The sequence below is a fragment of the Oerskovia flava genome (assembly GCF_026163685.1).
Taxonomy (GTDB): Bacteria; Actinomycetota; Actinomycetes; order Actinomycetales; family Cellulomonadaceae; genus Oerskovia_A; species Oerskovia_A flava.
In genome coordinates this window covers 57,672-171,374 of the sequence record NZ_JAOXSR010000001.1, presented here as the reverse complement: position 1 = coordinate 171,374, position 113,703 = coordinate 57,672, and the positions used below count along the sequence as shown (strand labels likewise).

Annotated in this window: 99 protein-coding genes, 1 tRNA gene and 3 riboswitches (2 of these 103 running past the window's edge); of the genes, 44 read left to right on the top strand and 56 right to left on the bottom strand. The window is 73.8% G+C overall.

The annotated features are described in order from the left end of the window. On the top strand, positions 1-785 hold the 3' portion of the coding sequence (locus OHL10_RS00745; RefSeq protein ID WP_265520238.1) for a DUF2599 domain-containing protein. The gene continues 28 nt to the left of window position 1, outside the view; the window shows 785 of its 813 coding nt (coding positions 29-813); the start codon falls outside the window, past its left edge; it ends in the stop codon at positions 783-785. Here the strand turns inward: OHL10_RS00745 and OHL10_RS00740 are convergent. The 4 genes from OHL10_RS00740 to OHL10_RS00725 all read right to left on the bottom strand — a co-directional run bounded on the left by OHL10_RS00740 (position 683) and on the right by OHL10_RS00725 (position 7,941). After that, complete coding sequence (locus tag OHL10_RS00740; protein WP_265520237.1) at positions 683-2,296, bottom strand: flavin-containing monooxygenase; 1,614 nt, start codon at positions 2,294-2,296, stop codon at positions 683-685. The two genes, OHL10_RS00745 and OHL10_RS00740, sit on opposite strands and share 103 nt — an antisense overlap. Continuing rightward, positions 2,293-4,758, bottom strand: a complete 2,466-nt coding sequence (gene cofG, locus OHL10_RS00735; protein WP_265520236.1) for a 7,8-didemethyl-8-hydroxy-5-deazariboflavin synthase CofG — start codon at positions 4,756-4,758, stop codon at positions 2,293-2,295. The genes OHL10_RS00740 and cofG overlap by 4 nt, the downstream gene beginning before the upstream one ends. A 295-nt stretch (positions 4,759-5,053) precedes the next feature. Further along, the gene (locus OHL10_RS00730) at positions 5,054-7,210 is read right to left on the bottom strand and encodes an acyl-CoA dehydrogenase family protein (RefSeq protein WP_265520235.1); all 2,157 of its coding nucleotides are present in this window, start codon (positions 7,208-7,210) and stop codon (positions 5,054-5,056) included. After that, positions 7,207-7,941: a TetR/AcrR family transcriptional regulator gene (locus tag OHL10_RS00725; protein ID WP_265520234.1), complete on the bottom strand. Its 735-nt coding sequence runs from the start codon at positions 7,939-7,941 to the stop codon at positions 7,207-7,209. Before OHL10_RS00725 ends, OHL10_RS00730 begins: the two co-directional genes overlap by 4 nt. Positions 7,942-8,119: 178 nt before the next feature. Between OHL10_RS00725 and OHL10_RS00720 the strand changes: the two genes are divergently transcribed. Genes OHL10_RS00720 through OHL10_RS00710 form a run of 3 tightly spaced genes read left to right on the top strand, consistent with a single transcriptional unit; the run spans position 8,120 to position 11,789 of the window. Then, positions 8,120-9,475: an acetyl-CoA C-acetyltransferase gene (locus OHL10_RS00720; protein WP_265520233.1), complete on the top strand. Its 1,356-nt coding sequence runs from the start codon at positions 8,120-8,122 to the stop codon at positions 9,473-9,475. Positions 9,476-9,495: 20 nt separating this feature from the next. Further along, a complete protein-coding gene (locus OHL10_RS00715) occupies positions 9,496-10,845 on the top strand; it encodes a 3-oxoacyl-ACP reductase (RefSeq protein WP_265520232.1) in 1,350 nt (449 codons plus the stop codon). Next, positions 10,842-11,789 (top strand): MaoC/PaaZ C-terminal domain-containing protein, encoded by a 948-nt coding sequence (locus OHL10_RS00710; protein ID WP_265520231.1) that lies wholly within the window; start codon positions 10,842-10,844, stop codon positions 11,787-11,789. Before OHL10_RS00715 ends, OHL10_RS00710 begins: the two co-directional genes overlap by 4 nt. On the opposite strand, the gene OHL10_RS00705 is transcribed toward OHL10_RS00710, so the two are convergent. The 3 genes from OHL10_RS00705 to OHL10_RS00695 form a co-directional block, all read right to left on the bottom strand. After that, positions 11,784-12,380 (bottom strand): hypothetical protein, encoded by a 597-nt coding sequence (locus OHL10_RS00705; RefSeq protein ID WP_265520230.1) that lies wholly within the window; start codon positions 12,378-12,380, stop codon positions 11,784-11,786. The two genes, OHL10_RS00710 and OHL10_RS00705, sit on opposite strands and share 6 nt — an antisense overlap. A 68-nt stretch (positions 12,381-12,448) precedes the next feature. Further along, positions 12,449-13,036, bottom strand: a complete 588-nt coding sequence (locus OHL10_RS00700; protein ID WP_265520229.1) for a GNAT family N-acetyltransferase — start codon at positions 13,034-13,036, stop codon at positions 12,449-12,451. A gap of 29 nt (positions 13,037-13,065) precedes the next feature. Beyond that, on the bottom strand, positions 13,066-13,557 hold the full coding sequence (locus OHL10_RS00695) for a hypothetical protein (protein WP_265520228.1): 492 nt from the start codon (positions 13,555-13,557) through the stop codon (positions 13,066-13,068). Positions 13,558-13,779: 222 nt separating this feature from the next. On the opposite strand from OHL10_RS00695, the gene OHL10_RS00690 reads away from it, so the two are divergent. Continuing rightward, positions 13,780-13,953 (top strand): CsbD family protein, encoded by a 174-nt coding sequence (locus tag OHL10_RS00690; protein WP_265520227.1) that lies wholly within the window; start codon positions 13,780-13,782, stop codon positions 13,951-13,953. An 83-nt stretch (positions 13,954-14,036) separates the two neighbouring features. On the opposite strand, the gene OHL10_RS00685 is transcribed toward OHL10_RS00690, so the two are convergent. After that, the gene (locus OHL10_RS00685) at positions 14,037-15,461 is read right to left on the bottom strand and encodes an aminotransferase class V-fold PLP-dependent enzyme (protein WP_425498901.1); all 1,425 of its coding nucleotides are present in this window, start codon (positions 15,459-15,461) and stop codon (positions 14,037-14,039) included. A 33-nt stretch (positions 15,462-15,494) separates the two neighbouring features. Then, positions 15,495-15,610: riboswitch (SAM riboswitch) on the bottom strand. An 86-nt stretch (positions 15,611-15,696) separates the two neighbouring features. Further along, positions 15,697-15,807: riboswitch (SAM riboswitch) on the top strand. A gap of 4 nt (positions 15,808-15,811) precedes the next feature. Here OHL10_RS00685 and OHL10_RS00680 point away from each other — a divergent pair. The 10 genes from OHL10_RS00680 to OHL10_RS00635 all read left to right on the top strand — a co-directional run bounded on the left by OHL10_RS00680 (position 15,812) and on the right by OHL10_RS00635 (position 30,739). Beyond that, a complete protein-coding gene (locus OHL10_RS00680; protein WP_265520226.1) occupies positions 15,812-16,255 on the top strand; it encodes a rhodanese-like domain-containing protein in 444 nt (147 codons plus the stop codon). After that, positions 16,252-17,484, top strand: coding sequence for an O-succinylhomoserine sulfhydrylase (locus OHL10_RS00675; protein WP_265520225.1), 1,233 nt, complete (start codon positions 16,252-16,254; stop codon positions 17,482-17,484). The genes OHL10_RS00680 and OHL10_RS00675 overlap by 4 nt, the downstream gene beginning before the upstream one ends. A gap of 47 nt (positions 17,485-17,531) precedes the next feature. Next, entirely contained in the window at positions 17,532-18,260 is a 729-nt protein-coding gene (locus OHL10_RS00670; RefSeq protein WP_265520224.1) for a class I SAM-dependent methyltransferase, read from the top strand. 159 nt (positions 18,261-18,419) lie between these two features. Then, positions 18,420-21,821 carry an exodeoxyribonuclease V subunit gamma gene (gene recC / locus OHL10_RS00665; protein ID WP_265520976.1) on the top strand — a complete coding sequence of 1,134 codons (3,402 nt, stop codon included), beginning with the start codon at positions 18,420-18,422 and terminating at the stop codon, positions 21,819-21,821. Further along, entirely contained in the window at positions 21,818-25,276 is a 3,459-nt protein-coding gene (locus tag OHL10_RS00660) for a UvrD-helicase domain-containing protein (RefSeq protein WP_265520223.1), read from the top strand. The genes recC and OHL10_RS00660 overlap by 4 nt, the downstream gene beginning before the upstream one ends. Further along, positions 25,273-27,291 carry an exodeoxyribonuclease V subunit alpha gene (gene recD / locus OHL10_RS00655; RefSeq protein ID WP_265520222.1) on the top strand — a complete coding sequence of 673 codons (2,019 nt, stop codon included), beginning with the start codon at positions 25,273-25,275 and terminating at the stop codon, positions 27,289-27,291. The genes OHL10_RS00660 and recD overlap by 4 nt, the downstream gene beginning before the upstream one ends. A gap of 42 nt (positions 27,292-27,333) precedes the next feature. Further along, positions 27,334-28,392: an LLM class flavin-dependent oxidoreductase gene (locus OHL10_RS00650; protein WP_265520221.1), complete on the top strand. Its 1,059-nt coding sequence runs from the start codon at positions 27,334-27,336 to the stop codon at positions 28,390-28,392. Positions 28,393-28,402: 10 nt separating this feature from the next. Beyond that, positions 28,403-28,903: a DUF7832 domain-containing protein gene (locus OHL10_RS00645; RefSeq protein ID WP_265520220.1), complete on the top strand. Its 501-nt coding sequence runs from the start codon at positions 28,403-28,405 to the stop codon at positions 28,901-28,903. Between the two features lie 26 nt (positions 28,904-28,929). Further along, positions 28,930-29,754: an MBL fold metallo-hydrolase gene (locus OHL10_RS00640; protein ID WP_265520219.1), complete on the top strand. Its 825-nt coding sequence runs from the start codon at positions 28,930-28,932 to the stop codon at positions 29,752-29,754. A gap of 61 nt (positions 29,755-29,815) precedes the next feature. Beyond that, entirely contained in the window at positions 29,816-30,739 is a 924-nt protein-coding gene (locus tag OHL10_RS00635) for an LLM class flavin-dependent oxidoreductase (RefSeq protein ID WP_265520218.1), read from the top strand. Positions 30,740-30,806: 67 nt separating this feature from the next. Here OHL10_RS00635 and OHL10_RS00630 read toward each other — a convergent pair whose 3' ends face one another. Genes OHL10_RS00630 through purS form a run of 5 tightly spaced genes read right to left on the bottom strand, consistent with a single transcriptional unit; the run spans position 30,807 to position 33,915 of the window. Continuing rightward, positions 30,807-31,538 carry a M23 family metallopeptidase gene (locus tag OHL10_RS00630; protein WP_265520217.1) on the bottom strand — a complete coding sequence of 244 codons (732 nt, stop codon included), beginning with the start codon at positions 31,536-31,538 and terminating at the stop codon, positions 30,807-30,809. 20 nt (positions 31,539-31,558) lie between these two features. After that, positions 31,559-31,843 (bottom strand): hypothetical protein, encoded by a 285-nt coding sequence (locus tag OHL10_RS00625; protein ID WP_265520216.1) that lies wholly within the window; start codon positions 31,841-31,843, stop codon positions 31,559-31,561. Positions 31,844-31,889: 46 nt separating this feature from the next. After that, complete coding sequence (locus tag OHL10_RS00620; protein WP_265520215.1) at positions 31,890-32,891, bottom strand: GNAT family N-acetyltransferase; 1,002 nt, start codon at positions 32,889-32,891, stop codon at positions 31,890-31,892. After that, positions 32,888-33,628 (bottom strand): phosphoribosylformylglycinamidine synthase subunit PurQ, encoded by a 741-nt coding sequence (gene purQ, locus OHL10_RS00615; protein ID WP_265520214.1) that lies wholly within the window; start codon positions 33,626-33,628, stop codon positions 32,888-32,890. The genes OHL10_RS00620 and purQ overlap by 4 nt, the downstream gene beginning before the upstream one ends. Continuing rightward, positions 33,628-33,915, bottom strand: coding sequence for a phosphoribosylformylglycinamidine synthase subunit PurS (gene purS / locus OHL10_RS00610; RefSeq protein ID WP_265520213.1), 288 nt, complete (start codon positions 33,913-33,915; stop codon positions 33,628-33,630). The genes purQ and purS overlap by 1 nt, the downstream gene beginning before the upstream one ends. Before the next feature lie 222 nt (positions 33,916-34,137). On the opposite strand from purS, the gene OHL10_RS00605 reads away from it, so the two are divergent. Next, positions 34,138-34,491: an HNH endonuclease signature motif containing protein gene (locus OHL10_RS00605; RefSeq protein ID WP_265520212.1), complete on the top strand. Its 354-nt coding sequence runs from the start codon at positions 34,138-34,140 to the stop codon at positions 34,489-34,491. Here OHL10_RS00605 and OHL10_RS00600 read toward each other — a convergent pair. Continuing rightward, positions 34,446-35,423: a phosphoribosylaminoimidazolesuccinocarboxamide synthase gene (locus OHL10_RS00600; protein WP_425498899.1), complete on the bottom strand. Its 978-nt coding sequence runs from the start codon at positions 35,421-35,423 to the stop codon at positions 34,446-34,448. The genes OHL10_RS00605 and OHL10_RS00600 overlap by 46 nt on opposite strands. On the opposite strand from OHL10_RS00600, the gene OHL10_RS00595 reads away from it, so the two are divergent. Continuing rightward, positions 35,422-36,945, top strand: a complete 1,524-nt coding sequence (locus tag OHL10_RS00595; protein WP_265520210.1) for an AAA family ATPase — start codon at positions 35,422-35,424, stop codon at positions 36,943-36,945. The two genes, OHL10_RS00600 and OHL10_RS00595, sit on opposite strands and share 2 nt — an antisense overlap. 11 nt (positions 36,946-36,956) lie before the next feature. Here OHL10_RS00595 and purD read toward each other — a convergent pair whose 3' ends face one another. From purD to OHL10_RS00580, 3 genes are all read right to left on the bottom strand, one after another. Beyond that, positions 36,957-38,270 (bottom strand): phosphoribosylamine--glycine ligase, encoded by a 1,314-nt coding sequence (gene purD / locus OHL10_RS00590; protein WP_265520209.1) that lies wholly within the window; start codon positions 38,268-38,270, stop codon positions 36,957-36,959. 90 nt (positions 38,271-38,360) lie between these two features. Next, a complete protein-coding gene (locus OHL10_RS00585) occupies positions 38,361-39,647 on the bottom strand; it encodes an adenylosuccinate synthase (protein ID WP_265520208.1) in 1,287 nt (428 codons plus the stop codon). 207 nt (positions 39,648-39,854) lie between these two features. Then, complete coding sequence (locus OHL10_RS00580) at positions 39,855-40,301, bottom strand: DUF3151 domain-containing protein (RefSeq protein ID WP_425498898.1); 447 nt, start codon at positions 40,299-40,301, stop codon at positions 39,855-39,857. A gap of 101 nt (positions 40,302-40,402) precedes the next feature. Here OHL10_RS00580 and OHL10_RS00575 point away from each other — a divergent pair, with 101 nt between their 5' ends. After that, positions 40,403-40,765 carry an STAS domain-containing protein gene (locus OHL10_RS00575; protein WP_265520206.1) on the top strand — a complete coding sequence of 121 codons (363 nt, stop codon included), beginning with the start codon at positions 40,403-40,405 and terminating at the stop codon, positions 40,763-40,765. Positions 40,766-40,799: 34 nt separating this feature from the next. Here the strand turns inward: OHL10_RS00575 and OHL10_RS00570 are convergent, their stop codons facing one another. Continuing rightward, entirely contained in the window at positions 40,800-43,142 is a 2,343-nt protein-coding gene (locus OHL10_RS00570; RefSeq protein WP_265520975.1) for a SpoIIE family protein phosphatase, read from the bottom strand. 216 nt (positions 43,143-43,358) lie between these two features. Between OHL10_RS00570 and OHL10_RS00565 the strand changes: the two genes are divergently transcribed. Next, complete coding sequence (locus OHL10_RS00565; protein WP_322645505.1) at positions 43,359-43,832, top strand: STAS domain-containing protein; 474 nt, start codon at positions 43,359-43,361, stop codon at positions 43,830-43,832. A gap of 88 nt (positions 43,833-43,920) precedes the next feature. On the opposite strand, the gene fbaA is transcribed toward OHL10_RS00565, so the two are convergent. The 4 genes from fbaA to OHL10_RS00545 form a co-directional block, all read right to left on the bottom strand. Next, positions 43,921-44,943 carry a class II fructose-bisphosphate aldolase gene (gene fbaA, locus OHL10_RS00560; protein WP_265520205.1) on the bottom strand — a complete coding sequence of 341 codons (1,023 nt, stop codon included), beginning with the start codon at positions 44,941-44,943 and terminating at the stop codon, positions 43,921-43,923. A 162-nt stretch (positions 44,944-45,105) separates the two neighbouring features. Further along, on the bottom strand, positions 45,106-45,765 hold the full coding sequence (locus OHL10_RS00555; RefSeq protein WP_265520204.1) for a TrmH family RNA methyltransferase: 660 nt from the start codon (positions 45,763-45,765) through the stop codon (positions 45,106-45,108). Then, a complete protein-coding gene (locus OHL10_RS00550) occupies positions 45,749-46,729 on the bottom strand; it encodes a DUF368 domain-containing protein (protein WP_265520203.1) in 981 nt (326 codons plus the stop codon). The genes OHL10_RS00555 and OHL10_RS00550 overlap by 17 nt, the downstream gene beginning before the upstream one ends. 46 nt (positions 46,730-46,775) lie before the next feature. After that, the gene (locus tag OHL10_RS00545) at positions 46,776-47,078 is read right to left on the bottom strand and encodes a ribbon-helix-helix domain-containing protein (protein WP_265520202.1); all 303 of its coding nucleotides are present in this window, start codon (positions 47,076-47,078) and stop codon (positions 46,776-46,778) included. 180 nt (positions 47,079-47,258) lie between these two features. Here OHL10_RS00545 and OHL10_RS00540 point away from each other — a divergent pair, with 180 nt between their 5' ends. Further along, the gene (locus OHL10_RS00540) at positions 47,259-47,999 is read left to right on the top strand and encodes an HAD-IIA family hydrolase (protein WP_265520973.1); all 741 of its coding nucleotides are present in this window, start codon (positions 47,259-47,261) and stop codon (positions 47,997-47,999) included. Here OHL10_RS00540 and OHL10_RS18680 read toward each other — a convergent pair. From OHL10_RS18680 to OHL10_RS00515, 5 genes are all read right to left on the bottom strand, one after another. Beyond that, complete coding sequence (locus OHL10_RS18680; RefSeq protein ID WP_343224622.1) at positions 47,902-48,237, bottom strand: universal stress protein; 336 nt, start codon at positions 48,235-48,237, stop codon at positions 47,902-47,904. The two genes, OHL10_RS00540 and OHL10_RS18680, sit on opposite strands and share 98 nt — an antisense overlap. A 209-nt stretch (positions 48,238-48,446) precedes the next feature. Continuing rightward, a complete protein-coding gene (locus OHL10_RS00530; protein WP_265520201.1) occupies positions 48,447-49,235 on the bottom strand; it encodes a type III secretion system chaperone family protein in 789 nt (262 codons plus the stop codon). A gap of 9 nt (positions 49,236-49,244) precedes the next feature. Continuing rightward, on the bottom strand, positions 49,245-49,844 hold the full coding sequence (pyrE, locus tag OHL10_RS00525) for an orotate phosphoribosyltransferase (RefSeq protein ID WP_265520200.1): 600 nt from the start codon (positions 49,842-49,844) through the stop codon (positions 49,245-49,247). 24 nt (positions 49,845-49,868) lie between these two features. Beyond that, a complete protein-coding gene (locus OHL10_RS00520) occupies positions 49,869-50,618 on the bottom strand; it encodes an SDR family NAD(P)-dependent oxidoreductase (protein WP_265520199.1) in 750 nt (249 codons plus the stop codon). A gap of 9 nt (positions 50,619-50,627) precedes the next feature. Further along, positions 50,628-51,308, bottom strand: coding sequence for an alpha/beta hydrolase family protein (locus OHL10_RS00515; protein ID WP_265520198.1), 681 nt, complete (start codon positions 51,306-51,308; stop codon positions 50,628-50,630). Between the two features lie 81 nt (positions 51,309-51,389). Between OHL10_RS00515 and OHL10_RS00510 the strand changes: the two genes are divergently transcribed. From OHL10_RS00510 to OHL10_RS00500, 3 genes are read left to right on the top strand one after another with little or no spacing between them, the layout of a single operon-like run. Further along, positions 51,390-52,178, top strand: a complete 789-nt coding sequence (locus tag OHL10_RS00510; protein WP_265520197.1) for an exodeoxyribonuclease III — start codon at positions 51,390-51,392, stop codon at positions 52,176-52,178. Between the two features lie 43 nt (positions 52,179-52,221). Next, entirely contained in the window at positions 52,222-52,896 is a 675-nt protein-coding gene (locus OHL10_RS00505; RefSeq protein ID WP_265520196.1) for a DUF4190 domain-containing protein, read from the top strand. Between the two features lies 1 nt (position 52,897). Then, positions 52,898-53,674: a DUF4190 domain-containing protein gene (locus tag OHL10_RS00500; protein ID WP_265520195.1), complete on the top strand. Its 777-nt coding sequence runs from the start codon at positions 52,898-52,900 to the stop codon at positions 53,672-53,674. Between the two features lie 27 nt (positions 53,675-53,701). Here OHL10_RS00500 and OHL10_RS00495 read toward each other — a convergent pair whose 3' ends face one another. Continuing rightward, the gene (locus OHL10_RS00495; RefSeq protein WP_265520194.1) at positions 53,702-55,681 is read right to left on the bottom strand and encodes a pectate lyase family protein; all 1,980 of its coding nucleotides are present in this window, start codon (positions 55,679-55,681) and stop codon (positions 53,702-53,704) included. A 196-nt stretch (positions 55,682-55,877) separates the two neighbouring features. Between OHL10_RS00495 and OHL10_RS00490 the strand changes: the two genes are divergently transcribed. Then, positions 55,878-58,217, top strand: a complete 2,340-nt coding sequence (locus tag OHL10_RS00490) for a glycoside hydrolase family 3 C-terminal domain-containing protein (RefSeq protein ID WP_265520193.1) — start codon at positions 55,878-55,880, stop codon at positions 58,215-58,217. An 86-nt stretch (positions 58,218-58,303) separates the two neighbouring features. Here the strand turns inward: OHL10_RS00490 and OHL10_RS00485 are convergent, their stop codons facing one another. Beyond that, the gene (locus OHL10_RS00485; protein WP_265520192.1) at positions 58,304-58,915 is read right to left on the bottom strand and encodes a TetR/AcrR family transcriptional regulator; all 612 of its coding nucleotides are present in this window, start codon (positions 58,913-58,915) and stop codon (positions 58,304-58,306) included. 257 nt (positions 58,916-59,172) lie between these two features. On the opposite strand from OHL10_RS00485, the gene OHL10_RS00480 reads away from it, so the two are divergent. Together OHL10_RS00480 and OHL10_RS00475 are read left to right on the top strand one after the other, a co-directional pair. After that, positions 59,173-60,516 carry an MFS transporter gene (locus tag OHL10_RS00480; RefSeq protein ID WP_265520191.1) on the top strand — a complete coding sequence of 448 codons (1,344 nt, stop codon included), beginning with the start codon at positions 59,173-59,175 and terminating at the stop codon, positions 60,514-60,516. Then, positions 60,513-62,402 (top strand): glycoside hydrolase family 3 protein, encoded by a 1,890-nt coding sequence (locus OHL10_RS00475; protein WP_265520190.1) that lies wholly within the window; start codon positions 60,513-60,515, stop codon positions 62,400-62,402. Before OHL10_RS00480 ends, OHL10_RS00475 begins: the two co-directional genes overlap by 4 nt. Before the next feature lie 12 nt (positions 62,403-62,414). Here OHL10_RS00475 and OHL10_RS00470 read toward each other — a convergent pair whose 3' ends face one another. After that, a complete protein-coding gene (locus OHL10_RS00470; protein WP_265520189.1) occupies positions 62,415-63,254 on the bottom strand; it encodes a peptidoglycan-binding protein in 840 nt (279 codons plus the stop codon). A 320-nt stretch (positions 63,255-63,574) separates the two neighbouring features. On the opposite strand from OHL10_RS00470, the gene OHL10_RS00465 reads away from it, so the two are divergent. From OHL10_RS00465 to OHL10_RS00450, 4 genes are all read left to right on the top strand, one after another. Further along, on the top strand, positions 63,575-64,288 hold the full coding sequence (locus tag OHL10_RS00465) for an ABC transporter ATP-binding protein (RefSeq protein ID WP_265520188.1): 714 nt from the start codon (positions 63,575-63,577) through the stop codon (positions 64,286-64,288). Beyond that, positions 64,288-65,142: a hypothetical protein gene (locus OHL10_RS00460; protein ID WP_265520187.1), complete on the top strand. Its 855-nt coding sequence runs from the start codon at positions 64,288-64,290 to the stop codon at positions 65,140-65,142. The genes OHL10_RS00465 and OHL10_RS00460 overlap by 1 nt, the downstream gene beginning before the upstream one ends. A 73-nt stretch (positions 65,143-65,215) precedes the next feature. Beyond that, on the top strand, positions 65,216-66,751 hold the full coding sequence (locus OHL10_RS00455) for a sensor histidine kinase (RefSeq protein ID WP_265520186.1): 1,536 nt from the start codon (positions 65,216-65,218) through the stop codon (positions 66,749-66,751). Further along, positions 66,748-67,410, top strand: a complete 663-nt coding sequence (locus tag OHL10_RS00450; protein WP_265520185.1) for a response regulator transcription factor — start codon at positions 66,748-66,750, stop codon at positions 67,408-67,410. Before OHL10_RS00455 ends, OHL10_RS00450 begins: the two co-directional genes overlap by 4 nt. 87 nt (positions 67,411-67,497) lie before the next feature. Here the strand turns inward: OHL10_RS00450 and thiC are convergent, their stop codons facing one another. The 3 genes from thiC to clpB form a co-directional block, all read right to left on the bottom strand. Further along, on the bottom strand, positions 67,498-69,156 hold the full coding sequence (gene thiC, locus OHL10_RS00445; RefSeq protein ID WP_265520184.1) for a phosphomethylpyrimidine synthase ThiC: 1,659 nt from the start codon (positions 69,154-69,156) through the stop codon (positions 67,498-67,500). Next, positions 69,145-69,255: riboswitch (TPP riboswitch) on the bottom strand. Its footprint overlaps the gene before it by 12 nt. A 96-nt stretch (positions 69,256-69,351) precedes the next feature. After that, positions 69,352-70,395 (bottom strand): CAP domain-containing protein, encoded by a 1,044-nt coding sequence (locus tag OHL10_RS00440; protein WP_265520183.1) that lies wholly within the window; start codon positions 70,393-70,395, stop codon positions 69,352-69,354. Positions 70,396-70,518: 123 nt separating this feature from the next. Then, the gene (gene clpB / locus OHL10_RS00435) at positions 70,519-73,143 is read right to left on the bottom strand and encodes an ATP-dependent chaperone ClpB (RefSeq protein WP_265520182.1); all 2,625 of its coding nucleotides are present in this window, start codon (positions 73,141-73,143) and stop codon (positions 70,519-70,521) included. A 179-nt stretch (positions 73,144-73,322) separates the two neighbouring features. On the opposite strand from clpB, the gene OHL10_RS00430 reads away from it, so the two are divergent. After that, positions 73,323-74,630, top strand: coding sequence for an LppM family (lipo)protein (locus OHL10_RS00430; RefSeq protein WP_265520181.1), 1,308 nt, complete (start codon positions 73,323-73,325; stop codon positions 74,628-74,630). 17 nt (positions 74,631-74,647) lie between these two features. On the opposite strand, the gene OHL10_RS00425 is transcribed toward OHL10_RS00430, so the two are convergent. Continuing rightward, on the bottom strand, positions 74,648-75,697 hold the full coding sequence (locus tag OHL10_RS00425; protein WP_265520180.1) for an enoyl-CoA hydratase/isomerase family protein: 1,050 nt from the start codon (positions 75,695-75,697) through the stop codon (positions 74,648-74,650). Positions 75,698-75,783: 86 nt separating this feature from the next. Here OHL10_RS00425 and OHL10_RS00420 point away from each other — a divergent pair, with 86 nt between their 5' ends. Next, the gene (locus tag OHL10_RS00420) at positions 75,784-76,803 is read left to right on the top strand and encodes an alpha/beta hydrolase (RefSeq protein WP_265520179.1); all 1,020 of its coding nucleotides are present in this window, start codon (positions 75,784-75,786) and stop codon (positions 76,801-76,803) included. 40 nt (positions 76,804-76,843) lie between these two features. Here the strand turns inward: OHL10_RS00420 and OHL10_RS00415 are convergent, their stop codons facing one another. Beyond that, positions 76,844-77,578 (bottom strand): SDR family NAD(P)-dependent oxidoreductase, encoded by a 735-nt coding sequence (locus tag OHL10_RS00415; protein ID WP_265520178.1) that lies wholly within the window; start codon positions 77,576-77,578, stop codon positions 76,844-76,846. Between the two features lie 30 nt (positions 77,579-77,608). On the opposite strand from OHL10_RS00415, the gene OHL10_RS00410 reads away from it, so the two are divergent. From OHL10_RS00410 to OHL10_RS00400, 3 genes are all read left to right on the top strand, one after another. Then, positions 77,609-78,196, top strand: coding sequence for a MarR family winged helix-turn-helix transcriptional regulator (locus OHL10_RS00410; RefSeq protein WP_265520177.1), 588 nt, complete (start codon positions 77,609-77,611; stop codon positions 78,194-78,196). Between the two features lie 67 nt (positions 78,197-78,263). Further along, positions 78,264-79,811, top strand: coding sequence for an AlkA N-terminal domain-containing protein (locus OHL10_RS00405; protein ID WP_265520176.1), 1,548 nt, complete (start codon positions 78,264-78,266; stop codon positions 79,809-79,811). After that, positions 79,808-80,353: a methylated-DNA--[protein]-cysteine S-methyltransferase gene (locus tag OHL10_RS00400; protein WP_265520175.1), complete on the top strand. Its 546-nt coding sequence runs from the start codon at positions 79,808-79,810 to the stop codon at positions 80,351-80,353. The genes OHL10_RS00405 and OHL10_RS00400 overlap by 4 nt, the downstream gene beginning before the upstream one ends. On the opposite strand, the gene OHL10_RS00395 is transcribed toward OHL10_RS00400, so the two are convergent. The 10 genes from OHL10_RS00395 to OHL10_RS00350 all read right to left on the bottom strand — a co-directional run bounded on the left by OHL10_RS00395 (position 80,343) and on the right by OHL10_RS00350 (position 90,492). Continuing rightward, positions 80,343-81,329 carry a cation diffusion facilitator family transporter gene (locus tag OHL10_RS00395; RefSeq protein ID WP_265520174.1) on the bottom strand — a complete coding sequence of 329 codons (987 nt, stop codon included), beginning with the start codon at positions 81,327-81,329 and terminating at the stop codon, positions 80,343-80,345. The genes OHL10_RS00400 and OHL10_RS00395 overlap by 11 nt on opposite strands. After that, positions 81,326-81,766, bottom strand: coding sequence for a monovalent cation/H(+) antiporter subunit G (gene mnhG / locus OHL10_RS00390; protein ID WP_265520173.1), 441 nt, complete (start codon positions 81,764-81,766; stop codon positions 81,326-81,328). Before mnhG ends, OHL10_RS00395 begins: the two co-directional genes overlap by 4 nt. Next, positions 81,766-82,182, bottom strand: coding sequence for an MrpF/PhaF family protein (locus tag OHL10_RS00385; protein WP_265520172.1), 417 nt, complete (start codon positions 82,180-82,182; stop codon positions 81,766-81,768). The genes mnhG and OHL10_RS00385 overlap by 1 nt, the downstream gene beginning before the upstream one ends. Further along, complete coding sequence (locus tag OHL10_RS00380; protein ID WP_265520171.1) at positions 82,182-82,790, bottom strand: Na+/H+ antiporter subunit E; 609 nt, start codon at positions 82,788-82,790, stop codon at positions 82,182-82,184. The genes OHL10_RS00385 and OHL10_RS00380 overlap by 1 nt, the downstream gene beginning before the upstream one ends. Next, positions 82,787-84,340, bottom strand: coding sequence for a Na+/H+ antiporter subunit D (locus OHL10_RS00375; RefSeq protein ID WP_265520170.1), 1,554 nt, complete (start codon positions 84,338-84,340; stop codon positions 82,787-82,789). Before OHL10_RS00375 ends, OHL10_RS00380 begins: the two co-directional genes overlap by 4 nt. After that, positions 84,337-84,867 carry a Na(+)/H(+) antiporter subunit C gene (locus tag OHL10_RS00370; RefSeq protein ID WP_265520972.1) on the bottom strand — a complete coding sequence of 177 codons (531 nt, stop codon included), beginning with the start codon at positions 84,865-84,867 and terminating at the stop codon, positions 84,337-84,339. The genes OHL10_RS00375 and OHL10_RS00370 overlap by 4 nt, the downstream gene beginning before the upstream one ends. Before the next feature lie 53 nt (positions 84,868-84,920). Further along, positions 84,921-87,971 (bottom strand): Na+/H+ antiporter subunit A, encoded by a 3,051-nt coding sequence (locus tag OHL10_RS00365; RefSeq protein ID WP_265520169.1) that lies wholly within the window; start codon positions 87,969-87,971, stop codon positions 84,921-84,923. 152 nt (positions 87,972-88,123) lie between these two features. Further along, complete coding sequence (locus OHL10_RS00360) at positions 88,124-89,215, bottom strand: hypothetical protein (RefSeq protein ID WP_265520168.1); 1,092 nt, start codon at positions 89,213-89,215, stop codon at positions 88,124-88,126. Between the two features lie 53 nt (positions 89,216-89,268). Then, positions 89,269-89,844, bottom strand: coding sequence for a dCTP deaminase (gene dcd, locus OHL10_RS00355; RefSeq protein WP_265520167.1), 576 nt, complete (start codon positions 89,842-89,844; stop codon positions 89,269-89,271). A gap of 93 nt (positions 89,845-89,937) precedes the next feature. Beyond that, entirely contained in the window at positions 89,938-90,492 is a 555-nt protein-coding gene (locus tag OHL10_RS00350; RefSeq protein WP_265520166.1) for a TM2 domain-containing protein, read from the bottom strand. 138 nt (positions 90,493-90,630) lie between these two features. Here OHL10_RS00350 and OHL10_RS00345 point away from each other — a divergent pair. The 3 genes from OHL10_RS00345 to OHL10_RS00335 all read left to right on the top strand — a co-directional run bounded on the left by OHL10_RS00345 (position 90,631) and on the right by OHL10_RS00335 (position 96,454). Then, a tRNA-Gly gene (locus OHL10_RS00345) sits at positions 90,631-90,704 on the top strand. A gap of 177 nt (positions 90,705-90,881) precedes the next feature. After that, positions 90,882-92,156 carry a cation:proton antiporter domain-containing protein gene (locus tag OHL10_RS00340; RefSeq protein WP_265520165.1) on the top strand — a complete coding sequence of 425 codons (1,275 nt, stop codon included), beginning with the start codon at positions 90,882-90,884 and terminating at the stop codon, positions 92,154-92,156. 158 nt (positions 92,157-92,314) lie between these two features. After that, the gene (locus OHL10_RS00335; RefSeq protein ID WP_265520164.1) at positions 92,315-96,454 is read left to right on the top strand and encodes an NPCBM/NEW2 domain-containing protein; all 4,140 of its coding nucleotides are present in this window, start codon (positions 92,315-92,317) and stop codon (positions 96,452-96,454) included. A 36-nt stretch (positions 96,455-96,490) separates the two neighbouring features. On the opposite strand, the gene OHL10_RS00330 is transcribed toward OHL10_RS00335, so the two are convergent. The 4 genes from OHL10_RS00330 to OHL10_RS00315 form a co-directional block, all read right to left on the bottom strand. Further along, positions 96,491-97,564 (bottom strand): pirin family protein, encoded by a 1,074-nt coding sequence (locus OHL10_RS00330; protein ID WP_265520163.1) that lies wholly within the window; start codon positions 97,562-97,564, stop codon positions 96,491-96,493. Between the two features lie 540 nt (positions 97,565-98,104). Next, positions 98,105-99,115 (bottom strand): hypothetical protein, encoded by a 1,011-nt coding sequence (locus OHL10_RS00325; RefSeq protein ID WP_265520162.1) that lies wholly within the window; start codon positions 99,113-99,115, stop codon positions 98,105-98,107. 57 nt (positions 99,116-99,172) lie between these two features. Then, positions 99,173-99,715 carry a DinB family protein gene (locus OHL10_RS00320; protein ID WP_265520161.1) on the bottom strand — a complete coding sequence of 181 codons (543 nt, stop codon included), beginning with the start codon at positions 99,713-99,715 and terminating at the stop codon, positions 99,173-99,175. Positions 99,716-99,865: 150 nt separating this feature from the next. Further along, entirely contained in the window at positions 99,866-100,516 is a 651-nt protein-coding gene (locus OHL10_RS00315) for a DUF2306 domain-containing protein (RefSeq protein WP_265520160.1), read from the bottom strand. Between the two features lie 160 nt (positions 100,517-100,676). Here OHL10_RS00315 and OHL10_RS00310 point away from each other — a divergent pair, with 160 nt between their 5' ends. From OHL10_RS00310 to OHL10_RS00295, 4 genes are all read left to right on the top strand, one after another. Further along, complete coding sequence (locus OHL10_RS00310) at positions 100,677-101,291, top strand: TetR/AcrR family transcriptional regulator (RefSeq protein ID WP_265520159.1); 615 nt, start codon at positions 100,677-100,679, stop codon at positions 101,289-101,291. A 31-nt stretch (positions 101,292-101,322) separates the two neighbouring features. Continuing rightward, on the top strand, positions 101,323-101,958 hold the full coding sequence (locus OHL10_RS00305) for a TetR/AcrR family transcriptional regulator (RefSeq protein WP_265520158.1): 636 nt from the start codon (positions 101,323-101,325) through the stop codon (positions 101,956-101,958). A gap of 30 nt (positions 101,959-101,988) precedes the next feature. Next, on the top strand, positions 101,989-103,263 hold the full coding sequence (locus OHL10_RS00300; RefSeq protein ID WP_265520157.1) for an MFS transporter: 1,275 nt from the start codon (positions 101,989-101,991) through the stop codon (positions 103,261-103,263). 88 nt (positions 103,264-103,351) lie between these two features. Beyond that, positions 103,352-104,020 carry a biliverdin-producing heme oxygenase gene (locus tag OHL10_RS00295; protein WP_265520156.1) on the top strand — a complete coding sequence of 223 codons (669 nt, stop codon included), beginning with the start codon at positions 103,352-103,354 and terminating at the stop codon, positions 104,018-104,020. 18 nt (positions 104,021-104,038) lie between these two features. On the opposite strand, the gene OHL10_RS00290 is transcribed toward OHL10_RS00295, so the two are convergent. The 3 genes from OHL10_RS00290 to OHL10_RS00280 form a co-directional block, all read right to left on the bottom strand. After that, positions 104,039-106,162 (bottom strand): elongation factor G, encoded by a 2,124-nt coding sequence (locus tag OHL10_RS00290; protein ID WP_265520155.1) that lies wholly within the window; start codon positions 106,160-106,162, stop codon positions 104,039-104,041. Positions 106,163-106,256: 94 nt separating this feature from the next. Beyond that, on the bottom strand, positions 106,257-107,045 hold the full coding sequence (locus tag OHL10_RS00285; protein ID WP_265520154.1) for a MerR family transcriptional regulator: 789 nt from the start codon (positions 107,043-107,045) through the stop codon (positions 106,257-106,259). A 119-nt stretch (positions 107,046-107,164) separates the two neighbouring features. After that, positions 107,165-107,695, bottom strand: coding sequence for a DinB family protein (locus tag OHL10_RS00280; protein ID WP_265520153.1), 531 nt, complete (start codon positions 107,693-107,695; stop codon positions 107,165-107,167). Positions 107,696-107,949: 254 nt separating this feature from the next. Between OHL10_RS00280 and helR the strand changes: the two genes are divergently transcribed. Beyond that, complete coding sequence (helR, locus tag OHL10_RS00275) at positions 107,950-110,139, top strand: RNA polymerase recycling motor ATPase HelR (RefSeq protein WP_265520152.1); 2,190 nt, start codon at positions 107,950-107,952, stop codon at positions 110,137-110,139. 8 nt (positions 110,140-110,147) lie between these two features. Here the strand turns inward: helR and OHL10_RS00270 are convergent, their stop codons facing one another. The 4 genes from OHL10_RS00270 to OHL10_RS00255 are packed head-to-tail and all read right to left on the bottom strand — an operon-like array spanning position 110,148 to position 112,826. Beyond that, positions 110,148-110,513, bottom strand: a complete 366-nt coding sequence (locus OHL10_RS00270) for a cupin domain-containing protein (RefSeq protein ID WP_265520151.1) — start codon at positions 110,511-110,513, stop codon at positions 110,148-110,150. Between the two features lie 24 nt (positions 110,514-110,537). Continuing rightward, positions 110,538-110,939, bottom strand: coding sequence for a MazG nucleotide pyrophosphohydrolase domain-containing protein (locus OHL10_RS00265; protein ID WP_265520150.1), 402 nt, complete (start codon positions 110,937-110,939; stop codon positions 110,538-110,540). 34 nt (positions 110,940-110,973) lie between these two features. Next, positions 110,974-111,834 carry an ABC transporter permease gene (locus OHL10_RS00260; RefSeq protein WP_265520149.1) on the bottom strand — a complete coding sequence of 287 codons (861 nt, stop codon included), beginning with the start codon at positions 111,832-111,834 and terminating at the stop codon, positions 110,974-110,976. Beyond that, positions 111,834-112,826 carry an ABC transporter ATP-binding protein gene (locus OHL10_RS00255; RefSeq protein WP_265520148.1) on the bottom strand — a complete coding sequence of 331 codons (993 nt, stop codon included), beginning with the start codon at positions 112,824-112,826 and terminating at the stop codon, positions 111,834-111,836. Before OHL10_RS00255 ends, OHL10_RS00260 begins: the two co-directional genes overlap by 1 nt. Positions 112,827-112,934: 108 nt before the next feature. Between OHL10_RS00255 and OHL10_RS00250 the strand changes: the two genes are divergently transcribed. Further along, positions 112,935-113,703 carry the 5' portion of a TetR/AcrR family transcriptional regulator gene (locus OHL10_RS00250; protein WP_265520147.1) on the top strand. 116 nt of this gene lie beyond the right edge of the window, so 769 of the gene's 885 nt are visible here — the first part of the coding sequence; it begins with the start codon at positions 112,935-112,937; its stop codon lies off the right edge, out of view.

Below are 113,703 nucleotides of genomic sequence, written 5' to 3'. Positions count from 1 at the left end.
TCGCGACGCCGGTGCTCGCCGCCTGCGCGCTCGCCCTGTTGGGCGGCTGCGGCTTGCTGCCCGACGACGGCGCGGACCCCGGCCCCGCGGCCTCCTCGGGCGCGGGGTCGCCGACGGACGACGACACGTCCACCGGCACGGGCACGGACCCGGCCGAGTCGGCCGGGCGGACGACGGTCACGCTCGACGACGTCGAGCTGGTGATCCGGCTGCCGGAGGAGTCGGTGTCCACGGACGTGCAGGACGACGGGTCGGTCGTCCTCGAGCTCGCGGTGCCCGACTCCGCACCCGTCGCCGTCGAGGTCGGCTCCCCCGCCGGCGCCACCGTGCAGGTCCACCCGGACCGGTCCGTCACGCTGCTCGACGAGACGCTCGACGAGGCGGTGGTCGGCGGGCTCGCGCCCCTCTCGGGCGGGACCGTCGAGGCGACCGGCGACGCCGGCGTGGACCTCGTGCCGTGGGACGAGAGCACGACGCTGCGCACTCGGCTCGGGACGGACGCCGTGGTGAGCGCCGAGTGGCGCGACGGTCAGGCGGAGGGCGAGGGCGGCCGGTCGCTCGCCGTCGACCCCACGTCCTGGGCGCGCGGGGCCGGGGACGCCGGGATCGACGCGATCTGGTCCCGGCTGGTCGCGCTCGAGCCGGAGGCCGACTCCTCGACGATGGCCGACCAGCTGCGCTGTCACGCCCTCGGCGCACCCGACAAGGCGACGTGGAACCTCGAGCCCTGGCGGCCCGACGTCGGGCTGGTCGCGGTGCTCGCGGCACGCTGCAACCCGGCCTGAAACACGGCGGGGTCGAACCGCGCGTTGCGCTCCCGGAACTGCGTCCCGGTGCCGGGCCACACGAGCGTCACCCGCCCGGTCTCCTCGTCCCGGTACCAGCTCGTGCAGCCGCCGGTGGCCCACACCATCGACGCGAGCCGGGAGTCCATCTCCTGGGTGTAGGCCTCCTGCGCCTCCAGGGGCACGTCGAGCGTGCCGCCGTGCGCGCGCAGGTGCGCGAGCGCACCGAGGACGTAGTCGACCTGCGCCTCGATCATGACGATCGCGGAGTTGTGCCCGAGCGTCGCGTGCGGGCCGTTGAGGACGAAGAGGTTGGGGAAGCCGTGCACCACGGTCGACGCGAACGAGCGCATGCCGTCCGACCACGCCTCGTCGAGCCGTAGGCCACCGCGCCCGTGGACTCCCCGCGCGTACGGCGGGCGGGTCGAGCGGAACCCGGTCGCCCAGACGATGACGTCGAGCCCGTGGGTCGCCAGCTGGGTCGCCTCCGTCGCCGTGGGATCGTCGTCGCCGACGACGATCCCGTCGGGGACCACCGCGCGCAGCGGCCGCGTCTCCAGCCGGACGTTCGGCCGCGCGAGCGCCGGGTAGTAGTCGTCGGAGAACACGATGCGCTTGCACCCGATCTCGTAGTCCGGCACGAGGGCGCGGCGCAGCGCCGGGTCGGGCACCTGGGACCGCAGGTGGTCGAGCGCGGCGGACCGCACGCCCGCCACGGCGGCCGGGTCACCCGTGCGGGCCTGGTGCCCCTCCTCGGCGGCGGCGAACAGCTCGGCGCGCACCCGCTCGTACGCCGCGGGGTCGTCGGCGAGCGCCGCGGCCTCGGCCTCGTCGACCGGCCGGTCCTCGCGCGGCAGCACCCAGGGCGCGCTGCGCTGCACGACGACGACCTCCCGGGCGACAGCCGCCACCTCGGGCAGGATCTGGGCGGCCGACGCTCCCGTGCCCACGATCCCGACGCGCGCACCCGCGAGGTCGCCCGCCCGGAGCCCGGTCGGCCACCGGGCCGAGTGGAAGGCGCGCCCGGCGAACGAGGCCGACCCGGCGACGTCGGGCAGGCGCGGCTCGTGGAGCCGGCCGGCGGCCAGGACGAGGGCGCGCGCCGTGCACGTGCCGCGGCTCGTGCTGACCTGCCAACGCTCGGTGCTCTCGTCCCAGCGCGCGTCGAGGACGTCGGTGCGCAGGTGCACGTGCGCGAGCACGTCCTCCTCCCGGGCGCTCGTGCGCAGGTACTCGAGGATCTCCGCGCCGGGGGCGAACCGGCGCGACCAGCGCGAGGGCGGCCGGAACGAGTACGAGTACAGGTGCGAGGGGATGTCGCACGCGACCCCGGGGTAGGTGTTGTCGCGCCACGTCCCGCCCACGTCGTCCCCGCGCTCGAGGACGACGTACGACGCCGCGCCCTCGCGCTGGAGCCGGATCGCGGTGCCCAGGCCGGCGAACCCCGCGCCGACCACGGCGACGTCGACGTCCGTCCCGTCGAGGGCGCCCGGAGCGGGGTGCGGCGTCACGCGTCCTCGTAGAGGGTCGTGCGCCGGCGCAGCGTGCGGCCGAGCTCGCCGGCCGTCGCGGCGACGTCGTCCACCGTGAGCGAGCGCCCGGTCTCCGCGCCGGACCCGGCGAGCGACCCGCCGTCGAGCAGCAGCCCGCCCAGGTCGTCGGCGCCGCCGGCGAGGACGAGCCGCGCCCCGTCGAGACCCAGCTTGGTCCAGGCCGCCTGCACGTGGTCCACCCGACCGTGCAGCAGGATCCGGGCGACGGCGTGCACGGCCCGGCTCTCCCGCAGGCTCGGCCCGGGGCGCGCGACGCCCCGCAGGTCGACGGGCGACTCGACGGGCACGAACGGCATCGCGATGAGCTCGGTGAACCCGCCGGTGGCGTCCTGGACGCGGGCGAGCGTGCGCAGGTGCGCGACGACCTGCGCCGGGGTCTCCACGTGGCCGTAGACCATGGTCGCGGTCGAGCGCAGGCCCGCCCGGTGGGCGCGGGTGATGACGTCGACCCACGTCGCGGCCGGCACGTCCGTCCCACCCGAGAGGACGGCCCGCACGTCGTCGTCGAGGATCCGCGCGGCGGTCCCCGGGACGCTGCCGAGACCCCGATGCCGCAGCTCGGCGAGCAGGTCGTCCAGCGGGAGGTCGAGGCGCGCGACGGCGTCGAGCAGCTCGGCGGGACGGAAGGCATGCAGGTGCACGGGGACCGGAGCGCCGTGCACGGCGTCGACCACGTCGAGGTACACCGACCCGGGCTCCCCCGGCGCCGGCGGCCCCTGCACGCAGATCTCGCGGGCGCCCAGGTCGGCCGTCTCGGCGACGAACCGCGCCACCTCCCCCGGGCCGAGCCGGCCGTCGGTCGGCGCGGGCTCCGCCGTGAGGAGGGTCCCGTCGAGGTTCCGGTTCACCACGTAGGTCAGGACGTCGCCCACGGCGTCGCGCCGCAGGGCGTCGGCCAGCGCGGCGAGCTCGGTGAGGTCGGCGTCGCGCGCCCCGAGGAGGGCGACGTACTCGTCGTCGCGCAGCCCGGCCGGGTCGGCCTCGGCGCGGCGGAGCGCGGAGCGCACGGCGGGGTCGGACGTGGCGCCCGCGCCCGACGCCGTCCCTCCCGCGAGACCTCCCACAGCACGTCCCGAGGTGCCGCCGTGGCCGGTGCCCCACGGCGCGGGCCGGTGCGCGGCGTCGGGCTCGCCCAGGCCGTCGGGGGCCGCGAGCGCGTCGACGTACGGGCGCACCCGCTCGTCGATCCACTCGCCGGGCGCCTGCCGGTCGGCGAGGACGTACTCGCGGTGGGCGGTGAGCCGCTCGCGCAGCGTGTAGCCGGTGCGTCGCGTGAGGCGGTCGAGGTCGTCGAGGTGCGGCCAGGGGCGCTCGGGGTTGACGTGGTCCGGGGTGAGCGGGCTGACGCCGCCCCAGTCGTCGATGCCGGCCCGCACGAGGAGGTGGAGCTCGTCCGGGTCCGTGAGGTTCGGGGGCGCCTGCACGTGCGCGGTGCGGCCGAGCACCAGGCGGGCGGTGGCGACGGCGGCGACGTACTCGCGTGTGCCGAGGTCGAGCTCGTCCTGCATCGCGGTCCGCGGCTTCGCACGGAAGTTCTGCACGATCGTCTCCTGGACGTTCCCGTACCGGTCGTGGGCCTCACGGATCGCGAACAGCGTGTCGGCACGGTCGGCGAGCGTCTCCCCGATCCCGAGGAGCAGCCCGGTGCTGAACGGCACCCGGGAGCGGCCGGCGTCCTCCAGGACCCGCAGCCGCACGGCCGGGTCCTTGTCGGGCGAGCCGTGGTGCGCGCCGCCCTTCTCGGCCCACAGGGCGCGCGACGTCGTCTCGAGCATCATGCCCATCGACGGCGCGTAGGGCCGCAGGCGCTGGATCTCCGCCCAGCTCATGACACCAGGGTTGAGGTGCGGCAGCAGACCCGTCTCCTCGAGCACGGCCTGCGCGGCGGCCCGCACGTAGTCGAGCGTCGAGGCGTACCCGTGGGCGTCGAGCCACTCGCGGGCCACCGGCCAGCGGTCCTCGGGGCGGTCCCCGAGCGTGAACAGCGCCTCCTTGCAGCCGAGCGCCGCACCCTCGCGCGCGACGTCGACGATCTGCTCGATGGTCATGAACACCGGCCTGCCGGCCGTCGCGAGCTTGCCGGGGGTGTCGACGAAGATGCAGTAGTGGCAGCGGTCGCGGCACAGCGTCGTGACCGGGATGAAGACCTTCTTCGAGTACGTGACGACCCCGGGCGTCCCGCGCTCGACCAGCCCGGCGTCCCGGACGCGCGAGGCCAGGTCGAGGAGCCCGTCGAGCTCGACCTCGTCCGCGGCCAGCAGCGCGGTCGCGTCCGCACGGTCCAGGTGCTCGGCGGTGTCACCACCTGCGTCGACGACGTCGCGCAGCCGGGCGAGGACCGCCGCGACGGCCGAGGACCGCGCGGGGACGGTCGGGACGGGAAGGGTGGTGACAAGTGGGGACGCGGGAGAAGTCGGCACGGGGCCTCCGGGGTCGCACGGCGGTGCTCCGCGGCGCGCAGGGCGCGCGGGTGCGGGATGGCGATGCTGCGGGGTGCCTCACGGAGAGGAGGGCCCAAGTCCAGGCCCTATCTGTGCTGACTCGTCACCCATCGTATCCCCCGCGTCCACGGGTGGACGGCGCCGACCTGCGGCGGGCTGGGGCGGGCGCACGGCAGCGCCCGCCCCCGGGGGCGACGGCTGGTGGACGTCGCACCCGGTGGCGGGCTCCGGGTTCCTCGGCAGCGGTACCGCTCCGCTTCGGCGCCGAGGTGGCTCAGGCCGAGGCGTCCTCGGACGGCGTGGGCGTCAGGCGCGAACCCATCTTCGCGCGCAGCGACTTCTCGCTCACCGGCTCGTCCCCGCTCGCGCGCAGGGCGCGGTAGTGGGCGCGGGCTTCGTCCTGGCGCTCCTTCTCGGCACCCGTCGCGATCTTCGCCCGCAGGTGCTCGGGACCGTAGCCCCAGGCGTCGACGAGGTCCTGCGCGTGGGGGCGCAGGCGCGCCACCACGCGCTGGTGGTAGCTCGTGACGGTCCGCGCCCGCTGCGCGGACATCCGACCGTTGACGAGGTACCACGCGAGGTTGCGCTCGAGGAGGCTGAGGCCGAAGAGGTCACGCACCCACGTGAGGACCTGCCGGGTGCCGGCGTCCTCGACGAGCTCGAGGGCCTTGGTGAAGGCCTCCCAGCGCAGCAGGTCGGCGTGGGCCTTCGCGGTCTCGATGAGCTCGACCTGGTGGGTGTTGAACAGGTGCGCCGCGGTCTCGGGGTCGGCCTTCTGCGCGGGGCGCAGCGCGAGCGCGACCTCCTCGACCATGGTCTCGACGCGGTCCGTGAGCAGGGCGCGCTGCGTGTCGGCGTCACGCAGCTGTCCGGCGGCACGGCGAGGGTCGCCGGCGTCGGAGATCGCCTGCGCCGCACGCTTGAGCGGGGTGCGGTGCAGCGCGGCGTCGGTGGCCCGCTCGACGACGACCCGGGCCATCTGGCCCGGGGTGATGCCCTTGAACGACTTGCCGTAGTCGGTGAGCAGCCGCTTCGCCACGAGCTGCAGCAGGACCGTGTTGTCGCCCTCGAAGGTCGCGTAGACGTCCATGTCGGCGTGCAGGCTCGTGATGCGGTTCTCGGTGAGGAACCCCGCGCCGCCGCACGCCTCGCGCGTCTCCTGCAGCGTGTCGAGCGCGAAGCGGGTGCTCGTCGCCTTCAGCGCGGCGGCCGTCGTCTCGAGGTCCTCGCGCTGCTCGGGCGTGTCCTCCTCGCCGGAGAACACCGAGTGGAACAGGTCGAGCAGGCGGTCGTGCGCGAAGTGCGACGCGTACGCCTCCGCGATGCGCGGGACGAGCCGGTGCTGGTGCGTCCCGTAGTCGAGGATCGTCACCTCCTCCGTCGACGACGCCCCGGTGAACTGGCGGCGCTCGTTGCCGTAGCGCACGGCGATCGCCAGGCCGAGCTTCGACGCCGTGACGGCCGCGCCGTCGAGCGAGACGCGGCCCTGCACGAGGGAGCCGAGCATGGTGAAGAACCGGCGCCCCGGGCTGTCGATGGGCGACGAGTACGTGCCGTCGGGGGCGACCGCGCCGTAGCGGGCGAGCAGGTCGGCCCGCGGGACGCGGACCTGGTCGAAGTGCAGCCGGCCGTTGTCGACGCCGTTGAGGCCGCCCTTCTGCCCGTCGTCCTCGCCGCCGATGCCCGGCAGGAACGGGAACGCACCGGTGTCGGTCGGCGTGCCGTCGGCGTCCCGGATCGGGACGTAGAACGCGTGCACACCGTGGTTCACACCACGGGTGACGAGCTGGGCGAACACGACCGCCGCCGTGGCGTGCACGGCTGCGTTGCCGAGGTAGTCCTTCCACGCTCCGCGGAACGGGGTGTGGAGGACGAACTCCTCGGTGTCGGGGTCGTACGTCGCGGTCGTGGCGATGCTCGCGACGTCGGAGCCGTGCCCGGTCTCCGTCATCGCGAAGGCGCCGGGCACCGAGACGTCCATCGCGCCCGGGAGCAGCCGGTCCTGCTGGTCGGGGTTGCCCAGGTGCAGGATCGCCGAGGCGAACAGGCCCCACTGGACGCCTGCCTTGATCTGCAACGACGGGTCGGCGGCCACGAGCTCCTCGAAGCCCGCGAGGTTGCCGCCCGGGTCGTCGGCGCCGCCGAGGCGCTCGGGGAACGCGCGCCAGACCTGCTTGCGCGGGACGAGAGCCTTGACCTGGTCGAGCACCCGCGCGCGGTGCTCGGCCACCGACTGGCCCTCGATGCGCCAGAACTCCGGCTCGCCCGCGGTGGCACGCGCGGCGGCGCGCAGGTCGGCCCAACGACCCAGCAGGTGCTGGGAGAGGGCGTCGACGTCGACCGTCGCGGTCTCGTCGGTCGGGGCGGGCAGCGGGGTGCGAGCGGGGGTGTGCTCGCCAGGTCCGGCGGGCCGGTCCGAGGTGGTGGTCATCGGGACTCCTCTGTCACGGTCGTGGGGTCGGGATCGGGGCGGGAGGTGGGACGGTTCTCACCGAGGACGCCGACGGGGCCGGCCCACAGCCAGTTGCCCACGCGGTCGGTGAGCTGCTCGCGGTCGGGCGCGTCCGGCCGGCCGCGGTGGCCCAGCCACCACTCCCCGGCGCCGCGCACGAACCCCACGGCACCGGCCGCCCACGCGGCGGCGTCGGCGGGCGCCACGTCCGTCGCACGGGCGAAGGGCTCGGCGACGAGCTGGGTGACGGAGTCGAGGAAGGCGGCGAGGGGAGCGTCGGCGACGGGGGCGCCCGTCGCGTGGTCGGTGCCCGCGATGGAGCCGGTGCGGGTGACGAAGTAGTAGACGTTCGGGGAGCTCTCGATCATCTCGAGATACACGCCGACCATGGCGTGCAGGGCGCGCTTGGGCGTCTCGGCCGCCTCCGCCGCCTGCGTCAGCGCGGCGTGCATCCGCCCGACGACGGCGGAGCCGACGGCGACCTGGAGCCCCGTCTTGTCGTCGAAGTAGCGGTAGATGATCGACTTCGAGGTCCCCGACGCGGCCGCGATCTCGTCCATGGAGACACCGGGTCCACCGCGGTGCACGGCCTTGCTCGCGGCGCGGACGAGCTCGGCGCGCCGTGCGGCCCGGTGGTCGTCCCAGCGGGTGGAGCGCCCGTCGACGACGGCCGCCGCTCTGCCCGGTGTGGTGCTCGATGGGCTGCTCACGCTGTCCTCCGTTGTGCCCGACGTCGGTGTCGTGCGGGCGCCGTGCCGGCGCGCGCCGTGAGACCGTGTGATCCGTCTCACGATACTGAGAGTATCAGGTACTGTGGGTCTTGGACACCGAGGTCGCGCGGCTCATCCGACGGGACCTCGACGACGGAGCGAGCAGAGAGCAGGCGAAGTGGCCACCAACAAGCCGTCCCCCGGCCGGAGCACGAGCACGACGCCCGGCACCGACGCCGTCATCATCGGCGGCAACCGCATCCCGTTCGCACGCGCCGGCGGGAAGTACGCCACCGCGAGCAACCAGGACATGTTCACCGCCGCGCTCGAGGGCCTCGTCGCCCGGTACGGGCTGCAGGGCGAACGTCTCGGCGAGGTCGTCGGCGGTGCTGTCCTCAAGCACTCGCGCGACTTCAACCTCGTGCGCGAGTCCGTGCTGGGCTCGTCGCTGTCACCGCAGACCCCCGCGTACGACCTCCAGCAGGCGTGCGCCACCGGCCTCGAGGCCGTCGTGACGGTCTCGAACAAGATCCGCCTCGGACAGATCGAGTCGGGCGTCGCCGGCGGCTCCGACACCGTCTCCGACGCCCCGATCGCCGTCGGCGAGGGGCTGCGGCGGGCCCTGCTCGCAGCGAGCCACGCGAAGAGCCTCGGCGGGCGTCTCAAGGCGTTCGCGTCGATCCGCCCCGGCGACCTCGCCCCCCTGACGCCCCGCACCGACGAGCCCCGCACGGGCCTGTCCATGGGCGAGCACCAGGCCATCACGACCGCGACCTGGGGCATCAGCCGCGAGGCGCAGGACGAGATCGCCCTCGCGAGCCACCACCACCTCGCGGCGGCCTGGGCAGGCGGCTTCTTCGACGACCTGGTGACGCCCTTCCGCGGGCTGACCCAGGACCAGAACATGCGCGCGGACTCCTCGGCCGAGAAGCTCGCGACGCTCCCCCCGGTCTTCGGCAAGCGGCTCGCCGCCTCCGCCGGCGGCGCCGAGCCGACCATGACGGCGGGTAACTCCACCCCGCTCACCGACGGCGCGTCCGTCGTGCTCCTCGGGTCCCGCGCGTGGGCCGAGGCGAAGGACCTGCCCGTCCTGGCCCGCGTCGTCGACGCCGAGACCGCGGCGGTCGACTACGTCCACGGCCATGAAGGGCTGCTCATGGCTCCCGCGCACGCCGTGCCGCGGCTCCTCGCCCGGCAGGGCCTGGAGCTCGGCGACTTCGACTTCTACGAGATCCACGAGGCGTTCGCCTCGACCGTCCTCACCACTCTGGCGGCGTGGGAGGACGACGAGTACTGCCGCACCGAGCTCGGCCTCGACGGTGCGCTCGGCGCGATCGACCGCTCGCGCCTCAACGTCAACGGCTCCTCGCTCGCCGCGGGCCACCCGTTCGCCGCGACCGGCGGACGCATCGTCGCCACCGCGGCGAAGCTCGTCGCGCAGCGCGCGGCCGAGACCGGCCGCCCGGCACGCGCCCTCGTCTCGGTCTGCGCCGCGGGCGGGCTGGGCGTCGCCGCCGTCATCGAGAGCGCCTGAGCACCGGAAGGGATCGCACCATGGCTGATCGTTACCTCACCGCCGTCAACTCCGGCGTGACCAAGACCGTCGCGAAGAAGCTCGGGCTTCCTCGCCCCGCGCACCTGCGCCGCTACCGCGCCGGCGACCCCCTCGTCCCGGGCCCCGTGCTCGTCCTCGGCGGGAAGCCCGGCGTCCCCGACGCCGCCGACGACGTCGCGCACGCGCTGCTGGGCTGGGACCTCGACGTGCGGCAGAACGCCGACGCCGACACGCGCTGGGGCGCGATCGTCGTCGTCCTCACCGAGATCACCAGCCCCGCCGACCTCTCCGGGCCCGTCATGGACCTCGGCGGAGCGCTGCGCCGGCTCCTGCCCGGCGGTCGCGTCGTCACGGTCTCCCGCGCAGCGGGCGACGACGACTCCCCCACGCTCGCCGCCGCCCGCGAGGGCGTGGACGGGTTCCTGCGCTCGGTCGCCAAGGAGCTCCGGGCCGGGGCCACCGGCAACGGCGTCCAGCTCACCGACGGCGCCGCCCCCGACAGCCCGTCGGCGCTCGCCGCGCTGCGCTTCTTCCTCTCGGGCCGGTCGGCGTTCGTCGACGGTCAGCTGCTCGAGGTCGGGCCCGCCGAGGCGCCGGCGGCCACCGACGACAGCCCGCTGGCCGGGCGCGTCGCCGTCGTCACGGGTGGCGCGCGGGGCATCGGGGCGTCGATCGCCCGGACCCTCGCGCGCGACGGCGCGACCGTCGTCGTGGTCGACGTCCCCGCAGCCGGCGAGGCGCTCGCGAAGGTCGCGAACGAGATCCGGGGCACCGCGCTCCAGCTCGACGTCACCGCACCGGATGCGGGCGCACGCATCCTCGAGCACGCGCGGTCACGCCACGGCGGCCTGCACGTCCTGGTCCACAACGCCGGGATCCTGCGCGACAAGCTCCTCGCCAACATGTCCCCGGACAAGTGGGACGCGGTCATCGCCGTGAACCTGCTCGCCCAGCTGCGCATCAACGACTACCTGCTCGGGGCGAACGGCCTGTCCGACGCGCCCCGCATCGTCTCGCTCGCCTCGACGAGCGGCATCGCGGGCAACCGCGGGCAGACGAACTACGGGTACTCCAAGGCCGGCGTGATCGGGCACACCCGCGCGACCGCACGGCTGCTGCGCGAGGTCGGCGGCACCGCCAACGCGGTCGCGCCGGGCTTCATCGAGACCGACATGACGGCCTCCATCCCGTTCGCGGCCCGCGAGGTCGCGCGGCGGGCGAGCTCGCTGCAGCAGGGCGGTCAGCCGGTCGACGTCGCCGAGGCCATCGCCTTCCTCGCCTCGCCCGCGGCCGCCGGCGTGAGCGGTCAGGTGCTGCGGGTCTGCGGTCAGAACCTGGTGGGCCGGTGACGCGCGTCGAGACCCTGCCCGCGCTCCCCGCGCTCGGTGGGCTCTACGCACGGGGCCTGGCGTCGTCGGGCCGGATCGCCGTGCGGCGCACCGTGTCCTCGGGCGCAGGCGACCTGGTCCTGCCCGACGTGACGTACCGGGTCGCGGGCGTCGACACGTCCGTGCCCGACGTCGCGGCGCACCTCGAGCGCTACCGGCGCGTCGTCGGGGAGCCGGCCGGGGGCACGACGTCGGCCGGGAACCCCGCGGGGGTGCCGGCCGGGTTCCTGCACGTGCTCGCCTTCCCTCTGGCGACGGCCGTGATGGTGCGCGGCGACTTCCCGCTGCCGCTGCTGGGGCTCGTGCACGTGGAGAACTCTGCCGCCGTGCTGCGGCCCGTGCGGCTCGGGGACCAGCTCGAGGTGCGGGCGCACGCGACGAACCTGCGCCCGCACCGGCGCGGGGCGCAGGTGGATCTCGTCACCGAGGTGACGGTGCCCGGGGAGGGGCTCGCGTACCGCGGGGTCTCGACGTACCTGGCGAAGGGCGTCGACCTGCCTGACACGTCCTCCGCACCGGGCACGGAGCCGGACGCGCGCGGCGAGTGGGTCCCGCCGCTGCCCACCGCGCGCTGGAGCCTGCCCGCCGGGACGGGTCGTGCGTACGCGGCCGTCTCCGGCGACCGCAACCCGATCCACACCTCCGCGCTCGGCGCGAAGGCGTTCGGGTTCCCCCGCACCATCGCGCACGGCATGTACACCGCGGCGCGCGCACTGGCGGAGGTCGGTACCGGACGGGGCGAGACCTACGACTGGACCGTGAGCTTCGCCAAGCCCGTGCTGCTGCCGAGCACGGTCGACGTCGCGATCCGCCCGTCCGGGCCCGGGGGCGGGTTCACCTACCAGGCCTGGAGCGGGCGCTCCGGCACTCTGCACCTCACGGGAGCGGTCACGCCGAGGTCATGACCGGGCACGGCCGGCGGTGTGCTCGGCAACCCCCCGGTAGTAGGAGGTAGAGACCTGGCTGCGCAACGTCCGCAGCGTCACGGCTGCGAGGACGATGAGAACGAGGTCGAGCAGGATCCCGCTGCCCTCCTCCAAGAAGATGCCGAGGACGAGGAACACGATCGCTCCCACCATCAGCCAGGTCGCGGTCGTGCACGCCCAGACACGCCCTCGCCCTACCGGGCCGGCCAGCCAGAAGAACACCGCGCTCAAGGCGCCGTTGACGAGGACCACGAACACGGTGCCCGCCAGGATCCACGCAGCGTCGGCGCCCCGGTTGACGACCACCATGACGGCGACGAACACCATGAGCACGACCGAGAGCGCCAGGACGACGCCGATGGTGATCAGCAGGCGCCGCGCGGTGCGCAGGGACGCAGGGACGTTCGGCAGGGGTCGCTGACGGAAGTGGACCGCGGGTGACGGTCCGGCCGGTGGCGGCGCGTCGTCGCGCACGGCGTACGGCGCGCTGAACCCCAGGTCGTGCGTCGGGCCGGGGCCCGGCGCCGCGATCGGCTCAGGACTCGGCTCAGGATGGTGGGGCTGGGACACGGGCGCCTCCTGCTCGTGCGCCGGTGGGTCCGACGCGCTGGGCGAAGGGTAGCGAGTCCGACCGACCCTCAGCGACGAGAATCCGCGACGGACAGCCGCGCGACCAGGGACGCCCGGACAGCGGGCCACTCGTCGGCGAGGATCGAGAAGTAGGCGGTGTCGCCACGGGTGCCGTCGGGCCGGAGGCGGTGGCTGCGCAGCACCCCCTCCGGGACGGCGCCCAGCCGGCGGATCGCGGCGGTCGAGCGGGTGTTGCGGGCGTCGGCCCGCAGCGCCACCCGCTGCAGCCCCCACGTCTCGAACGCGTGCGTGAGCATCGCGAGCTTGCAGGCCGGGTTGTTCGTCGTCCCCCACCAGCGGCGGCCGAAGAACGTATGACCGATCTCGACCCGCCCCAGCCCCGGCTCGTGGTCGTAGAACGACGTGCTGCCGCGCACCTCACCGCTCACCGCGTCGACGGCGGTGAACGCCAGCCGGCCTGGCGCCGCTAGCGCGGCGTCGACGTAGGTGCGCAGGGCGTCCACGTCGCGCGGGGTCGGGGATGACATCCCCGCCCACAGCTCGTCGTCGACGAGTGCGGCGAGCGCCGGGGCACGGGTGTGGTCGAGCGGCTCGAGCCGCACGCCCGGGCCGTGGAGCGTCAGGTCGTGGTGCACCGCACCATCCCATCACGATCGTGCGCACCTCATCCGGCGCTGCTCGCCGCGCGCTGGGCGGCGAACGCCTCGTGGTACTCGCGCACCCGACGCGGGTAGTCCCGGACATGGGGGTCGCCGAGCGCGTTCAGCGTGTAGCCGTACAGGCCGAAGAACACGACGGCCGTGGTGAGTCTCGCCCCGCCCGCACCACCGAGCAGGCTGAGGGCCTGCTGGGCGATGAGGACCCAGAGCAGGATCCGTGCCGTCCTGGCCGCCTTCTCGTCGCCGTTGAGGAGGCGTCCCCGCAGGCGGACGAGCGCCACGCTCAGCCCGACGACGACGGCGACCGTGCCCCAGAGCACGACGAGCAGCCAGGGTGCGGCTGCCGCGAGGTCCGCGGTGAGGGCGGCCGCGAGCAGGGCCGGAGCAAGGCACACGAGCACTCCCGCGACACCCACGATCCCCATCCACCTCACCGCGCGCTCCATCGACTCCGGCGGGCGGGGGTAGGGGATCAGGCGCGTCGGGCTCGTCGTCATCGGGGTGTCCTTCCGTGTCGGCGCCGGGCTCTCCTGCGCCAGGTCCGGACACTAGCGAGACGCACGTGCGCCCCGCAGAGGCCTGTGGACAACTCCCCGGGGAGCGGGCACGGGGGCGCGTCGGCGACGTCGTCGCGTGGTCGATCCACGAGAGATGCGCTCCGCGTGCGAGCGGTGCAGACCCCGCATAGCGTCGAACGATCACGACGAAAGGAGATCCCTATGGGACTCGATGACAAGATCTCGAACGCTGCCGAAGACGCCAAGGGCAAGCTCAAGGAGGGCACCGGCAAGGTGTCCGACAACGAGCGGCTCGAAGCAGAGGGCAAGGCCGACCAGTCCAAGGCCGACCTCAAGAAGGCCGGCGAGAACGCGAAGGACGCGTTCAAGGACTGACGCCTCCGCGCACCATCACGACGGACGGCCCCGCAGACCCTGCGGGGCCGTCCGTCGTCCTCCGGTCCGGGAGGGCGGAGTGCCTACTCGTCGAGGGGCGCGGGGCCGCAGCCGACGGCGTCGGTGAGGAAGCCTGCCGCGGCGGTGGCGAACAGCCCGGCGAGGCCGGACCCGACGGGTACGGGTCGCGGGTCGTCGGCGACCACCCAGCAGCCGTCGACGACCTCGTAGCGGGACGTGGCGCCGTCGGTCACGTAGGCCTGCAGCGCGGTGAGCAGCCGCTCGACCTCGTCGCCCGTCGTCCCGACGCCGACCGACGCGCGGATCGCGCCCGCGTCGTATCCCAGGCGGGACAGCAGCGGGTGGGCGCAGAAGCGCCCGTCGCGCACCCCGATGCCGTGCTCGGCGGACAGGTAGGCGGCGACGAGGCCGGGGTCGTGCCCGACGACGGAGAAGGTCACCACACCGACGGGGTCGACGGCGTCGGCCCAGACCCGCACGACGCGCACGCCGTCGATGGCGTCGAGCCCGTCGACGAGGCGCGTGCGCAGCGCGGTCTCGTGCGCGACGAGCGCGTCGGGGTCGAGGGCGGCGAGCGCGTCGCACGCGGCGGCGAGCGCGACCGCTCCGATGACGTTGGGCGAGCCGGCCTCGTGGCGGGCGGGGGCCGCCTGCCAGCGGGTCTCCCCCGCGCTGACGTTGCGCACCGCGCCACCGCCCGCGAGGTGGGGGGTGCCGGCGTCGAGCCAGTCACGGCGCCCGACGAGCGCGCCCGCGCCGAAGGGTGCGTACGTCTTGTGGCCGGAGAACGCGACGTAGTCGACGCCGGTCGCCGCGAGGGAGAACCCGCGGTGCGGGACGAGCTGGGCGCCGTCGAGCGCGATCCGGGCTCCGGCGTCGTGCGCGATGCGGACGAGGTCCGCGACCGGCAGGGACTCCCCCGTGACGTTCGAGGCGCCGGTGACGGCGAGGAGCGCGTACGGCAGGCGGGCGAGCTCGGCGCGCAGGCCGGCAAGGGTCTCGGCGACCGAGGTGCCCCCGACGAGGACGGTCGCGGCGCCGTCGCGCTGCCAGGGCAGGAGGTTCGCGTGGTGCTCGACGTCGAGGACGAGCACCCGGCCCGGCTGCCCGTCGGGGCGGGCGGGGACGCAGCCCGCGAGGAGGTTGAGGGAGTCGGTGGTGTTGCGGGTGACGATCGTGACGTCGTCGTCCCGGGCGCCGACGAAGTCGCCGACGGTGCGGCGCGCGGACTCGTAGAGCGCGGTGGAGACCTGCGAGAGGTACCCGGCGCCGCGGTGGACGCTCGCGTAGAGCGGGAGCACCTCGGTGACGCGGTCGGCGACGATCTGCAGCGCCGGGGCGGACGCCGCGACGTCGAGGTTCGCGTACGGGACGCTGCGCCCGTCGACGAGGGGGACGAGGGTGTCGCTGCCCACGACGGGCAGCAACGAACACTCGGGCGTCGCGGCGCGGTCGGCGTCAGCAGGTGCGGCGGTCGTCACGGTCACGGCAGAGTCCTCCGGCGAGAGTCGGGGAGGGGCTCCCCGCGCTTGCCCCACGCCTCGTGACGAGGGGCCTGGTCGTCACCCGGGGCACCCCACCGCGAGAGGAGGGTTGCCGGCCAGCAAACCGGGGTTTGACGCTGGCGCTCATGACCTGCGAACCAGGATGCGTGAGCCCGAGAATCGTGTCAACTGGTGGGCAGGTCGTCTCGGATGCTGGCCAGGTGTCGTACGATCCCTCCAACCATCCAGAGCGGCCGAGTGACCTGGCACGATGACGCCGCAGCAACCCCCCGGGATCGCGCACCAGCGCGGGACCGGGCGAGGGTGCTACCGCCACGACCGATGGAGGACGCATGAGCGCACCCACCGCACGACCCGCCGCCGGCTACGCCGGAGACCTCACCCCCGCCGACGCCTGGGCGCTGCTCGAGACCGACGAGCGCGCCGTGCTCGTCGACGTGCGCACCGAGGGCGAGTGGCAGGTGATCGGCGTGCCCGACGTCGCGGGCCTGGGCCGCGAGGCCGTCTTCAGCCAGTGGGTCACCGCGGACGGGCGCCCGAACCCCGGGTTCCTCGACGAGCTCACCACCGCCGGGCTCGCCCCGGGTGACGAGCGGCCCGTCGTCTTCCTGTGCCGTTCGGGGCAGCGCTCCATCGGCGCGGCCCGGGCCGCGACGGCGGCCGGGCTCGGCCCCGCGTACAACGTGCTGGAGGGCTTCGAGGGGGCACCCGGTCCGACCGGTGCGCGCGACCGCGAGGGCTGGAAGGTCGCCGGCCTCCCCTGGAAGCAGTCGTGAGCGTCGCGGGCGGCTCGGGGCGCAAGCCCCTGCCTGCCTCGGCGCGCCCGGCGACGCTGGCCGTGCGCGGCGGGCACCACCGCACCGAGTTCCAGGAGACCTCCGAGGCGCTGTTCCTCACGCAGGGCTACACCTACGACCGCGCCGCCGACGCCGAGGCCGCGTTCGCCGGCGACCTCGACCGGTTCGTCTACTCGCGCTACGGCAACCCGACCGTGCACACCTTCGAGGAGCGCCTGCGCCTGCTCGAGGGCGCCGAGGCCTGCTACGCGACGGCGTCGGGCATGTCGGCCGTGTTCACGTCGCTCGCGGCGCTCGTCGGGTCGGGGTCGCGGATCGTCGCGGCGCGCGCCCTGTTCGGGTCGTCGATCGTCATCTTCGACGAGATCTTCGCCAAGTGGGGCGTGCGGACCGACTACGTCGACGGGCACGTACTCTCCCAGTGGGAGGAGGCTCTCTCGACGCCCGCGGACGTCGTGTTCTTCGAGACGCCGTCCAACCCCATGCAGGACATCGTCGACGTGCGCCGGGTGAGCGACCTCGCGCACGCGGCCGGCGCCGTCGTCGTGCTCGACAACGTCTTCGCGACCCCCCTGCTGCAGAAGCCCCTCGAGCTGGGGGCCGACGTCGTCGTGTACTCGGCGACCAAGCACATCGACGGGCAGGGGCGGGTGCTCGGCGGCGCGATCCTCGGCACCGAGGACTACGTCACCGGGCCGGTGCAGACCTTCATCCGCAACACCGGTCCGTCGTTGTCCGCGTTCAACGCGTGGGTGCTGCTCAAGGGTCTCGAGACGCTGCACGTGCGCGTCCGCGCGCAGAACGACGCCGCCGCGCAGGTCGCCGCCGCGCTCGAGGAGCTGCCCGGGATCACGGCGGTGCGCTACCCGTTCCTCGCCTCGCACCCGCAGCGCGAGCTCGCGATGTCGCAGCAGACCGGCGGCGGGACCGTCGTGACGTTCAACCTCGACGTCGCCCCCGGCACGGACCCCGAGACGGCGAAGAAGCGCGCGTTCACCTTCCTCGACGCCCTGCAGGTCGTCGACATCTCCAACAACCTCGGCGACGCCAAGTCGCTCGTCACGCACCCCGCGACCACCACGCACCGCAAGCTCGGGCCGGAGGGGCGGGCCGCCGTCGGGATCGCGGAGACGACCGTCCGGCTGTCGGTGGGCCTCGAGGACCCGCTCGACGTCATCGAGGACGTGGAGCAGGCGCTGCACGCCTGACCGCAATCCGGTGGACGCCTCCGTGGGGGCGTCCGTAGCGTCGGGCCATGCCTGACGCGATCTTCGACGACCCGGCTCTCGCCGCGCTCTACGACCCGCTCGACCCCGACCGCAGCGACCTCGACGCGTACGTCGCGATCGTCGACGAGCTGGGCGCGCGGAGCGTGCTCGACGTCGGCTGCGGGACCGGTACCTTCGCGTGCCTGCTCGCGCGCCGGGGGCTCGACGTCGTCGGCGTCGACCCGGCGGGCGCGTCGCTCGACGTCGCGCGCACCAAGCCCGGCGCGGACCGGGTGCGCTGGCTGCACGGCGACGCGACCGGCCTCCCGCCGCTGCAGGTCGACCTCGCGACCATGACCGCGAACGTCGCGCAGGTGTTCTGCACCGACGACGACTGGTACGCCACGCTGCGCGGCGTGCGGGCGGCGCTCGCGCGGGGCGGCCACCTCGTCCTCGAGACGCGGGTGCCGGCGCGGCGGGCGTGGGAGGGCTGGGTGCGCGACGAGACGTTCGTGCGCGTCGACGTCCCGGGGACCGGCGTCGTCACGTCGTGGACCGACCTCACGGACGTCTCGCTCCCGCTCGTGTCGTTCCACGACACGACCGTCCTGCCCGACGGACGCGAGCTCCACTCCGACTCGACGCTGCGGTTCCGCTCCCGCGAGGAGGTCGAGCACTCGCTCGCCGCCTGCGGCTTCACCGTCGAGGACGTACGCGACGCACCGGACCGCCCCGGCCGCGAGTGGGTGTTCGTCGCTCGGGCGAGCACCACCTAGCTGTCGCGCGCCCTGTCGTCGCGCACCCTGAGGGACGCATCGAGAACATCGCTGTGGACGACGGTTCGCCCGTGTCGGAGGGACCTCGTAGCCTCCTCGTAGCGCCCGGCCGTCCCGCGGGCGCGACGTTCCGGTCGATGGGGGTCCTCGTTGCTGCACGTGCACCGCTCCGAGCGCGCGGACGCGCTCGTGGCGCCCCTCGCCGCCGTGCTCGCCGACCTGCCCGCCGACCCGTTCACCCCCGACGTCGTCGCCGTGCCCACGCGAGGTGTCGAGCGGTGGCTCGCGCAGCGGCTCTCGCACCACCTGGGGGCCTCCGACGCCGTGTCCGGGGTGTGCGCGAACGTCGACTTCAGCGGGCCGCGGCGGCTGGTGGAGCAGGTCGTCGCCGACCTCACGGGGGTGGAGCCCGACGACGACCCGTGGCGGCCCGAGCGCCTCGCCTGGTCCGTGCTGGAGGTGCTCGACGCGCACCTCGACGAGCCGTGGGCCGCGCCGCTCGCGCGCTACGTCGGCGAGCCGGACGACGAGGTACGACGAGGGCGTCGCCTCACGCTCGCCCGGCGTGTCGCGGACCTCCTCGTCGACTACGCGCGGCAGCGGCCCGACGTCGTGCTCGCCTGGTCCGCCGGGGACACCTCCGTGGGCACGGCACCGGATGACCTGGCCTGGCAGCCCGAGCTGTGGCGCCGCCTGCTCGTCCGGGTCCCCGGGACGGACCCCGCCCGCCGCGTCGCCGACGCGGTGGACGCGTTGCGCGCCGACCCCGCCGTCGTGGACCTGCCCGCACGGCTGTCGGTGTTCGGCCCGACGCGGGTGCCGGAGGACGAGCTGCGGGTGCTGCGTGCCCTCGCCGAGCACCGCGACGTCCACCTGTGGCTGGTGCACCCCTCCCCCGGCCTGTGGGAGAAGGTCGCCGCGCACGCGGACGGTGCGCCCGAGACCCGGCCCCGCCGCGCCGACGTCCCGCCGCTCGCCCGGCACCCCTTCCTCGGGTCCACCGCGCGCGACGCGGTCGAGCTGCAGCTCCGGCTCGACGGGGCGGAGGTCACCCATCACCCGACGGCGGCGCCCCGGCCCACGCTGCTCGGCGCGCTGCAGTCCGCGCTGCGCGCCGACGAACCCGACGGCGCGCACGTCGTCGACCCTGCCGACCGGTCCGTGCAGGTGCTCGCCTGCCACGGCCGGGCGCGGCAGGTCGAGGTGCTGCGGGAGACGCTCGTCGGGCTCTTCGCCGCCGACGAGACGCTCCAGGCCCGTGACGTGATCGTGCTGTGCCCCGACATCGAGACGTTCGCCCCCCTCGTCACCGCGACGTTCGGCGCCGTCCCCGAGCTGGGCGACGACGCGCACCCCGGCCAGCGGCTGCGCGTCAGCCTCGCGGACCGCGGCCCCGGGACCACGAACCCCGTGCTCGGCCTGCTCGCAACCCTGCTCCGCCTCGCGGACGGACGCGTCACGGCGTCCGAGGTGCTGGACCTCGCGGCGAGCGCTCCCGTGCGACGCCGGTTCCGCTTCTCGGACGACGACGTGGACCGGCTGCGGCAGTGGGCCGTCGAGGCCGGGGTGCACTGGGGCGAGGACGGCGAGCGGCGGGAGCGGTTCGGCATCGACGCGCGGGTGCGGCAGGGCACGTGGGACGCGGCGCTCGACCGCATCCTGCTCGGGGCGGCGATGGCGGACGAGGACGCCCGGTTCGTCGGCCCGGCCTTGCCGCTCGACGACGTCGGCTCGACCGACGTCGACCTCGCCGGTCGCCTGGCCGAGCTCGTCGCCCGGCTGACCGAGGTGCTCCGCGCCCTGACGGGTGTGCACCCGCTCGGGCACTGGCTCGACGCGCTCGACCGGGCGCTCACCCTGCTCGCCGAGGCGCCCCCGACCGAGACCTGGCAGGTCGGCGCGGCACGCCGCGTGCTCGGGGACGTGCGGGCGAGCGGATCGGCGCACGGCGACGTGGAGCTACGGCTCGCCGACGTGCGTGCCGTGCTCGACGACCGGCTCGCCGGCCGGGCGACCCGTTCCGGGTTCCGCACGGGCGCGCTCACGGTGTGCTCGCTGGAACCCATGCGGTCGGTGCCGCACCGTGTCGTCTGCCTGCTCGGGCTGGACGACGGCGCGTTCCCCCGCACCGCTTCGCCCGCCGGCGACGACCTGCTCGCGCGACACCCGGAGATCGGTGAGCGCGACCCGCGCAGCGAGGACCGGCAGATCTTCCTCGACGCCGTCGCGGCCGCGGGTGACCACCTCGTCGTCGTGCACACGGGCGCCGACGAGCGCACCGGCGCACCGCGGCCCCCCGCCGTGCCGGTCGCGGAGCTGCTCGACGCGCTGGACCGGGTCGCGACGGTTCCCGGCGGCGGGCCGGTGCGCGAGCACGTGGTCGTCCGCCACCCGCTGCAGACCGTGGACGAGCGCAGCTTCACGCCGGGAGCCCTCGGCGTGCCCGGACCGTTCAGCCACGACGTCGCCGCGTTCGACGGGGCGCGCGCCGTACGGGGTGAGCGTCGAGCGGCCGGGGCGCTCGTCGCGGCACCGCTCGAGCTGCCGGTCGACCTGACGACCGACCCCGGCTCCGGTGCGGGCACCGGCACCAGCAGCGACGTGGAGCTCGACGACCTGGTCCGCCTCCTCGAGAACGCACCGCGGTGGTTCGCCCAGCACACGCTCGACGTCGGTCTCGTCGTCGACGCCGAGGACGTGGACGACCGTCTCCCGCTCGCCCTGACCGGGCTGTCCGGCTGGGGTGTCGGCGACCGTGTCCTGCGCGCCGCGCTCACCGGGGTGGACCCGGGCCGGGCGATGCAGGCCGAGTGGCGGCGCGGTCAGGTCCCGCCCCGCGAGCTCGGCCGGTCCGCGCTGCAGCGCGTCGTGCAGTCCGTGGGACCGCTCCGGGTCGCGGCCGTCGAGGCGGCGCGCGAGGCGGACGCCGCCGCGGGCCGCCCCGTGAGCCCCGACGTGCTGCGCTCCGGGGAGACGGTGGACGTCCGTGCCGCGCTGCCGGGCGGACGCACGCTCGTCGGCACCGTGCCGGGGGTGCACGGGCGGCGGGTCGTGCGCACCGAGTACTCGAGGCTCGGACCCAAGCACCGGCTGCGGGCGTGGGTGCAGGTGCTCGCCCTCGCCGCGAGCGACCCTGCTCAGCCGTGGGACGCGACGACGATCGGCCGCTCGTCCCGCGGCATGGACGTCGCCTGGTCGCAGGTCACCCCGCCGGACGCGGCGGCGGACCTGCTGGCCGACCTCGTCGCGCTCCGGGACGAGGCCGCCCGCGAGCCGCTGCCGTTCCTGCCCGAGGTGTCGCTGAAGTACGCGGAGGAGCGCCGCACCACGGACGCCCGGGACGCGCTCGTCCGCGCGGGCTGGCTGTGGGACAAGGGGTTCGAGCGCAAGGACCCCTACGTCGTCCTCGCCTGGGGCCGGGACGCCCCGCTGGCCGACGTCGGCGGCCAGGCGAGACCGGCGGACCTCGGCCGGCTCCCCGACGACCCGACCCGTCTCGGCGCCGTCTCGCGGCGCGTGTGGGACACCCTGCTGGAGAACGAGCGACGAGGTACTCGATGAGCGGCCCCGCCCCGGCGACCCCGGCCCGTCCCGGCACCTCCGCGTCGGGTGCCCCGCCCCGGCGCTTCGACCCGCACGGCGAGCTGCCCACCGGGACGGTGGTGCTCGAGGCGAGCGCCGGCACCGGCAAGACGCACACCATCGCCACGCTGACGACCCGCTACGTCGCCGAAGGCATCGCGGCGCTGCCGGAGATCATGCTCGTGACGTTCGGCCGCGCGGCGACGTCCGAGCTGCGCGACCGCGTCCGCGAGCGCCTGGTCGCCGCCGAGCGCGCGCTGCGCGCACCGGACGCGGCCGACGACCCGGACCCGCTCGTGGCGTTCCTCGCGGCGACGGACGACGAGGAGCTCGGGCGGCGCCGCGACCGGTTGCGGGTCGCGCTGTCCCAGCTCGACGCGGCGGCCATCACGACCACGCACGGCTTCTGCCAGCAGATGCTCACCGCGCTCGGGACCGCCGCCGACGTGGACCTCACCACGAGCTTCCTGCCGGACGTCGCCGACCTCGTCGAGGAGGTCTCGGACGACCTGTACGTGCGGTTGTTCGCGGACCAGGGCGAGCCGCCGCTCGCCCCGCAGGGTGTGCGTGACGTCGCGCGTGCCGCGGTGAGCAACCACGACGCGGTGCTCGCGCCCGACGACGCCCCGGTGGGTTCCGTGGGTGCCGTCCGCCGCGAGGTCGCCGGGGCGGCCCGTCGCGAGGTCGAGGCCCGCAAGCGGGCGATGCACCTGCTCGACTACGACGACCTGCTCGTCCTGCTGCGCCGGGCGCTGACGGACCCGGTGCACGGGGCGACCGCTGCCGAACGGGTGCGCAGCCGGTTCCGGGTCGTCATGGTGGACGAGTTCCAGGACACCGACCCGGACCAGTGGGAGATCCTGCGCACCGCGTTCCACGGGCACCGCACGCTCGTCCTCATCGGGGACCCCAAGCAGGCGATCTACGCGTTCCGCGGGGCGGACGTCGTGACGTACCTGCGGGCCGTGGACGACGCGCTGGACGTCGCGACCCTCAGCACGAGCTGGCGCAGCGACGGACCGTTGCTCACCGGGCTGCACGCGCTGCTGGGCGAGACTGCGCTCGGCGACCCGCGCATCGTCGTGCGGCCGGTCGAGCCGGCACACCCTGAGGCCCGGCTGGCGGGCGGGGCACCCGTGCGGCTGCGGCAGGTCACGCGCCGCGCCTTCCGCCTCTCCGGGTCGTCCGCGCCGTCGGCGCCCGACGCGCGGACGCTCCTCGCGGCGGACACCGCCGCCGACATCTCGCGCCGGCTCGGTGTCGACCGCATGCGGGACGGCGACGTGTGGCGCGGGCTCGAGCCGCGCGACGTCGCGGTGCTGGCCCGGACGAACGCGCAGGCCGAGGCCGTCCGGACCGCGCTCGTGGCGCTCGGCGTGCCGGCGGTCGTGTCGGGGCCGTCGAGCGTGTTCGGCTCCGCGGCGGCGCAGGACTGGCTCACGCTCCTCGCCGCGCTGGAGCAGCCCGGCCTGCACCGCCGGGCGACGGCGCTCGCCCTCACGCCGTTCGTCGGCTGGGACGCCCAGCGTCTGGCGACGGCCACCGACGCGGACCACGACGAGCTGAGCGACACGGTGCGTGCCTGGGCGCGGCTGCTCGCCGACCGGGGCGTGGCGGCCGTCGCGGAGGTCGCGGCGCGCCGCGGCGCGACCGCTCGGGTCATGGCCCGGGCCGACGGCGAGCGGTACCTCACGGACCTGCGGCACGTCACCCAGTCGCTGCACGAGGCCGCCAGCACGGAGTCGCTGGGCACGGCGGCGCTCACCGCGTGGCTGCGGGCGCGCATCGCGGAGGTCGGGACGGTGTTCAGCGACGAGCGGACCCGTCGCCTCGAGACCGACGCCGCCGCCGTGCAGGTGGTCACCGTGCACGGCGCGAAGGGCCTGGAGTTCGGGGTCGTGTACGTGCCGTTCGGCTGGGACCGCTACGAGCCCGACGACCAGGAGCTCTTCACCTTCCACGACGACCACGGGCAGCGGGTGCTGCACGTCGGGGGTGTCGGGTCCCCCGGGTTCGTCGACGCACGGTTGCGGTCGCGCGACGAGGAGCTGGGCGAGGACCTGCGCCTGCTGTACGTCGCGCTCACGCGGGCCCGGCACCAGGTGGTGGTGCACTGGACGCCGACCAAGCGCAACACCGCGTCCGGGCCGTTGACGCGGCTGCTGCTCGCGGACCGTCTGCTCGGCGGCGAGCCGGGCCGCTCCGCGCGCCCCGACGCGATGCGTGACGACGCCGTGCACGCCGCTCTCGAGGCCGTCGCCGCACGCTCGGGCGGGACCGTCGAGGTCGAGCAGGTCACCTCCCGGCCGAGGGGCGAGCGCTGGTCCCCCGGCGAGCGGCCGCAGACCCGGCTCGAGGTCGCGACCGGCGGTCACCTTCCGGACCGGGAGTGGCGGCGCGCGTCGTACTCCGCGCTCACCGCGGCCGCGCACCACGGACCGGTCGGCGGGATCGAGTCCGAGCCGGAGGACCCGGGCGTCCAGGACGAGCCGGAGGAAAGCAGCGCGGAGGACGCGCCCGCCGTCGGGGACCTCGCAGGCGGCGCCGACGACGTCGTCACACCCGGGACGGACCTGCCGTCCCCGTTCGAGGGGCAGCCGGGCGGCGCGGCGTTCGGCACGCTCGTGCACGAGATCCTCGAGTACGTCGACACGGCCGCGGACGACCTCGACGCAGAGCTCACGACCCGCTGCGCCCGGGCGGCGACGGTGCGGGTCCCCGGCGTCGAGCCCGTCGCCCTCGCCGAGGCGCTCGGCCTCGCGCTCCGCACCCCGCTCGGACCGGTCGCGGGAGGGCTCGCGCTCGCCGAGGTACACCCCCGGGACCGCCTCCCCGAGCTGGACTTCGAGCTGCCGCTCGCGGGCGGCGACGCGACGGCCGTCCGCCCGTCGACCCTGCGCGACCTCGCGGACGTGCTGCGCGACCACCTCGCCGCCGACGACCCGTTCGTCCGGTACCCCGACCTGCTGGCGGCCCTCGCCGACGAGTCGGCCGACGGGTCGCCCGCTGGTGGCGTCCCGCTGCGCGGGTACCTCACCGGGTCGATCGACGCCGTGCTGCGGGTGCCGGGTGAGGACGGGCGGCGCCGCTACCTCGTCGTCGACTACAAGACGAACCGCGTCGGCCCGCCCGGGGTGCCGCTGACCGTCGGGCACTACCACCCCGAGGCGACCCGGGACGCGATGCTCGCCTCCCACTACCCGTTGCAGCTCGTGCTCTACCTGGTGGCGCTGCACCGGTTCCTGCGGTGGCGCCTGCCCGACCACGACCCCGACCGCGACCTCGCGGGCGGCGCGTACCTGTTCGTGCGTGGCATGGCCGGCCCGAGCACACCCGTCGGGCCCGACGGCGCCCCGTACGGTGTCGTCGCGTGGACGCCTCCGCCCGGGCTCGTCGCCGCCGTGTCCGCCCTGCTCGACGGAGGCCGTCCATGATCCCCACCGGCACGCCCGTCCCCACCGGACCGGCCGCACCCGCGGCCGCACCCGCGTCCTTGCCGGTTGCCGCGCCGGACGAGGGCGACCCGCGGCTCGCGGTCGGTGTCCCCGCCTGGCTCGGGCAGTTCAACACCGCAGGTGTGCTGTCCGCGACCGACCTGCGGGTCGCGCTGCGCCTCGGGCGGCTCACGGGCGAGCACGAGGACCAGGTGCTGCTCGCCGTCGCGCTCGCGGTGCGCGCGCTGCGCAGCGGGTCGGTCTGCGTACGGCTGGACGACCTCGGCTCCCTGCGGCTGCCCGAGGACGAGGAGGCCGTGCGCACCGCCGAAGACCTGCCGTGGCCCGAGACGGCACCGTGGACCGAGATGGTCGCCCGGAGCCCGCTCGTCGCGGACGGGGTGGACGGTCCGGCCGACCGGCCCGCCCGCTGGGTCGACGGCATGCTCTACCTGGACCGCTACTGGCGGGACGAGCTCGCGGTCCGCCACGACGTCGACGGCCGGCTCGCGGCGCCGGACCTGCCCGTCGACGACGACCGCCTGGCCACCGCCCTCGCCCGCGTCTTCCCCTCGGAGCGGGACTCCCGGCAGTGCCTCGCCGCCGCGCACGCCGCGCACCGGCGCCTCACGGTGCTCACGGGTGGGCCCGGCACGGGCAAGACGACGACGGTCGCCCGCCTGCTCGCCGTCCTGCACGACGCGGCCGGCCCGGTCATCGGTCCCGCCGGGGGTCCCGGAGACAGGGCCGGCGACGCGCACGGCCTGCGGGTCGCGCTCGCCGCGCCGACGGGCAAGGCCGCGGCGCGGCTGCAGGAGGCGGTGCGCGACGTCGTGGCCCGCTTCGACGACCCCGCCGACCGCGAGCGCGTCGGGGCTCCCGTCGCCTCGACGCTGCACCGGTTGCTCGGGTACCGCCCGGGCAGCACGACGAGGTTCCGGCACGACGCGCACCACCACCTGCCGCACGACGTCGTCGTGGTCGACGAGACCTCGATGGTCGCGCTGCCGCTCATGGCGCGGCTGCTCGAAGCGCTGCGCCCCGACGCCCGGCTCGTCCTCGTCGGCGACCCGGACCAGCTCGCGTCCGTCGAGGCGGGCGCCGTGCTGGGCGACCTGGTGAACCGTCCCCGGGTCGTGGCCGCGCCGACGTCCACGACGATCCGTACCGTGGCGGCGGGCGCCCTCGCGGACGCCCCCGAGCCGTCCGAGGGCGAGGTCGACGACCGGTCGGCGCTGGGCAACGGCGTCGTGCGCCTGCGGACGGTCCACCGCCAGGACAGCGACTCGGCGATCCTGCCGCTGGCCGAGGCGATCCGGCGCGGGGAGGCCGACACGGTCCTCGACCTGCTGCGGGCGCAGCACACCTCCGTGGAGTTCTTCGAGACTCCCGACGGCGAGCCCGACGAGCCCGCGCTCGCCGCAGTCCGCGGCGACGCCGTCGCGGCCGGCGGTCTCCTGGTCGCCGCCGCCCGGGCGGGCGACGCCCCCGGAGCGCTCGCGGCGCTCGCCCAGCACCGGGTGATGGTCGCGCACCGCCGCGGCCCCGCAGGTCGCAACCGCTGGGCCGCCCAGGTCGAGGCCTGGGTCGAGGAGGTCACGGACCGCCCCGCGACGGACACCCCGTGGGTCGCGGGCCGGCCGCTGCTCGTCACGACCAACGCCCCGGACGTCGGGCTCTACAACGGCGACACGGGGGTCCTCGTCGCCGAGGGCGACGGTGTGGTCGCGGTCTTCGGCGACCCGGACGCGCCCGTGCGGGTCCGCACGCACCGCCTGCCGCCCGTCGAGTCGGTGCACGCGATGACGGTGCACCGTGCCCAGGGCAGCCAGTTCCGCCGGGTCACGCTCCTGCTCCCGCCCGCGACGTCGCCGCTCCTCACGCGCGAGCTGCTGTACACGGCGGTCACGCGCGCCCAGGACGCGGTGCGGGTGGTGGGCAGCGAGGCCGCGGTGCGGGCCGCCGTCGGGCACCCGGTGCGCCGCGCGAGCGGGCTGCGCGAACCGCTGCGCTGATGCGCCGGAATGCGGCGGCGCGGCAGACCGTTGACCCAGGCGATGAACACCACGCCTGCCCCCGGTCCTCGCCTGTCCGTCCTCGACCTCGTCCCGGTGCGTGCCGGGCAGACCAGCGCGCAGGCGCTGACCGCCTCGCTCGACCTCGTGCGCCTCGCCGACCGCCTCGGGTACACCCGCTACTGGTTCGCCGAGCACCACAACATGCCGGCGGTCGCCGCGTCGACTCCCCCGGTGATGATCGCCGCCGCCCTCGCGACGACCGAGCGGATCCGGGTGGGCTCGGGCGGGGTCATGCTGCCCAACCACGCGCCGCTCGTCGTCGCCGAGCAGTTCGCCGCCCTCGAGGCCATCGCCCCGGGCCGCGTGGACCTGGGCCTCGGGCGCGCCCCCGGCAGCGACCCGGTGGTCACGCAGCTCCTGCGCGCGACCGGCCCGACGGCGGACGTCGACCGGTTCCCGCAGCACGTCACCGACATCATGGCGCTCATGAGCCCCGACGGCGCGCAGCTGCGCCTGACCAGCGGGCAGGTCTACGACGTGCGCGCCACCCCCGCCGCGGACGGCTCCCCCACGGTGTGGCTGCTCGGTTCGAGCGACTACTCGGCGCGGCTCGCGGCCGAGCTCGGCCTGCCGTACGTGTTCGCGAACCACTTCTCCGGCGCCGGGATCGAGCAGGTGCTCGCGCTCTACCGCGACGGCTACAACCCGAGCGAGGCGCACCCGGAGCCCCGCACGTTCCTCACCGCGAACGTGTCGGTCGCCCGGACCGCCGAGGAGGCGTACGCGCGCGCCCTGCCGCAGCTGCGCCTCATGACGCGCCTGCGCACCGGCCGCCCCCTGGGCGCGCTCGAGTCCGTCGAGGCGGCACAGGCGGGCGAGGTCGACTCGCTCACCGCCGAGATGATCGCGGACACCGCGTCGGCCTGGATCATCGGCGACCCCGACGAGGCCGCGGCGGAGCTGCGCCGGCTCGCCCAGCGGCACGGGGTCGAGGAGGTCATGGTCGTCCCCGTCGCGGGCTCGCGCGAGGACGAGCCCCTCGACGCCACGCCGGGACGCACCCAGACGCTCGAGCTGCTCGCCGCCGCACTCGGGTAGCGTCACGGGCATGACGTACGACGACGTGGCCTGGCACACCGAGGACGACTTCCCGGCCGACCTGCCCCCGGAGGCCGCGGCCACCCACATCGGGCTGTTCCTCGCGTGGGCAGTGTTGTCGGGTCATGCGTCCGACCGGCTGCTCGACGAGCTGGCCGACGACGTCGCAGCCCTGCGCGAACGCGCCACCACGGGCGCCCGGCTCGTGCTCGCCCTGGACGGCGCGCTGACCGACGACGCGCTCACCGACGTCGGCAACGCGTTCGCCGCGGCGTACTACGCCGGCGGGGACGGTGACACGGACGGTGACCCGGAGAGCGACGACGATGCCGGCGGGCTGTACCTCGAGGACTACGTCGACGCGCTGAGCCCGGAGGACGGCGTGGCCACCGACGTCTACCGCGTGCCGGACACGTGGGACAGCTACGACCAGGTCGCGCCCCTCATCGACGCCCGCTTCGCGCAGTGGGACGAGGCCGGACGGCCGGCGGTCCTGCGGCACGGGGCCTGAGCGGCCCGGCTGCACGCCGGAGACCCATGCGGACGCCGCCGACCGGTCCCGCCCCGACGCCCGTGACCCGGCTCGTTACCGTCGTGCGCGCGGACAACCCGGGGCCCATGACCCTCGACGGCACACGCTCCTACCTCGTGGCCGCGCCGGGGAACGCCGGGCGCGTGGTCGTGGACCCCGGGCCCGACGACGTCGTGCACCTCGAGCGCCTGGCCTCCGGTGCGCGGGTCGAGCTCGTGCTCGTCACGCACCGGCACGCCGACCACACCGGGGGCGCGGCCCGCCTGCACGCCCGCACGGGTGCGCCGGTCCGGGCCGCGGACCCCGCGCACTGCCACGGCGGGCGGCCGCTGACCGGCGGCGAGGTGATCGAGGCGGCGGGCGTGCGCATCGAGGTGCTCGCCACCCCCGGTCACACGGCCGACTCGGTCTGCTTCGTCCTGCCCGACGACGGCCCGTCGGCGAGCGTGCTCACGGGCGACACGGTCCTGGGTCGGGGCACGACCGTGCTCGCCGAGCCGGACGGGTCGTTGCGCGACTACCTGGCGAGCCTGGACCGGCTCGAGGCCCTCACCCGGCCGGAGGGGCCCGCCGTGGTCGGGCTGCCCGGCCACGGACCGGCCGTCGAGGACCTCGGCGAGAAGGTCCGTGCCTACCGTGCGCACCGTCTCGAGCGCCTCGACCAGGTGCGTGCGGTGCTCGTGGCGCAGGGGGTGGACGCGAGCGCGCCCGGCGCGGTGGACCTGGTCGTCGCGCACGTCTACGGGGACGTCGACCCCTCGGTGCGGGGCGCCGCGCGGCAGAGCGTCACCGCCCAGCTCGTCTACCTGCGCGGTACCGGCGCGCCGTGACGTGCGCGGTGACAAACGTGGTGACGAACGTGGTGTCGGAGGCTCCGTGCACGATGAGCGGATGACGACGACGCAGTCTGAACCCCTCGCCTCACCGCCGACCCCCCGCCTCGGGGTGGTCTTCGCCCCCACGTGGCCGCCCGAGCGGTTGAGGTCGCTCGCGACGACGGCCGAGGCGGCGGGGCTGGACGAGCTGTGGGTGTGGGAGGACTGCTTCAAGGAGAGCGGCGTGGCCTCGGCCGCGGCGGCGCTCGCGTGGACGGAACGGATCCACGTCGGGATCGGCCTCATGCCCGTGCCCCTGCGCAACGTCGGGATCGCCGCGATGGAGATCGCGACGCTCGCGCGGATGTTCCCCGGCCGGTTCTCCGCGGGGATCGGGCACGGCGTGCAGGTATGGATGGGTCAGGTGGGTGGGCGGGTCGACTCGCCGCTCACGCTGCTCACCGAGCACACCGAGGCGCTGCGCCGGCTGCTCACCGGGGAGAAGGTGACCGTCTCGGGACGCTACGTGCACCTCGAGGACGTCCAGCTCGACTGGCCGCCGGACCCCCGGCCCGCGCTCTACCTGGGGGGCTCCGGCCCGAGGACGCTGGAGCTGGCGGGGCGGCTCGGTGACGGGGTGCTGCTGACGACGGCGCTCACCGACGACGAGGTCCGGTGGGCCTGCGAGACCGCGCTGGGCGTCGAGCCCGACGGCCGCTGGACACCACCTGGGATGGTCCGGGACGTCCTCGCGACCCAGATCGCGGCGACCGGACCCGGTGCGCAGGCGCGCGTCGACGCCGAGGCGACCCTGTGGGGCAAGTCGGCGGGTGCCGGGATCGGGGTCGCCGGCGACGCCGACGAGATCGCCCGCTCGGTGCAGCGTCTCGTCGCGAGCGGTGCGACCGCGGTCGCGATCCAGCCGACCGCGGACGAGCCCGACCTGGAGGGCTTCGTCGAGTTCCTGGGCCGCGAGGTGCGACCGCTCCTGCAGGGATGACGGCCCACCGGCACCGTCCCCTGGGCGGAGCCGTGCCGCCGTGAGGTGACGTGAGGAGCCGGTCAGGTCAGGCGTGCTCGCGCGCTGCGGAGGGCAGCGGCTCGACGAGCGCGCCCTCGCCCGGGATCCCGGCCGCGCGGGTGTGCCACTCCCGCGCGCGGCGTGGCCGCTCCCGGAACTGACGGAAGGTCATGGGCACACCGCGGGCGACCGAGAAGTCAGCGTCGTCCATGACCTGGACGTGCACGTGCGGCTGGGTCGAGTTGCCGGAGCTGCCGCACTCCGCGAGGACCTGTCCCGCGGTGACCTCCTCGCCGATGCCGACCCGCATCGAGCCCGACCGCAGGTGCGCCAGGGCGACCAGACCTCGGCCCCCGCCCAGGGCCATCACCAGGTGGTTGCCCGCGACCGTGCCCACCCCCGCGCGGACACGTGACGCCTGACCCAGCATGTAGGGCACCAGCGCGAGCTGGGACCGGCGGCCCTCGTGGTCGACCTCACCGTCGTGCGCCGCGACGACCGTGCCGTCGGCGGGTGCGAGGATCGGGCGGCCATAGGCGTAGAACCGCTCCGCGGGCTCGGCGGCGAGGAACGTCCGCCAGTCCCGCTGCCGGGCGGTCCGCCGGTCCGCGCGGTCGGTCACGTCGATGCTGTCGTCGTCACCACCGTCGACCCCGACGAAGTCGATGGCGTAGCGCTCTCCCCACAGGTCGGACCCGTGGCTGGGGACACGCCGCGCCGGACTGTTCCTCGCCAGCCATCGGCCGGCGAACGGGAGCGAGAGCACGACCTCGTCCACGGTCCCACCCAGCCCGTCGGCTACCGCCGGACGGGCTCTGCGCGTCGTGCGGGACGCACGTGCAGGGCTGCCGCGGTCCCGGCGACGAGCGCCACCCCGGCCGCGGCGAGCAGCAGCGGGAGGTTGGGTGCGGTCTCCAGCAGCTCGTGCAGCGCCGCCTGGACACCGCCCTGCTCCGCCACGCGCGCCTCGAGCTGGGCTGCGGCCGCGCCCCACGACCCGGGGAACCGCGCGCCGAGGCCGATGAGGGCGTCGACGGCGTCGTAGAGAGGGACGACGGGCGCTGCAGAGGCGACGGTGATCACGACTTGATCTTAGTGGGGCGAATCGTCACCAAGGGGGTGACAGACGTCATGAGTTCGGCAGGTTCTTGGCGAAGCACAGTGCGATCGTGCTGCCCTCGTACGGCGGGAACGGGCGCACCGGCCGGTACCCGAGAGACCGGTAGAGGGTGATCGCGGCGGGCTGCCGGATCCCGGTCTCCAGGAGGAGCCGGCGCAGCCCGCGCTCCCGCGCCGCCCGCTCGGCGGCGGCCATGAGCTCCCGGGCGGCACCGCTACGACGCCCACGGGGCACCACGAAGAGCTTCTTGACCTCGGCCGCACCGGCCGGCGCACCGGGCTCCGGACGGCGCAGCGCGACCGTCCCGACCGGCTCACCGTCCCGGTACGCGACGAAGGCCACGAGGACCTCCCGCCCGAGGTCGGCGTCGTCCGCCTCGAACCCACCCCGCGCGGCGAGGTACTCCACGACCTCCGGGTACAGCACCTGGCTCGAGGTCTCGGACATCTCCCGCCGCAGCGCGGTCGCGTCCGGGTCGTCCCACGGGACCTCGCGCACCTCGACCGGTACGGGCAGCTCCTTGGCGAAGCAGCGCGAGTCGGCCTCCTCCGCGTAGGCGCCGTACCGCTCGATGGGAAGGTAGCCGAGCGCGAGGTAGAGCCCGATCGCCTCGTGCTGCAGCGTCCCCGTCTCCAGGACGAGGGTGCGCAGGCCCGCGGCGGACGCCCGCCGCTCGAGCTCGGCCATCAGCGCGCGCGAGAGCCCGCGACCGCGGTGCTCCGGGGCCACGAAGACCCGCTTGACCTCACCCGTCGCGGGTGGGTGCACGCCGCCGCGCCCGTCGGGCGAGCCGGAGACGTCGCGCACGGTCCCGCAGCCCGCGGCCTGCTCACCGAGCCGCAGGAGCACGGTCGCGACGACCGCCGACGGTTCGATCGTGTCCCCGACGTCGCTGGTGCCCAGGTCCACGCCGTACAGCGCGGAGAGCTCGACCTGCTGGATCTCGCGCAGGTGCGTGGCCTCGGGGTCGTTCCAGTCGACGTCGTGCAGGACGACGGATGCCGTGCTCACGCGCGGACGAGGGACCCGAGGACCGAGGTGAAGAAGCCGAGACCGTCCGTGCCGGCCCGCGGGCCGGACGCGGAGGCGGTCCCGAACCCTGCCTCGACGGCGTGCTCGGGGTGCGGCATGAGCCCGACGACGTTGCCCGCCGCGTTGCTGATGCCGGCGATCCCGCGGCGCGAGCCGTTCGGGTTCCAGCCGTCGTAGCGGAAGACCACGCGGCCCTCCGCCTCGAGCTCGTCGAGCGTGCGGTCGTCGGCGACGAACTGACCGTCCTGGTTCTTCAGCGGGATCGTGATCCGCTGTCCCTGGGCGTAGTCGCGCGTCCAGGCGGTGTCCGCGTTCTCGACGACGAGGACCTGGTCGCGGCACAGGAAGTGCAGGTGGTCGTTCTTGATCATCGACCCGGGCAGCAGGTGCGCCTCGGTGAGGATCTGGAAGCCGTTGCAGATGCCGAGGACTGGCAGCCCGCCGCGGGCGGCGTCCACGAGGGACTCCATGACGGGTGCGAAGCGGGAGATCGCGCCGGCGCGCAGGTAGTCGCCGTAGGAGAACCCGCCGGGGAGCACCACCGCGTCGACGCCGTGCAGGTCGGCGTCGGCGTGCCACAGGGACACGGCCTCGCCGCCGGCGAGGCGCACCGCCCGTGCGGCGTCGCGGTCGTCCAGCGTGCCGGGGAACGTGATGACACCGACCTTGACCGCGCTCAGCGCGGTCGCGTCCGTCGTGGCGAGCGGCGCGGTCATCAGGCGAGGCCCTCGGAGGTGACCGTCCCGGCCGAGTCGGTGACGGCGTCGGCCACGCGGACCACGTCCTCGATGACCGGGTTGCTCAGCACCTTGATCGCGGCCTCCTGGGCGGCGGCGAGGACCTCGGGGGTCACGTCGCCCTCGACCTCGAGCTCGAACCGCTTGCCCTGGCGCACGGACGTGAACTGGGTGAAGCCGAGCCGGGGCAGGGCGCCGACGACGGCCTTGCCCTGCGGGTCCAGGATCTCGGGCTTGGGCATGACCTCGACGACAACGCGTCCCACGGGGGCTCCTTGCGGACGTGACGGGCGCCGCGACCTCCGGGGCAGGTCTGCGGCGGTGCCGCGGAGGCCCGATTCCCCGGAAGCTCGACGGCGAAGTTTCCGGCGCCGAGTCTACCCGCTCGCGCCCTCGCCGCTGTCGGTGTCTCGCCGTAGTCTCGTCCATGATCGAACAGGCGTTCGAATCGTCCGTCCGAGGGATCACCCACGCAGAGGAGTCCGGCCATGCACGAGCCACCCGGTGCACCACCGCGCCCGTCGTCCACCACGATCGCGCGGGTGCTGGCCCGCGACCGCACGTGCACGTTCCCGGGGTGCACGGTCGCGGCGTTCCGTTGCGACGTCGACCACGTCGTCCCACCCGACCCCCGCGCGCCCGGCACGGACGAGCTCGTCGCGGCGGGGAACCTCATCGCGCTGTGCCGGCACCACCACGTCGTCCGGGCCCGCACCGGGTGGCGGCCCGCGCTCACCGCCGCCGGGGAGGTGCGCTGGACCGCGCCGAGCGGGCACGTCTACGCCCGGGCGCGCGCTCAGGCCAGCGGGGCGCCCGTCAGCCGCTCGTACGCCTCGAGGTAGCGGGCGCGGGTGCGCTGCACGACGTCGGCGGGCAGGTCCGGCGGCGGCGCGTCACCCGCGCGGTCCCAGCCCGAGGCGTCGGAGGTGAGCCAGTCGCGGACGTACTGCTTGTCGAAGCTGGGCTGCGCGTGCCCCGGCTCCCACTCGTCCGCGGGCCAGAACCGGGAGGAGTCCGGGGTGAGGACCTCGTCCCCGAGGACCGTGGACCCCGTGCTCGGGTCGACGCCGAACTCGAGCTTGGTGTCCGCGAGGACGACGCCGCGCTCGCGCGCGATCTCCTCGGCACGGGCGTAGACGGCGAGCGTCAGGTCGCGCAGCCGGGTCGCGGCGTCGAGACCGACCTGCTCGGCCACGACCTCGAAGCTGACGTTCTCGTCGTGCTCCCCCACCGCGGCCTTGGTCGCGGGGGTGAAGATCGCCTCCGGCAGGCGCGACCCGTCGACGAGCCCGTCGGGCAGCGGCACCCCGCACACGTTCCCGCCGGCCCGGTACTCGACCAGGCCGGAGCCGGTGAGGTAGCCGCGCACCACGCACTCGACGGGGAACATCTCCAGCCGGCGGCAGATCATCGCGCGCCCGGCGACGACGTCGGGCACCAGACCGTCGCCGGGCTCGGCGCTCGGGGTGGTGCTCACCACGTGGTTCGGCACGAGGTCGGCGAGCTGGTCGAACCACCACAGGCTGAGCTGCGTGAGCACGACGCCCTTGTCCGGGATGCCCGGGGAGAGCACGTGGTCGTAGGCGCTCACCCGGTCGCTCGCGACGACCAGCACGACGTCGCCGAGGGGGTGCACTCCACCGAGCGCGGGCAGGTCCGGCTCGTACAGGTCGCGGACCTTGCCGGAGTACACGTGCCGCCACCCGGGCAGCTCGAGGGCGGACGTGTCGAGGGCGTCGTGGCTGTCGGTCACGACCACTAGTGTCCCATCCATGGACCGCACCCCCGGCGCCCCCTCGACCACGCCCGCCGACACCACGGCGGCACCCGAGACCTCGGCCACCGCGCTCGACAGCCGGACGACGGCGTTCCTCGACACCTTCAGCGGCTTCATGGAGGCCGTGAACCAGCACGCCCAGCAGCGCGCTACACAGGGCCGGCGGACCGTCGCCGAGCTGCTCGCGGACCATCTCGGGGTCCCTCCGCAGGAGCTGGCCGTGCTCACCGAGACCATGTCCCCGCTGCGCACGGTCGACGCGGACGTCGCCCTCGAGGCCGTCGTCACCCGGCACGGCGGCGGCGAGGTCGTCGGCATCGGCGGCGGCGAGCAGCGTCGGCACACCTCCCTGTCCGAGATGGTGGAGCAGTCCGGCATGTGGCAGCAGTTCCCCGTCGGAGCGGTCGACTACGCCCGCTCCGCCACCGGGCCCGACAGCGAGCGGCGGGTGATCGCGTTCGGGCTGCACCTCTTCCGGTTCCGCGACGTGCCGGTCGCGGTCCTGGAACGCGCGCCGAGCCCGCAGCACGGCACCCCGGGGTCGCTCGAGGTGATGTCACCGGACGAGGAGACCGGGCTCGTCCTGCTCACCGAGCTGCGCGAGGCCATGATCGAGCACAGCGTCCTGCGCGGGCAGGTCGTCGGTTTCACCACCTCCGAGTACGAGCCGACGGCCGGTGGCATGACGTTCCTGCGGCGGCTGCCCGTCGCGGCCGAGGACGTCGTGCTCCCGCCCGGGACGCTGGAGCGGATCGAGCGGCAGGTCCTCGGCGTCGCCCGGCACCGCGAGCGGCTGCTGGCCGCGGGCCAGCACCTCAAGCGGGGCGTCCTGCTCTACGGGCCGCCCGGGACCGGCAAGACGCACACCGTCCGCCACCTCACCGGCGCGAGCCCGCAGACCACCGTCATCGTCCTCGCCGGGACGTCGCTGCGGCTCGTCGGCCTCGCGGCAGAGACCGCCCGCGCGCTGCAGCCCGCCATGATCGTGCTGGAGGACTGCGACCTCATCGCGGAGGACAGGTCCTTCCACGACGGCCCGCAGCCCTTGCTGTTCGAGGTGCTCGACGCGATGGACGGGCTGGGGCCGGACGCCGACGTGGCGTTCCTGCTCACCACCAACCGGGCCGACCTCCTCGAACGGGCCCTCGCCCAGCGTCCCGGCCGGGTCGACCTCGCCGTCGAGATCCCGCTGCCGGACCTCCCCGCGCGGCGCCGGCTCTTCGAGCTCTACCGGGGCGATCTCGGCTTCGGTACCGCCGCGCTCGACGACGCCGCGGGGCGCACCGACGGCGTCACGGCGTCGTTCGTCAAGGAGGTGATCCGCCGTGCGGTGCTCGTCGCGGCGGAGGCGGGGCACGACGTCGGCGACGAGGACCTCGCCGCGGCCGTCACCGAGATGACCGCGGAGGCGGAGCGGATCACCCGGTCGCTGCTGGGCGGCAGCGCGCACCTGCTCGACGAGGAGATCTTCACCGACGGCTTCGAGGGCTGGGAAGGACCCGACGACACGGAGGACTGAGTCCCGCGGGGTCAGCCTGCGAGCTCGACCTCGCCGGCGGCGGCCTTCGCCGCGATGTCGGTGCGGTGGTGCGAACCCGGCAGCACGACCTGGTCGACGCCCGCATAGGCGAGGCGCCGCGCGTCGGCGAGGTCGCTGCCCCGTGCGACGACCGACAGCACGCGGCCACCGGCGCTGACGAGCGTGCCGTCGCCGTCGCGTGCCGTGCCGGCGTGCAGGACGTGCACCCCCGCGAGCGCCTCGGCGTCGGCGATACCCGTGATCGGGTCCCCGCTGCGCACGGTCCCCGGGTAGCCGTGGGACGCGACGACCACGGTGACGGCCGCGTCGTCGTGCCAGCGCAGCCGGGGGAGGTCGGCGAGCGCACCGCGCGCCGCGGCGAGCAGGACGGTGGACAGCGGCGTCGCGAGACGCGTGAGGACGACCTGCGTCTCCGGGTCGCCGAACCGGGCGTTGAACTCCACGACGCGTGTGCCGCGGCTGGTGAGCGCGAGGCCGACGTAGAGCACGCCGGCGAACGGGGTGCCGCGACGGGCCATCTCCTCGATCGTCGGCTGCGCGATGCGCGTGACGACCTCGTCGGTCAGGCCCTCCGGCGCCCAGGGCAGGGGGCTGTAGGCGCCCATGCCGCCCGTGTTGGGGCCGGCGTCGTCGTCGAGGGCGCGCTTGAAGTCCTGCGCCGGGGCGAGCGGGACGACCGTGGATCCGTCGCTGAGGCAGAAGAGCGACACCTCGGGGCCGTCGAGGTACTCCTCGACGACCACCTGTGCCTCACCGTCAGCGGCGGCGCGCGGCGTCGCGAAGCAGGCTGCGGCGTGCTCGAGCGCCGCCTGCCGGTCGTCGGTCACGACGACGCCCTTGCCCGCGGCGAGACCGTCGTCCTTGACGACGTACGGCGCACCGAACGCGTCGAGCGCGTCGGCGACCTGGTCGACGTCGCTGCACACGTGCGCGAGCGCCGTCGGGACCGACGCCGCGGCCATGACGTCCTTCGCGAACGCCTTCGAGCCCTCGAGGCGGGCGGCCTCGGCGCCGGGGCCGAAGCACGGGATCCCGGCGGCGCGCACGGCGTCGGCGACCCCGGCGACGAGCGGCGCCTCCGGTCCGACGACCACGAGCTCCGCACCGATCGAGGTGGCCAGGGCGGCGACGGCCTCCCCGTCGAGCGCGTCCACGGGGTGGAGGGCCGCCACCTCACCGATCCCGGGGTTGCCGGGCGCGGCGTGCAGCTCGTGCGCCCCACCGGCCGAGGTACCGGCCTCGGCGGCGAAGGAGTGGACGATGGCGTGCTCGCGGGCACCCGAACCGATGACGAGGATCTTCACGGGAGCCGAGTCTACCGACGGTGCTCCCGCGGCCCACCGCCGTCTCGGCGCACGAACCCCCGCCCGCGTCCGCGGGCGGGGGTCCGCCGGTCAGTGCAGCAGGTCGTGGAGCGGGATGATCGCGTCACGCTGCGGGCCGACACCGATCGCGGAGATGCGCGTACCGGACATCCCTTCGAGCGCACGGACGTACCGCTGGGCGTTCACGGGCAGGTCGTCGAACGAGCGGGCGCCGGAGATGTCCTCCCACCAGCCGTCGAGCTCCTCGAAGATCGGCTTCGCGTGGTGGAACGCCGTCTGGTCGGTCGGCATCTCGTCGTACCGGACGCCGTCGACGTCGTACGCGACGCAGACCGGCACCTTCTCCAGGCCCGTGAGGATGTCGAGCTTCGTCAGCACGAGGTCGGTGATCCCGTTGACCCGGGTCGCGTAGCGGGCGATCACCGAGTCGTACCACCCGCAGCGGCGCGCGCGGCCGGTGGTGACGCCGTACTCGCCGCCGGTCTTCAGCAGGTACTCGCCCATGTCGTCGAACAGCTCGGTGGGGAACGGCCCCTCCCCGACGCGCGTCGTGTAGGCCTTGACGACGCCGATGACGGAGCTGATGCGCGTGGGCCCCACACCCGAGCCCGTGAGCGCGCCGCCCGCGGTCGCGTTGGACGAGGTGACGAACGGGTAGGTGCCGTGGTCGACGTCGAGCATCGTGGCCTGGCCGCCCTCGAACAGGACGGTCTTGTCCTCGTCGAGGGCCTTGTTCAGCACGAGCGAGGTGTCCGCGACCATGGGCTTGATGCGGTCCGCGTACTGCAGCAGCTCGTCCACGGTCTCGTCGACCGTGATCGCGCGCCGGTTGTAGACCTTGACCAGCAGGTGGTTCTTCTGGTCGAGGGCACCCTCGATCTTCTCCGCGAGGATCTTCTCGTCGAACAGGTCCCACATGCGAATGCCGACACGGTTGATCTTGTCGGCGTACGCCGGCCCGATGCCACGACCGGTCGTACCGATGCGGCGCTTGCCGAGGAACCGCTCGCTCACCTTGTCGATCGTGCGGTGGTAGCCCGCGATGACCTGGGCGCTGCCCGAGACGAGCAGCTTCGAGACGTCGACGCCGCGCGAGACGAGGTCGTCCAGCTCCTGGAAGAGGACCTCGATGTCCACGACCACGCCGTTCGCGATCACCGGGGTCACCCCGGGCGACAGGATGCCCGACGGGAGCAGGTGCAGCGCGTACTTCTCGTCACCGATGACGACCGTGTGGCCGGCGTTGTTGCCACCGTTGAACTTCACCACGTAGTCGACGCGGGACCCGAGCAGGTCCGTCGCCTTTCCCTTGCCTTCGTCGCCCCACTGGGCACCGACGAGCACCACGCCTGGCATGGATTCCCCACTTTCACACTGCCTGGTCCTCGGGCCGGTCCGGTGCGACGCGCGCTCGTGGGGCGCCACGGGGATCCTGCTCGACGGCGGATCCACCACGGGCCCGAGGGGCACCCGGGCGGCAGTCACCCGGGAACCGCGACGAGTTTACCCGTCATTGACCAACCACCCCAGCGGCACACGCAGGAGTGATACCGGGACCGTGGGTCAGCGCAGCGCGCGGACCTCGTCGGCCGAGGTCCCGGAGTCGACGAGGAACGTCGTGCACCGGGTCGCCTCGTCCACCTCGCCGATCGCGTCGGCCGCCTCCGCGAGCGCGAGGAGCGCGCGCAGGAAGCCCTGGTTCGGCACGTGCGTGGCGGGGATCGGCCCCTGGCCGCGCCACCCGGCGCGGCGCAGCGCGTCCAGGCCGCGGTGGTACCCGGTGCGCGCGTAGGCGTACGCGGCGACCGGGTCGTCGTCGGCGAGCGCGGCCTCGGCGAGCAGCGCCCAGGCGTACGACGACGCGGGGTACCGGCGGGCGCCGTCCTCGGCGGACGTCCCGGCATCGGTCGCGGTCCGCACCGACGCGTCGGGCTCGTCGGGCAGGTGGACCGGGTCGGGGCCCGACAGCAGGTTGCGCGTGGGCTGGGCGGGAGTGCTCGCGTCGGTCATACGAGCCATTCTGGCAGGCCTGGGCGGTCCGGGCGGCGCCCGGCCCGGTGGGCACCCGCGACCGTGTGCATGCAGGGGGCGCGCCGCTTACGCTCATAGGCATGATCGAGATCGCAACGTCCCCGGCGACGACCACGCTCGTCATCGCCGGAGACCTGGATCTCGCGGAGCGCGACCAGTTCCCCGAGATCGCCGCCCGCGTCGTCGGACTGCGCCGCCAGCTCCTGGTGATCGACATGTGCCGGGTGACGTTCATGGACTCGACCGGGGCGGCGTTCCTCATCTCGCTCGCCGACTCCGGTCGCAAGCGGGGCGGAGCGACCGTCTTGCGCGGCTGCGACGCCCGCGACCTCTTCGTCCTCGAGGTGTGCGGGGCGCTCGAGCTCTTCCGCATCGACGGCGACCACCGCTGCGAGCCTGCCACCCCGCCGACGGGCTTCGCCGCCAACGGCGCGACCGACTGACGGTCCCGAGCGGCCCGTCCAGAGCAGACCGTCCCTAGCGGTCCGTACCCTCCGGGGCATCGGTGTCGTCGGTGTCGCGGGTGGCGTCGATGCCGTCCGGCTTGCCCAGGGGCGACGGGCGCAGCCGAGCCCACACGAGCTTGCCCGACCCGGCGGGGCGCCAGCCCCAGTCCGCGAGCCGCTCGACGATCTGCATCCCGAACCCGCCCATGCGGTTGGGGTGTCCGTCGGTCGTGACCGGGGGCGCGGGGTTGGAGTCCTCCACCTCGACGCGCAGCCCGTCACCTGTGTCGAACAGCCGCAGCGCGATGTGACCCCACCCGTGCAGCACACCGTTGGCGACGAGCTCCGAGACGACGAGCTCCGCGTTCGCGCTGTCGCCCAGGTCCCACGCCTGACAGGTGCGCAGCACGGCGTGCCGCGCCCGGCCGATCGACGCCGCCTCGCTGGGCAGCAGCCACCGGCGGCTGCGCGGGCTCAGCGCGGTGGCGTGCGCGTCGGTCGCCGGGTCCGGGATCCGCAGGACGACGAGCGCGACGTCGTCCTCCGGCGCGTCGGCGAGGCGGGAGAGCAGCTCCTCCCCGATCCCGGCGGCGTCGATGGCGGTGATCGCGGCGGACGCGTCGACCAGGGCGTCGAGGCCGACCCGCAGCGCGCGGTCGCGGCGCTCGATGAGCCCGTCGGTGTAGAAGAGCAGGACGTCGCCCGGCAGGAGCTCCTCCCGGGCCGTCGCACGCTTCGTGGAGCCGAACCCGATGAGCGCGCCACCGGCGTCGTTGAGCTGCGTCACCTCGCCACCCCGCAGGAGCAGCGGCGGCAGGTGGCCCGCCCGGGTGTACTCGATCGCCCAGCGCTCAGGGTGCAGGTCGTCACCTGACCCCGACGTGTCCTGCGAGTCGGGCGCAGCGCCGGTCGGCGTGCCGCTCGGGTCGTCGGTGGCGACGTCGTCCGGCAGCAAGGCCACGGTGCGGACCAGGCTCGCGTACACGAGGCTCGCCGACCGCGGGATGCGCATCCCCTCGACGAGCTGGTCCACCCGCTCGAGGACGGGCCCGGGCGTCGTGAGCTCGTACGCGTACGACCGCACGACCGACCGCAGCTGCCCCATCGCGGCGGCCGCCTCGACGTCGTGGCCCACGACGTCGCCGATGACGAGCCCAACGACGTCGGGCGTGATCTGCAGGACGTCGTACCAGTCCCCGCCGACCTGGGCGTGCTCGGAGTTGGGTGCGTAGTACGTCCAGACGTCCAGGCCGGTCACGTCGGCCTGCTCGGGCAGCATGGCGCGCTGCAGCGTCTCGGCGAGCCGGTGCTCGCGGGCGTAGAGCCGCACGTTGTCGATCGCTACCCCGGCGCGGCGCGCGATGACCTGCAGGACGGTCGCGGTGCTCGCCTCGCGCGCGGCGGCCTGCGCCGCGGCCTCCTGGTCGTGCTCGGCGTCGACGGGCGCGAGCCCGGTGACGACGGGGCTCGTCACGAGCAGGCCGAGCACACGCCGACGCCCCGGGATGGCGTGCACCGAGACCACGTCGGGGAAGCCCGACAGCACGCCGAGCCGGTGCCGGACGTCGCGCGCGATCCACCCGGAGGCCGACCACTGCGGGTAGCTCCTCGTCAGGTCGAGGTGGACCGGGCCGTCGACGGTCCCGTCGAGCAGCTCCTGCACCGCGTCGCGGTGGTCGTCGTACCCGGCCGGGGCCTCCGCCGAGGCGTCCTGGGCGGTGATCGCGTCCCCGAGGGCGTCCGTCTGCGCCGTGTGCTTGATCGCGGGGCCGGCCGGCATGTGACGGCCGTGCCGCGTCCCGCGTCCGCTCGGCGGTGTCGCGACGTCGACGCCCTCGGCGAACCGCAGGCCGTCGTCGTTGAGGTAGAAGCCGGCCCAGCCGACGATGACACCCTCGAGGTGCTCGCAGATCTCCCGGAGCGCGAACGGGTACTCGAGGTCGTTGAGCAGGTCGGACGAGCGCGCGATGAGGTCGAGCCCGACGCGCTCGCGCCGCTCCAGCTCGAACGACGCCACCTGCGCGGCGTACCGCTCCAGGTGCTCCGAGACGTCCGCGGTCACACCGACCCAGTGCGTGATCCGACCGTCCGCGTCGCCGAGAGGGGCGAGCGAGAGCTGGCTCCACACGGGCGTCCCGTCGCGCCGGAAGCTGCGGACCGTGTGCGTGACCTCGAGGCCCGCGTCGACCGAGGCGCGCAGGCCGTCGGCCCCCCGCGGCTCCGACAGCAGGTGCATGAGCATGTCCGGGCTGCGGCCCACGACCTCGTCGAACGCGTAGCCGGTCTCGCGGGTGAACGCCTCGTTCACCCAGACGATCGGCATCCCCTCCTCGCGCGTGCCGGTGATGAACATCGGCGTGCCGGCGCGCTCCATGGCGAGCGTCCGCACGTCGCGAGGGTCACCGGGCAGGCCGGGGTGAGGTGAGGACGCTGCACCGGTCTCATGGTGCGCGCCGAGGCTCGACGAGCCGGTCACTTTCACCTCCGACGGTGGACGTTAGGGCCGCGTTACTGTCCCGACTGGACATTCAACCGTAGATTGGTGGTCACCGAGACCTCGAGCGGTCCGGTAGGAGCGGGAAGGAGCAACGTGCGCGACGGGAATCACTCAGCCGGCGGCGGGTCTGGCGTCTCTTCAGGACCCGGGTCCGACGGCGCCGACAACGGTACGGGCGACCCTGCCAGCGTCCACGTCATCATCGGGTCGTCGAGGGCACGGATCGTGCTGTCCGGCGAGATCGACGCCGACCTCGGTGTGGACCTCCAGGAGGCCAGCGCGGCCGCCGAGGAGTCCGGGCTGCAGGTCGAGATCGACGCCCACCACGTGACGTTCATGGACTCGTCGGGCGTCGCGTTCCTCGCGCGGCTCGCCTCGCGTGCGGCGCGCCCCGTGCGGGTGCTGCGCGCCCCGCCAACGGTCCGCTTCCTCCTCGAGGTGACACGCATCGGCGAGCTGCTCGAGATCGTCGACGTCGATCCTGGCATCGATCTCGACGACGACACCTCCGTGCCCGGCAGCGCCCCCGCTCCGGCCGGGCGCCGCGGAGGGCACGAGGACGGCTGACCTTCCCGCCCACCGCTCTGCACGACGAAGGCTCCCGACCGTGTGCCGGTCGGGAGCCTTCGTCGTGCAGAGCTCAGGTCAGATCAGGTCAGCGGATCTTCTGGCCCGCGGACCGCAGCTGCTGCGACGCCTCGACGATGCGCTGCGCCATGCCGGCCTCGGCCAGCTTGCCCCAGGCGCGCGGGTCGTAGGCCTTCTTGTTGCCGACCTCGCCGTCGATCTTCAGCACGCCGTCGTAGTTGCGGAAGATGTGGTCGACGACGGGGCGCGTGAACGCGTACTGCGTGTCCGTGTCGATGTTCATCTTGATGACGCCGTTGTCCACGGCCTCGGAGATCTCCTCGGCCGTGGAGCCCGAGCCGCCGTGGAAGACGAGGTCGAACGGGTTCTCCTTGCCGACCTCGGCGCCCACGCCCTCCTGGATCTGCTTGAGCAGGGCCGGACGCAGCTTGACCGCACCGGGCTTGTAGACGCCGTGCACGTTGCCGAAGGTCAGGGCCGTCAGGTAGCGGCCCTTCTCGCCGGTGCCGAGCGCGCGGACCGTCGCGAGACCGTCCTCGACCGTCGTGTAGAGCTTCTCGTTGATCTCGGCCTCGTGGCCGTCCTCCTCACCACCGACGACGCCGACCTCGATCTCGAGGATGGTGCGCGCGGCGACGGAGAGCTCGAGGAGCTCCTCGGCGATGACGAGGTTCTCGTCGAGCGGCACGGACGAGCCGTCCCACATGTGCGACTGGAACGTGGGGAGCTTGCCGGCCTTGACCTGCTCGGCCTCGAGGGCGAGCAGCGGGCGGACCCAGGAGTCGAGGTTCTGCTTGGCGCAGTGGTCGGTGTGCAGCGCGATCGTCACGTCGTAGTTCTTGGCGACCTCGGTCGCGTACGCGGCGAGCGCGAGCGAGCCGGAGACGCGGTCCTTGATCGTCGAGCCGGACGCGTACTCGGCGCCACCGACGGAGACCTGGATGATGCCGTCGGACTCGGCCTCCGCGAAGCCCTGAATGGCGGCGGTCACGGTCTGCGACGAGGTGATGTTCACAGCGGGGTAGGCGAACTTGCCCGCCCTCGCGCGGTCGATCATCTCGGCGTAGACCTCGGGGGTTGCGATAGCCATCTGCGGTACTCCAATGACGGAAGTGAGGTGGGGACGACGACGCTGCCGAGCCCTGGTATCGCACCGATTTTGGCACGGATCGTGGTCGGAGGTCAGATCGGTCCCGTCCGCTGGACACGGCGGGTCAGCGGGTGGGACGTCGGCGGACCGGCCCGGTCAGCCTCACGGACCGGCGTGCCGGGTGATCCAGGCGTGCATGGCGATCGCCGCGGCGGCACCCGCGTTGAGCGAGCGCGTCGAGCCGAACTGGGTGATGTGCAGGACGTCGCGGCACGCGGCCTGCGCCTGCGGCGTGAGCCCGGACTGCTCCTGGCCGAACAGCAGGACGCACGCGCGCGGTAGCTCGTACCCCTCGATCGGGACCGAGCCGGGCACGTTGTCGATGCCGATCACGGGTAGGCCGCCCCCGCCGTCGGGCCCGTCGTCCGCCGCCCAGGCGAGCAGGTCGCCGACCTCCGGGTGGTGACGCACGTGCTGGTAGCGGTCGGTGACCATCGCGCCGCGCCGGTTCCACCGCCGTCGGCCGACGATGTGGACCTCGGCCGCGGCGAACGCGTTGGCGGTGCGGACGACCGACCCGATGTTGAGGTCGTGGACCCAGTTCTCGATCGCGACGTGGAACGGGTGCCGGCGGGTGTCGAGGTCGGCGACGATCGCCTCGAGCGTCCAGTAGCGGTACCGGTCGACGACATTGCGCCGGTCCCCCTCCGCGAGGAGCGCGACGTCGTACCGCGGGTCGAGCGCGTCGTCCGCTCCGCGGGGCCAGGCGGCCTCACCGCCGGGCCACGGCCCGACGCCGGGAGTCTCAGGACTCGCGTCCACCGCGCGACTCCCACCAGATCGCGAGGCCCGCGACCGCCGCGCCGGCGAGCGCCAGAGCGACGGTCGCGGCCACGGAGCCGCTGGGTGCCTCCAGCCCGGCGGCCTCGTCCTGCCACGGCCACAGGGCACGCAGCGAACCCACCATCAGGCCGGCCAGCGTGGCCATGGTGACCTGCCGGCGGTGGTGCAGCAGCCACTGCAGGAGCTTGACGAACGACCCGAGGCCGACGGCCGCGCCGAGCGCGAAGACCCCGACGAACTGCAGGTCGCGGTCGGAGAGCGCCTGCTGGACGGGGATGTACAGCCCCATCGCCAGCAGGATGAACGAGCCGGAGACGCCCGGCAGCACGAGCGCGTTGATGGCGATCGCCGCGCCGACGAACACGAGCCACAGGGGCGGGTCGACCAGGTCCGCGGGCGGCAGACCGGTGAGGAGAAAGGCCACTGCCGCGCCGAGGGCGAGCAGAGCGCCGTCGACCACCCGGAACCGACCGGGCAGCAGCCGCAACGGCACGAGGACCGAGACGGCGATCATGCCGAAGAACACCGCGCGCACGGGCACCGGGTGGGCCTCGAGGAGTGGCGCGACGATCTGTAGCGACACCAGGAGGAACGTCGCCATGCCGACGAGGACGGGCAGCAGCATCGGCCAGTCGACCTCCCGCAGCGCACGGCGTCCGGACGCGAGCCCCTCCCGCCGCACGACGCCCCGCACCAGCTCGCGCCCGGCGTGCAGCGTCTGCCCCGCCGCGTCGATGAGGCCGTCGTACAGGCCGACGACGAGCGCGACCGTCCCGCCCGAGATACCGGGTACGGACTCCGCGACACCGACCATGCCGCCGCGGACCACGAAGGACGGTGCCGAGCGCCACGACGACCGCTGCGGCGCGGCGTCGCCGCTGGGCGCGTCCTGCGCCGGGGGCACGGCGTGTCGCGGGACCGGGTTGGGGCGGTGGCTCGTCACCCGGGAAGCGTAGCCGGACACGACCGGATCGCCGCAGATCGGGGCATCAGGTCAGCAGGTCGAGGTACTGCCGAGTCGTCGAGCCGCACGCAACGTGCGCCCAGGCACGCACTGCCGCCCGGATCGCTTCGGACCGGTTCATCAGCCCCTCTGCCTGCGCGCGCTCGTTGAGCGCTGCTAGCGTGCGCGCGTCCAACCGCACAGGGACCACCCTCCCTGGCCCTTCACCAGCGCTCGGGCGCCCACGACGGCGCAGTCTCGACACGTCATAGCCGGCCTCAGCCTCGTCAGCCCACGCCTGGATCTGCTCGTCGCTCACGCCCTGGCCGTTGACCTTCTGCTCACCCATTCCATTCACGTCTACGTCAATGGCGGGGAGTCGCGGGTTCACGAGCAGCGCTCACGATCAGGCTGTCCGAGCGGACGGCACCCGCCCACGGAAGCGCCGGGCACTAGGCTGACGCTCAAGAGCACCACGACGAAAGGTCGCACTGTGGCCGAGCGCACGATCACGAGCTGGCTCACCGACATGGACGGTGTGCTGGTCCACGAAGGGCACGCCATCCCTGGCGCGCCGGAGTTCCTGCGCGCGCTGCAGGAGCGGGGACGGCCGTTCCTCATCCTCACGAACAACTCGATCTTCACGGCGCGGGACCTGCGGGCGCGCCTCGCGACGTCGGGCATCGACGTGCCGGAGGAGTCCATCTGGACGTCGGCGCTCGCGACCGCACAGTTCCTGCACGACCAGGTGCCGCACGGCAGCGCGTACGCGATCGGTGAGGCCGGGCTGACGACGGCGCTGTACGAGGCGGGCTACACGCTCACGGAGTCCGACCCCGACTACGTCGTGCTGGGTGAGACCCGCACCTACTCGTTCGAGGCGATCACCAAGGCCGTGCGGCTCATCCTCGGCGGTTCGCGGTTCATCTGCACGAACCCCGACACGACCGGGCCCTCCCAGGAGGGGCCGCTCCCCGCGACGGGCGCGGTGGCCGCGATGATCACCGCGGCCACCGGGCGCGAGCCGTACTTCGTGGGCAAGCCGAACCCCATGATGTTCCGTTCGGCGCTCAACCGGATCGACGCCCACTCCGAGACCACGGCGATGGTCGGCGACCGGATGGACACCGACATCGTCGCGGGCATCGAGGCCGGGCTGCACACGTACCTCGTCATGACGGGGTCGACCACGATGCGGGACGTGGACAGGTACCCGTTCCGGCCGAGCAAGGTCGTGGACTCCGTGGCCGACCTCGTCGACCTGGTCTGACCGGCCGGTCAAGGCGGTCGGCGCCGAGCAGGATCTGCTGCGCCGTGGACCCTCGGACGAGCTCGCCCACCGGTGTCCGACGCCGCAGCCCCACCACGACGAGCTCCGCCTCCGTCTCGGCAACCACCTCGAGCACGACCGACGCCCTGCGTGCCCGGTCCCACGAGTTCGCCGACACGCTGCCCGCCGTCTCCGGCCTGCTCGAGCTGGGGCGGACCGACGACGCGGTCGCCGTCATCGAACGCGCCGGCCACGGGGGGGTGCGCCCGAGCTGCGGCTCCGTGCCGAGCTGCAGGCGCAGGGCGCGACCACGGCGCTCGACCAGGAGTCCGTCGACCGGACCCTGCACCCCGGACACGGCAGGGCGCCCGACCTCCCGGAGGGCCTCTCCGAACTCGGCCGGGCGCCCGGAGAGCCGGTACCGGCCCGTGTGGACGGGCCCGACCCTCAGTGGTCGGGGGTCCCCCAGTCCGGCCTCTCGTCGTCGACGGGCCCGGACGGGCCGAGCGTGAGGTCGGCGATGGTCGCCAGCCGCCGCGCCGCGGGCAGGATGTCGCCCGGGTCGGTCCGGCCCTTGGTCCACGTGTACGCGGTGCGGCCATCGAGGACATAGCTGCGACGGGCGAACTCCGGCTCGGACAACCGGTCGACGAGCGGCGGGACGAGGAGCGCGCGGGCCGCGGTCACGTCGCTCGTCCGTACCCGCCAGGCGGCGTCGAAGGCCGGCGAGCCGACCTCGAGGTCCTCCCCGCCGAAGGCCTTCGCGACCGCGGTCCACATCCCCTCGGGCGTGAGCTCGACGTGGGGCAGCGCGGCCGGGAGCTCGATCGCCACGACGTGCGCCTCCTCGGTCGTGTCGCTGCTCGACATGTGGTGGTCCCCGACCGTGCCGACGGAGTGTCCCGAGCCTCGGGTGACCCATGTGTAGGTGAACGACGTGGCCGGGTACCCCTCGACCTGTCCCCGGAGCACGTCCGTGGCGCGCCGGCGGTCGCCCTTGCCGAAGGGCCGGCCGGGCCACCGCCGCACGAGGGACTCGTCCTCACCGACGACGCGCCAGCCGTGGCTGGTCGCCCAGCCGTGCAGCCGGTGGGTCGCCTCGTTCCGCTGTTGGGCACGGAAGAACCCGACGACGGCGACCGCGAGCACGGCGACGATCCCGAGCGCGAACACACCACCGAAGCCGCTGTCCATGCCGGCATCGACTCCCGGGACCACTCCCGGGTCGGGGAACATCGCCCGCCCCTACGCGAGACCGAGGTCGGCCAGGCCGAACAGGAAGTGGTACGGCACCCCGAGCGCCTCGATCTTCTCGCGGGCGCCCGTGTCGCGGTCGACGATCGTCGCGACGCCCACGACCTGCGCCCCGGCGGCCCGCGCCGCCTCGATCGCGGCGATGGGCGAGCCGCCGGTCGTCGTCGTGTCCTCGACGACGACCACCCGCCGCCCGGCGATGTCCGGGCCCTCGATCTGGCGCTGCATGCCGTGCGCCTTCGCGGCCTTGCGCACGACGAACGCGTCGAGGTCCAGGCCGCGCGACGCCGCGGCGTGCAGCAGGGCGGTCGCGATGGGGTCGGCGCCGAGCGTCAGGCCACCGACGGCATCGACGTCGGCGGTGCCGAGGCCCGCCTCCTCCAGGTGGTCCAGCAGGACGTGCCCGATCAGCGGCGCCGCCCGGTGGTGCAGCGTCACCCGGCGCAGGTCCACGTAGTAGTCCGCTTCCTTGCCGGAGGACAGCGTCACCTTCCCGTGGACGACGGCGAGCTCGGCGATGAGGTCACGGAGCTGTTCGCGCGGGGTCGGGGAGAACGTCGAGGGCACCGAGCCGGTCACGTCAGAAGTCACGGGGCCAGGCTAGCGGGTCCGGCGTCAGCGCCGGCGGATCGCCCGCACCGCGAAGCGCGGCATGGCGCGCAGCACGCCGGACGCGACCCGGTAGCGCACGGACGGTGTCGAGATGACGACGCCGCGACGCACGTCGGCGAGCGCCGTCGCCACGACCGCGTCCGCGTCGAGCCACGCGACCGCGGGCAGCCGGTCCTTGTCGATGCCGGCGCGCTCGTGGAACTCGGTGTGCGTGAACCCGGGGCACAGAACCGTCGCCGTGACACCGGTGCCCCGGAGCTCGACCGCGAGCGCCTCGGTGAAGGTCCGGACCCAGGCCTTCGCGGCGGCGTACGTTCCGCCGGCGGTCAGTGCGGCGACGGACGCGACGTTGAGGATCGCACCGCGCCCGCGCGCGGCCATCTGCCCGGCAGCGGCGTGCGAGAGCACCATCACGGCCCGGACCATGACGTCGAGCGCGCCGACCTCGGCGTCGATGTCGCCACCGACGAAGCGCTGGTGCGTGGTGTACCCGGCGTTGTTGACGAGCAGGCCCACGGGACGCTCGGTGGTGGCGAGCCGTTCGGCGACCCGGGCGACGTCGTCGGGCAGCGTGAGGTCTGCCGGCAGGACCTCGACGCGGACGCCCGCGGCGGCGTGGATCTGCCGGGCGAGACGTTCGAGACGCTCGGCGTCGCGAGCGACGAGGACGAGGTCGTGACGAGCCGTCGCCAGCTGCCACGCGAACTCCAGGCCGAGGCCGGCGCTCGCGCCGGTGATCAGTGCAGTCGCCATGGCCACAGCCTACGTGCGGGCGACCCCTGACCGGGCAGGACCCTCCGGGCCGGGGGCCTCGCGCGCGAACCGCACGATGCGGCGCGACCGGAACAGCAGGGCGTACCCGATCGCGGTGACGTGCCCGACGATCCGCATCGTCTCGTTGACGGCGCCCGCGAGGAGGGTGTCCTCGTCGGGGACCACGCCGTCCTTGGCCGAGCGCAGGGCGAGGATGCGGGCGCGCTCGGCCGGGCCGAGGCGTTCCAGGAGGGTCGGCACGGTGCGCAGGGACTCGTCGAAGAGGTCGTTGTGCTCCAGCACCGGCCCTGGGATCGCAGCGGGATCGTGGTACTTCGCGGCGACGATCGTCACGGCGCGCACCTCGGGGCGGCGGGCGTACGCGGCGAGGACCGCGCCGGCCCCGGCGGACGCGCCCACGAGCACGACCTGCTCGCCGCGCGCCTCGATCGTGTCGATGAGGGCGTCGAGGGCCTCGAGCCGGTCGTCGAGCCGCGCCTCGGAGGACCAGCCCACCGGGAACAGGGTCGTGCAGACGCCGTGCGCGCGCCAGCCGCGCAGCGCCTGGCGCTGCAGCCAGACGAGCGGGCGCCAGCGGTCACCCAGGCCGGGGACGAAGACGACGTGCAGGCGAGGGCTCGACCGCGGGCGGGGGCGCAGCCGCGGCGCGCGGCGGGAGGACGGGCTCATGACCCGTCGAGTGTAGGCAGACCGGCCCGGCCGGTTCTCGCGGTGGCGGCCCGTGTCCCCCGCGGTGGCTACCCTGGCCGGATGCGCCTGGCCACCTGGAACATCAACTCGATCCGCGCCCGTGTCGACCGGGCGATCGACTTCCTCGACCGCTCCGGGACGGACGTCCTCGCGCTCCAGGAGACCAAGTGCAAGGACGAGCAGTTCCCGACGGCCGCCTTCGAGGCCGCCGGCTACGAGGTGGCGCACGTCGGGCGGAGCCAGTGGAACGGCGTCGCGATCGTCTCGCGGGTGGGGCTGGACGACGTCGAGACCTCGTTCGCGACCCAGCCCGGGTTCGGCGACCCGGAGGCGGTCGAGGCGCGCGCGATCGGTGCGACGTGCGCCGGGGTGCGCGTGTGGAGCCTGTACGTCCCGCACGGCCGCACCCTGGAGGACCCGCACTACGTGTACAAGCTCGCCTGGCTGGACGCCCTGGCGGACCAGGCGCGCGGCTGGCTGGAGCAGGACCCGACGGCGCAGGTCGCGCTCGTGGGTGACTGGAACGTGGCCCCGCTCGACACGGACGTGTGGGACCCGGCGGCCTTCGCCGGGAACACGCACGTCTCGCCGGCCGAGCGCGACGCGTTCGCGGAGTTCGCCGCCGCTGGCTACACCGAGGTGACCCGCGAGCTGTGGCCCGCCGAGCACACCTACACCTACTGGGACTACCAGCGGCTGCGGTTCCCGCGGAACCAGGGCATGCGCATCGACTACGCCTACCTGTCCCCCGCGGCCAGGGCGCGCGTGACCGGCGGGCTCGTCGACCGCGACGAGCGCAAGGGCAAGGGCGCGTCCGACCACGTGCCCGTCGTCGTCGACCTCACCTGAGGACCACGGACCGGGGCGGAGGTCCGACCGATACGGTACTTCCATGACGACGCCGCCGACCCCTCCCTACGGAGCGGGCGACCCCGACGGGCAGGGGACCGACCCGGGCCCGCAACAGCCCAACCCCTACGCAGCCCCCGGAGGACCGACGCGACCGGAGCCGCTCAGCCCGTACAGCCCGCCCGACCCCGACGCCGACGGCGGGCCGGCCGCGCCGGACCCGGTCTACGGCACCCCCGCCCCCTACGGTCCGGCCGACCCCGGCGCCGCGCCGTACGGGTCGGGACCTGCACCGTACGGGTCGGGACCTGCGCCGTACGGGTCTGCGGCACCGCCGTACGGCCAGCCGGCCGCGTCGGGCTACGGGCAGGGACCCGGCCAGCCCGACTACGGGCAGCCGCCCTACGGGCAGCCACCGTACGGGCAGGGCTACGGGGCGCCGCAGGGCATGCCCCCCGGGTACGGGATGGCCTCCTACTCGAGCCTGCCCCGGACGAACGGCATGGCGATCGCCGCGATGGTGACGTCGCTGGCCGGGTTCCTGTGCATCGGCTTCAGCGGCCTCGTGGGGCTCGTGCTCGGCATCGTGGCCCTCGGCCAGATCCGCCGGGACGGGACTCGCGGCAAGGGCATGGCGATCACCGGCATCGTCGTCGGGGCCTTCTTCAGCGCGATCTTCGCGCTGTGGATCATCGGGATGTCCGTCAGCGGGTGGTGACGTGAGCGACGACCTCTTCGCGACACCGGGCGGGCCTGCCGGCCCGTCCGGGCAGCCCACCCCAGCGCCCGACCAGCGACCGGCGGGACGGCCGGTGGCGCAGCCGACCGAGCCCGCCGGTGGCCCGCAGGTCCCCGGCTACTCCCCGGAGACGTACTACGCCGCGGGGTGGCAGCCTCCTGCGCCCCGCACGGAGCCGCTCGCCGTCGCGAGCGTGCCCACCGCGCTGCTGCTCGGCCCGGTCGGGACCGGGCTGGGCGCCGCGGCGCTCTCGCGCACCCGCCGTGACGGGACCCGCGGCCGCGGGCTCGCGCTCACCGGCATCGTCCTCGGCGCGCTCGTGACGGTCGCCTGGGTCGTGGTCCTCGTCCTCGCCCAGCAGGCTGCCGGGGACCGCGCCCCGCTCGCGGGCGACGTCGCCGCGCCGCAGAGCGCCCACGCCCGCCAGCTCGTGCTCGGCAGCTGTCTCGCCGACCTCCCCCCGGCGGGCGAGGTCGCGGACGTGGACGTCGTGCCGTGCGCCGACGAGCACCACGCGCAGGTCGTCGCCCGCACCGACTTCGCGGCCGACTCCGTCTGGCCCGGGCAGGCCGCGGCGGATGCGCGCGTGGCCCGCGTCTGCACCGCGGAGGTCCTCGGCGAAGGCGCCGACGCCGACGCCGACGCCCTCACGCTGTGGGTGTGGGCCCCGAGCGAGGCGTCGTGGGACGACGGCGACCGCACCGGCCTGTGCCTCGCGGCGAGCGACGAGCCGCTCACCGGGTCGCTCCTCGACTGACGCCGGTGACCGGGCCGTGGTCCGCCGTCACCCGTCCACGCGCACCGTGACGGTGCGGGTGGTGGTCGTGCCGGCGTCGTTCGACAGCTCGACCTGGTACGCGTAGACCCCCGGTGCGCGGTCGGTCACCGAGGTGGTGACCCGCTGCGCCGCCGGGGTGGCCGCCGTCAGCGTCCGGGCGTCGATCTCGACGCCGTCCTCGAGCAGGCGGTAGCCGGTCGCGTTCGTGCCCCACCACAGGTTCGTGGTGAGCGTGTACTGCCCGTCACGGTCCCCGTTGTCGTGCGCGAGCGCCGCCTGGGCGGGCAGCGCGTCGCGGACGCGGACGACGAGCTCGCGGGACGTCGTCGTGCCGAACGTGTTGACGGCCTCGACGGTGTACCGGTGGTCGCCGTCGGGCACGCCCGAGACGTCGAACGACGCGCGCTGCGCGGCCGGAGACGCGTCGGCGAGGGCGACGGTGTGCACGACCTCGCCGTCGGCGAGGAACCGCAGGGCCGTCGCGTTGGAGCCCCACCACAGGTTCGCCGTGAGGGTGAAACGGCCGTCCGTCACCCCGGGCGTCGCGTGGGTCACCGACAGGGCAGGGCGGGCAGGCGCCGACCACGCACCGCCGTCGTACGCGCCGAGGCGGCCCGCGCCGGCCTGCGCCCGCACCACGGCGGGCACGTCCGCGGTGTCGTGGAGGACCGGGACCGGTCCGGGGGTCCAGCGCGCCTCGTCGGCGAGCTGCTGGTCGGCGGGTGCCGCGGCGTTGTAGGCGGCGAGGAGGTCGATCTCCTCACCGTTGACGGTGCTGCCCGTCTCGAACAGGCGCGTGCCGTTCCAGCGGGTGATCACGCGCGCCGGGTCGACGCCGTCGGCCAGGTCGAACGCGTTGTTCTCCGCGTAGATGCTGGACTCGATGCCCGCGCCCCAGAAGTACTCGAAGACACCCTCGCTCGTCTGCTCGTAGTAGTTGTTGTAGACGTGCACGTCGCCGTACCGCACGCGCGGTGCGCGCTGGCCGATGTCTCGCCAGTGGTTGTGGTGGACCGTCACCTTGAGGGTGCCGCGGTCGACCAGGCGCGAGTCCGAGGAACCGATGAGCTGGGTCTTGTCGTGGTCGTCGAACAGGTTGTACGACGACGTCACGTAGTCCGAGCTGTGGGTGATGTCGAGCAGGCCGTCGTGCACCTCGTACGGGCGTCCGAACACGGTCGGGAGTGACGACGGCGGGTTGTCGCCGTCGTCGAACGTGTTGTGGTCGACCCAGACGTTGGTGGACGTCCACACCGAGAGGTTGTCGTAGGCGGAGTTCCAGTTGCCGGTCTGCGTGTCCGCCGGGTCCCACGCGGGGAAGCAGTCGTAGGCGTCGGAGAAGTGGATGTTGCGCACGATGACGTTGTGGGAGTCGCGGACGCGTATGCTGCCGCCCACGATCCGCGCGTCGTCGCCGAGGCCCACGAGGGTGACGTTCGACCCGACGTGCTGGAGGGTCTGGCGGGCCTGGAGCGCCGCCGCCGCGACGCGTGCCTCCTCGAGCGGCCCGGCAGGGTCGACCCAGCCCCAGGTGCCCGACGGGTCGTAGTGCTCGATGTAGTCGTCCATGGAGAACGGTTCGCCGGTGTCCGCGACCGTGACCTGGCTCGCGACGTCCTCGCAGGTCAGCGGCTGTCCGTCGGTGTCCTCGAACGCGTTGATCTCGCCGTCCACGTAGACGATCCGCGGGGTGGTGTCGCCGCGGGCGCCCGTGGCACCCCCGAGCGCGGCCCGCAGCTCGGCCCAGGTGCTGACGGTCGCCGTGTGCTCGGCGCGCGCCGTGACTCCGCCCGTCGTGCCCCCGTTGTACGAGGCCCAGCCGTCGTCGGCCCCGAGCACCTCGGCGCCGAGGTCGCGAGCGGCGGGGACCGACGTGGCGGCGGTCGAGGCGGGCTGGTGCCCTGCGGCCGGCAGGCCCGCGGCGCCGACGACGAGGGCCGCGGCGACGGGCAGGATCAGGGGGAGGGTGATGCGTCGTGCACTCATGCAGAGACTCCTTCGTCCGTGCGGGAGAGAGAAACCGGTTTCTCACCTTGCCGCCCACGAGTCTGCCACAGGCCCCGGGAAACCGGTATCCCGCATACCGTGACGTCAGTTCCCTACCGTGCGGTAGGTTTCTGGTCTACGCTGAGGAGGACACACGGGCAGAGCTGCCCGCGAACCGACCCGAGGGATGCTCGTCATGACCACCACGCAGGACTCGCCGGCCACCACTCCCCCCGCCACGACCCGCCGCACCCCCTTCGACGTCGAGCGCCTCCTGGGTGAGCTCACGCTCGAGGAGAAGGCGTCGCTGACCTCGGGGCTCGACTTCTGGCACACCCAGCCCGTCGAGCGCCTGGGGATCCCGGCCGTCATGGTCACCGACGGCCCGCACGGCCTGCGCAAGCAGGCCGCCTCGACCGACCACCTCGGCCTCGGGAACAGCGTCCCCGCGACGTGCTTCCCCACCGCCGCGGCCCTCGCCTCGACCTGGGACACCGAGCTCCTGCAGCGCGTCGGATCGGCGCTCGGCCGTGAGACCCGCGTGAACGACGTCGCCGTCCTCCTCGGCCCCGGCATCAACATCAAGCGCTCGCCCCTGTGCGGACGCAACTTCGAGTACTTCTCCGAGGACCCCGTGGTCTCCGGCGACCTCGGTGCGGCACTCATCACCGGCATCCAGTCGGAGGGCGTCGGGACGTCGCTCAAGCACTTCGCGGTGAACAACCAGGAGTCGGACCGCATGCGCGTGTCCGCCGACGTCGACGAGCGCACCCTGCGCGAGATCTACCTCACCGGCTTCGAGCGTGCCGTCACCACGGCCCGCCCGTGGACGGTCATGTGCTCGTACAACAAGGTCAACGGCACCTACGCCTCCGAGCACCCCTGGCTGCTCACCGAGGTGCTGCGCGACGAGTGGGGCTACGACGGCGTCGTCGTGTCCGACTGGGGCGCCGTGAACGAGCGGGTGCCGGCCCTCGCGGCAGGCCTCGACCTCGAGATGCCGTCGACCGGCGGCCGCACCGACGCCGAGATCGTCGCCGCCGTGCGCGCCGGCGAGCTGGACGAGGCCGTGCTCGACCAGGCCGTGCGCCGCCTGCTCACGCTGCTCGACCGCACGCTCCCCGCCCTGCAGGGCGCGACCGGGCTCACCGCGGAGGACGCCGCCGCGCACCACGCCCTGGCGCGCGAGGCCGCCGCGGACGGCGCCGTGCTCCTCAAGAACGAGACCGTCGACGGGGCCCCCGTCCTGCCGATCGACCTGCCGATCGACTCAGCCGGCTCGTCCCTCGTCGTCGTCGGGGAGTTCGCCCGCACCCCCCGCTACCAGGGCGCCGGGTCCTCGCAGGTCAACCCGACCCGGCTCGACGACGCCCTCACCGAGATCCGCGCGCTCGCCGGCGACGTCCCCTTCGCCCCCGGCTTCAGCCTCGACGAGGACGCCGACCCGGCGCTCGACGACGCCCTGCTCACCGAGGCCGTGGGCGCCGCCCGCGGCGCCGGGACCGCCGTGCTGTTCCTCGGCCTGCCGGCCCGGGACGAGTCCGAGGGCTACGACCGCGACCACATGGACCTGCCGGCCCGCCAGGTCGCCGTGCTCGAGGCCGTCGCCACCGTGGCGAGGCGCGTCGTCGTCGTCCTCGCGAACGGGTCGGCCGTGACCGTCGCGCCGTGGCGCGAGCACGCCCACGCGATCCTCGAGGGCTGGCTCGGCGGCCAGGCAGGCGGGGGCGCGGTCGCCGACCTCCTGCTGGGCGTGCGCAACCCGTCCGGGAAGCTCACGGAGACGATCCCGCTGCGCCTGGCGGACAACCCGTCCTCCGGGAACTTCCCCGGCGAGCTCGGCCACGTCCGCTACGGCGAGGGTGTGCTGGTCGGCTACCGCTACTACGACACCGTCGGCCGCGAGGTCGCGTACCCGTTCGGGCACGGCCTGTCCTACACCACGTTCGCCCTCGACGAGGTGCGCGCGAGCGCCCACGGCGAGGGCCCGACGTCGGGCGTCACGGTGGGCGTGCGGGTCACCAACACCGGGCCCGTCGCCGGCGCGGAGGTCGTCCAGGTGTACGTCGGCGACCCGGAGGCGAGCGTGCAGCGCCCCGAGCGGGAGCTCAAGGCGTTCACCAAGGTGCCCCTCGCGCCCGGCGAGTCCCGCGAGCTGACGTTCGAGCTCACGGCGCGCGACCTGTCGTACTGGCACCCCGTGCTGCGGCGCTGGGTCGTCGAGGGCGGCGAGTTCCGCGTGAGCGTGGGGACGTCGTCACGGGACCTGCACGGGACGGTGAGCCTCGACGTGACCGGTGAGGACGTCGCCCTGCCGCTGTCGCCGATGTCGACCGTCACCGAGGCGCTCACGCACCCCGTCGCGGGCCCGGTCGTGCGCGCCGCGCTCGAGGGCACCGGCGACGGACCGACGCTCGACCCCGAGCTCGTGAAGATGGCGGCCGACATGCCGCTGCGCGCGCTGGTCGACTTCGGCATGGCAGGGCTCGACCGGGCAGGGCTCGACCGGCTCCTCGACGCCGCGAACGCGGGCTGAGCTCACCTGGCACGTCGCTGACACGGCCGGGACGGGATGCGTGGCGCGTCCCGTCCCGGCCGTGTCGGTGCCGTGCCAGCGACGTGTCAGGGGGCGAGGACGAGGGATACGTACGTCTGCAGCGCCTCGGCCATGTCGACGACCGGCCCGCCCGCGTCCCGCTCGAGCAGGAACTGGACCTGCAGCCCGTCCATCAGGGCGACCAGCGCTCGTGCGGTGTGCTCGGGATCGACGTCCGCCCGCAGGCGCCCCTCGGCGGCACGCTGCTCCAGCTCCGCCTGCGAGCGGTCGAGCACCGTGCGGTAGCGGCGCTGGAAGTAGGCGTGCGCGGGGTGATCGGGCGCGGTCGCCTCGGCGGACAGGATGCAGTACAGCTCGACGATGCCGGGCCGCTCGGCGTTGCGCCGCACGAGCCGCACGAGCGACGCGAAGTAGTCCCCGCCCGCGGCCAGGTCGGCCTCGAAGGTCGCCATGTCGACCTCGTCCCGGTGCTCCAGGACGGCCTCGAGCAGCGCCTCCTTGGTGGGGAAGTGGTGCAGGAGACCTGGGTGCGAGATGCCGACCCTCGCGGAGATCTCCCGCAGGGATGCCGAGTGGTAGCCGACCTCCCCGAAGAGGCGTGTGGCGGCCTCGATGAGCTCCTCGCGCTTGGCGCGGCCCTTCGCGTACCCGCGGCGCACGGCGGCGGCGTCGGTCATGGCGTCTCCGTCCCTGTCGTCGCGACCACTCACCCTCGTGCCGGTCGCGCGGTCGTGCTGGGCTCCGAACACTACCTCTCCCCACGGACGATCAGCGCCCGGTACGAGGCGGGGACGGCGCGACCCCCGGACCTTTCCCCAATCCCGACCGCCTGGTAGCGTTCTGACTTACCAAGCGGTCGGTTTCTTGCCGAGGGGCTCGACACCGGCCGGGAGCGACGCCACCGACGGCGCCGCCGGAGACACAGGAGTCATCCATGGCCGCACACAGCTCCCCCGCCCCGGGCACGCCTGCCGCGCCGCTCGGCCCACCCGTGACCGCCACGAGCCCCGACACGGGCACGTTCACCGGTACCGACGGCACGAGCGGCCCCGGCCGCGAGCCGCGCACCTACATCCCGACCCTCGCCCTGACGAACGTCGGGATCTACCTCGCGCTGCTCACACCCGTCATGGTCACCATGGCGTTCAAGGTCCAGAGCATCGTCGGGGAGGAGCGCCAGGCCGCCGTCCTCGGCGTCGTGCTCGGCATCGGCGCGCTCTTCGCCATGTTCAGCAACCCGCTCGCCGGGCGCCTCTCCGACCGCACGGCCTCCCGGTTCGGCCGCCGCCGGCCGTGGATCGTCGGCGGCTCGGTCGTCGGCATCGCCGCCCTGTGGGTCGTGGCGACCGCGACGACCGTCCCCGTCCTCGTCGTCGGCTGGTGCCTCGCCCAGGCCAGCCTCAACGCGGCGCTCGCCGCGACCAACGCGACGCTCCCCGACCAGGTCCCCGTCGCACGGCGCGGTCTCGCGTCCGGGCTCGTCGGCTTCGGCATCCCGATCGCGATCCTCACCGGTTCGATCCTCGCCGGCGCGTTCACCGACGAGCTGCTGCGCTTCGTCGTCCCCGGCGTCGTCGCGCTGGTCACCGCGCTGCTCTTCGCCGTCTTCCTCAAGGACCGCCGCCTCGAGCACCGCCCCGCCGCACGCTTCGGCATCAAGGACTTCGCCGGGTCCTTCGTCTTCGACGTGCGCAAGCACCCCGACTTCGCCTGGACGTGGCTGTCGAAGTTCTTCGTCATGTTCGGCTACGCCGGCGTCGCGACCTTCATGCCGTACTACCTCGGCACCCGGTTCGGCCTGGACGAGGCCGCGACCATCGCCATCATCATCACCGCGAACTTCGCCTCCGTCGGCGCCATGCTCGTCTCCAGCTTCCTCGGCGGCTACCTCTCCGACAAGGTCGGCAAGCGTCGGCCCTTCGTCGCCGCCGCCGGGCTCATCATGGTCGTCGGTCTCGTCCTGCTCGCCTTCGCCCCCAGCACCGGGCTCGTCGTCCTCGCACAGGGCATCATCGGCTTCGGCGCCGGGTCGTTCCTGTCGGTCGACCTCGCGCTGGCGACCCAGGTCCTGCCCGACCTGGACGACACCGCCAAGGACCTCGGCGTGCTCAACATCGCCAACGCCCTCCCCCAGTCGATCGCCCCGCTCGTCGCGGCACCTCTGCTGGCCCTCGGCACCGCGATCGGCGTCGGCGGGTACCCGTTCCTCTACCTCGTCAGCGCGCTCGTCGCCGCCACCGGCGCGGTGCTCGTCTACCGCGTGAAGAGCGTGCGATGACGACCACCGACGTGCCCGGCACCTCGACCGCCCCCGCACCTGCCGGCGCCCCCTACCGCGACCGGGCGCGCCCCGTCGACGAACGGGTCGCCGACCTCCTCGCCCGGATGACGCTCGAGGAGAAGGCCGGCCAGCTCTTCCAGACGATGGTGGCGGTCGGCGACGGCGGCACCCTCACCGAGGACGACCCGACGTTCGGGCTGCCCGGCACCACCGAGATGGTCGCCGGGCGGCACATGACGCATCTCAACGTCCTCGGCGCACCCGGCACGGCCCGGGAGATGGCCGAGTGGTACAACCGGCTGCAGGAGCTCGCCGAGAGCACCCGCCTCGGCATCCCCGTGACCGTCGCGAGCGACCCCCGGCACGCCGTCACGGACAACCCCGGCGCCGGGCTGCTCGCCGGGCCGTTCTCCCGGTGGCCCGAGACCCTCGGGCTCGCCGCGATCGGCGACCCGGACCTCGTCGAACGCTTCGCGGACATCGCGCGGCGCGAGTACCTGGCCGTCGGGATCCGTACCGCCCTGCACCCGCAGGTCGACCTCACGACCGAACCCCGCTGGGCCCGCGGCGCCGGGACGTTCGGGGAGGACGCCGGGCTCACCGCCCGCCTCGGCGTCGCGTACGTCCACGGGTTCCAGGGGACCGGCGCACTCGCCCGTTCCACCGGGGCCGACGGGATCTTCGGTACCTCGTCCGTGTCCACCATGACGAAGCACTTCCCCGGCGGCGGCCCCCAGGCCGACGGCGAGGACCCCCACTTCCCCTACGGTCGCGAGCAGGTCTACCCCGGTGACCGGTTCGACCTGCACCTCGCGCCCTTCCCCGCGCTGATCGCCGCCGGGACCCGCCAGATGATGCCGTACTACGGCATGCCGATCGACCTGCGGGTCGACCTCGGGAACGGGCCCGAGGAGGTCGAGCCCGTCGGCTTCGGGTTCAACCGGCAGATCGTCACGGCCCTGCTGCGCGAACGGCTCGGCTTCGACGGGATCGTGTGCACCGACTGGGGGCTGGTCACCGACGCCGAGGTCATGGGCCGGCCGTTCCCCGCCCGCGCGTGGGGCGTCGAGCACCTGGCGCCGCTCGACCGCGTGCTCACGATCCTCGACGCCGGCGCCGACCAGCTCGGCGGCGAGGCCTGCCCCGAGCTCGTCGTGGAGCTCGTGCGGTCCGGACGGGTCGACGAGGCACGCATCGACGCGTCCGTACGCCGGCTCCTGCGGGAGAAGTTCGTTCTCGGCCTGTTCGACGACGGCCGGTACGTCGACGTCGACGAGGCCGCGGTCGTCGTCGGGCACCCCGACTTCCGCGCCGCGGGCGCCGCCGCGCAGCGCGCGTCGGTCACGGTGCTGACGAACGGGCCGACCGGGGTCTCGCCCACGACACCGCTCCCCCTCTCACGGGGTCTGCGTGTGTACGCCGTAGGGGTGGACGCCCGGGTGCTCTCCGAGCACGCGACCGTCGTGGGCTCGCCGGCCGAGGCCGACGTCGCGATCCTGCGGCTGAGCGCACCGTACGAGGAGCGCGGACCGGGCTTCGAGTCGTTCTTCCACGCCGGGTCGCTGGACTTCCCCGACGACGTCCTCGCCCACGTCCGCGAGGTCGCGGCCGCGGTGCCGACCGTCGTCGACGTCTACCTGGACCGCCCGGCGATCCTCACGCCGGTCGTCGCCGCGGCGGCCGCCGTTGTCGTGAGCTTCGGGTCGAGCGACGAGGCGCTGTGCGACGTGCTGTTCGGCCGGGCGGCCCCGCAGGGACGGCTCCCGTTCGACCTGCCCCGGTCGACGGCCGCCGTCGAGGCGTCGCGCGAGGACGTGCCGTTCGACACGGTCGACCCGCTGTTCCGCTGCGGGCACGGCCTGGAGGTACCGACCGACGTGTGACGCTCTGGACCGCTACCCGACCACGTCCTGCTCGGACCCGCTGCTCGTCCCGTCCTCCGGGGAGGTGGGCAGACGGTTGCTGCTCACACCCTCGGGGACGCTCTCGGAGACACCGTCGGACGGCCCGGTCGCCCCGGCGGACGGCGCCGCGGCGAGGGCGTCGGTGGTCGCCCCGGACACGGTGCCGCTGGGCTCGAGACCGTGAGCCGTCTGGAAGTCGCGGACCGCGCGCACCGTGGCAGCGTCGAACGTCCTGGTCACCGCGACGTCCGCACCGTGGGCGCGCAAGCGCTCCTGCACCCACTCGACCGCGGGACCGGAGTCGCCCGGCTCGATCGGCTCCGTGAGGTCGGGCTGCTCGGGCGAGACCGGCTCGGGCTTCTGGGTCGACGTCTGCGAGGGCTCCGTCACCTCCGGCTCGGACGTGGTCGCGGACGGCGACGGCTTGTCCGGCTCGTCGTTCTCCGTCGGTGAGGCGTCGGGCTCGGACGGCGTGGTGGCCGCCGGCGCGGGGGTCACCGGCGCGGACGGCTCGGGAGCGGGGTCCGGCGTGCCGGGCGCGGTGGTGTCGATCGACTCGGGCGGCTCCGGCACCGGCGGCAGGCCGCTCGGGTCGCCGTCGACCGGCTCGGAGCTCGGCGTGACCCCGGGCGTCCCGAGGTCGAGCTCGTCCGCCCAGTCCTCCCCGGCGCCGTCGGGCACCGCGACGCTCTGGCTCGTGACCGTCGCCGCTCCGACCGCACCCGCGATCGAGAGCAGCACCACGATCGCGCCACCACCGGCCGCGACCGTCACCCACGGCAACGTGGTGCTGCGGTGCTGGCCCGCGCGGCGCGTCGTCAGACGGGGCATGGCACCTCCAGGGGTGATCGGCGAGCGTCCGGGCGGAGCGGTCGGCAGGGCGGTCGATGGAGCGTGCAGGTGAGCGTGGCGAGCAGGACAGGGGCACCCGACGCGACGGGCGCAACGACCCAGTATTGCCCCACACCCCACCGTCTTGTCACGTCCACCGCTCCGACCTGCACAAACGTCACGGCCGCCCACCGAGCGGCCACATCGGTACCGCACGGACCCGTCGGAGGTCGCAACCACGGTTCCTCCCTGCGCCAGAAGCGCCCACCCGCCCTCGACGACGAGGCTGGCAGCACACCGACATCGAAAGGAGAACCGGGATGCACGCCATCGAGATCTCGGGTCTGCGCAAGTCCTACGGCACGTTCGACGCCGTCAGCGACATCACCTTCTCCGCACGCCCGGGCCGCGTCGTCGGCCTCCTCGGGCCCAACGGGGCGGGCAAGACCACCACGCTCCACATCCTGCTTGGCCTCGCGTCCGCGAGCGCCGGGACCGCGACCGTCCAGGGCCGCGCCTACGCCGCCCTCGACCACCCCGAGCGGGTGGTGGGCGCGCTGCTCGACGCCGGCGGGCTGCACCCCGGTCGCAGCGCGCGCGACCACCTGCGGGTGCTCGCCGCCGCGGGCGGGCTCGACCCCCGACGGGTCACCGAGGTGCTCGAGCTCGTCGGGCTCGACCGCGCGGGCGGCCGCCGCGTGCGCACCTACTCGCTGGGGATGCGCCAGCGCCTCGGCCTCGCCGCCGCGTTGCTGGGCGACCCGCAGGTGCTCGTCCTCGACGAGCCCGCGAACGGCCTCGACCCCGCCGGGATGCGCTGGTTGCGCGACGTCCTGCGCACGTTCGCCGACGACGGCGGGACGGTCCTCCTGGCGAGCCACGTCCTCGCCGAGGTCACCCAGGTGGCCGACGACCTGGTCGTCGTCGGGCAGGGCCGGGTCATCGCGGACGGCAGCCTCGCCGAGCTCGTCGGCGACCAGTCCCTGGAGGACTTCTACCTAGAGCTGACCGCCGCCACCGAAGGAGTGCGCTGATGTACCGTGCCGAGCTGCTCAAGCTGCGGACCACCCGGGCCGCCTGGGTGATCGCCGCCGTCGCCCTCGGGGGGATGCTCCTCGTGCAGGCCGTGTCCCTCGTGCTGCCTCAGCTCCTCGAACGGCTGGACGCCGCCGGGGTCACGAGCGACGCCGACCTGCCCCCCGACGTCGCCGGCGACCTCACGGCGATGCTCGACGTCGCCCAGCCCGCCTTCCAGCGCAGCGCGCTCGACCTCCTCGCCGCCGGACCCGGCGGCACCGGGAGCACCGGTGTCACCGCGATCTGCATGCTCCTGCTCGGCGTTCTCGCCGTGACGGCCGACTTCCGCCACGGCGGCATCGTGCCCACCGCGCTCGTCCGCCCGTCACGGCTCGCGATCCTCGGGGCGAAGGCCGGTGCCGTCGCGACCGCCGCCGTGGTGATCGGCGTGGGGCTCGCGGTGCTGTCGGCGCTCGGCCTGACCGTGGCGCTCGCCGCCGGGGACGCACCCCTCGTGCTGTCCGCGGCGGAGGTGCTCGGCGTGTGGGGCCGAGGCCTCGCCGTCCTCGCGCTCTTCGCCTGGATCGGTCTCGGGATCGGCACGCTCGTGCGCAACCAGGTCGCGGCCGTCGTCGTCGTGGTGGCCGCGGTCCTCGTCGAGCCGATCGTCCAGGCCCTCGTCATGCTGCTGTCCGACGGCACCTCGAACGTGGCGTCGTGGATGCCGCAGGCGCTCGGCTCGATCGCGTCGACGGGTCTGGGGGCGTCGACCGCGCTCGGTGCCGCAGCCGCCCTGGCCGGGCTCGCGCTCTGGGCCACGGCGCTCCTCGCCGGTGGTGCCGCGAGCCTACGGTCCCGCGACCTCGTCTGACGGCGCCGTGCACGCCGACCCGCACGTCGTGTCCTCTACGGTGGGACACCACGACCTCGGAGGGAGCCCGCCCATGAGCGTGCACGACGCCGGGCGGCGCCTCCTCGCGCGGCTCGGGATCCGCAGCGACCTCGGCCGGGACACCGTCCTGGCAGGGGTCGTCGCGACCCTGTCCGTCGGGATGTTCCTCGTCGTCGACGGGCTCCTGAGCGCCGAGATCCTCGCCGAGACCGCGGACCTCGCGGTCCTCGACGGCATCCACGTCACCCCCGCCGTCCGCGCCACGACGTGCCTGCTCCTCGTGGCGCAGTCGATGGCCCTGTGCCTGCGTCGGCGCGCTCCCGCGCTCACGCTGGGCCTGACGGTGGTCGGTCAGGTCGCGATCGACGCGACGCTCCCCGCCGGCTACTCCATCCAGGGTCCCGCCACGATCGTCGCTGCGTACACGGTCGGCGCCTACGCCTCGCGGCGCACGACGCTGTGGTCGATCCCGACGGCGGTCGTGGCGAGCGTCGTCCTCGGCTTCGTGCTCGGCGGCGGCGCCGGTGAGACCCAGACGACCTCCGTCGCGCTCAGCGGGATCTTCGTGTCGACCGCGATCACCTACCTCGGCGCGGTCCTCGCCGGCGCCTACGTCGGCGCACGCCGCGAGCTGTTGCGGGGCCTGCACGCGCAGGTCGCGCAGGCGGAGCGGGAGCGCGAGGCGCTCGCCACGCAGGCGGTCCTCGAGGAGCGGGGCCGGATGGCGCGCGAGCTGCACGACGTCGCCGCGCACCACCTCAGCGGCATCGTCGTCCAGGCGACCGCCGCGGAACGCCTCGTGGCGAGCGACCCGGAACGTGCCCAGGAGTCGATGCGGTGGATCCGGGCGCAGGGGCGCGAGACGCTGGACAACCTGCGGCTCGTCGTCGGGATCCTGCGCAGCGACGTCGACGGGCCGGTAGCGGCTGCGGTGGGCGAGGCCGAGGGCGGCGCACCGGTCGCCCGGTTCGAGCCGGCCGAGCACGTGCCACAGCCCACGGTCGCCGACCTGCCCGACCTCCTCTCCCTCGCCCGCACCGCCGGTACGCAGGTCCGCGAGGAGACCGTGGGGGAGCCGTTCGAGCTCGGCCCCGCCGCCCAGCTCACCGTGTACCGGGTGCTGCAGGAGGCCCTGTCGAACGCCCGGCGGCACGCCCCCGGCCGCACGATCGACGTCCTGCTCGAGCACGGCGCGAGCGCGCTGGTCCTCACCGTGCGCAACCCGGGGGTGACGCCCGTCGTCAGCGACCACCGAGGAGACTCCACCGGTTCTGCCGCGACGACCCGAGGCAGCGCCGAGGCCAGGGCGGAGGCGAGGGCCGGCGAGGTGGGCGGGCCGCAACGGCAGGGGCACGGCGTCATCGGCATGACGGAGCGTGCGGCGATGATCGGCGGCACCCTGGTCGTCGGCCCGCTGCCCGAGGGCACGTGGCAGGTCCGCCTCACCGTCCCCCGCCCTGCGACGTCCCGTACCCCGGCCGGGTCGGCGCACCGGGACGGACGTCCTCAGGCGTTGACCGAAGCACCTGCCGAGGTGTCGGCCAAGGTATCGGCCGAAGTGCTGACCGACAGGCAGGAGCACGCATGATCCGGGTGGTGCTGGTGGACGACCAGGCGGTGGTGCGCGCCGGGTTCGCCGTGATCCTCGAGAGCGAGGGCGGGATCGAGGTCGTCGGGCAGGCGTCCGGCGGCCGCGAGGCGGTGCGGGTGGTGCGCGAGACCCGACCCGACGTGGTGTGCATGGACGTCCGGATGCCCGGCGGGGACGGGATCACCGCGACGCGCGAGATCGCGGGACCGGGCGCCGTCGACCCCGTGCCCGTGCTCGTGGTGAGCACGTTCGACCTCGACGACTACGTCTTCGGGGCGCTCGAGGCGGGCGCGAGCGGGTTCCTGCTCAAGGACGCCGAGCCCGAGGTGCTGGCGGACGCGGTGCGCCGGATCGCGTCGGGCGAGGGGCTCGTGGACCAGTCGCTCACCCGTCGTGTCATCGACGAGTTCGCCCGACGACGCTCCCCCGCCGCCCGCGACGAGGAGGCCGCAGCGCTGCTCACGGCCCGCGAGCACGACATCCTCGCGCTGCTGTGCCGGGGCCGCTCGAACGCGGAGATCGCGCAGGAGCTGTACCTCGAGGCGAGCACCGTGAAGTCGCACCTCAGCCGCATCATGACCAAGACGGGCCTGCGCGACCGCGTCCAGCTGGTCGTCTGGTCGTACGAGCACGGCATCGCCACCCCCCACCGCTGAGCCTCACCGCTGAGCCCCACCGTGAGTGCGGGCAATGTGCGCGGCCGAACCGTTTCGACCGCGCACATTCCCCGCACTCAGCGCTCGCTACGGCTGGTTCGCCGTGACCGGGAGGTAGACGCGGCCGCCGGCGTCGGCGAACTCCGCGGACTTCTCCGCCATCCCCGCCTCGATCGCCTCCACCGACGTCAGGCCGTTCGCCTCGGCGTACTCGCGCACGTCCGCGGAGATCCGCATCGAGCAGAACTTGGGCCCGCACATCGAGCAGAAGTGCGCGGTCTTCGCGGGCTCGGCCGGCAGCGTCTCGTCGTGGAACGCGCGCGCGGTGTCCGGGTCCAGCGAGAGCGCGAACTGGTCGTGCCACCGGAACTCGAACCGCGCCCGGGACAGCGCGTCGTCGCGCAGCTGCGCCCGGTGGTGTCCCTTGGCGAGGTCCGCCGAGTGCGCGGCGATCTTGTACGTGATGACACCGGTCTTCACGTCGTCGCGGTTCGGCAGGCCCAGGTGCTCCTTGGGCGTCACGTAGCAGAGCATCGCCGTGCCGGCCTGCGCGATCATCGCCGCGCCGATGGCAGAGGTGATGTGGTCGTACGCGGGCGCGATGTCGGTCGCGAGCGGGCCGAGCGTGTAGAACGGCGCCTCCTCGCACAGCTCCTCCTCGAGCCGCACGTTCTCGACGATCTTGTGCATCGGGACGTGCCCGGGGCCTTCGATCATCACCTGCACGCCGTACGACTTCGCGACCTTCGTCAGCTCCCCGAGCGTCCGCAGCTCGGCGAACTGGGCGGCGTCGTTGGCGTCCGCGATCGACCCGGGGCGCAGCCCGTCCCCGAGGGAGAACGTGATGTCGTACTCGCGGAAGATCTCGCACAGCTCCGCGAAGTGCGTGTAGAGGAACGACTCCGTGTGGTGCGCCAGGCACCACGCCGCCATGATCGACCCCCCGCGCGAGACGATCCCCGTGACCCGGCGCGCCGTGAGCGGCACGTACCGCAGCAGCACGCCCGCGTGGACCGTCATGTAGTCGACGCCCTGCTCGGCCTGCTCGATCACCGTGTCCCGGTACACCTCCCAGGTGAGCAGCGCAGGGTCGCCCTTGACCTTCTCGAGCGCCTGGTAGATCGGCACGGTCCCGACCGGGATCGGCGCGTTGCGCAGCACCCACTCGCGAGTCTCGTGGATGTCCTTGCCCGTGGAGAGGTCCATGAGCGTGTCCGCACCCCAGCGCGCGGCCCAGACCATCTTCTCGACCTCCTCCTCGATCGAGGACGTCACGGCCGAGTTCCCGATGTTGGCGTTGATCTTCACCGCGAACGCCTTGCCGATGATCATCGGCTCGGACTCGGGGTGGCGGTGGTTGGCGGGGATCACGGCCCGGCCGCGCGCGACCTCGTCGCGCACGAGCTCGACGTCGACCCCCTCGCGGGCGGCCACGAAGCGCATCTCGTCGGTGATCACCCCGGCCCGGGCCCAGGCCAGCTGGGTCCGCGCACCGTCGACGGCCGCGGGCCGCTCCCAGTCCGCCCGCGTCCGGGGCAGACCCGTCCGCACGTCGATGCTCGCGGCGTCGTCGGTGTACGGACCGGACGTGTCGTACAGGTCGAGGTGCTCACCGTTGCTCAGGTGCACACGGCGCTCCGGCACGCGCAGGTGCTCGTGGCCCGGCACGGGCTGGTGGATCTTGCTGGAGCCCTCGATGGGGCCGGTGGTGACGGCGCGCGCGGGCGCGCTGCTCTGCGAGCTCATAGTTCTCCCTACGTCGGCATGATCCGAACAGGTTCGAACGGTCGGCGGCGCGTGAGCCGCCCTCTCAGCTCGCTGCTGCGAGCTCCCGTGGGTGTTCAGTTGTGGTGTGCTGTCACGGTTCGTCCCGTGCGGCGCCACCGTACCCCACCCGTGCCCGACGGCGCAGGGCGGGTTCGCGGTGGCGCGTCCCGCTGGCTACTCGTACCCGAACTTCTGCACCCAGGTCGCGCCGACGTGCGCGAGGCCCATCGACCGGAAGCTGCAGTTGAGGATGTTCGCGCGGTGCCCCTCGGAGTTCATCCACGCGTCCATGACGGCGGCGGCGTCCCGCTGACCCTGGGCGATGTTCTCGCCGCCCGGGCTCGGGTACCCCTGCGCCGTGATGCGGTCGGCGAACGACCGGCCGTCCTGGCTGTCGTGGCTGAAGTAGTTGTTGTCCTCCATGTCCTGCGCGTGCAGCGTGGCCGCACGGTCGAGACGGTCGTCGCCCGTGAGGGCAGGGCAGCCCGCCGCCGCGCGGTGGTCGTTGGCGATCGCCAGCACCGCGTCGGCGTCCGTGGAGCCGGAGTCCGAGCCGGACCCGGAACCCGAGCCCGATCCGGAGCCCGATCCAGAGCCGGAGCCCGGTGCGGCCGGGTCGCGGAGCAGCGCCGCCCGCGTCTGCGGGCCGGCGATCCCGTCAACCTCCAGCCCCTGGGCCTCCTGGAACCCGCGCAGGGCCTCGTCGGTCCCCGGCCCGAAGTCTCCGTCGGCCTCGACCTCGGCGCCGTGCACCTGCAGGCGCTCCTGGATCTCGACCACCTCGGGGCCCGTCGACCCGAGCTGCGGCGGGCCGTCGGGCTCGGGCTCCTCACCCACCTCGTCGGTGGGTCCGTCGGTCGGCGACTCGTCGGGCTCGGACTCGTCACCCGAGGAGTCGTCCGGGGTCCCGGGGACCTTCTCGGCCGGCGGGGAGGCCTCACCGGACGCGCCGTGTGCCGCGTCGTCGTCCGACCGGGCCTCAGCCGTCGGGCTCGGCGCGAGCGCCGGGCGATCCGTCGAGCGGGACGTCGGCCCGTCCCACCGGTCGGCGAAGGGCAGGGACGTCGAGGCCCCGGAGAAGTGGTGCTCCGCGACGCCGACGGCGGCGCCGCCCGCCGTCGACAGCACGCAGACCGTCAGGAGCGCGGACCACCAGCGCGCGCGGTGGTCCGACGCGCGGTGCCGTACCTGGCCTGACGATGCTGCGGTCCTCGGCATCGAGGTGCCTCCTGGGGCTGGCGGGGTCGATCGGCACGCCGGTCGACGGCGCCGAGATGCGCCCCAGTATGTCCCAGATCAGGGCGAGAGTGGACCCCTCCGTCCGACCAGTTCCCGGGCAGGTCAGGCCGCGAGCGCCCCCGCGGTGAGCGTCAGGCCCGCCGTGTCCGGGAGCCGGTCGACGACGACCGCGGTCCCGTCGGCCACCTCGCCCGCGAGCAGCATGCGCGCGAGCCGGTCGCCGATCTCCCGCTGCACGAGCCGGCGTAGTGGCCGAGCGCCGTAGGCAGGGTCGAAGCCCTCGAGGGCGAGCCACTCGCGCGCCGCCGGGCGGACGTCCAGCGTGATCCGCCGGTCCTCGAGGCGCCGGGCGAGCCCGTCGACCGTGATGTCCACGATCCGGCCGAGCTCGTCGAGCGTCAGCGGGTCGAAGATCACGACGTCGTCGAGCCGGTTGATGAACTCCGGCTTGAAGCTCGCCCGCACGGCGGACATCACTCCCTCGCGCTTCGCGCCGTCGTCGAGCATCGGGTCCACGAGGAACTGCGAGCCGAGGTTCGAGGTGAGCACGAGGATGACGTTGCGGAAGTCCACGGTGCGGCCCTGGCCGTCGGTGAGGCGACCGTCGTCGAGCACCTGCAGGAGGATGTCGAAGACCTCGGGGTGGGCCTTCTCGACCTCGTCCAGCAGGACCACGGAGTACGGCCGACGACGCACGGCCTCGGTGAGCTGACCGCCCTCCTCGTAGCCGACGTACCCCGGAGGGGCGCCGACGAGGCGCGCGACGCTGTGCTTCTCCGAGTACTCGGACATGTCGATGCGCACCATGGCGCGCTCGTCGTCGAACAGGAAGTCCGCGAGGGACTTCGCGAGCTCGGTCTTGCCGACACCGGTCGGCCCGAGGAACAGGAACGAGCCGGTGGGACGGTCGGGGTCGGCGACGCCGGCGCGCGAGCGTCGTACGGCGTCGGACACCGCCGCCACGGCCGACTTCTGGCCGATGAGGCGCTCGCCGATGACGTCCTCCATCTGCAGGAGCTTTTCGCTCTCGCCCTGCAGCATGCGGCCCGCGGGGATGCCGGTCCACGCGGAGACGACCTCGGCGATCTCGTCGGCACCGACCTTGTCCGCGATCATGGGGGCCTGGGCCGGCCCTTCGACGCCGTCGGCCTCGGCGCCGCGGGCCTCTTCGCGCTCCGCGTCGTCGAGCTGGCGCTGCAGCTGCGGGATCTCCCCGTACTGCAGCCGCCCGGCGGTCTCGAGGTCACCCTCCCGCACGGCCCGCTCGACCGCGATGCGCAGCTCGTCGAGGCGTGCGCGCAGGTCGCCGACGCGGTTGTGCCCGGCCTTCTCGGCGTCCCACCGCGCCGTGAGGGCCGACAGCTCCTCGCGGCGGTCGGCGAGGTCGGCGCGCAGCCGCTCGAGGCGCTCGAGGCTGGCCGGGTCGGTCGACTCGGAGAGCACGACCTCCTCCATCTCGAGCCGCGTCACGGCGCGCTGCAGCTCGTCGATCTCGACGGGCGACGAGTCGAGCTCCATGCGCAGGCGGGAGGCGGCCTCGTCGACGAGGTCGATGGCCTTGTCCGGGAGCTGGCGGCCGGTGATGTAGCGGTCGGAGAGCGACGCGGCGGCCACGAGGGCCGAGTCCGCGATGGTCACCTTGTGGTGCGCCTCGTACCGCTCCTTGAGCCCGCGGAGGATCGCGACGGTGTCCTCGACCGTCGGCTCGCCGACGTAGACCTGCTGGAACCGCCGCTCGAGCGCCGGGTCCTTCTCGACGTGCTCGCGGTACTCGTCGAGCGTCGTAGCACCGACGAGGCGCAGCTCACCACGCGCGAGCATGGGCTTGAGCATGTTGCCGGCGTCCATGGCACCGTCCGCGCCGCCGCCTGCGCCGACGACGGTGTGCAGCTCGTCGATGAAGGTGACGACCTGGCCGTCCGAGGACTTGATCTCCTCGAGGACGGCCTTGAGCCGCTCCTCGAACTCACCGCGGTACTTGGCGCCGGCGACCATGGCGGCAAGGTCGAGCGCGACGAGCTTCTTGCCCGCCAGGGAGTCGGGGACGTCGCCCGCGACGATGCGCTGGGCGAGGCCTTCGACGACGGCCGTCTTGCCGACGCCGGGCTCGCCGATGAGGACGGGGTTGTTCTTGGTGCGCCGGCTGAGGACCTGCACGACCCGACGGATCTCGGAGTCACGCCCGATCACGGGGTCCAGCCTGCCCTCGGCGGCTGCCGCGGTGAGGTCGTTGCCGTACTGCTCGAGCGCCTTGTAGGTGCCCTCGGGGTTGGGGCTGGTCACCCGGCCGCTGCCGCGCACCGCGGGGAGCGCCGAGCGCAGAGCTTCCGCGCTGGCTCCGGCCTGCTGGAGGATCGTCGCGGCCTGCGAGCTGCCGGCGGCGATGCCGAGGAGCAGGTGCTCGGTCGAGACGTACTCGTCCCCGAGGCCCTGGGCCTCGGTGCCGGCGTTCTCGAGGGCGACGGACAGGGCGCGCGAGGCGGTCGGCTGCGCGACGGCGGACCCGCTCGCGGTCGGGAGCGCCACCAGGGCGGCGCGCACCTTCTGGCCGACGGACTGCTTGTCGGCGCCGACGGCGTCGAGCAGCCCGACGGCGACGCCGCCCTCCTGGGTCAGCAGCGACCCGAGCAGGTGGACGGGTTCGAGCTGGGGGTTGCCGGCCGCGGACGCGGACTGGATGGCGTCGCCGATGGCCTGCTGGGACATGGTCGTGAACTTGGTCTCCATACGTGCTCCGTGCTCGTGAGGTTCAAGGGCTGGGTCTGCCTGTTCAACGATGTCAAAGTTGAGTCTATTCCACTCAACTCTGGGCCGCATCGTGACGATCGGATGAAACTCACCCGACAAAAGCCGTGTTACGGGCACCGCCCCTCGCGCTGTCCCAGCGAACCCGACATGCTGGTGGGGTGACGACTGGACACTCCCCCGAACTGCTGCGCCGGCCTCGACGACGACTCGGTCTGGGCGCGCTCCTCGCGACCCTGACCCTGGTCCTCACGGGCTGCATGCGCATGGACATGGACCTCACCCTCTCCGAGGACGACACCGTCAGCGGCTCGTGGGTCATGGCGTTCTCCGACGACATCGCCGAGATGATGGGCGAGGACCCCGAGTCGTTCTGGGAGGAGAACAGCGACGACATGACCGGCGACATGCCGGACGGGTCGACGCAGGAGCCGTACTCGGAGGACGGCTACACCGGCACCCGGTACACCTTCACCGACCAGCCGATCACCCAGATGGGCGGCATGGCGACCGGTTCCGACGACTTCTCCATCGTGCGCGAGGGCGACGAGTTCGTCGTCACGGGTGCCATGGACCTGTCCGACGAGGAGATGGGCACCGACGACGCGCAGGCCGACGCCCTCACCCAGCAGCTGCTCGAGGGCTTCGAGATCCGGATGGCCATCACCTTCCCCGGCGAGGTCACCGAGGCCTCCGGCGAGATCCAGGGCAACACCGTCGTGTGGACTCCGCAGATCGGCGAGGTCAACGAGATCACCGCGCGCGGCTCCGCCATCCCGAACGGCGCGGCGGGCACCGAGACCGACGCGACCGACGACGGCGCGGGCACCGGCGAGGACACGGACACCTCGACCGACGAGCCGGGCGCCGAGACCGAGGACAGCACCGAGGCGGCCGCGGCCGGGTCCGGTGGCGGTCTCGCCTGGCCGCTGATCGCCGGGCTCGGGCTGCTCCTGCTCATCCTCATCGGTCTGGTGCTGTGGCTCGTCCTGCGCAACAAGGGTGGGTCGCCGACCGACGCGCCCGCCGGCGCGTACGCCCAGGGCTACCCGCAGGGCGGCCAGCCCGGCGGGTTCGGGCAGTACCCGGGCCAGCCCGGTCAGCCGGGTCAGCCCTACCCCGGCCAGCCCTACCCCGGCCAGCCGCAGCCCGGGCAGCAGTACCCGGGTCAGTATCCGGGCCAGCCCCAGCCCGGGCAGCCCTATCCGGGTCAGCCGCAGCCCGGCCAGCAGTACCCCGGGCAGCAGCAGTACCCCGGCCAGCAGCCCGGCCAGTACGCCCCGCAGCCTCCGCCGCCGGGGCAGTACCCGCCGCAGCAGACGCCGCCCGGCCAGTACGCCCCGCCGCCCCCGGACGCGACACAGCCGCTGCCGACCCAGCCGCCGGCCGTCCCGCCCGCTCCCGACTCGGAGATCGACGACACGACGCGGCTGCGCCCGACCGACCCGCCGGCACCGCCGGCACCGTGACGTCGCGCGGCTGAACGTCAGCCCCAGAGCGGCTCGGGCGGCACGTACGCGAGCGCGGCGTGCGCGACGCCCGGGTCGAGCTCGGCGAGGGTCGCAGGTCGCCATCGCGGCGAGCGGTCCTTGTCGATCACCTGGGCGCGGATGCCCTCGGGCAGGTCGGGCTGCGTCTCGATGAACCACGAGACCAGCCCGTACTCCTGCTCGAGGGCACGGCGCAGCGTGGGCAGGTCGCGCGCGCGGCGCACCGCCGCGAGCGTCACCGTGAGCGCGGTGGGCGACAGCGCCTCGAGCGTCGCGACCTCCTGGGCCGCCTGCTCGTCGCCACGCCGCGCGGCGTCGTGCAGCCGGTCGACGATCTCCTCGACCGTGGCGGCGGCGTAGCAGGCGTCGACGTGCGCACGACGGGCGGCGAGCGGCGCCTCGGGCGGGGCGACGGCGTACCGCGCGACGGCCTCGGCGACGTCCCCGGTGCGCCGCAGCTCGTCCACGAGCGCGGGCAACCGGTCGGCCGGGACGAGGTGGTCGGCGAACCCGGCGTGGATCGCGTCGGCGCCCGTCATGCTCGCGCCCGTGAGGGCGAGGTGCTCCCCGAGGTGGCCGGGCGCCCGTGCGAGGAGCCACGACCCGCCGACGTCGGGCGTGAAGCCGATCCGGGTCTCCGGCATGGCGACGCGCGAGCGTTCGGTGACGACGCGCACGGCCGCGTGCCCGGACAGCCCCACACCACCACCCATGGTGATGCCGTCCATGATCGCGACGACCGGCTTCGGGTACTCGGCGATCGCGGCGTCGAGGGCGTACTCGCGCCGGAAGTACCGGCGCGCGTCGGGGTGGCGACCGTCCGTGACGGACCCGTAGAGCTCACGGATGTCGCCGCCCGCGCAGAACCCGCGCTCACCGGCCCCGTCGAGGACGACGGCGGCGACCGCCGGGTCGTCCCGCCAGGCCTCGAGCACGCCGGCGACCTCGTCGAGCGTGAGGTGGTCCAGCGCGTTGAGCGCACGCGGTCGGTCGAGGGTCAGGTGGCCCAGGCCGCCGTCGGCGTGGGCGAGGATCCGGCTCGTCACCCTGGCACGGTACCCCCGCGTGTGGTGAGGTGGTGACCGGCTCGTCGCGGCACCGCGACCAGCGGCCCGACGACGAGAGGTGACGCGTGACCGAGGAACCCACGACCCCCTGGCGCACCGACGTGCTCGGCGAGGACTGGGTCGCCCGACCCCTCGCGCTGCCGGCCGGCGCGGTGGCGACGCTCGTGCGCCGCCGGGTGCCCGACGTCGGGCAGGACCCGCTCGCGGGCGCGCCCGCGGTCCTGTACGTGCACGGGTTCGTCGACTACTTCTTCCAGATGCACGTCGCCGAGGCGTTCGAGTCGCGCGGGTACCGCTTCTACGCGGTCGACCTTCGTGGGTACGGACGGTCGATCGGGCAGGGGTCGAGAGAGGCCCTTGGGAGCCCGGACGACGGGCCCAACTACGTCACCGACCTCGGTGTCTACGCGCAGGACCTCGACGCCGCCGTGCGGGCGATCCGCGCAGAGGGGCACGACGACGTCGTCCTCCTCGGGCACTCGACCGGCGGCCTGATCGCGAGCCTGTGGACGGACGCCCGCCCCGGGCAGGTCCGGGCGCTCGTCCTCAACAGCCCCTGGTTCGACCTCAACGAGAACTGGTTCACCCGCGTCCCCGGCACGTGGGTGCTCGACGCGCTCGGCAGGATCGCGCCGCGGCTCGTCGTCGGCAGTCTCGACCCGCACTGGGGCCGCGCGCTGCACGCGCAGACCGGCGGGGAGTGGGACTACGACCTCGCGTGGAAGCCGCACGAGGGCTTCCCTGCGCGCGCCGGGTGGTTCCGCACGATCCGGCGCGCGCACGCCCGGATCGCGCGTGGGCTCGACATCGACTGCCCGGTGCTCGTGCTGACCTCCGACCGGTCCGGACCGTCGAAGCACTGGCACCGGGACCTCCTGACGACCGACAGCGTGCTCGATGTCGAGCACATCCGGGCGCGCGCTCCGGGGCTCGGCCACGACGTGACCCTCGCGACGGTCGACGGCGGCGCGCACGACCTCGCCCTGTCCCCGGAGCCGGCCCGGAGCCGCTACCTGGCCGAGGTCCTCGACTGGTTGGCGCGCCGCGGGGTCCAGGGTGTGGCCGAGAGCCCTGCGCGAGGCTGAGGCAGGGGTCCGGGCGAGGCCGCAGGTTCGGCCACGGCTCTCATCGCGCGGCCTGGGCGCCACCGTTGACCGGCACGACCTGGCTCGTGACGTGCCCGGCCTCCGGGGAGGCGAGGAAGGTGACCAGGGCGGCGACGTCGTCCGGCGTCCCGGCGCGACCGGTCAGGGTCTCCGCGACCAGGCGCTCCCGCCGGGCGGGCGTCATGGTGTCGCCGAAGAACTCGGTGTCCTCGGTGAGTCCGGGCGAGACGACGTTGACCGTGATGCCCCGGGGCCCGAGCGCTCGCGCCTGGCCCACGGCCCACGCCTCGAGCGCCGCCTTCGCCGCGCCGTACGACCCCGCGCCCGTGCGCGCGGCGATGGACCCGATCGCGACCACCCGGGCGCCTTCGACGAGCCGTCCGGCCAGCGCCGCGGTGACGAGGACGGCGGTGAGGACATTCGCCGAGTGGCTCGCACGCCACTCGGCGGCCACCGCGGCCAGCCGTGCCGCCTCCCCCGGGCTCTCGGGGCCGGGGGTCCGCGCGACGCCGCCCGCACAGTGGACCAGGACGTCCACGCTGCTCGGCAGGTGGTCCAGCGCGGTGGCCACCTGTTCGGGGTCGGAGGCGTCGAAGCTCAGCGCGGTGACGCCCAGGTCCGTGGCCACCTCGTCCAGCGGCGCCCGACGGCGGCCGGTCACCCATACCTCGTCGCCGGCACGGGCGAAGCGTGCGGCGCAAGCCCGTCCGATGCCGGTGCCGCCCCCGGTGATGATCACTCTGCGCACTGTCATGGGCACCATGTTTAGGTCTAAACTCAGAACGTGTCAATAGCCCACCCCACCGACCCCACCCTCGACGACGTCGACCTGATCCAGGAGGAGTGGGCGCGCGAGCGTCCCGACCTGCCCCTGCGCTCGATCGGTGTCCTGACGCGGATCCGCCGGATCGCCAAGGTCCTCGAGGACGACCGGCGCCGCACCATGGCCGCGCTCGGCATGGACCCGGCGATCCGTGACCTCCTCGCGACCCTGCGCCGCTCCGGCCCCCCGTACCGGCTCCGCGCGAGCGAGCTCGCCGACCGCTGCCGCGTCAGCCGCGGTGCGATCACGCAGCGCGTCGACCGGGCCGAGGGGGACGGTCTCGTGCGCCGCGTCCCCGGCGGAGACCCGGCCGCGGGACAGGGAGCGGGATCCGGAGGGCTGCCCGGCGGTCGCCTCGCCGTCTGGGTGGAGCTCACCCCGGCAGGCCGAGAGCTCGTCGAGCGCACCGTCGAGCAGCTGCTCGCCCACGAGGACGACCTCGTCGCGGGGCTCGACGACGAGGAGATCGTGGCGCTGTCCCGAACGCTGCGACGTTTTCTCCGCCTGCTCGACGGCGAACCGCCCGGCAGGGCCGACCCCCAAGGCTGAGACGGCAGCGACCGCCGTGTCCGATTCCCGCTAGGCAACGCCGGGTCGAGGGCGCGAGAATCGAGGCATGCCCACCTCGACCGCACCGCCGACGGCCACTGTCACCGGCCCGCTCTTCGCCGAGCGCTACCGGGCGATCGCCTCCCGCGACCGCCGGTTCGACGGGCAGTTCATCACGGCCGTGCGGACCACGGGCATCTACTGCCGACCGTCGTGCCCCGCGCGCACGCCCAAGCCGGAGAACGTCACGTTCTACGTCACGTCGGCCGCGGCCCACGAGGCCGGGTACCGGGCGTGCAAGCGCTGCCTGCCGGAGGCCGTGCCGGGCACGCCGTCGTGGGACCTCGCGCACGACCTCTCCGCGCGGGCGATGCGCCTCGTCGAGGACGGCGTGGTCGACCGCGAGGGGGTGGACGGGCTCGCCCGACGGCTCGGCTACTCCGCCCGGCACGTGCACCGCGTCCTCGTCGACGAGCTCGGCGCCGGGCCCGTCTCCCTGGCCCGTGCGCGCCGCGCCCAGACCGCCCGCACGCTGCTCACCGGCACGGACCTGCGCCTGGCGGACGTCGCGTTCGCCGCCGGGTTCGGCAGCATCCGGCAGTTCAACGACACGATCACCGAGGTGTTCGACGCGACGCCGAGCGCCCTGCGGGCCCGGGCGCGCCCCACCCACCCGTCCGGCACCACGAGCCTCATCGAGCTCACGCTCCCCGTGCGCGAGCCGTACGACGCCGGCATCTTCGCCTTCCTCGCCGGCCGGGCGGTGAGCGGGGTCGAGGTCGCGGACCCCGGCGCGCCCGGCGGCCCGACCTACGCCCGCACTCTGGCGCTGCCCCGCGGGCCCGGTGCGTTCGAGGCCCGGTACGCCACCGACGAGGGCCTACGGCGGGGCCGCCGCCCGGGGTCGCGGTTCACGATCCGGCTCGAGCTCACCTCGGTCGCGGACCTGCCGGCCGCAATCTCGCGCATCCGCCGCCTGTTCGACCTCGACGCCGACCCCGGCGCCGTCGACGACGTGCTCGGCCGCGACCCCGTCCTCGCCCCCGGCGTCGCACGTACCCCTGGGATCCGCGTCCCCGGCACGGTGGACCCGCACGAGATCGTGCTGCGCGCGCTCGTCGGCCAGCAGATCTCGGTCGCCGCCGCCCGGACGCACCTCACGCGCCTCGGCACCCTCGGCACGCCGTACACCTCGCGGTTCGCGGGGCTCACCCGGCTCTTCCCGACGGCGGACCAGGTCGCCGCCGGCGGGCGCGACCACCTGCGCGGCCCGGCCCGACGGACCACGACGATCCTCGACGTCGCGCACGCGCTCGCGAGCGGTGAGCTCGTCGTCTCCGCCGCTGAGGACCCGGCCCGGCTCCGCGCGGCGCTCGTCGCCCGCCCGGGCGTCGGCCCGTGGACGGCGGACTACGTCGCCCTGCGCGTCCTGCACGACCCGGACGTGCTCCTGGCCACCGACGGCGCCCTGCGCACCGCCGCCCGGACCCTCTCGCTCCCCCACTCCCCCGCTGCGCTCGCCGAGCGCGCCCACGCCTGGGCGCCCTGGCGCTCGTACGCGGGCATGCACATCTGGCGCGGCACCGCGCCCACGACGGAAGGACCCGCCCGATGACCGGCACGACCACCGACACGACCACCGCCCACGTCGCCACGACCTCGACCCCCGACGGCCCGTTCACGGTCGTCGTCGCGCCCGACGGCGCCGTGCTCGCCTCCGGCTGGACCGCGCAGGCCGACGAGCTGGTCACGCTCGTGCACCCCGGGCTGCGACCGGCGTCGCTGCACCCGTGCGACCCCGCCGCGCCGGAGGTCGCCGCCGCGACGCGGGCCGTCGACGCGTACTACGGGGGCGACGTGCGGGCGATCGACGCCGTGACCGTCCGTCAGACGTCCGGACCCTTCCGCCGCCACGCGTGGGACGTGCTGCGGACCGTCGCGCCCGGTGACCCCGTCACGTACACCGAGTACGCGGCCCGTTCGGGGCGCCCGGCGGCCGTCCGTGCCGCGGCGGGCGCCTGCGCGATGAACGCGGCCGCCCTGTTCGTGCCCTGCCACCGGGTGCTGCGCACCGACGGCACCCTCGGCGGTTTCCGGTACGGGCTGGCGATCAAGCGGTCGCTGCTCGACCGCGAGGCTCCCCGGGTCACGGCCTGAGTGCGGGCTCCTCGGGCGTCGACACGGTGAACACCGCACCGGCGATGGCAGGCACCTGGGCGACGCGGCGCTCCAGCTCGTCGAGGCGCCGCGCGACGGACGACTCCACCTCGTCGCCCACCAGGTCGACGCTCGCGACGAGGTAGAGGGACCGGGGCCCCACGTACTCGAGCCGCAGGTAGGTGACCCGGTCGACGTCGGGCAGGGCGAGCAGGCCGCGCAGCACCGCGGCCCGGGTCTCGGGCCGTGCGCCCTCCCCGACCAGGAACCGGCGGTTGCGGTCGATGAGGACGACGGAGACGACGGCCAGCACCACGCCCACGACGATCGACCCGACCGCGTCGGGCACGGGCGACCCGGTGAGCTGGTGCGCGAGCACCCCGCCGAACGCCACCAGCAGACCCGCGAGGGCGGCGGCATCCTCGGCGAAGACGGCCCGCAGCGTCGGGTCGGACGTCACGAGGACGTGCTGAAGCACCTCGTGCTCGGCGGCGCGCGCCTCCGCCCGCACCTGCCGGACCGCGCGCAGGAACGAGACCCCCTCGAGGACGAACGCGAGCGCCAGCACCGCGTAGGCGACGGCGAAGCTGTCCGCGGGCTGCGGGTCGACGAGCTCCTGGATGCCGTGCGTGATCGACACCCCGGCGCCCACGGCGAAGAGCCCGATCGCCGCGAACATCGACCACACGTACGCCTCGCGCCCGGACCCGAGCGGGTGCGCACGGTCGGCCGGGCGACGTGCGCGCCGGTCGGCGACCAGCAGGAAGACCTCGTTGCCGGTGTCGGCCCACGAGTGCACCGCCTCCGCCACCATCGACGCCGAGCCGGTCACGACAGCGGCGAACGACTTGGCGACCGCGACCAGCAGGTTCGCGGCGAACGCGACGACGACGGTCCGTGTGCTCTCGCCCGCTGCGTCCGGGCCGACGACGCGCGGGCTGGCCGGTGGAGCGCCAGGCGGAGCAGGGGACGTCATGTCCCCGGTCTACCAGTGACGTCCTCACCGCGCGCGTCGCGCTCGTCCGCCGGCCGGGAACTCTCGCTGCCTGCCGCCTGCTCGGCGTCGTCCTGGTCCGCGGTGAGCTCGTCGAGCACCAGCAGGTCCGTGCGGACCTTGCCGGTGCGGTACCCCGCCCGGCCGACCATGTGCGCGGCGACCGGCGACGTGAGCAGCTGGAAGACCATGATGAGGAAGAGCGTCCCGACGATCTCCCAGCTGCGTAGCCGCAGCCCGAGGGCGATGAGCACGAGGATGAGGCCGAGCACCTGCGGCTTGGTCGCCGCGTGCATCCGGGCGAGCAGGTCGGGGAAGCGCACCACGCCGACGCCCGCGGCGAACGCGAGGAACGCGCCGCACACGAGGAAGACGGCGGCGGCGGCGTCCGCCACCGTTCCCCAGTCGAGCCCGTCCATCAGCGCACCTCCCCGTCCGGTGTCGCCCCGAGGTGCTCGGAGTCGGTGCTCGGGGGCCCTGCGGTGGGCGGGTTCGCGATGCGCTCCGCCTCCTCCTCGGCGAGGCGCGCGGCGTCCTCCTGCGCGACCTCCTCGTGCGTGCGGATGCGCTTCTCGCCCTCCGGCTCGGTGGACGCGAAGCGGGCGATGGTCACCGACCCCACGAACCCGACGAGGGAGAGCACGACGAGAATGGGGATCGTCTCGGTGCGGCGCGACCACGCCGCCTCGAGCGCGATCGCGCCGACGAGGGTCGTGGTGAACACGTCGAGCGCGACGGTGCGGTCGAGCATGGACGGACCGCGCTCTGCCCGCACGATCGCGCAGGTCGCACCGATCGCGAGCAGGATCCCGCAGCCGAGGAACACCCAGAACATCAGCCCACCTCCGTCGGCTCGGGCTGTTCGGCGCGCCCGGTGCGGTAGAGCCCGGCCGCGCGGAGGTCGGTGTTCGACGCGAACGCGCGCAGGACGCGCGCCTCGAGCGCGAGGGTCCGCGCGCGGACCTCGTCGGCCCCACCGGCCGCGTCGAGGTCGAGCACGTGCAGGTAGAGCATCCCCGTCAGTCGGTGGGCCTCGACGACGATCGACCCCGGCACGAGCGAGTTCAGCTCGGCCGTGATGGTCAGGTAGATGTCCGACGGATTGCGCAGCCGCACCCCGACGACGGCGCCGCGCGGCGTGTGGCGCAGCCGCAGCACCTGGATGCTCACCTGGACGGAGGCGACGACGAGGTCGCGGACGAAGTGCCCGACGAGCACGAGGAACGGTCCGAGCCGCAGGGTGCCCTGCGCGGCGATGGAGGGCAGCGGGAGCAGGGTCAGGACCGTGAACGCGATGAGCGCCCCGGCGAGGAGGTTCGCCCAGGTCAGGTCGCCCCACAGCAGGATCCACATCGCGGTCAGCCACACGAGGGTGCGCCACTGCGAGGTGGCGCGCCGCAGGGACCCGGCGGCGGCCGCGCTGCGGCGGCGGTGCAGGCTCATCCGTCACCTCCCGCGATCGGTGCGTCCACCCAGGCCTCGGGTCCGTCCGGCAGGACGGCGTCGACGTACGTGACGCCGTCCATGAGCGTGGCGGCGGCCCGCTCCGAGTACGAGTACAGCGGGCCTGCGACCAGGGTCAGCCCGAGCCCGAAGGCCACGAGGGCCGACGCAGGGCCCACCATGCCGCGCGGGAGCCGGACGGACGTGTCGAGCTCGACGGGCGGCGTCTGCCAGAACGCCTTGTTCCACGCCTTGACGATGGCGTAGAGCGTCAGCAGGGACGTCAGGACGCTCCCCACGACGAGGGCCCACGTGAGCGGCGTGCCCTGTGCGACGCCCTCCTCGAGGAGACCGACCTTGCCGAGGAACCCGGACAGCGGTGGGATCCCGGCGAGGTTCATCGCGGGGATGAAGAAGAGGATCGCGAGCCCGGGCGCGACCTTGGCCAGCCCACCCAGCAGGTCGAGCGACGTCGACCCGCCCCTGCGCTCGATGAGGCCGACGACGAGGAAGAGCGTGGTCTGCACGGTGATGTGGTGCACGACGTAGAAGATCGCCGCGGACATCCCCGGCTCGGACGCCAGGGAGATGCCGAAGATCATGTAGCCGATGTGGCTGATGAGCGTGAACGACAGCAGTCGCTTGATGTCGTTCTGCGCGACCGCCCCGAGGATGCCGACCACCATCGTCAGCAGGGCGAGCCACATGAGCACGTCGTCGAGGCGCCCGTCGGGGAAGAGCAGGGTCTGGGTCCGGATGATCGCGTACACGCCGACCTTGGTCAGCAGGCCGGCGAACACCGCCGTGACCGGGGCGGGCGCCGTGGGGTACGAGTCGGGGAGCCACGCGGACAGCGGGAAGATCGCGGCCTTGATGCCGAACGCGACGAGGAGCAGCAGCTGCAGCACCGTCTGGACCGTGGGGTCGACCTCGGGCAGTCGCGTCGCGAGCTGCGCGAGGTTCACGGTGCCGGTCGCGGCGTAGACCAGGGCGATCGCGACGAGGAAGATCACCGACGACAGCAGCGCGACGACGACGTAGATCGAGCCCGCGCGGATACGCTCCCCGGTGCCCCCGAGCGTCAGCAGGACGTAGCTCGCCGCGAGGAGGATCTCGAAGCCGACGTACAGGTTGAACAGGTCGCCCGAGAGGAACGCGTTGGACACCCCGGCCGCCAGCACGAGGTAGGTCGGGTGGTAGATCGCGACCGGTGCCTGCTCGTCCCCGTCCGCGACGCCCTGCGCGAGCGAGTAGAGCAGGACGCACAGCATGACGAAGCTCGAGACCGTGATCATGAGCGCCGAGAGCCGGTCCGCCACGAGGTCGATGCCGATCGGCGCGTCCCAGCCGCCGATGTGCACGACGACAGGTCCGGCGTCGGCACCCACGAGCAGGCCGACGCCCGCGGCGAGCATGAGCGTGAGCGTGACGACGCTGATGGTGCGCTGCGCACGCGAGTGCCGCCAGAGCGCGAGGGCGAGCCCTGCCGCGAAGAGCGGCAGGACCACGGGCAGCGGCACGAGCGTCGCGTAGCCGTACAGGTCGCTCATCGCTCCACCCCCCGGTCGCGGGTGCCGTGACCCCTGCCGGTGCCCCCGGATCCGGGCGGCTCGTCCGGGCCGTCGTTCCCGTCGGTCTCGTCCCGGACCTGGGCGGCCTCGTCGTCGAGCGTCTCGTCGCCGTCCTGCGTGTCGAGGTCCTCGAACGCGGGAGCGTTGCGCGCGGCGTGCCGCGCGACCCGTCGGTCCTCGACGTCGTCCTGCACCTCGTCGTGCCCGTGCAGCTGCCACGACCGGTAGGCCATCGCGAGGACGAACGCCGTGAGGCCGAGCGTGATGACGATGGCCGTCAGCGCCATGGCCTGCACGAGCGGGTCGCTCATCTGGTCGTCGGGTGTGGTGCCGACGACCGGCGCACCACCCGCCCGGCCGCCGGCGACGAGGAAGAGCAGGTTCGCCCCGTTGCTGATGAGGATGAAGCCGAGCAGGACCCTGGTCAGGCTGCGCTCGAGCAGCAGGTACACCCCGGCGGCGAACAGCACCCCGATCGCCAGCACCAAGGTCAGGCTCGGCGTCATGTCGACGACGCCGTCGACCGCCGGGGACGGCGCGGCCGCGGTCAGGTACCCGATCACGCGCGTCCACCCCCGATCGTGTCGGGTGCCATGGCCTCCATGGGGTCGGCGTCCTCGCGGCTGGTCTGTTCAGCATGGCGGTCGATCTCCGCGCCGAGCGTACGCAGGATGTCGAGCACGAGGCCGACGACGAGCAGGAAGACCCCGATGTCGAAGAAGAGCGACGTCACGAAGTGCACGTTCCCGAGCACGGGCAGCGACAGGTCGATGATGTAGCTCTGCAGCATGTTCCCCCCGGCGACGAGCGGGACCATGCCCGCGCCGACCGACAGGAAGAGCCCTGTGCCCAGGAGCAGTCCGGGATGGACCGGCGCGGCCTCGCCGAGCTCGTAGCGTCCGCCGGCGAGATACCGCACGATGAGCGCGATCCCGACGACGAGGCCCGCGGCGAACCCGCCACCGGGTGCGTTGTGCCCGGCGAAGAGCAGGAAGATCCCGAACACGACCATGGAGTGGAAGAGCACCCGCGTGACGACTTCGAAGATCACCGAGCGCCGCTGCGGGGCCAGGGTGCGCCCGGCGTTGAGCCACACGACCATCCGGGGCTGGCGGTGCTGGGTGTCGACGACACCCTGACGGCGCAGTGCAGCACCGGGGTCGGGCTCGCCGCCCCACACCCCCGGGGTGGAGGGTGAGGGGACGCGCGCGTTGCCGACGCGCAGGATCTCGCCGCTGCGCGAGCGCAGGAAGACCAGCGAGGCGACACCGGTCGCGGCGACCAGGAGGACCGAGATCTCGCCCATGGTGTCCCAGGCGCGCGTGTCGACGAGCGTGACGTTGACGATGTTCTTCCCGCCGCCGTACCCGTACGCGCCCTCGGGGAAGGCTGCGGAGACCGGCACCGCCACGCGCGCGAGAGGCGCCGTGAGGGCGAAGCCCATCACGACGACACCCACGGCGACGCCCAGGCCGACGCGCACCCACCGGCTCGCGGCGAGCGGCCGGTCGGAGAAGTACGGGGGCAGGCGGCGCAGCACGAGCACCATGACGACGAGGGTGATCGTCTCCACGAGCACCTGGGTGAGTGCGAGGTCGGGCGCCCCGTGCAGCAGGAAGAGCACCGCGTTGCCGTAGCCGGCCACCCCGATGAGGATCACGGCCTTGAGCCGGCGACGGGAGCGAGCGGCGAGGACGGACGCGATGCAGATCGCCGCGACCGCGGCGAGCTGTGCCGGTCGGTCCCACGCCTTGACCTGCTCCGGCCAGGCCCATCCGGCCATCATGACCGCCCCGGGGCCGAGGACGAGGACGAGGAGGATCCCGCCGAGGTAGAACGGCAGTGATCCGCGCTGCGTGAGCGCCGTGACGTCGGCGGCGACGTCGTCCAGCTTGCGCATGATCTTGCGGTAGGTCCGGTCCGCCTCGGGGACCCGCCACAAGGAGGCCTGGAAACGCTCCACGCGGTACCGCTGCCAGAACAGCAGCGCACCGACCCCGAGCACCATGACGGTGAGACCCAGGGCCGGCGTGACACCGGCCCACAGGAGCAGGTGACCCGGGTCGCCCACCGGGTAGGTCTCCGCGTACGGTGCGAGGAGGTATTCGCCGAAGTGGGGCACGAGCGCGGCGGCGAGACCGAGGACGGCGAGCACGAGCGCGGGAGCCACGAGCAGAACCGGCTGCTTCTTGATCCTCGACGGCGGAACGGGCGCCTCGATGACCTCGGCCGTGGGCGCCAGGTGCACCCGGGACGGTGTGTGCAGGTCGATGTGCGCGTTGGCACGGGCGAGCGCGGCCTGGACGTGCTTCTTCGTGCCGAACGCCCCCCAGAAGAAGCGCAGTCCGTAGGCCACCGTGAGCATCGAGCCGACGACGACGGCGGTGAGGACCACGGTGTCGAGCCACATCGGGCCCTCGCCGTGCAGCAGCGACTCGAGCGCGGCCTCCTTGGCGACGTACCCGGCGAACGGGGGCAGCCCGATCATCGACGCCGTCGCGAGTCCGCCTGCCCAGGCGGTCGCGGGCAGCGCCCGGCCCACGCCCGTCAGCCGCCGGAGGTCACGTGTCCCCGTCGCGGCGTCGACGATGCCGACCGTGAGGAAGAGCGCCGCCTTGAACATGGCGTGCGCGCCGATCATGGCGAGGCCGGCCAGCGCCGCGGACCGCGACCCGAGACCGACAAGCAGGATGATGAGCCCGAGCTGGCTCACCGTGCCGAACGCGAGGACGAGCTTGAGGTCGTACTGGCGCAGCGCCCGGTACCCGCCGACGAGCAGCGTCCCCGCGCCGAGGCTGATGACGATCACCCGCCACACGGGAGTGTCGGAGTACGCCGGGGCGAACCGCGCCACGAGGTAGACCCCGGCCTTGACCATCGCGGCGGCGTGCAGGTACGCGCTGACAGGGGTCGGCGCGGCCATCGCGGCGGGCAGCCAGAAGTGCAGCGGGACGAGCGCGGACTTGCTCGCCGCGCCGGCGAGCAGGCAGACGACGGCGGCGGTCACGGCCGGACCGGACGGCGGGTCTGCGATGATCTCCGACAGGCGGAACGTGCCGGCCTCGACGCCGAGGATCACGACGCCCACGAGCATTGCCAGACCGCCCGCCGTGGTGATGACGATCGCCTGCATGGCAGCGCGGCGGCTGGCCTTGCGGTCGGCGTAGTGGCCGATCAGCAGGTAGGAGAAGACGGTGGTCAGCTCCCAGAACACGAACAGCAGGAGCATGTCGTCGGCGACGACCAGACCCACCATCGCGCCCGCGAACGCGGTGAGCACCGCGCCGAAGCGGCGGAGCCCGGTCGCCGTCGGCGAGAAGTACGCCGAGCAGTAGACGAGCACGAGGGCACCGACACCACCGACGAGCAGCAGCATGAGCCACGACAGCGTGTCCATGCGGAAGGCGAGCTCGAGGCCGAGGCCCGGCACCCACTCGATGACCTGCGTGGGGTGCTCCCCGGCCATGACCCGACCGGTCCACGTCAGCGCGTAGACGACCGCGGAGGCTGGCGCGAGCGCCAGGACGAGGAAGGCCTTGCGGCCGAGCAGGGAGAAGAGCACGGGCGCGCCGAGTGCCATGACGAGATGCGCTACGAGCACAGGCAGCACGTCCGCTCCGTCCTGGTCGTGGGCGGGTGGGCGAGGGCGAGGCGCACAGGCTGCGTGCCGCGAGGGCTCCGCGCGCTGCACGCCGGACCCATTTTAGCGGGCAGGCACGCGTCCCCCGCCGTGCCGAGCTCCGCCCGTCGGGGTGGTCCGCGTCACAGATCGACCGCGTCCACCAGGAAGTCAGCCTCGTCCGCGATCTCCCCGCCGACCGCACCGTGCAGCGCCTTGACCACCGTGGACACCAGGACGGCGGCCCGCCGGCGCGCCACCTGGTGGTCGAGCGCAGGCCGCTCCTGCTGCGACTCCACGAGGTCGAGCGGCTCCCAGCGCACCCGGTACGCCACCGCGCCACCGGCCGTCCACGGCAGACCGCGCAGCAGGAGGGGCAGGCGCTCCTCGCCTCCGACCTCGACCGCCACGAACCCGTCGACACCCATGTCGACGACGATGCCGTACCCCTCGAGGACCTTCGGCCCCGTGAGGGCGGCGATGTCGACGTCGTCAGCCGCCGCGTGCACGGCCCGGCGCAGCTCCGGGTCCATCTTCTCTCCGCGGTACAGGTGTCGCTCGCCGATGCCCTGCGGCGGACCCTGCCACGGGGTGCCCTCGGTCGCGAGCCGCGTACGGGGGTGCAGGGCGGCGACGACCGCGAGCGCAGCGTGCGGGTCCAGCCACACGTCGGAGTACACGCACATGTCGACCGCGGCGGCCGGGTCGGGTGTGAGCACGGTGCCCGGGCCGACGGGCGCGGCGACGTCGACCTGGATCGAACCGCCGAGGCGGCGAGCCGCCGCGACGAGCCAGGAGAGCGCGCGTTCCTCCTCCCGCACGGGCAGGCCAGCGGGGAACGCCCGCGCGAGGCCCTCGCGGTCCCCGCCGCCCGGGTAGGGCGCCTCGCCGCGCTCGCGGGGGCACACGACGTCGAACACCGTCGCGGTACCGGGCGGGAGCGCGAGCGCGGGGCCGCTCGGGGCCGACGGCGCGTACGGGCCTGTGAGCGTGGTGTGCCGCGAGGTGCGCAGCACCCCGGGCTCCCCCGGTCGCGCCGTGCGGGGCGCAGGGGTGGCCGGCTCGACACCCGCGGGCACCACGTCCCAGCGCGCGCCGGCGAAGCGCGAGAGCGCGAGGGTCTCGACCTCTTCGACCTCGACGTCGGCCGGCAGCGCGAGCAGGTGCCGCGCCTGGTGGCCCTGGGCGGAGACAGGAGGGAGCACCGGGAGTCCGGTCGCGGGAGCCTGGGCCACGGGTCAGCCTTTCGTCGCTGGTCGTCGCAGCCGGCCGTGCCCCGGGCGTCCGGTCACACGTCGGTGCGGTGGAAGTTCTGCCAGGACCGCGAGGCCGTCGGACCGCGCTGGCCCTGGTAGCGAGAACCATAGACCGACGAGCCGTACGGGTGCTCCGACGCCGACGACAGCCGGAAGAAGCACATCTGCCCGATCTTCATCCCGGGCCACAGCGTGATCGGCAGCGTCGCGACGTTACTCAGCTCGAGCGTCACGTGACCGGAGAACCCCGGGTCGATGAACCCGGCCGTGGAGTGCGTGAGCAGCCCGAGCCGACCCAGGGACGACTTGCCCTCGAGCCGCGCCGCGACGTCGTCGGGCAGCGTGACGGCCTCGAAGGTCGAGCCGAGCACGAACTCGCCGGGGTGGAGGATGAACGGCTCGCCCTTCTCCACCTCGACGAGGCGGGTGAGGTCGGGCTGGTCCGCCGCCGGGTCGATGAACGGGTACTTGTGGTTGTCGAACAGCCGGAAGAACTTGTCCAGCCGCACGTCGATGCTCGACGGCTGCAGCATGGACGGCTCGTACGGGTCCAGCTGGACGCGCCCGGCATCGAGCTCGGCGCGGATGTCGCGGTCGGAGAGCAGCACGGGGCCACGCTAGCCGACTCCCCCGGGGTCGGAGCGCTCCGTCCGTGACGCACGGACGCCGCCGTGCCTGCAGGCTCCGACCCCGGGTGGTGGTCAGGAACGCAGCGGGCGTCCCGTCGAGTCCACCGCGTACGACCCCTGCCGCGCCGTGAGGTAGAGGATCCCCTCGACCAGACCCCAGATCGACACGGCGATCGCCGAGAGCCCGAACGTCACGAACGACCCGACGATCGTGAGCAGCAGCATCGTCAGGCCGATGCCCGTGTAGCCCAGGTAGAACCGGTGGACCCCGATGCTGCCCAGGAAGATGCCCAGCAGGCCCGCCGCGAGCCGCGACTTCGCCAGCGGGTCCTCGTAGCCGTAGCCGGGTGCCGGGTACGGCTGACCGGGGTAGCCCTGACCGTAGGGCTGCCCCGGGTACCCCTGCGCGTACGGCTGGCCGGGGTAGCCCTGCGCGTACGGCCCCCCGGGCTGGCCGGCGGAGGGCTGCCCCGCGTTCGGCGGGGTCCCGTAGGGCTGGCCCCCGCCCGGCTGCCCGGGCTCCTCGGTGGCGGGCGGCGTCCCGTACGACGGCTCGGCGGGCTGCGGGTCGCGGCCCGCCTCCCCTGCCGTGTGGTCGGGCTCGCGCTGGTACGGATCCTGGGTCAAGGCGCCTCCTCGGGCGTCGTGGTGGCAACCGATGCTGGCGTCATCGGTTCCGTTGGGTATGATCGGGTCGCGCGCAGGTTGAACAGCATGCCGTAGGGAGCCCCGCACGGGCGACCGACGTCCAGGTTGCTGCGTCGCGCGGGTGTAGTTCAATGGTAGAACTTCAGCTTCCCAAGCTGATAGCGCGGGTTCGATTCCCGTCACCCGCTCCATCTCGTCGAGGGCCTCGCAGACTACTGCGGGGCCTTTGGCGTTCCCGCCGTGCGGCCCGGTGCGCAGGCCCGGCGCGCGCTCCCGCCCTACGCTGGGAGGGACCGGCGTCGGGCGAGGCCGACGCTCCGCATCGCTCCCCCCGAGGTTCAGATGACGGTGTGGATGGCAGTGTGCAGATGACAGTGACGCTGGCACTCTTCTCGGCCCTGCTCCTGCTGTTCGCCGCCACCGCGCGCGGTCTGGGGCGGGTGTCGGTCACCGCGCCGATCCTCTTCGTGCTGGCGGGCAGCCTCCTGGCGATCCCCGCCGGTGGCGCCGACACCGCTGCCGCACCGGCCGTGCGGGCCCTCGCCGAGCTGACGCTCGCCCTGATCCTCTTCCACGACGCCGCCCAGGTGCGCCCCCGGCAGATCGCGGCCGAGCGGGGCCTCGTCGCACGGCTCCTGCTGATCGGCCTGCCCGTGACGGTGGTCGCCGGCGTGCTGACGGCCCAGGTGGTCCTGCCCGACCTGCCGTTCGTCGTCGCGCTGCTCCTCGCCGCGTCTCTCGCACCGACGGACGCGGGCCTCGGCGCCGCGACCGTGCTCAACCCGGTCGTCCCCGTGCGGGTCCGGCGGCTGCTCAACGTGGAGAGCGGGCTCAACGACGGCATGGTGACGCCGGTGGTCCTCTTCGCCGTCGCGGCGATCGCCGGCGCGGAAGGGCTCAGCACCACGCTGACGGTGGCGCAGGCGGTGCTCGAGCTCGGGATCGGCGTCGCCGTCGGGGTCGCCGTGGGGGCAGGCGGCGGGATCCTCCTCGGGGCCTCCCGGCGGCGCGACCTCAGCTCGCCGCGCTCCCGGGCTCTCGGTGTCCTCGCGATCCCCGGGCTGGCCTACGTGCTCGCCGAGCTCGCGACGGGCAACGCATTCGTCGCCGCGTTCGTCGCCGGGACGGCGTTCGCGGCCGCCGCGCGGTGGATCGACGACGAGGACTCCGGGCTCGAGCTCACCGAGATGCTCTCCGAACCGCTGGGGTTCGCGGTCTGGCTGGCGTTCGGCTTCGCCGCCGTGCCGCTCGTCGTGGAGACCGCCGGGTGGCGGGAGGTGGTCTACGCGCTGCTGTCGCTCACGGTGCTGCGCATGGTCCCCGTCGCGCTCGCGCTCCTCGGGACCGGCCTGCGGGCACCGACCGTCGCGTTCGTCGGGTGGTTCGGACCCCGCGGGCTCGCCTCCGTCGTGTTCGCGCTCATCACGGTCGAGGAGCTGGAGCTCGTTGAGCCGGTGCGCCAGGCCGTGGCGACGATCGGGCTGACCGTCCTGCTCAGCGTGCTCGCGCACGGGCTCAGCGCCGACCCCCTGGCCGCGCGGTACGGCGCCTGGGTCGCCCGCGTGCGACCCACGGTCGAGACGGTCCCGGGCACCGAGCCCACGCCGCGCGGAGGGCTGCACCTGCGGCGCAGGGCATCCTGACTCTTGCGCCAGAGCCCGTCCTACGTGATGCTTACTGCGTGATTCAATGCTGAATCGCGCAGAATAGTGCAGCAGGACTCATCAGGCGGTCCTGGATGGCCAGGGCTCGTTCCACGCGACGCCCGCCCACGCCGGACCGCCACGGGCAAGGGAGCTCTATGAAGCCAGCACGTCAGCGACACCCCGCGAAGCGAACGCGCGGACTGCCACCTCGAGCCGCGGCGGCGGTCGCCGCCGCCGCGCTCGTCGTCTCCGGGCTCGTCGCCGTCCCCGCCGGGGCCGCGCCCGAGCCCGCCCCTGCGGCCGGTGCGAGCGCGGCCCCGGCCGTCGGCCCGACCCCGATCGACCCCAAGCCGGTCATCCCCGAGGTCCCCGTGGCCACGAACGGCACGCCGATCGGGGCGATCACCGCCGTCGAGCAGGAGGGACGCTCCGTCACGCTGCAGGCGGAGGACGGCGCCGCGCGCGTGACCTTCCTCGACGAGAGCACGCTGCGCGTCGAGGCCGACCCGAGCGGGTCCTTCACCGACCCGGCCAACACTCCGCAGGGCGACCCCGCGCGCACGGCCGACATCGTCGTCGGGACCGACGAGTTCGCGGGGGCCACGCCCACGGTCGAGGACGGCGAGACCATCCGGCTCGCCACCGACGCCGTCACGCTGACGATCGACCGCGCGACGAACCGCATGACGCTCGCCCGCGCCGACGGGTCCCTCGTGTGGGAGGAGAGCGCTCCGATCACCTTCGGCCCGAACAGCGCGACCCAGCACCTCACGCCGCGCGAGGGCGAGCAGTTCCTCGGCGGCGGCATGCAGAACGGTCGCTCGATCCACACGGGCGCGACGATCAACATCGCCCGCTCGTACGACTGGGACGACGACGGCTACCCGAACGCCGTCCCCTACTACATGACGAGCGCGGGCTACGGCGTGCTGCGCAACACGTTCGCGCGCGGCACCTACGCGTTCACCGACGATGCGACGACGACGCACGAGGAGCGACGCTTCGACGCTTACTACTTCGTCGGGGACTACAAGGAGTCCCTCGACGGGTACACGCGGCTCACCGGCCGGCCGCACATGCCGCCGGTCTACGCGCTCGAGTACGGCGACGCCGACTGCTACAACCGCGGCTCCGAGACGTACAAGGAGCGCAACCCGAACTCGTGGGACGTGCCGGGCAAGCTCCGCACGCCCGATGCGCTCGAGATCGCGCGCGACTTCGTCGAGCACGACATGCCCGGCGGCTGGATGCTCGTCAACGACGGCTACGGCTGCGAGTACGTCGAGCTCCCCGAGACCATCGCGCAGATCGAGGACGAGACCGGCCTGAAGACCGGCCTGTGGACCGAGCGTTCGCTGACCAACCAGGAGTTCGAGATCGGCGAGGCGGGCGCCCGCCTGCGCAAGCTCGACGTCGCCTGGGTCGGCTCCGGCTACCGGATGGCGCTCACCGCGTGCGAGGCCGCGCACGACGGCATCGAGGCGCACTCCGACGCGCGCGGCACCTCCCTCATGGTCGAGGGCTGGGCAGGGTCCCAGCGTTGCGGCATGCAGTGGACCGGTGACCACGCGGGCAACCTCGACGCCGTGCGGTGGCAGGTGCCCGCGCTGCTCAGCTCGGGCAACTCCGGCCAGGCGTTCACGACCGGCGACGTCGACGGGATCTTCGGCGGGTCGGCCGAGTCGTACGTGCGCGACCTGCAGTGGAAGGCGTTCGCGCCCGCGCTGTACTCGATGAGCGGCTGGGCGTCGGTCGACAAGCGGCCGTGGCTCTACGGCGAGGAGGCGACCGAGATCAACCGGACGTACCTCCAGCTGCGCCAGCGGCTCATGCCCTACATCTACACGCTCGCGGCCGAGTCGCACACGACCGGTACGCCCATGATGCGCTCGATCGCGCTGGAGCACCCCGACGACCCGTACGCGTACGGGGCGGAGGCGAACAGCGAGTTCCTGCTCGGCGAGGACTTCCTCGTCGCGCCGGTCTTCACCGGCTCCGACGTGCGCGACGGCATCTACCTGCCGAAGGGCCGGTGGGTCGACTACTGGACCGGCGCCCTGTACGACGGTGGTCGTGTCCTCGACGGGTACGCCGCACCGCTCGCCACGCTCCCCGTGTTCGTGCGGGCCGGCGCGGTGGTGCCGCAGGGCGTCGTCGCGCGCAACGCGTCGCTCGTCCCCGCGGACGCGCCGATCACGCTCGACGTCTACCCGCAGGGCGAGAGCAGCTTCGAGCTCTACGAGGACGACCAGGTGACGCGGGCGTACGCCGAGGGCGCTGCCTCGCGGCAGGTCTTCTCCGTCACCGCCCCCGAGCAGGACGGCGGGGACGTCGTCGTGACCGTCGGCGAGCGGGACGGGGACTACGCGGGCAAGGCCGCGGCCCGTGCCTACGCGCTCGACGTCCACACCGGGTCCGCGCCCGACGACGTGAGCGTCGACGGCACCGAGCTCACCGAGCTCGCCGACGCCGCCGCGCTCGAGGCGGCCGAGACCGGCTGGTACTACGACGACGAGCGGGGCGGCGTCGTGCACGTCAAGATCGCCGCCGTCGCGTCCGACGCGACCGCGACGGTCACCCTCACCGGCACGAGCGCCGTCGGGGGCGAGGACTCCGACGCGCACCGCGCGCACGTGTCCGTCGCACTCGACGACCAGGTGTTCCAGGGCGAGGAGACCACCGCGCACGTCACGTTCCACAACACCGGGACGAAGCCCAAGGACGACGTGGAGATCGCACCCGACGTGCCGCAGGGGTGGACGGTCGTCAGCGAGCAGGGCACGACCGCCGCGTCCGTCGCCCCGGGCGAGACGCTCACCGCGACGTTCGTCGTCAGCCCGGGCACCGGCGCCGGGGCAGGGCGTCAGAGCGTCGGCGGCACGGCGACGTACCTCGACGCCTCCGGCGGGGAACGGTCCGTCTCCGCGTCGAGCCAGCTCGACGTCGCCTACGGCAGCCTCGCCGCGGCGTTCAACCACGTCTCGATCACGTCGGTCGCGACGAAGGACGCGGGCAACTTCGACGGCGGCGGCGCGTCGTTCTCGGAGGACGCGCTCGCGGCCGCCGGGGCGACGTGGGGCGAGCCGCTCGAGGTCCAGCGCGGCGAGGACACCATCGAGTTCCGGTGGCCCGACTCCGAGCCGGGCGTGCCCAACTCGATGGCCCTCGACGGGCAGACCGTCGCCCTGGAGGGCACGGGCACGCACCTCGCGTTCCTCGGCTCGTCCGCCACGGGCGCGGGCGTCACGCCGCAGGTCACCATCACCTACAGGGACGGCACCACGAGCCGACAGACGTTCTACTTCCCGAACTGGCTCATCCAGGCAGCTGGCCCGCTCAAGGACGCGAACGTCGCCGTCGCGAGCCTGGGGCGCAACAACGCCAACAACCCGGACGGGTACGAGTACCCGACGTACAGCTACCAGGTCTACGCGAACGTCGCGCCGCTCAACCCGGCGAAGCAGCTCCAGTCCGTCACGTTCCCGTCCGGGACGACGGCGAAGCTCTTCGACGTGCGTCCCGTGACGCTCGGCCTGCCCGACGCCCCCGCCGGGGACGTGTGGGTGTCCGACCTGGAGTGGACGTCCGCGACGAACGGCTACGGCGTCATCGGCATCGACGTCGCGAACAAGGACTCCGCGTCCTCACCCGACAAGCCGCTCGTCATCAACACCACGCCCGCGCTCAAGAAGACCTACGACAAGGGCCTGGGCGTGCACGCGGCGTCGAAGGTCACCTATTACCTCGGCGGGCAGTGCACGCGGTTCACCGCGGACACCGGCCTCGAGGACGGCTTCAACGGCTCGGTGGTCTTCACGGTGGCGCTCGACGACACGACCCGCTACCAGGGCTCGACCTTCCAGGCCGGGTTCCCGACCGAGACCGTCGACCTCGACGTGACGGGCGCCCAGTACATCGACCTGATCGTCGACGCGCCCGGGTCGATCAACGGCGCCCACGGCGTGTGGGGCGACGCACGCCTCGAGTGCGGCGACGACGGTGGCGAGGCGGAGGTCGCGTTCTCGGCCGAGGCGCAGGCGCGCACCGCGGCCGGGAAGGTGTTCCTCGCCGTTCGTGTCGTCAACGACGAGGACGTGCCGGTCGACGTCACCGTCACCACGCCGTACGGCGAGCGGACGTTCGCCGACGTCGCCCCCGGCAAGAACGCCTACCAGTCGTTCGCGACACGCCAGTCCTCGATCGAGGCGGGCGAGGTCACCGTCACGGTGACCAAGCAGGTCGACGGCGTGGACGTCACGTCCGTACGGACCGTCGAGTACGCCGAGGCCGGCTAGGTCGGCGGCGGCACGATCCCGCGGCCCCCGGCGTCGTCAGCGCGTCGGGGGCTGCCGGGGGCGCAGCCGCACGTCCGGCAGGGCGGGCGCCGGGAGCGGGCCGCCGTCGTAGCCCTCGACCTCGCCGTACCTCGCCTGGCGCGCACCGTCGGCGTACCGGGTGCCGCCCTGCAGGGGCGTGCCGCCGTCGTCGGACACCACGAGCTGGGCCTGCCAGTCGGCGCGGGCGGCCACGACGTCGTCGTGCGAGCGCCCGACGAAGTTCCACCACATGACGATCTCCTCCGTGAACGGCTCGCCCCCGAGGAGGACGGCCCGCACCGACGCGTCCGGACCGGCCTGCACGACGAGGCGCTCGCGCCCGGGTGCCACGTACCCCAGGGCCGACGGCGGCACGTACGTGCCCTCGAACCGCACCTCTCCGGCATCCACCAGCAGCGCGTGCTCGAAGCCGGGGTCGACGTCGAGCACCACCCGGGCGCCCGGGGCGAGGTCGACCTGCGCTCCCACGAGCGGGGTGAAGGCCGTCGCCGTCGACCGCAGGGTCTGACCGGCCACGGTGAGTTCCCCGACGATCACCTGGACGCGCGCGTCGTCGAGCTCGGCGACGGGCAGGTCACCGTGGTGCTCGAACGCCGGGGCGTCGCCCATGCGGTCCGCGGGCAGCGCGACCCAGAGCTGGACGCCGTGCAGCACCGGCGGGCGAACCCCCGCGGGCGACTCCTCCGAGTGCGAGATGCCGCGCCCCGCGGTCATGAGGTTGAGCTCCCCCGGGCGCACGGTCTGCAAGGAACCGACGGAGTCACGGTGCAGGATCTCCCCCGCGAAGAGCCACGAGACGGTCTGCAGGCCGGTGTGCGGGTGCGGCGGCACCTGCATGCCGTCGGAGCCGTCGCCGATCGCGGACACCGGGTCAGGACCGTAGTGGTCGAGGAAGCACCACGCGCCGACCAGGGAGCGCTCGCGCTGAGGGAGCGTGCGGCGCACCTGCATCGCGCGCGTCCCGCCGAGCGGCACGTCGCGCGGGGTGAGGATCTCCACACCACCGGCGGGGGCGGGCCCGCCGGCCGTGCACACCTCTTCGTCGGGACGGGTCTCGAGGTTGCTCATGTGAAGAGCCTAGGCCCGACGGTGCGCAGGTTCGCGGCCGGCGGCACGCCGATGCCCCCCGGAACGTGGCTCCGAGGGGCATCGGGTCGATCCGCGCTCCGGGGCGGTCGGCCCTCCCCGTGGGGGTGGGCCGTCGGGGCGCCGTGGCGACGTCACGGCTCGGCGCCGATCACCGACCGGCGAGATCGCTCCCACCGCCCGTTCTCCGTGACCGGCGCTCTGCGGTCGGTCTTCCGGTCCGGGAGGAACCTGCGCCGTCACTCGCAGCTGGCGGTACGTGTCCGCCGTGCCCCTACCGTTCTCCGGTCGACCGTGGATCGTCAGACGCGGGCCGCTGTGCCTGGTCCGGACTCGGTCCGAGGAACGTCGTCCCCGTGCCTGTCGATGCCGTTAGAGAAGTTCTAGCCCTCACCGCCGGACAGGACAAGAGCTGCCGGTGATGTAATTCACCCCGGTCCGTTGACCACAGGTTCGTCCACAGGTGGTGGGGCGGACCGCCCACACAACCCACAGCCTTGTGCACAGAATCTGTGGACAACCTCAGACCCGGAAGCGCGACGACGGTGGGGCGCTCGTCGGGTGCAGCCGCTCCTCCAGGTCGTGGGCACCGACCACGAAGCCGCCCTCGTCGACGAGCGTGCCCCCGATGCGGCCCTGGAGCATCGCCGCCAGACGCGCGACCGACGCCCGCATCCGCGTCCGCGCGATGACGTGCACCCCCGAGGGGTGCTCGGCCTCCAGCTCGTACGGGTCGGAGGGACGCCACGACAGCCGGTAGGCGAACGGCCCGTACTCCCGCCACTCCAGGGCCGCGAGCGACTGCGGGACCACCTGCACGCGCTGCACGAGCATCTCCAGCGCGCCGTCGTACGACGACTCCCCCGTCACCAAATAGTCGCTCGGACCGTCCGGACGCTCCTCGACGCCCGTGATCTGCGACGTCGCGATGACCGTGCGCAGGACACCGAGCGCCGACTGCGGGTCCAGCGCCTGCGCGCTGAAGAGCGTGAGGTCGACCGAGGCGCTGGGGTCCGGCGTGAGGTGCGTCCGACCGTCGATCACGACGGCGCCACCGGCGCGCCGGGCCGCCGCGATCATCCAGCGCACCACGCCCAGCTCGGTCTCCGACGGCCAGCCGTCCGCGAACACCCGGCCCAGCCCGTCACGGTCGTCGACCGGCTGCACCGGCCCCGAGCGGTCGCGTGGCTCGTCGAGGGTCACGGCGTAGATCTCCGCGGTCGCGGACGCCAGGTCCAGCGCCTGGGTCTGCGGCGCCGTCAGCGGGAACGGCCCCACGACCGTGACGCCCTCGGTGAGGCGCAGGATCCCGGGCAGCGCGACATCGTCGGACACCATGCCGCGGAAGCGCGCCCCGGCCATGGGCCGCACCTCGGGCTCTCCGCCGGGCGGCCGTTCCCAGGCAGACGCCGGGAACCAGCCTGCCGCCAGGACCTCGAGCGGCACCCTCGCCGTGCCCGGGGTCCGAGGGACGGCCAGGAGATGGTCGCGAGCATGCTCGACGGGCACGAGGCCCACGACTTCGGATGCCATGCCCGGACAGTAGCGGGTGAAGAATGCCAGCGTGTTACATGACCGGATTCTGTTGCTTTAGCCAGGTTGGTCCGCGCCGACGTCGTGCAGGTGGTGCGCGACGTCGTGCCAGAAGTACTGCCCGAGCGTACGGACCGTGAAGACCGAGTCGTTCGACCGACGTCCGGGGCGCTCCCACTGGTCGGGCGCGACCGCGTCGAAGCGGCCCGCGACCCGGTCCCCCGCGATCGCGAGCTCGCGGGAGACGACCGCGGGGTCCTGGTGGGCGTAGTCGTCCGCGAGCGCCGCCGCGTCCTGGTCCCAGTTGGCGAACAGCGGGTCGTCACCCTCGACCATCGCCGCGAGCCGCACGTCGAAGACGCCGAACACGTCGCGGACGTGCGCGGCGTACTCGAGCGGCGACCACGTCGCCGGGTCGGGCCGGGTCGCCGCGTCGGGCCGGGCCAGGACCCGCTGCCAGCGCGGGATCGCACCCCGCACCGCGGGGCCGACCTGGTCCGGGGTGAGCGCCGACACCTCGACCCCGCACTCCGGGCACGGCTGGTCGAGGACCCACGTCCAGTCCTTGGTGTCGGGCACGATCGGGCCAGCGTCGCTCATCCGGCCAGTCTCCCAGACGCCTCGCCCCCTCTCCGCCGAGCACGACCTTGCTCCGCGCCGAGCACGAGATTGCTGTCGTTGTCGGACGGTTCGCGACATCAACGTCGTTCTCGGCGACCGGGTGGGGGCCTCGGGTGCGTGCCGACCGGTCTAGGCGGCCGCGAGGCGGTACGCGGGCAGACCGCGCCGTCTGATGAGCCACTCGGCGACGACCAGGTTCGGCAGCCAGCACAGGAAGGGCACGACCGCGTAGGCGGCGGCGAAGACCGCCTCCTCGTCGGTCGCTCCGCCCAGCGCCACCTGGCCGAGGATGAGGACGGCGAGCCACAGGCGCAGCGTGGGCCCGGCGAACGTCAGCGCGTAGCTGCGCATCACCCACGCCTGGTGGGACCGGACGTCGCCACGTCTGATCGCACGGTAGGCGCGGACGGCGGTCACCAGCCAGAGCACGCCGAGCGTCCCGAACCCGAAGAGGCCGACGAGACCCGCCGTGTTCCACGGTGCGAGCAGGAGCGCCGCCGCGGCCGCGACGACCACCGCCGTGAGGTAGACCCGGCCACCGGCCCGGTGCAGCCGTGGGTGACGCTCCCGCAGGCGTCGGAGGAACTGGACGGGCCCGATCACGAGCGCGATCGAGGCGGACACGACGTGGACGTAGAAGGCGCCCTGGATCACGAGCGGGGCGTCCTCGTACGTGGCGGCGAGGCCGACGCCGTCGTGCGCCAGCTCGCGGAGCGTGCCCTGGGCGTAGGTCTGGAGGGACAGTCCCGCGATCGCGACGGCGAGGAGCGCGACGGCCACCAGCCCTGCCCGGTGGGTGCGCGGGGATCCGGCAGCAGACCGTGATCGCGGACCGACGTCGATCGTGGAAGGGGGACGCTCCGGCATCACAGGCTCCGATGTGAGAGGCATTAATATTGTGAACGCCATCAACATAGTGTGAGATGTTACGGTCGTCAACATGTCTCCACGGGCCCGTTATCACCACGGCGCCCTGCGCGAGGAACTGCTGCTGCAGGGGCGCGTCCTGCTTGCCGAGGTCGGGCCCGACGCCTTCTCGCTCAACGAGCTCGCTCGGCGCGTCGGCGTGAGCTCTGCCGCCCCGTACCGCCACTTCGCCGATCGTGACGACCTCGTCGACGCGATCGCCGACGAGGGATACGACCTCTTCGCCGATGCCCTGACCGAGGCCGTCACGGGCGCCGACGACGCCGGCGACGCCGTGCGCCGCATCGGCCACGCCTACCTCGGGTTCGCCGCGGAGCACCCCGCCTACTTCCGGTTGATGTTCCGCGGCCGGGACGGGCGCACGCACGAGCGCGGACCGGCGTCGTTCGAGACGCTCGCTCGCGCGATCCAGGCCGCGCAGGCCACCGGGCACCTCGACCGGACGGCCCCCGTCCCGGTCCTCGCTCGGTCGATCTGGTCGATCCTGCACGGCGCCGCCGTGCTCGAGGCCTCGGGCGGCTTCCGCAAGCTCGACCTCGACGTCCCGCGCGAGCAGCTCGCGGACGAGCTGCTCTCCCCCTTCCTGCGCGCTCCGAGGGGCCAGGAGCCGCAGGATCCCGCCGACTAGCATTCTGACACCGGGCGCCTATGATGTCATCATGCCCAAGATCATCGGAGGTTCCCTCCACGAGCACCGCGCGCAGACGCGTCAGAAGCTCTTCGCCGCGCTCTCGAACCTCATGATGGACCGCGGCTTCGACGCGATCTCCCTCGCCGACATCGCCGCGGCGGCCGGCGTCGGCCGCACCGCGGTCTACAACCACTTCCCGGACAAGGAAGCACTGCTCCTCGGCTTCATCACCCACGAGACCGAGCAGTACGTCGAGACGCTCGAGCGCGCGCTCGCGGACGTCGGCGACCCCGTCGAGCAGCTGCGGACCTACATCCGCCAGCAGGCCAGGCTCAAGCGCGTGTTCCACCTCGCCCCCGGCCCGGACCTGCGCACCGTGCTCTCCCGCAGCACCCGCCAGCGGCTGCGCGAGCACGCCGAGATCGTCGAGGCGATCCTGCGCCGCATCCTCCGCTCCGGCATCGAGATCGGCGAGTTCCCCGACCAGGACATCGACACCACCGTCCAGCTCGTCAACGCGTGCCTCGCCGGCCGCCTCGTCCCCGAGGACCCGGCCGAGCGAGCCCGCGCCATCGACGCCACCGAGGCGTTCGTCCTGCGGGCGGTGGGCGCCGACCCGATGCCGACCGGGCGCCCCGCGGCCCGCCCGTCGCTGTCGGCGTAGGACGCGCGACCACTCGCCTACGCTCGGAGGGTGCCCCGCACCCGACGCCCCCGCCCGCCCCGACGCCACCTGGGCGGGCCGTTCGGCAACGTCGTCACGGCGAACATCAGCTCGAGCCTCGGCGACGGGATCGCCCGCGTGGCCGCTCCCCTGCTCGCGGTCCGGCTGACCGACGACCCGTTGCTCATCTCCGGCATCGCGGCGGTCGCGATGCTGCCGTGGTTGTTCTTCGCCATCCCTGCGGGGATCGTCCTCGACCGCATCGACCGACGCCGGGCCCTCGCGCTCGCCAACGGCGTGCGGACAGTCCTGGCCGTGCTCCTGCTGACCCTCGCCGCGACCGACACCCTGACGATCTGGTGGCTGTACGTCGTGATCTTCGCCTACGGCGCGTTCGAGACGCTGTACGACGGCGCGATCCGCGCCGTGGTCCCCGCGCTCGTCGAACGGCGCGACCTGCCGCGCGCGAACTCCCGCATCGAGGCCGGCGAGATCACGGTGCAGAACTTCCTGTCCGCGCCGCTCACGTCGGCACTGTTCGCGATCGCCGTCGTCATCCCGCTCGGGGTCGGCGCGCTCGCCTACGCGGTCGCGGGCGTCCTCGCGTTCTTCCTGCCCGTCGCCGCCGCGGGCACGCACCGGGCCACGAGCACCGAGCCGGTCGTCGCCTGGTACCGCCAGCTCGCCGACGGGTTCCGCTTCATCCTCGCGCACCCCCTGCTCAAGCCTCTGTGGATCCTCAGCGTCCTCATCGGCATCTGCTTCTCCGCCGCGACCGCGACCGTCGTGCTGTTCGTGCTCGAGCGCCTCGGTGTCCCCGAGGCGTGGTTCGGCGCTTTTATGCTGGTCGGCGCCGTCGGGTCCCTCGTGGGAGCCGGCCTCGCAGGCCGCGCCAAGGAACGCTTCGGGGCCGGGCGGGTCATGGCGAGCGCCAACCTCGTCGGCCCGCTGAGCCTCGTCCTCATGGGCGCGGTGCCGCTCGTCCCGGTCGTCGCCGTGTGCCTCGCCGTGTCGTTCGGGTCGACGACGGTGTGGAACGTCCTGGTCATGAGCCTGCGGCAGAGCCTCATCCCGGCCGGGATGCTCGGCCGGGTGCACGGGACGTGGCGCACGCTGCTGTGGGGCACCATGCCGCTCGGCGCGCTGCTCGGCGGGCTGCTGGCCCGCGTCGACCTGACGACGCCGCTCGTCGTCGCCGGCGGGCTCGCGGCGCTCGTCGCACTGCTGGGCTTCCGGTTCATCGCGCGCCTGCCCAACCCGGAGGACGTCCACGACCAGCCCCCCGTAGGGGATAGGCAAACCTAACTTCGCGTTGTAGAGTTCCTGACGCGACGTCATGACGATGTGTCAGCATGCCGCGCCACGCCTTCCCCGAACACCCGCAGGAGCCTCTGTGACCGCCGTGACCCCGCCCGCCGCAGCCACACCGACCGACCAGCCGCTCTCCCTTCGGCTGCGCGAGGGCACCCGCCCCGAGCACGAGGCCGCCGAGTCCTCCGGCTTCGTCGAGAAGCTCATGGGAGGCGAGCTGGGCATCGCCGCGTACGCCGACCTCGCCGCCCAGCAGTGGGCGATCTACGGCGCGCTCGAGCAGGCGAGCGCCGCGATCCGCCAGGACGACCAGGGCGCCACCCTCGTCTTCGACGAGCTCACGCGCACCCCGGAGATCGAGAAGGACCTCACCTTCCTCGTCGGTGCGGACTGGGCCGAGCGCGTCACGATCCACCCCGCGACGCAGCGGTACGTCGCGCGCCTGCACGAGGTCGGCGGGTCCCTGCCCGCCTACGCCGCGCACGCCTACACGCGCTACCTCGGCGACCTCTCCGGCGGGCAGATCATCAAGCGGATGATGGAGCGGCACTACGGCCTGTCCGTCGACGGCCTCGCGTTCTACACGTTTACCGAGATCCCCAGGTCGAAGCCGTTCAAGGACGTGTACCGCGAGCGCCTCGACGCGCTCCGGCTCACCCCGGAGCAGCTCGCGGGCACCGTCGCGGAGGCAAAGCTGGCGTTCCGGCTGAACAGCGACCTCTTCGCCGACCTCGGCGCCGCGCACTGCTGAGCGCACTGCTGGGCGGCGTCACACCGGGTCGCGACGACCGGCGGGCAGCGCGTCGTAGTGGTCCGGCACGGCCTCGAACCGGCCTCGTCCGCCCGTGAGGGAGCGCAGGTCGAGCACGTAGCGCGCGAGCTCGGCCTCGGGCACGAGCGCGTCGATGCGCGCCCACCGGTCGTCGAGCGACGCGGTCGCGGTGATGCGTCCGCGCCGGGACGACAGGTCGCCCATGACGTCACCCTGGGACTCGGTGGGCACCGTGATCTCGACGGCGCACACGGGTTCGAGGACCACGGTCCCGGCGGTGGCGAGCGCTTCCTTGAGACCGATCGCGGCCGCCGTCCGGAACGCCATGTCGGAGGAGTCGACGGAGTGCGCCTTGCCGTCGTAGAGCTCGACCCGCAGATCGACGACCGGATGCCCGTGCGGGCCGCCCGCCGCCATCGCCTCGACGATCCCGCGCTCGACCGCCGCGAGGTACGTCTTGGGGACCGAGCCGCCGACGACGGCGTTGACGAACTCGAAGCCCGCGCCCCGTTCGCGCGGGCTCACCCGGAGCTGGACGACGGCGAACTGCCCGTGCCCGCCCGACTGCTTCTTCAGCCGGCCCTCGGCCTCGACCGTGCGCCGGACGGTCTCGCGGTAGGCGACCTGCACGGGCTCGGTCGTCACGTGGACGCCGAACGTGCGGGCGAGCCGTTCGAGCGCGACCTCCAGGTGGGTGTCGCCGAGCCCGGCGAGGACGGTCTGCGCCCCGGTGCGGCCGACGTGCAGCGTCGGGTCCTCGACGCACAACCGCGCCAAGGCGCTGGAGAGCTTGTCGTCGTCGGCCTGCGAGACGGGTTGCAGGGCGAGGCCGTACGCGGCGGGTCGCGCGGGGAGCGGTCGTGCCCGCAGCGGCAGGGCGCGCGCGGCGAGCAGCGTGCCGGTGGGGCTGGCGGTGAGCTTCGCGACGGCGACGATCTGACCGGCCTCGACCCGGTCGACGAGCTCGTGCTCACGGCCCGTGAGCCGGAACGCGCCGTGCAGACGCTCCTCGGCGCCCGAGTCCGTGGCGACGAGCCGGTCGTTGTTCCGCACGGTCCCCGAGAGCACCTTGAACACCGAGACCTGGCCGACGAACGGGTCGACGACGGTGCGGAACACGTGCAGCAGCGCGTCACCGTCGGGGTCGGCCGGGACGAGGTGCGGCGCCCCGCCCTGTCCCCCGCCCCCGGAGGCGACCACGACGGTCGCGGGACGGTCGGCGGGCGACGGCCCGAGCTCGCACAGGTAGTCGGCGAGGCGGTCGATCCCGACCCCGGTCACGGCGGAACCCAGCAGGACGGGGACGGCGTCGCCGTCGAGCACCTCGTGGGCGAGGGTGCGTTCGAGGTCGGCCGCGCTCGGCTCGTCGCCGCCGAGGTAGCGCTCGAGCTGGTCGTCGTCGTGCGTGACGATCTCCTCGACGACCTCGTCGTGCAGGCGGTGCTCCTCGTCGACGAGGTCCGCCGGGAGCGCGCCGGTGCTGTGCCGGCCGTCGGGTCCGTAGTCGTGGCCCTGCTCGCTGAGGACGTCGGCGACACCGTGCAGCGACTGCTCCTCGCCGAGCGGCAGCTCGAGCGGGACGACGACCGGCCCGAACGTCGCGCGGAGCTCGTCGACGACCCGCCGGAAGTCGGCTCGCGCCCGGTCCTCCTTGCTCACGACGACCATGCGCGGCACGCCGGCGTCGACGCACCGCTGCCACGCCTCCTCGGTGCCGGCCTGCACACCCTGCACCGCGCTGACCACGACGACCGCGAGGTCCGCGACCGACAGCGCGGCGTCCAGACCGCCGGCGAAGTCGGCGTAGCCGGGGGTATCGAGGAGCGTGACGTCGTAGGTGACGCCGTCGGGGGCGGTCCAGTCCAGGTGCGCCACGGACAGGCCGACGGAGATGCCGCGGCTGATCTCCTCCGGCTCGTGGTCGCAGACCGTCGAGCCGTCGTCGACGGTGCCCGGCCGGGAGATCACCCCCGCGCGGTGCAGGAGCGCCTCGGCGAGCGTCGTCTTGCCGGCGCCGCTGTGCCCGACGAGCGCCACGTTGCGGATGGTCCGCGGCCCCGACGCACGCTCCGAGGTCGCGCCCGGCGACGACCCTGACGTCGGCGATGTCGTCGTGCCCATCGGGGCCTCCCGCGCTGGAGAACGGTGGTGGAGTGCGAGCCGTGCCCACCAGGCTACGACCGCGACGCCCCGCGGGCGAGGCGTCGCGATCGGTCTACAGGTGGGCGTCCGCGTACTCCTGCAGGGCGTCGCGCACGAACGTCGCGCCGTCGAGGCCGCCGTAGTTCGCCGCGAACCGCTCGTCCGCGACGTACATCTCGGCCAGGCCCTGGACGTACTCCTTGACGGGAGCCGCCCCGGCGCCGGGTGTTCCCGGCACCGCGCCGAGCCACTCGACGTGGCGTCGTGCGAGCGCCTGCGCCTCCTGCGACCCCGGCCCGACGCCGGAGCGCGCGGCGGCCGCCCAGTCCTCACCGAGGCGACGGGTGCGGTCCTTCCAGGCCGCGCGGTCGTCGTCGGACAGCCCGCGCCACCAGGCGTCGCTCGTCGCGTACGCCTCGGCGCCCCAGCGCTCGGTCACCTCGGTCTTGTGCTGCGTGTGGTCGAACCCGTCGAACATGTCGTCCGCCATGAGCTCGCCACCTCCTTCCATCGTCGTGATCGTCCGTTCGACCGACGCGATCTGTCGCGCCAGCCGCTGCCGCTCGGTGCGCAACCACTCCAGGTGGTGGCGCAGCGCCGGGACCTGGGAGCCGCCGGGGGACGCGTCGAGCGCCTCCTTGATGGCGGGCAGCCCGAGCCCCAGGTCGCGCAGGAGCAGGATCCGCTGGAGCCGGACGAGCGCGTCGGCGTCGTAGTGGCGGTAGCCGTTCGACGCGACCCTGGTCGGCGCGAGCAGCCCGACGGCGTCGTAGTGCCGCAGCGTGCGGCTCGTCGTGCCGGCCAGCCGGGCGACCTCCTGGATCGACCAGTCGGCCGTACGACCGGTTGCCGTGGACGCCATGACGCACCTCCTCCGTGCGAGTCCCGTACCGCGGTGTGCGGCAGCGATCACCACGCTAGAAGTTGACGCTACGTCAAGGTCAAGGCCGAGAGGGCACCCATACGGAGCGACAGCCGGGCCTACTCGCCCACGAACCCGTCGATCGACTCGCGGATCAGGTCGGCGTGCCCGTTGTGCCGCGCATACTCCTCGACCATGTGGACGAGTACCCACCGCAGGTTCCACCGCTCTCCGGTCCGCCGGTCCGCGCCGACGGACAGGGCGTCGAGGCCGCCGTCGGCGAGCACTGCGTCGAGGATCGCGTCGGAGGCCGCGACCGCGCGGTCGAAGAGCGAGCGGACCTGGTCGGGCGTGTCCTCGGCCGCGCTGTGCCAGTCCCAGTCGCCGTCCGCGGACCAGTCGACCGTGTCGAAGGGAGCCATGATCTGCTCGCCGACGAGCACGACGGAGAACCAGTGCGACTCGACGAATGCGAGGTGCTTGAGCATCCCACCGAGCGTCATGGTCGACGGCGGGAGCCTGGTCGCGAGCTCGGTGGCGCCGAGCTCGGCAGTCTTCCACCGCATCGTCTCGCGGTGGAAGTCGAGGAAGCCTCGCAGCGTCCCGATCTCGTCGGCAACCACGGGGGGCTCGGTGCGCGGGTCGGTCATGGTGCTCCACTCTGCGGACGGTCAGCCGAGCTCGCGGAGCAGCGACGTCAGATCGACGCCGATGGTAGCCCGAACCCTCGCGCGCCGAGCGCGCCCGCGTCGGCGCGCTCACCGCGGAGGCCGTGGGGCCGCCGCGTGCGCGTGCGCCACAGCAGCCCTTCCGTTCTCAACGTATAGCGCACCGGGGGTCTTGCGGCAAGACCCCTGTCGTGCCGGACGATGACACGGCAACGGCCCGACGATCGGAGCATGACGTGACCCCGTCCCCCCGCACCACGAGCGTCTTCGACCTTCCAGCGTCCCTCTCCGCGAAGTCCGACCCTGCGCTCGTCGGCGGCGACGAGCGCCACTTCGCGGCGATCACCGAGAGCATCGACCACTCGGTCGCCGACCTGTCGAGCCGGCTCGACGCCGCGCGTCGTGCACCCGGCGGCAGCGGGCAGGCGGCGCTCGACCGCGACCAGGAGATCCACCGGCTGACCGCTCGCCTGCGCACCCTGCAGCGGTACGGCGCCGACCTGTGCCTCGGACGGATGGTCCCCGCCGACGGCACGGACCCCGTCTACGTCGGGCGGCTCGGGCTCGCGGACGCCACGGGCCGGCGGCTGCTCGTCGACTGGCGCTCCCCGGCGGCGGAACCCTTCTTCGGCGCCACCCACGCGAAACCGATGGGCCTGGCGAGCCGACGCCGGTACCGCTGGACCCGTGGCCGGGTCAGCGACTACTGGGACGAGGTGTTCGCCCTCGACACCCCAGGAGCGCTCGACGGTCACCCAGCCCTCGACGACCAGTCCGCCTTCATCGCCGGCCTGGCCCGTCGTCGCACTGCGCGGATGCAGGACGTCCTCGGGACCATCCAGGCCGACCAGGACGCCATCGTCCGCGCCGGGTCCCGCGGGGCGCTCGTCGTCGACGGCGGTCCCGGCACGGGCAAGACGGTCGTCGCCCTGCACCGCACCGCCTACCTCCTCTACTCCGACCCCCGGCTCGGGCACCGCCGCGGCGGCGTGCTCTTCGTCGGACCTCACCAGCCCTACCTCGCCTACGTCGCCGACGTGCTGCCCAGCCTCGGGGAGGAGGGTGTGCAGACCTGCACGCTGCGCGACCTCGTCCCCGAGGGCGCGGCGGCCGGCGCCGAGACCGACCCGCGTGCGGCCCGGCTCAAGGCGGACGCCCGGATGGTCGGCGCGATCGAGCCCGCCGTGGGCCTCTACGAGCAGGCACCCACCGAGGGCATGGAGATCGAGACGCCGTGGGCGGACGTCTGGCTGAGCACCGCCGACTGGGCGGAGGCCTACGGGGCCGTGGACCCCGGCACACCGCACAACGAGGCCCGCGACGAGATCTGGGACGCGCTGCTGTCGATCCTCGCGGACAAGGTGCGCGACGAGTCGGGAGGCGACGCCGACGAGGGCGAGGTCCCGGCGGACCAGGTGCGCAGCGCGCTCGTCCAGGACAAGGAGCTCGTGCGCACCTTCAGCCGCGCGTGGCCGCTGCTCGAGCCGACCGACCTCGTGGGCGACCTCTGGACGGTCCCGGCCTACCTGCACCGGTGCGCGCCGTGGCTCGCGCCCGACGAGGTGCAGGCGCTGCAGCGCGAGGACCCGAGCGCGTGGACCGTCGCGGACCTGCCGCTCCTCGACGCCGCCCGCCGACGGCTCGGCGACCCGGACGCCTCACGGCGCCGACGCCGCCACCAGGCCGACGTGGCGGCAGAGCGCCGGCGCATGGCCGACGTCGTCGACGACCTGATCGCGACCGACGACTCCGAGATGGCCGTGATGTCGATGCTCCGCGGGCAGGACCTGCAGGACGCCCTGGTGGACGACTCGGTGCCCGTCGCGGACCCCGACCTGCTCGCCGGGCCCTTCGCGCACGTCGTCGTGGACGAGGCGCAGGAGCTCAGCGACGCCGAGTGGCAGATGCTGCGGCAGCGCTGCCCGTCGGGCAGCCTGACGGTCGTCGGGGACCGCGCCCAGGCACGGCACGGGTTCACCGAGACGTGGCGGGAACGGCTCGCACGCGTCGGCCTCGACCGTGTGGAGATCGCCTCCCTGAGCATCAACTACCGCACCCCCCAGGAGGTGATGGCGGAGGCCGAGCCCGTCATCCGGGCGGCGCTGCCCGACGCCAACGTGCCGACCTCGGTCCGCAGTACCGGCGTGCCGGTGCTGCACGCCCGTGCCGACGAGCGCGACGCGATCCTCGACGCCTGGCTCGCCGAGCACGAAGGGACGGCGTGCGTGATCGGTGACCCCACGTTCGTCGGCGCACCCCGCGTCCGGTCGCTGACGCCGGAGCTGTCGAAGGGGCTCGAGTTCGACCTGGTCGTGCTCGTCGACCCCGAGTCGTTCGGCGGGGACGCGGACGGCATCGAGCGCGCCGTCGACCGCTACGTCGCCATGACGCGAGCCACCCAGCAGCTCGTGGTCCTCGCGAGGTAGACGTGTCGCTAGTCGAGCTCGCGCAGCGGCGACGTCATCTCGCCGCCGGCGTCTCCCGTGTTCACGGTGCCCCGGGGCTCGACGAGCAGGGCATGCACCTCGCCCGCGGCCTGGGGGCAGTGCTCGACACCGCGAGGGACGACGAACACGTCGTCCGGTCCGAGCACGACGTCGCGGTCGCGGAGCTGGATCGTCAGCTCGCCGTTGAGCACCATGAACAGCTCGTCGGTGTCGGGGTGCGTGTGCCAGACGAACTCGCCCTGCAGCTTGACGACCTTCACGTCGTAGTCGTTGATGCTCGTCAGCCGGTGCGGCTGCCAGTGCTCGGTGATGCTGGCAAGGGCCTGCTGCACGTTCCGCACGTCGTCGCTCACACCGCCGAGACTATCCCGCTGCCCTCACGGGCCGGGCTCGTCGAGCCCGGTCGCGAGCTCAGGCTCCCAGGCGAGCCACTTGCGCCGCACGGCGGCGTCGACGTCGACACCCTGCGAGCGGGCGAGGAGCAGGAGGTGCGCCAGGACGTCGGCGACCTCGTCCGCGAACGCCGGGTCCGCGCCGTCGGGCAGGTTCGCCCCGGTCCCGACGCGCGGGCGGGTGCGCCGTGTGGTCGCGAGGAACGCCTGCACGAGCTCGCCGACCTCCTCGGCGAGCTTGAGCGCGAACCAGTCCGGGTCGCGCTCGATCCCGAACTTGCGCGCGTACAGCGCCGAGATCGCCTCGACGCGGTCGCTCACCTCGGACACCGTGAGCGCGGCCGACGGGGTGGTGGCAGCTCGGTCGGCGGGTGCAGGACGGTCCATCGGTCCAGTCAAGCACCCGCCGACGAGCGGCGCGTCAGACGGTCTTGCGGGTGCGCCGGATGCCGACCCAGAGGCCGACGACGCAGGTGAGCGCGGCGGCGACGAGGCCCCACAGCACGTCGGTGTCCGCGAAGGACCCGGCGAGCAGGGTGCGCTCGGCGTCGACGACGTAGGTGAGCGGATTGAACCGGGCGACGGTCTGCATCCAGGCCGGACCGGCCTCGAGCGGCAGCATCATGCCCGAGAGGATGAGCAGGGGGAACAGCAGCGACTGCTGCACGCCCCAGAACAGCCACTCACGGTTCTTGGCCGCGAGCGCCAGCGCGCTGGACAGCGCCCCGATCCCGATGCCGAACAGGCCGAGCAGCGCGAGCCCGACGAGCAGGTGCAGCGGGTAGAGCTGGAACCCGAACGGCACGCACACGAGCGCGATGATGAGGCCCTGGGCGACGAGCGGTGCGAACTCCTTGAGCGCCCTGCCCACGAGGATCGCCGAGCGGTCGAGGGGTGTGGCGAGGACACGCTCGTAGGAGCCCGTCATCATCTCGTAGAGCAGGTTGGAGCCGGTCATCGAGGTGCCGAAGAGCGAGATCATGACGATGACGCCCGGCACGAACCACTGCAGGGTGTCCGCGGTGGTGCCGCCAGGGCCGCCCATCCCGCCGCCGAGCGCGCCGGTGAGCAGCGGCCCGAAGAGGCCGAGGAAGATCAGCGGCTGCAGCAGGGAGAAGATCAGGGTGAACGGGTCGCGCAGCACGAGGAGGATCTCGCGCGTGAAGACGGCCCACGTGTCGGCGAAGAACTTGGCGGCGCCCGACCGCACCCGCAGGGTGTCGGTGGCGGGTCCGCCCAGGGACCGCGGGGAGCCCGACAGCTCGGTCTGCTGAGCGTTCATCACGCCGCCTCCTCGCGCAGGCTGCGTCCGGTGAGGTTGAGGAAGACGTCGTCGAGGCTCGCCTGCCGCAGCTCGGCCGCGCGGACGCTCAGCCCGCCGACGCGCAGCGCCTCGATCGCCTCGGGCAGCCGGTCGGCGCCGTGGGTGGTGCTGATCCGGACCGTCGTCGCGCCGTCGTCGCCGGGGGCCGTGCTCACCTCGCCCACCGCGTCCGTGAGCGAGCCCTGCACGCGCGCCGCGACGGCGGCGGGGTCGCCGCCCGGCGGCACCGCGGCGTCACCGACGGTGAGGGTGATGACGTCGTCGGCGTGGCTGCGCTTGAGCGCCGCCGGCGTCGCGTCGGCGATGATCTCGCCGTGGTCGATGACGACGACGCGCTCGGCCATCGAGTCCGCCTCGTCGAGGTAGTGGGTCGTCAGGACGATCGTCATGCCGTAGCGCTCGCGCATGGCCGCGATGTGCTCCCACAGGTTCGCCCGGGAGTGGGGGTCGAGGCCCGTCGTCGGCTCGTCGAGGAACAGCAGCGGCGGGTGGTTCATGAGCCCGAGGGCGACGTCGAGCCGGCGCCGCTGGCCGCCGGAGAGCGACTGGACGGTGCGCTTGCCGAGGCCGCCGAGGTCGAGCGCCTCGAGCAGGTCCTGCGCCCGGCGGGAGTACTCGGCGGACGCCAGGCCGTAGAAGCGGCCCTGGTTGTGGAGCTCGTCCAGCACCCGGTAGGAGAAGCCGCCTCCGTTGCCCTGCCCGATGTAGCCGATGCGGGCGCGGACCTGCGCCGGGTCGCGCGCGACGTCGAACCCGGCGACCTCGGCGGTGCCCGCCGTGGGCTCGAGCAGGCTCGTCAGCATGCGCAAGGTGGTGGACTTGCCGGCCCCGTTCGGGCCGAGGAAGGCGACGAGCTCGCCCTCGCGGACGTCGACGTCGACACCTCTGACGGCCTCGACGGTCTCCTTCTTGCGGTGGAAGGTCTTGGTCAGGCCTCGGGCTCGAATCACCGAGACACCCCTTTCGTACGCCGTACCATAATGGAGGAATCACGCTACCATACGGTGTACGCGAAAGGGATCCCCCGTCTGGGCGGGGCACGGAAGGAGGTGGCGCCGGTGACGGAGCAGGCACGGACGCCCGAGCAGACCGGCGACCCGTCGTTCACCGCGCGGCCGGTCGGCGTGATCGCCGCGGCCGAGGCCGGGGTACCGGCCGCGGTCCGGGCCGCCGAGCACGCGCGGGACACCAACGAGCAGTTCCCGGCGGCGCGGTCGCCCGAGGTGTCCCGGCGGCTCGCGCTCCTGTGGGACCCGCCCGCGCCCGCGACCCGTGGCCGCAAGGCGAGCCTGACGCTCGACGAGGTCGTCACCGCCGGGCTCACGGTCGTGCGCGAGGGCGGGCTCGACGCGCTGTCCATGCGCCGCGTCGCCAAGGAGCTGGGCGTCGGCGCCATGTCGTTGTACACCTACGTGCCGGGCCGCACCGAGCTCGTCGACCTGATGATCGACCGCGCCTACGGCGAGATGACGCTGCCCGACCCGGGCGCCCCGTGGCGCGAAGGGCTCGCGCAGTACGCCCGCGCGCACTGGACGCTCTACCTGGACCACCCCTGGATCCTGCAGACCAACATGTGGCGCGCGCCGCTCGCCCCGCACGTGCTCGACGCGCAGGAGGCCGGCCTGCGGACCATCATCGACACCGGGCTGGACGAGGTGCAGGTGGTCGAGACCATCGGCCTCGTCGACAACGTCGTCCAAGGGCTCGCCCGCGCCACCATCGCCGAACGCGTCGACAACGACACGACGGGCGTCGACGCCGACGAGTACTGGACCTCGATGAGCAGCTTCTGGGAGGACTGGTTCGACGTCGAGCGTTACCCCACGA

What these genes read in the sequence shown, in the direction of transcription:
- OHL10_RS00670 (WP_265520224.1), top strand. Translation starts at nt 17,532, where the DNA reads ATGCCTGACGCGATCTTCGACGACCCGGCTCTCGCCGCGCTCTACGAC.
- OHL10_RS00380 (WP_265520171.1), bottom strand. Translation starts at nt 82,790, where the DNA reads ATGAGCCTGCACCGCCGCCGCAGCGCGGCCGCCGCCGGGTCCCTGCGG.
- OHL10_RS00280 (WP_265520153.1), bottom strand. Translation starts at nt 107,695, where the DNA reads ATGACCGACCCGCGCACCGAGCCCCCCGTGGTTGCCGACGAGATCGGG.
- recD (WP_265520222.1), top strand. Translation starts at nt 25,273, where the DNA reads ATGATCCCCACCGGCACGCCCGTCCCCACCGGACCGGCCGCACCCGCG.
- OHL10_RS00265 (WP_265520150.1), bottom strand. Translation starts at nt 110,939, where the DNA reads ATGGACCGTCCTGCACCCGCCGACCGAGCTGCCACCACCCCGTCGGCC.
- OHL10_RS00515 (WP_265520198.1), bottom strand. Translation starts at nt 51,308, where the DNA reads ATGAGCCCGTCCTCCCGCCGCGCGCCGCGGCTGCGCCCCCGCCCGCGG.
- OHL10_RS00660 (WP_265520223.1), top strand. Translation starts at nt 21,818, where the DNA reads ATGAGCGGCCCCGCCCCGGCGACCCCGGCCCGTCCCGGCACCTCCGCG.
- OHL10_RS00575 (WP_265520206.1), top strand. Translation starts at nt 40,403, where the DNA reads ATGATCGAGATCGCAACGTCCCCGGCGACGACCACGCTCGTCATCGCC.
- OHL10_RS00595 (WP_265520210.1), top strand. Translation starts at nt 35,422, where the DNA reads ATGGACCGCACCCCCGGCGCCCCCTCGACCACGCCCGCCGACACCACG.
- OHL10_RS00645 (WP_265520220.1), top strand. Translation starts at nt 28,403, where the DNA reads ATGACGTACGACGACGTGGCCTGGCACACCGAGGACGACTTCCCGGCC.
- OHL10_RS00545 (WP_265520202.1), bottom strand. Translation starts at nt 47,078, where the DNA reads ATGGGTGAGCAGAAGGTCAACGGCCAGGGCGTGAGCGACGAGCAGATC.
- OHL10_RS00580 (WP_425498898.1), bottom strand. Translation starts at nt 40,301, where the DNA reads ATGACCGACGCGAGCACTCCCGCCCAGCCCACGCGCAACCTGCTGTCG.
- OHL10_RS00285 (WP_265520154.1), bottom strand. Translation starts at nt 107,045, where the DNA reads ATGGCGTCCACGGCAACCGGTCGTACGGCCGACTGGTCGATCCAGGAG.
- OHL10_RS00475 (WP_265520190.1), top strand. Translation starts at nt 60,513, where the DNA reads ATGACGACCACCGACGTGCCCGGCACCTCGACCGCCCCCGCACCTGCC.
- OHL10_RS00485 (WP_265520192.1), bottom strand. Translation starts at nt 58,915, where the DNA reads ATGACCGACGCCGCCGCCGTGCGCCGCGGGTACGCGAAGGGCCGCGCC.
- OHL10_RS00460 (WP_265520187.1), top strand. Translation starts at nt 64,288, where the DNA reads ATGTACCGTGCCGAGCTGCTCAAGCTGCGGACCACCCGGGCCGCCTGG.
- OHL10_RS00465 (WP_265520188.1), top strand. Translation starts at nt 63,575, where the DNA reads ATGCACGCCATCGAGATCTCGGGTCTGCGCAAGTCCTACGGCACGTTC.
- OHL10_RS00400 (WP_265520175.1), top strand. Translation starts at nt 79,808, where the DNA reads ATGACCGGCACGACCACCGACACGACCACCGCCCACGTCGCCACGACC.
- OHL10_RS00680 (WP_265520226.1), top strand. Translation starts at nt 15,812, where the DNA reads ATGAGCGCACCCACCGCACGACCCGCCGCCGGCTACGCCGGAGACCTC.
- OHL10_RS00600 (WP_425498899.1), bottom strand. Translation starts at nt 35,423, where the DNA reads ATGGATGGGACACTAGTGGTCGTGACCGACAGCCACGACGCCCTCGAC.
- OHL10_RS00290 (WP_265520155.1), bottom strand. Translation starts at nt 106,162, where the DNA reads ATGGGCACGACGACATCGCCGACGTCAGGGTCGTCGCCGGGCGCGACC.
- OHL10_RS00260 (WP_265520149.1), bottom strand. Translation starts at nt 111,834, where the DNA reads ATGAACGCTCAGCAGACCGAGCTGTCGGGCTCCCCGCGGTCCCTGGGC.
- OHL10_RS00605 (WP_265520212.1), top strand. Translation starts at nt 34,138, where the DNA reads ATGCACGAGCCACCCGGTGCACCACCGCGCCCGTCGTCCACCACGATC.
- OHL10_RS00505 (WP_265520196.1), top strand. Translation starts at nt 52,222, where the DNA reads ATGACGACGCCGCCGACCCCTCCCTACGGAGCGGGCGACCCCGACGGG.
- OHL10_RS00570 (WP_265520975.1), bottom strand. Translation starts at nt 43,142, where the DNA reads ATGGAGCGCGCCGGCACGCCGATGTTCATCACCGGCACGCGCGAGGAG.
- OHL10_RS00455 (WP_265520186.1), top strand. Translation starts at nt 65,216, where the DNA reads ATGAGCGTGCACGACGCCGGGCGGCGCCTCCTCGCGCGGCTCGGGATC.
- OHL10_RS00395 (WP_265520174.1), bottom strand. Translation starts at nt 81,329, where the DNA reads ATGACGTCCCCTGCTCCGCCTGGCGCTCCACCGGCCAGCCCGCGCGTC.
- OHL10_RS00375 (WP_265520170.1), bottom strand. Translation starts at nt 84,340, where the DNA reads ATGAGCGACCTGTACGGCTACGCGACGCTCGTGCCGCTGCCCGTGGTC.
- OHL10_RS00450 (WP_265520185.1), top strand. Translation starts at nt 66,748, where the DNA reads ATGATCCGGGTGGTGCTGGTGGACGACCAGGCGGTGGTGCGCGCCGGG.
- OHL10_RS00370 (WP_265520972.1), bottom strand. Translation starts at nt 84,867, where the DNA reads ATGACGCCGAGCCTGACCTTGGTGCTGGCGATCGGGGTGCTGTTCGCC.
- OHL10_RS00340 (WP_265520165.1), top strand. Translation starts at nt 90,882, where the DNA reads ATGACAGTGACGCTGGCACTCTTCTCGGCCCTGCTCCTGCTGTTCGCC.
- clpB (WP_265520182.1), bottom strand. Translation starts at nt 73,143, where the DNA reads ATGGAGACCAAGTTCACGACCATGTCCCAGCAGGCCATCGGCGACGCC.
- OHL10_RS00305 (WP_265520158.1), top strand. Translation starts at nt 101,323, where the DNA reads ATGCCCAAGATCATCGGAGGTTCCCTCCACGAGCACCGCGCGCAGACG.
- OHL10_RS00325 (WP_265520162.1), bottom strand. Translation starts at nt 99,115, where the DNA reads ATGGCATCCGAAGTCGTGGGCCTCGTGCCCGTCGAGCATGCTCGCGAC.
- OHL10_RS00640 (WP_265520219.1), top strand. Translation starts at nt 28,930, where the DNA reads ATGCGGACGCCGCCGACCGGTCCCGCCCCGACGCCCGTGACCCGGCTC.
- mnhG (WP_265520173.1), bottom strand. Translation starts at nt 81,766, where the DNA reads ATGGACGGGCTCGACTGGGGAACGGTGGCGGACGCCGCCGCCGCCGTC.
- OHL10_RS00635 (WP_265520218.1), top strand. Translation starts at nt 29,816, where the DNA reads ATGACGACGACGCAGTCTGAACCCCTCGCCTCACCGCCGACCCCCCGC.
- OHL10_RS00330 (WP_265520163.1), bottom strand. Translation starts at nt 97,564, where the DNA reads ATGAGCAACCTCGAGACCCGTCCCGACGAAGAGGTGTGCACGGCCGGC.
- OHL10_RS00690 (WP_265520227.1), top strand. Translation starts at nt 13,780, where the DNA reads ATGGGACTCGATGACAAGATCTCGAACGCTGCCGAAGACGCCAAGGGC.
- OHL10_RS00405 (WP_265520176.1), top strand. Translation starts at nt 78,264, where the DNA reads ATGCCCACCTCGACCGCACCGCCGACGGCCACTGTCACCGGCCCGCTC.
- OHL10_RS00335 (WP_265520164.1), top strand. Translation starts at nt 92,315, where the DNA reads ATGAAGCCAGCACGTCAGCGACACCCCGCGAAGCGAACGCGCGGACTG.
- purQ (WP_265520214.1), bottom strand. Translation starts at nt 33,628, where the DNA reads ATGACCGCGCCGCTCGCCACGACGGACGCGACCGCGCTGAGCGCGGTC.
- OHL10_RS00510 (WP_265520197.1), top strand. Translation starts at nt 51,390, where the DNA reads ATGCGCCTGGCCACCTGGAACATCAACTCGATCCGCGCCCGTGTCGAC.
- OHL10_RS00540 (WP_265520973.1), top strand. Translation starts at nt 47,259, where the DNA reads ATGGACGGTGTGCTGGTCCACGAAGGGCACGCCATCCCTGGCGCGCCG.
- OHL10_RS00440 (WP_265520183.1), bottom strand. Translation starts at nt 70,395, where the DNA reads ATGCCGAGGACCGCAGCATCGTCAGGCCAGGTACGGCACCGCGCGTCG.
- OHL10_RS00310 (WP_265520159.1), top strand. Translation starts at nt 100,677, where the DNA reads ATGTCTCCACGGGCCCGTTATCACCACGGCGCCCTGCGCGAGGAACTG.
- OHL10_RS00385 (WP_265520172.1), bottom strand. Translation starts at nt 82,182, where the DNA reads ATGTTCTGGGTGTTCCTCGGCTGCGGGATCCTGCTCGCGATCGGTGCG.
- OHL10_RS18680 (WP_343224622.1), bottom strand. Translation starts at nt 48,237, where the DNA reads ATGACGGCGACCGCGTCGTCGGTCCGCCCCAGCTCGAGCAGGCCGGAG.
- OHL10_RS00490 (WP_265520193.1), top strand. Translation starts at nt 55,878, where the DNA reads ATGACCACCACGCAGGACTCGCCGGCCACCACTCCCCCCGCCACGACC.
- OHL10_RS00695 (WP_265520228.1), bottom strand. Translation starts at nt 13,557, where the DNA reads ATGACGACGAGCCCGACGCGCCTGATCCCCTACCCCCGCCCGCCGGAG.
- OHL10_RS00650 (WP_265520221.1), top strand. Translation starts at nt 27,334, where the DNA reads ATGAACACCACGCCTGCCCCCGGTCCTCGCCTGTCCGTCCTCGACCTC.
- OHL10_RS00495 (WP_265520194.1), bottom strand. Translation starts at nt 55,681, where the DNA reads ATGAGTGCACGACGCATCACCCTCCCCCTGATCCTGCCCGTCGCCGCG.
- OHL10_RS00585 (WP_265520208.1), bottom strand. Translation starts at nt 39,647, where the DNA reads ATGCCAGGCGTGGTGCTCGTCGGTGCCCAGTGGGGCGACGAAGGCAAG.
- thiC (WP_265520184.1), bottom strand. Translation starts at nt 69,156, where the DNA reads ATGAGCTCGCAGAGCAGCGCGCCCGCGCGCGCCGTCACCACCGGCCCC.
- OHL10_RS00520 (WP_265520199.1), bottom strand. Translation starts at nt 50,618, where the DNA reads ATGGCGACTGCACTGATCACCGGCGCGAGCGCCGGCCTCGGCCTGGAG.
- OHL10_RS00730 (WP_265520235.1), bottom strand. Translation starts at nt 7,210, where the DNA reads ATGACCACCACCTCGGACCGGCCCGCCGGACCTGGCGAGCACACCCCC.
- OHL10_RS00715 (WP_265520232.1), top strand. Translation starts at nt 9,496, where the DNA reads ATGGCTGATCGTTACCTCACCGCCGTCAACTCCGGCGTGACCAAGACC.
- fbaA (WP_265520205.1), bottom strand. Translation starts at nt 44,943, where the DNA reads ATGGCTATCGCAACCCCCGAGGTCTACGCCGAGATGATCGACCGCGCG.
- OHL10_RS00530 (WP_265520201.1), bottom strand. Translation starts at nt 49,235, where the DNA reads ATGTTCCCCGACCCGGGAGTGGTCCCGGGAGTCGATGCCGGCATGGAC.
- OHL10_RS00415 (WP_265520178.1), bottom strand. Translation starts at nt 77,578, where the DNA reads ATGACAGTGCGCAGAGTGATCATCACCGGGGGCGGCACCGGCATCGGA.
- OHL10_RS00470 (WP_265520189.1), bottom strand. Translation starts at nt 63,254, where the DNA reads ATGCCCCGTCTGACGACGCGCCGCGCGGGCCAGCACCGCAGCACCACG.
- OHL10_RS00480 (WP_265520191.1), top strand. Translation starts at nt 59,173, where the DNA reads ATGGCCGCACACAGCTCCCCCGCCCCGGGCACGCCTGCCGCGCCGCTC.
- OHL10_RS00320 (WP_265520161.1), bottom strand. Translation starts at nt 99,715, where the DNA reads ATGAGCGACGCTGGCCCGATCGTGCCCGACACCAAGGACTGGACGTGG.